This window comes from Clavibacter sp. VKM Ac-2873 (genome assembly GCF_015351075.1).
GTDB lineage: Bacteria > Actinomycetota > Actinomycetes > Actinomycetales > Microbacteriaceae > Clavibacter.
Window position 1 is genome coordinate 330,343 of record NZ_JADKRS010000002.1, and the last position, 109,369, is coordinate 439,711.

Genomic DNA, 109,369 nt, shown 5'->3' on the forward strand with positions numbered 1-109,369 from the left:
CCGGTACCAGGTGACCGCGCTCGTCGTCGTGCCGAACAGCGACGCGAGCTTGTTGGTCGCGAGCGCCTCCACGGGCGTGATCCCCGGCACGAGCAGCAGCGCCGGCAGCTGCAGGAGTCCGCCGCCGCCCACGACCGCGTCGATCCATCCGGCCGCGAGCGCCGCCAGGATCATGAGCAGCGCGACCGTGAGCGTGATCTCGCCGAGGGAGCCGCCGATGTCCATGCGCGCTCGCTACTCGGCGGCGGGGGAGGCGGAGCGCGCGTCCGCCGACTCGGCCGCGACCAGGCGGCGGATCTCCTCCGCGTCCACGTTCACGCCGAAGAGCGAGCGGCCGGGCTCCAGCACGCGGCCGGCGCTGAGCGGTCCGATGTCCACGGGGTCGAAGCCGAACGCGTCCACGAGGCCGGCGACCGTCGCGCGCGCCCGCTCGTCGTCGCCCGCGACCGCGATGCCCTTGCGGCCGGGCTCGCCGGCCGGCCGGGGTCCCTCGTCGAGGTCGTGATAGCCCATGTGGTTGAAGGCCTTGACGATCGTCGACTCCGGGAGGAAGTCCTGCACCAGCTCGCTCGTGGAGGAGGCGGGCTTGGCCAGGTCGTCGCGGTGGCCGTCGACCTCCCACCAGTAGTTCATGGCGTCGACCACGAGCTTCCCGGCGAGCGGGGCGACGGGGACGGAGGGCAGCTTGCCGAGGGGCAGCGCGAGGATCACGACGTCGGCGCGCGCGGCCGCGTCCGCCGAGGTGGTGGCGACCGCGCCGGGCGCGAGCACCTCGACGATGAGGGCGATGCGCGACGGATCGCCCGAGCCGGAGATGAGCACCGGGTGCCCGGCGGCGATCGCGCGGCGGGCGAGCACGGTGCCGACCTTGCCGGCGCCGAGGATCCCGATGGTCGGCAGCGCGCCGGGGCCGCATCCCGGCGTCCCCTCGTCGTCGCGGCGGGCGGGGGCGTCGGGGGACTGCGTCATGCCTCCATCATCCCCGCCGCGGGGCGCGCCGCCGCACGCCCGAGCCCGGCGGGCCAGCCGAGCCGCGCCGCTAGGGTGGCCGAGCGCCGACGCCCGTCGGCACGCGGCTCGCGCCCGGTGCGCCCCGCAGGACCGAGGGAGCGACATGCGCACGATCCGGTCCCGCGAGGATCCCCGTGGCTGACCGCGACCGCCACGCCGGCGCCGTGCTCGCGTTGGAGGGCGCCACGGGCGCCGGATCCGACCTGTGCGGCCCCCTCGTCTCCGCGCTCGGCGTGAGCGGCGCCGCGGTCTCGACCCTCGGGGATCCGATCGGCAGCGAGACCGTCTGCGCGTCGGACGACCGCGCGGCGCGGCTCGACGAGATCCAGCTCGACCTCGGCGAGGGCCCGTGCTGGGAGGCGCTGACCACGCGCCGGCCCGTGCTGGAGCCGGACGTGCAGGGATCCGACGCCGCCACCTGGCCGCTCGCCCGCCACGCCATGCGCGAGACGGGCCTCGGCGCCGTCTTCGCCTTCCCGCTCGTGGTCGCCGGGCTCCGCCTCGGCGCGGTGGACCTCTACTCCCGCACCGCCCGCGACATCTCCGACCGGGAGGTGGCCGACGCCACCGCCCTGTCCCGGATCGTCGCCCGCCAGGTCCTCCGCCGCGCGCTCCTGGCCGCCGAGGGCCCGCAGGAGGAGACTGGGACCTGGGATGGCCGGTACTCGCGCCGCGAGGTCCACCAGGCCACCGGGATGGTGGTCGCGCAGATGGGGATCCGGCCGGCCGACGCGCTCCTCGTCCTCCGCGGCCACGCCTTCGCCACCGGCCGATCCCTGCGCGATGTCGCCGAGGACGTCGTGGACCGGACGCTCGACTTCAGCCCCGACCGCTGATCCGCACCACCACCGCCACCCGCCCGATCGACCCAGAGGAACCACGACGATGCCGGAGACCCGGGAAGCGCAGCTCGTCCACACCTTCGTGAGCCTCGCCGACTCGCTCGTGAGCGGCTACGACGTGCTCGACCTGCTCCAGACGCTCGTCGACCAGGCGACCCTGCTGTTCGACGCGAGCGCGTCGGGCATCATCATCGGGCCGGACGCCCAGCACCTCGAGGTCGTCGCGTCCACGAGCGAGAAGAGCCGCCTGGTCGGGCTGATGCAGCTCGAGGTCGGCGAGGGCCCGTGCGTCGAGGCCGTGACGACCGGCCGCGTCGTGTCCGTCGCCGACGTGCGGGCGATCGCCCACCGGTGGCCGGCCTTCGCGGCGCAGGCGGCGGGCGCCGGGTACGTGTCGGTGCACGCGATCCCGCTGCGGCTGCGCGGGCAGGTCATCGGCTCGCTCAACCTCTTCCGCGAGCACGAGGGCGTGCTCAACGAGGCGGACGCGACGGCCGCGCAGGCGCTCGCGGACGTGGCGACCATCAGCGTGCTGCAGGAGCGGATCATCCACGACAGCAGCGTCGTGCACGACCAGCTCCGCCACGCGCTCGACAGCCGGGTGGTCATCGAGCAGGCCAAGGGCGTCATCGCGCACACCCTCGGCGTGGACATGGACGAGGCGTTCCGGCTCATCCGCCGCGAGGCCCGCAGCACGAGCACGCCGATGCCCGCCGTCGCGGCGGCCATCGTGGAGGGTCGCGTGACGCTCGAGGCGGCGCAGCCGTAGGAGCGGCGCCCCGCGTCAGGAGAGCGTGCCGTCGAGGATCCTCTCGAGCGTGTCGAGGCCCTCCCACACGTGGGCGTGGATGCCGGCCGCGCGGGCCGCGTCGACGTTGGCGGGCTTGTCGTCGACGAACACGATCCGCTCGGCCGGGCTGCCGAGGCGCTCGACGGCGTGCTGCCAGACGTCGGCATCGGGCTTGGCCATGCCGATCCGCGCGCTCACCAGCACCACCTCGAAGCGCCCGCCCCAGCCCGCGGGATCCTCGAGCACGTCGGCGAGCTCGTGCGGCGCGTTGGAGAGGATCGCGAGCGGGTGGCCGGCGGCGATGGCGCGGTCCAGGGCGGCGGTCGTCCGGTCGTCCGGGGATCCCCAGCGGCGCTGCTCGATCGCGACGAGCTCCGCGAGGTCGTCCTCGCCGGGCGCGGGCAGGCCGAGGTCGCGGGCGACGGCGTCCCAGAACTCCCGGGCGCTGCCGCCGCGGTCGTACGCCTCGCGGTGCGCGTCGAAGGCCGCGCGGACGCGGGCCTCCGCGTCCTCGCCACCCGGGGCATCGGGATCGAGCGCACGGCTGATCGCGCCGATGTCGTCCGGCCGCGTGATGAGCACCCCGCCGATGTCGAAGAGGAGCCAGGGGAGGGCGGGGTCGCGGTTCTCGGGCACGGGTCTCCTTCGGGACGAGCGGACGGGGATCCCTCGAGCATGCCCGGTGCGCGCCCGGGGCGCCCGCCGGGTCCACGGGTGTGCGGATCCCGTGAGGGTCGCGGCCCCGGCCGCACGGCTTCCGTGAGGGCCGGGTCCGGCCGCCGTCCGCGGGGGTAGACCTGTCTGCCATGACCCTCACCGCGATCCTCCCGTCGCTCCGCCGCAGCATCCCGGATCCGCTCGCCCCCGCCCTCTGGCCCGCCGGCACCGTCGCCACCACGACCGACCTGCGCGTCGGCGACGTGTCCCTCGTCGCGCTCGCCGCGGAGCGCGGCACCCCCTGCACGACCACGGCCGCCGCGGTCGAGCGGGGCAGCGGCGCACGCGCCTCGCGGACGGCGTCGGCCTCGGCGGTCGTGCTGCGGATCCTCGCCGTCGCCCCCGCGACCGCCGACTCCCCGCGCGCCCTCCTCGTGGACGCGGACGTCGCGGGCCTCGCCTGCGCATGGGCCGAGGCACGGCTCATCGGCCGGGCGTCCACCGCCGCGGCGCGGCCCGCGGAGGTCGGCGGCCAGGCCGTGCGCCTGCCCGCCGACCTCGCGGCCGGCGACCTCATCGCGGTGCCCGTGCCGGCCGCGGTGGAGGCGCGGGGGATCCGCGTGGTCGACGCGTCGATGCCCGTCACGCTCCCGCGCGCGGCCCGCATCGCCGCCGTCCCGGTGCGCATCGAGGCGCCCGTCGTCGTGCGGGCGCTGGCGCACGCGCGCTGATCCGCGGCCGCCCGCCCGTGCGGCCGCGGCGCCGCCCTGTACTACACTCGATCCCGGTGGCGTGTCCGAGCGGCCTAAGGAGCACGCCTCGAAAGCGTGTGTGGGGGAGACTCCACCGTGGGTTCAAATCCCACCGCCACCGCCAGACGGATCCGGCACCGCGCCTCGCGCGCAGCCGCGGATCCACGCGAAGGGCCCCGGGAGACCGGGGCCCTTCGTCGTGCGCGGGGCGGTCGCCGGGCGGACCCGCCTCAGCGCAGCACGCCCATCTCCCGCGCCGCCGCGACCGCGCCCGTCCGGGAGCTCACGCCGAGCTTCGAGAAGACGTGCACGAGGTGGGACTTCACGGTCGCGTCGGTGATGTGCAGGCGCGCGGCGACGTCGGTGTTGGAGGCGCCGTCGGCGACGAGCCGGAGCACCTCGATCTCGCGCGACGACAGGCTCACGCGCGGTGCGCGCATCCGGGCGAGCAGGCGGCTCGCGACCGCGGGCGCCAGCGCGCTCTCGCCGGCGGCGGCCGCGCGCACCGCCGCGAGCAGCTCGGCGGGCGGCGCGTCCTTGAGGAGGTAGCCGCTGGCGCCCGCCTCGACCGCGCTGAGGATGTCGCCGTCGCTGTCGTAGTTGGTGAGGATCAGCACGTAGGGCGCCGCCTCCGCCGCCCGGATCTGCCGGGTCGCGTCCGCGCCGGTGCGCTCCTGGCCGAACTGGAGGTCCATCAGCACGAGGTCGGGATCCTCGGACGCCGCCAGCGCGACGGCCTCGGCGGGCGTCGCCGCCTCCCCGATCACGTCGATGTCGTCGGCGGCGTCGAGCACGGCGTGCAGGCCGGCGCGGACCACGGGGTGGTCGTCGGCGATCACGATGCGGATCACGGCTGCTCCACCGCCAGGATCGCCGTGATGGTGGTGCCTCGGCCGGGCGCGCTGTCGACGGTGAGCGTGCCGCCGAGCTGCCCGACGCGTTGCGCCATCGCGCGGAGGCCGAACGAGTCGGACGCGCCGGCGTCCGCGGCCACCCGGGCCGGGTCGAAGCCCGCCCCGTCGTCGCGCACCGTGAGCGTCGCGTGGGTGGCCGTGACCGCGAGGCCGATCTCCACGACGCTCGCGTCGGCGTGCTGCGCGACGTTCGCGACGGCGCCCTGCGCGATGCGCAGCAGGGCCGTCTGCGCGTCCATCGGCAGCGGCGACTCGAGCGGCGGCACGGCGACGTCGATGCGGAGACCCTCGCGGCGCCACTGCGCGCTCAGCCGACCGAGCGCCGCGGCGAGCCCCGCGTCGAGCGACGGTGGCGCGAGCTCCCGGATGAACCGGCGCGTGTCGGCGAGCCCGTCGGCCGCGGTCGCCCGGGCCAGGCGGATGTGGTCGAGGCCCGGCCGATCCCCGTCCGCCGCCTCGGCCGCGTGCAGCAGCATCTGGATGCTGCTGAGGCCCTGCGCGACGGTGTCGTGGATCTCCCGGGCGAGCCGCGCGCGCTCCGTCAGCACCCCCTGCTCCCGCTCGGTGGCGGCGAGGAGGTCGCGCGTGGCGATGAGCTCCGCGAGGAGCGCCTCCCGCTCGGCGGACTCCCGCGCGAGCGCCCGGTAGCCGAGGCCGATGAGCAGGGCGACGCCCGCGCCGACGAGCGGGCCGATCACGCCGCCGATGGTGAAGCCGCCGTGCAGCCCGAGCGCCACCACGGCGACGAGCGTCGCGACGACCACGGCGATCGGCCCGGTTCCCCGCGGCAGCGCGTGCAGGTAGAGGAAGAAGAGCGGGAAGACGAGGTAGGCCGCGTCCGGCACCAGCACGAGGAGCGCGATCCACGCGGCGGTGAGCGCGGTGATCCACAGGGCGCCGACCGCGGCCCGGCGCGACTCGCGCACCAGCCGCACCCGGGCGCCGAGCAGGTACAGCACGGCGAACGCGGCGGCGAGCGCCAACGCGGGGCCCGTGCGCGGGGAGTCCGCGACGAGCACGCGCACCACCACGAGCGCGAGCAGCGCGGCGACGAGCACGTGCAGTCCTGTGCGGAGCCCCACGAACACGGGGGAGAGGGTGCTGTGGGCCATGTCCCCTGGAGCGTACGGCGGCGCGCGGGGGATCGGATCCATCGAAAGTGGGAAGCAGGGAGCGAACCTCTCCCCGATGGATGCGCGGAGCCCGACGGCGAGGCTGATCACGGCGGTGGGGAGGGACCCCGGCGCCGGAAGGATCCATCGTGTTCGTCGCCTGGCGTGATCTCCGATTCGCCCGGGGGAGGTTCGTGCTCATCGGCGCGGTCGTCGCCCTCATCACCCTGCTCGTGGGGTTCCTCGCGGGCCTGACCGGTGGGCTCGCCGCCCAGGACGTGTCGGCCGTGCTCGGCCTCCCCGGGGACCGGCTCGTGCTCGCGCAGCCGGACACCGGGCAGCCGTCGTTCGCCCAGTCGTCGCTCGACGAGGCCACGGTCGCCGCCTGGCGCGGCACCGCCGGGGTCACGGCCGTGACGCCCATCGGCATCGCGCAGGGCCGGGCGACCGTGCCGGGAGCGGATGGGGGAGCGGACGCGGATGCCGTCGGCGTCGCCCTCTTCGGGGTCCCGCATGGCGCGCCCGCCTCCACGGTCACCGACCTGGCTCCCTCCGCGGACGACGAGGTCGGGCTGTCGTCGGAGGCGGCCCACGCGCTGCACGCGGCCGTCGGCGACCGGATCACGATCGCGGGCGCCGCCTACGACGTCGCCTCGATCGGCGGCGACGCCTCCTACAGCCACACCCCCGTCGTCGCGCTCACGCCGGACGCGTGGGCGGACGCCGACGAGCGGCTCGGCGGCGACGGCGACGCGACCGTGCTCGCCGTCTCCGGATCCCCGGACTGGGCCGCCACCGCGAGCGCCACCCGCACCTCCGCGTCGCCCGCTCTCGCGAGCCTCGGCGCGCTCGAGACCTTCAAGTCGGAGATCGGGTCCCTCGCGCTCATGATCGCGATGCTCTTCGGCGTCTCCGCCCTCGTCGTCGGCGCGTTCTTCACCGTGTGGACCATGCAGCGCGCGGGCGACGTCGCCGTCCTGAAGGCGCTCGGCGCGTCCGACGCGTCCCTCGTCCGCGACGCGCTCGGCCAGGCGCTCGTCGTCCTGGTGCTGGGCATCGGCGTCGGGATGGCCGCGGTCGTCGGCCTCGGCACGCTCGCCGGCGGCGCCCTCCCGTTCCTCCTGAGCCCGCTCACCACCCTCCTGCCGGCCGCCGCCATGGCCGTCCTCGGGCTCGCCGGCGCCGCCGTCGCGCTCCGCACCGTCACCCACGCCGACCCCCTCACCGCACTCGGGAGCAACCGATGATCCACCTCGACGACGTCACCCTCACCTTCCCCGACGGGGACTCCCGCGTCACCGCGGTCGACCACGTCACCCTCACGGCGCCCGCGGGCGTGGTCACCGGGATCACCGGGCCCTCCGGATCCGGCAAGTCGTCGATCCTCGCGGTCGCCGCCACGCTCATCCGGCCCGATTCCGGCCGCGTGCTCATCGGCGACGTCGACGCCGCGACCCTCAGCAAGAAGGAGGCGACCGCGCTGCGGCGGGACGGCATCGGGATCGTGTTCCAGCAGTCGAACCTCGTGCCGTCGCTCACGGCCCGGGAGCAGCTGCTGGTGATGGCGGAGCTCGGCGGCGGCGGCGGCGGATCCGCCCGGCGTCGCGCCGTGCGTCGCCGCGCCGACGCCCTGCTGGACGCGGTGGGCCTCGCCGACCACGCCGGCAAGCGGCCCGCGCAGCTGTCCGGCGGGCAGCGGCAGCGCGTCGCGATCGCCCGCGCCCTCGTGAACGACCCGTCCGTCCTCCTCGTCGACGAGCCCACGAGCGCGCTCGACCAGGAGCGCGGCGCGGAGATCATGGACCTCATCGCCCAGCTCAGCCACCAGCAGGGCACCGCGACCCTGCTCGTCACCCACGACCTCGTGCACCGCGCCGCGCTCGACCGGCTGGTCCGCGTCGTGGACGGGCGGATCGCGGAGGTCGAGGAGCCGGACGCCGCGCGGGCGGCAGGGGCGGTCGGGGCCGCGCGCTGACCCGCGTGGGCGTCGCCGCGCGGGCGTGGCGCGGGGCGACGCACGGATCCCGCACAGCCGACCCGAGGATCCTCCTGCGCACGCATGCGGGACATCGCGGGCCGCCGTCCACCGCGCACCGCCATGATGGGCGCCTGGCCATCCTCCGAGCGAGGTGGCCACCCGCGCATCGAGATCGGAGCACCGCCATGTCCCACGACGTCGAGCCCACGCCGGGCGAGCCCGTGCCCGCCGCCCCGCACGCCGACCGCGCGGCCCAGCGCGGCGTCACCTCCGGCGTCCTGCTCGCGGCCGAGTGGTCGTGGCGCCTGCTCGTCATCGGCATCGCGGTGGCGGCGGCCGTGTGGATCCTCGTCGCGGTCAAGGAGGTGGTCATCCCGTTCCTCATCGGCCTCCTCGTCTGCGCGCTGCTCGAGCCGCTCGTGGGCGCGCTGCGGAAGCGCCGGTGGCCGGCCTGGGTCGCGATCACGTCGACGCTGCTCGGCACCGCGGTCGTCATCTCGGGGCTCGTGCTCCTGCTCATCACGCAGATCCGCACGGGCATCCCCACCCTGCAGCGGGAGGCGATGGAGCGGTTCGAGTCCGTCCGCGACCTGCTCGCGCAGCCGCCGTTCAACGTGGTGCCGTCCGACTACGACGCGCTGCTCGCCTCCGCGGGCAAGGCCCTCGAGAACAGCCGCGAGGCGCTCCTCACCGGTGCGCTCGACGCGGGGCTCGGCGTCGGGCACCTCGTCACGGGCGCGCTGCTCGCCTTCTTCACCATCGTCATCGTGCTCATCGACGGGCGCGGCATCTGGCGCTTCGTGGTGTCCGTCTTCCCCCGTCGCGCGCGCCCGGCGATCGACGGCGCGGGCCGCGCGGGCTGGGGCACGCTCTCCGCCTTCACGCGCGTGCAGATCTTCGTCGCGGCCGGCAACGCGGTCGGCATCGGCATCGCCGCGTGGCTCCTCGGGCTCCCGCTCGCCGTCCCCATCGCCGTCCTCGTCTTCCTCGCGTCGTTCATCCCGGTGGTCGGCGCCATCGTGTCGGGGGCGTTCGCGGTGGTCATCGCGCTCGTGTTCGTGGGGCCGCTGCAGGCGGTGATCATGCTGGTCGCCGTCGTCGGCGTGCACCTGCTCGAGTCGCACGTGCTGCAGCCGCTCGTGATGGGCGGGGCCGTGCACGTCCACCCGCTCGCCGTGGTGCTGTCCGTGGCCGCCGGCTCCTACGTCGGCGGCGTCGCCGGCGCCCTGTTCGCGGTGCCCCTCGTCGCCACCCTCAACGTGATGGTCCGGTACATCGCGGGCGGCAGCTGGAAGGCCACCACCCCCGCCGTAGGATCGTAGGGACGCACCTGCGGAGTCGACGGAGCCGCCCGCGCACGTATCTACGGGAGGACCCCACATGACCGAGGAGAACTACTCGAATCCGGATCGCAACCTCGGGATGGAGCTCGTCCGAGCCACCGAGGCCGCGGCCATCCGCTCCGCCCCCTTCATCGGCAAGGGCGACAAGAACGCCGCCGACGGCGCCGCGGTCGACGCGATGCGCAAGTTCCTCGGCACCGTCGCCTTCGACGGCCTCGTCGTCATCGGCGAGGGCGAGAAGGACGAGGCGCCGATGCTCTTCAACGGCGAGCACGTCGGCAACGGCTTCGGCCCCGCGTGCGACATCGCGGTGGATCCCATCGACGGCACGAGCCTCACCGCCGCCGGCCGCATGAACGCCCTCTCCGTCATCGCGGTGAGCGACCGCGGCAGCATGTTCGACCCGTCCGCGGTCTTCTACATGGACAAGCTCGTCACCGGCCCCGAGGGCCGCGGCGTCGTCGACCTCGACCGCCCCATCGGCGACAACATCCGCGCGCTCGCCGAGGCCAAGGGCCTCGCGGTCGAGGACATGCAGGTCGCGGTGCTCGACCGGCCGCGGCACGCCGACCTCATCGCGCAGATCCGCCAGGCCGGCGCATCCACCCGCCTCCTGCTCGACGGCGACGTCGCCGGCGGCATCAACGCGGCCCGCCCCGACTCGCGCATCGACATGTGCGTCGGCATCGGCGGCACCCCCGAGGGCATCATCACGGCGTGCGCGATCAAGGCGCTCGGCGGCGTGCTCCTCTCGCGCCTCGCGCCCAAGGACGACGCCGAGCGGCAGCGGGCGGTCGACGCGGGCCACGACCTCGACCGGATCCTCGACCAGGACGACCTCGTCACGGGCGACAACGCGTACTTCGTCGCCACCGGCGTCACCGACGGCGCGCTCGTCGCGGGCGTCACCCGGCACCGCGGCATGATCCGCACCTCGAGCATCGTGCTCCGCTCGCACTCGGGCACCATCCGCCGCGTCGAGGCCGACCACCTCGTCTCCAAGTGGTACAGCCCCGCCAGCTGACCCGATCCGAGCCGTCCCCGCCGAGCCGACCCGCCATGACCCGCACCCGCCGCAGCCTGCTGTCCCGCCTGGTCCCGCCCGTGATCGCGGTCGTCGGCGGGCAGGGCGAGTTCGCGTCTCCCGCGCGCACGATGGGCGGCGCGCATCGGCGCGTGGTCCGGCCGCGGGGCTTCGCGCCGCCGCCGCTGCTCCGCGGGGTGCGGGTGACCGCCCGGATCCAGGGCGGCTGGCGCGTCTACGAGGTGGTCCCCACGGGTCCCGCCTCGCGGCGTCGCGCGCTCTACGCGCACGGCGGCGGCTGGACCCACGAGATCAGCCCGTTCCACTGGTGGCTCGTCGCGGGGCTCGCCCGGCGCACGGGCACGACCTTCACCGTGCCCATCTACCCGCTCGTCCCGTCGGCCACGGCCGCCGAGGTCGTCGAGCGCACGGCGGACCTCGCGGAGCAGCTCGTGACCGAGGTGGGCCCGGGCGACGTCACGCTGATGGGCGACTCGGCCGGCGGGCAGATCGCGCTGTCCACCGCGATGGCCCTCCGTGACCGGGGCGTGCCCGCGCCGCGCGACGTGGTGCTGCTGTCGCCCGCGCTCGACCTGTCCTTCACGGATCCGCTCATCGCCCGCATCCAGCCGACCGATCCCTGGCTCGCGGTCGACGGCATGCGCGCCGCCGTCGAGTCGTGGCGCGGCGACCTGCCGCTGGAGGACCCGCGGGTCAGCCCCCTGCACGGGTCGCTCGCGGGGCTCGGTCGCGTGACGGTCTTCTCGGGCACGCACGACATCCTCTTCGCCGACGCGCGCGCCTTCGCGCGGAAGGCGGACGCGGTCGGGCATCCCGTGCGGATCCACGTCGAGCCGAACCTCCTGCACGTGTACGCGCTCATGCCCATCCCCGAGGGCGCCCGCGCGCGCGACGCGATGGTGGAGCTCCTCCTCGCCTGACGCGGGGCATCGGCCTAGCGTGGGGAGTGGGCGCCCACCGCGCTCCCGGACGAGGGATCAGTACCCGGAACGCGACAAGACTGGCCGCAGGGAGCAGCCATGTCGTGGATCGTCCTCATCGTGTCCGGGGTGCTCGAGGCCGTCTGGGCCACGGCCCTCGGCAGGTCCGCCGGCTTCACGAAGGCCGGGCCGACGCTCGTGTTCGCCGTCGCCGTCGTGCTGAGCATGGTCGGGCTCGCGTACGCGATGCGCGAGATCAGCACGGGCACCGCGTACGCCGTGTGGGTCGGCATCGGCGCGGCGCTCACCGTGACCTACGCGATCGTCACCGGATCCGAGCCGGCGAGCGTCGTGAAGGTCCTGCTGCTGCTCGGCCTGGTCGGCTGCGTGGTGGGCCTCAAGGTGGTCGACTCCGGGCACTGAGCGACGCCAGGCGCATCGACGGCCCCCTCGTCGCGACGGAGCGGCGACGCGCCCGCACGCCCACGCGCGGACGCCCGCGCTCGAGAGCGCGGGCGTCCGGTCATGCGGTCGTGCGGTCGAGCGGCACGGTCAGTGGCGTCGGCGGCGGGTCCGCACGGCGATGACCGCGACGATGCCGGCCGCGAGGGCCGCTGCGCCCAGGGCGAGCTCGATGACGAGGCGCGCCCCGTCGCCACCGGTGCGGGGGAGGTGACCCGAGGGCGGCGGCACGTCGCCGGGCGGGGTGCTGGACGTCGGCACGCCGGAGGTGGGCGACGGCGTCGGCGTGGATCCGCCGGTCGAGCCGCCGGTGCCGCCGCCGGTGGATCCGCCGGGCGGGGTGGGCGACGGCGCCGGCGTCGACGAGGGCGCCGGTGTCGGGGTGACGACCGGGGTGGTGCCGGAGCCGATGGGCGACGTGGTGGTGCCGCAGGTGGAGGAGATGAACGCGTCGTCGTCGAGGGTGACCGAGCCGTTGCGGGCGAGCGCGCGCCCGTCGACCGTGGCACCCGTGCCGACCGAGACGCTCGTGAGCGCGAGGATCGTGCCCGCGAAGCCGGAGTTCGTGCCGAGCGACGCGGAGCTCGAGACCTGCCAGAACACGTTGCAGGCCTGGGCGCCGTTGACGAGCGACACCCGGCTGCCGGAGCCGGTGGTGAGCGACGACGGGGCCTGGATGACGAAGACGGCCGACGGGTCGCCCTGCGCGTCGAGCGTGACCGTGCCGGTGAGGCCGAGCGGGCCGGCCGCCGTGTACACGCCGGGGGTGAGGGTGGATCCGACGAGGTCGGCGGGCACGGCGGCGGTGGTGGGCCGGCCCGCCGCGTCGTCGTATGCGGTGGTGAGGTCGGACTGCGCCTGGCCGGCCGCGGCGTCGGCCGCGTGCGTGGCGCCGCCGACGACGCCGGGCGGGAAGCCCGTGACGGCGGCGGACGGGCTGGTGCCGAGATCCGCCGAGAGGGTGGTGGGGCCGGTGTTCGTGACGCCCTGGCCGGCGAGCACCGAGTACGTCGCGGCGGTGCCGAGGCCCACGGTGGCGGTGGCGGCGAAGGCGCTCGCCGGGGCGAGGAGGGCGGCGCCGAGGCCGGAGGCGGCGACGGCCGCGACGGCCAACGAGGCGATGGCGAGGGATCCTGACCGGGTCCGACGGGATGAGGACGTGCAGGCGTGGCGCGACTGGTGCATGGACAGCTCTCGTCGAAAGGGTTGGCGGGCGGAACCGCGACCGTACCGAGGTGCGGTCATCGCGCGTGCGCCGATTCCACAGGCGGTTACGGTGTGGGGGTGACCCGCCTGGCCGACGAGATCCCCGCCCGCGATGAGCTGCTCGACCTGTACGGATCCGTCGGCTGGAGCGTCTACACGCGCGACCCCGAGCGGCTCGAGCGGGCGCTCGCCGGATCCGCCCTCGTCGCGACCGCGCGCGACGCCGGGGGCCGGCTCGTCGGGCTCGTGCGCACCGTGGGCGACGGGGTGTCGATCTGCTACGTGCAGGACCTCCTCGTGCGGCCCGAGCGCCAGCGCGCCGGGATCGGCCGTGCGCTCCTCGAGCACGTCCGCGCGGGCCAGCCGGCCGGCGTCCTCCTCGTGCTCACCACCGACGCGGGCGGCACCGAGGACGGCGACCGGTCGCACCCCTTCTACCGCTCGCTCGGCTTCGCGCCGCACGGCGAGGAGGGGCTCGCGGCGTTCTCGCTGCGGGTGTGACGCCGGCGCTCCCGGGCCGCGTCGTCAGCGGGGGAGCGCGCTCGCGCTCTGCGGGTCCTCGATGAGCGCCGCGGCGCCGTCGCGGTCGAGGCTGCCCGGGAAGTTGAGGTGCGTGAAGCGGCCGTCGGGGTCGTAGGACGCGGTGGGCGCCGCGATGCGGGACCCGCGCACCGCGGCCAGGAGCGCCGCCGTCCGCTCGGGCGAGAGCGCGTCGGTCGCGCCGATCGCGAGCACGACGCGGAACCGGGCGCCGTCGGCGAGGTCGAGCCGGATCACGAGGGGATCCCGCCGCGGGTGCTTCCGCGGCGCGTCGTACCGCGACTCCCGCGGGACCGGCGCGGTCTCGATGCGGGCGCCGATGAGGTCGGCGAACGGACGCTCCGTCCCGCGGAGGCGCAGGACACCGCGAGCGGCGTCGACGTCGAGCCCCGGCGTGAGGCGCGTGATGGCGAGGAGGAGGACCGCCCCGCCGGCGGCGACGCCGAGCCCGACGGTCGCCGCGACGGTGAGCCAGCCGCCGCCGACGGCGTCCTCCACCTGGCGGCCGAGGTAGCCGAGGGGGTTCGCGCCCAGCCACGCGATGAGGGCGAACCACAGCCCGCCCAAGAGCAGGCGTTGCCGGAAGCTGGGCGCCGGGATCCGCACCCACGCGACGCCGACCATGCTCCGACCCTACGGGCGCGGATCCGGCGGGACGGCCCGGCAGGCACCCATCCGCGCCCCCAGAACGAGGCGCGCGCAATCCGTCCGACCCGGTCGGTCCGCGCGCGCGCTCCGGTTGGATGGACCCATGCAGACACCCCCGGCCGCGCCCGCGCGGCTGCTCCTCACCCGGCACGCGCCGACGCCCTGGAACCGGGAGTACCGCTACGACTCGCGCACCGACATCGACGTCGACGACGACGCGGCCGCGCAGCTCGCGCCCCTCGCGGCGCGGCTGCGCGGAGAGGGCGTCCAGCGGATCCTCGTGAGCACGATGGCGCGCGCCCGCAGCACCGCGCGGATCCTGCAGGAGCAGGGCGTCGCGCCGGGCGTCGTGCCCGAGCCGCGGCCCGAGCTGGTGGAGCTCGACTTCGGCGGCTTCGAGGGGATCACGCGCGACGAGCTCCGCGGACCCGTGCACGGCGCGGCGTTCGCGGCCTGGCTCACGGGCGAGGATGGCGAGCCGGCGGCGCCGGGCGGCGGCGAGACGTGGGCGGCGGCGGCCGTGCGGGCGCGCGCGGTCCTCGAGGACGTGGCGGCGGATCCGCGCACCACGCTCGTGGTCGCGCACGGCTACCTGCTCCGTGTGCTCTACCTCACGGCGCTCCGCCGGTCGCCCGCGCTCACGCGGTCCCTGGTGTGGGCGAACGGGCAGCTCATCGAGCTGGAGCGCGACGGATCCGGGTGGCGCGAGCGCGGGACGGACGCCCCGCCGGCGCCGGCGGGCTAGTCGTCGGCGACGGACGGGTCCGTGCAGTCCGCGGGGTAGCGGAGCTCGAACACGACGTCGTCGATCGTGCCCGTCCACACCATGTCGTCGCCGCGGCGCGCGAGCGGGCCGTCGGTGAGGTCGATGGCGTCGGCCAGGCCGAGCCCCGCGATCCACGACTCGATCACCTCGCGCCGCACCTCGGGCGCGTACGCGTCGGCGTCACCCGAGAAGTGCACGCCCTCCCACGGGCCGCCGAGCTGCCACGCGAGCGGCGGCAGTCCGCGGATCTCGCCCTCGGCGTTCCAGGCCAGGCCGATGGAGGTCTCGATCGCCAGCCGCGTGATGCGGCGCTCGGTGGGGACGTGCTCGGGTGCGGTCGACACGGTGTCTCCTCGTGCGGCCGGTGCGGCCGTGGTCGTGCGGGGGATCACCCGCACCGTAACGAAGGCGCAGGCCGCCCCGCCACCCGCATGCGCGGCGCGGACATGCGACGGGACTCCGGGACGGTCGTATTTCCTCACGCGATGGGTGAGAGGATGAGCGCGGCGGAGGCAGGGGATCCGGGCGGGGGACCGCGCGGGACCGGCACCGCTCGCCGGGCGCATCGGGGGATGACGACCACGGCGCGCGACCACACGAGGGGGATGCATGGCGCTCACGACCGCCACCGCACTACGCGAGGACGACGTCACCGTCGTCACCGCCACGGGGCTGCTCAACATGGCGGCGGCGCCGGAACTCCGGCAGGCGATCCACGACGCGCTCGAGCCCGCGCCGCGGCGGATCGTCGTCGACCTCGCCGGCGTCGAGTTCATCGACTCGTCCGGCCTCGGCGCCCTCATCGCGGGCCTCCGGGCGGCGCGCGACGGCGGCGGTGATCTCCGCATCGCGGCACCCGGCCCCCAGGTCGCGATGGTGCTCCAGATCTCCAACCTCGACCGCGTGCTCGTCTCCACGCCGACCGCCGAGGCGGCCTACCGTGACTGAGACCACCCGCAGCCTCACGCTCCAGTCCCCGCCCGACGACGTGGACGCGGTCCACGAGCTCGTCGCGGGCCTCTGGGACGACCGCCCCGACGTGGGCGCGCTCGACCGCATGGCGTTCGAGACGGCGCTCGTCGAGCTCGCGTCCAACGTGATCGAGCACGCGGACCACGGCCAGGGCGTCACCTGCGTGGTGAGCGTCACGGTCGACGACGGCGTGATGAGCGCGAAGCTGCGCGACGGATCCGAGCCGGGCGACTTCCGGCTCGTCCGCCGCGAGATGCCGGGCGCCGACGCCGAGTCCGGCCGCGGCCTCGCCATGGTGCAGATGCTGTGCGACGAGCTGACCTACGACCGGGTCGGCGGCGAGAACGTGTGGAGCGTCCGCCGGACCCGGATCGAGCCCGAGGCGTCCTGATGGTCGCGCCCGTGCCCGCTCCACGGCGCGCCGCGGCCTCCCTGCCCGACTGGGTCGGCCGCGCGGCCTGGATCCCCGAGTCCTCCGCCCGCCCCGGATCCGCCGGCACGTCCGGCCCCACCCCCGCGCTCAAGCAGCTGCCGATGCTGGTGCTCTTCGTCCTCGCGGTGCTCACCAGCCTCAGCGTGCCGTCGCTCGCCGTCACCGCGCCGCGCTCGCTCGTCATCGGCTGCGGGGTCGTCGTGGTCGCCACCCTCCTCGCCCTCCTCGTGACCTGGCGCCCCGACCTCGCCCGCTTCGCCGAGCTGGTGCCCGCGCTCGACTTCCTGGCCGTGGGGATGCTGCGGATCGCGACGGGCGAGAACGCCTCCATCTACGGATCGCTCGTCATCCTGCCGGTCGTCTGGTTCAGCCTCAATCCGGGGCGCTGGAACGTGCTCGTCGCGTTCCTCGGCGTGTACGTGACCCTCGGCCTGCCGCTCCTCCTCGGGCTCGGGGATCAGAACGCGAACGAGCTGTGGCGCGGGTTCTTCAGCGCCCTCGCCTTCGGGGTCGCGGCGCTCGTGGTCAACGAGCTGTCCCGGCGCACCCGCTTCAGCCTCGAGGCCTCGCGCGACCGCGAGCGGGTGAGCGAGGAGGAGCTGACCCGGGCGTCCATCGTGCAGCAGGCGCTCCTGCCGAAGACGACCGTGCCGCTCCCCGGCTACCAGGTCGCGGGCGCGTGCCTGCCGTCCAAGGCCGTGGGCGGCGACTTCTTCGACTGGTACCCGGTGAAGGAGGGCCTCGCGTTCACCCTTGGCGACGTGATGGGCAAGGGCGTGGGGGCGGGGATCATCGCGGCCACCGCGCGCGCGGTCGTGCGCAGCGCCAAGAACGTGCCGGATCCCGTCGCGGCCATCGAGCGCACCTCCGACTGCTTCACCGCGGAGCTGAGCGCGGCCGCCTCCTTCGCGACGGTCTTCCACGCGCGCGTCCGCGCCGAGGACCACACCGTCCTCTACGCCGACGCGGGCCACGGCCTCTCCGCGCTGGTGCGCGCGGACGGCACGCACGAGCGCCTCGAGTCGACGGATCTCCCCGTCGGCGTTCCCGGGGCGGCCGGCTGGCGGACCCACGAGATCCTGCTCGGCCCCGGCGACCTCATCGTCACCTTCAGCGACGGCGTCCTCGACCTCTACGACGGCACGCTGCGCGCGGTGGAGCAGGTCGCCGAGCTGGCGTGCGCGTCCGCGTCGGCGGAGGAGCTGGTGGGGCGGATCACCGCGCTCGCCGGCGGCCAGGCGAACCCGGACGACGTCACCGTGGTGGTGCTGCGCCGCGACTCCTGAGAGCCCTCCGTATCCGGGGAGGGCTCCGAACACCCCGGCATACACTCGACGCAGGCGCCGCGGTCCGGGGGGATCGTGCGGCGGGCGGCACAACGCCCGACGCGACCGGTTCCGGATCCACCAGGGGGACACATGACCACGCAGGCACCCGTCGCGCGCTCGGGCGGATCCGACCCGGCGGGACGGGCCACCGGCAGCGTCTCGGGGCTGGACGAGCAGGCGCGGCTCCGCGCCGTGCAGGACCTCCGGCTGGTGGGATCCACCGCCGAGGAGCGCTTCGACCGCGTCACCCGCATCGCGCGCGAGCTGTTCGACGTGCCCGTGGCCGAGATCAACCTCGTGGGCGACACGGAGCAGTTCACGAAGTCGCCGCAGCCCAAGGGCGTCTCGCTGCTGTCGGACCGCACGCAGTCGTTCTGCGACGTCGCCATCCGCGGCTCCGAGATCCTGGTCGTGCCGGACGCGACCCAGGACGAGCGCTTCGCGCACCGGACCACCGTCACGGGTCCCCGCCACATCCGCTTCTACGCCGGCCGCCCGCTCCTCTCCGGCGGCCAGACCGTCGGCACGCTCTGCCTCGTCGACACCGAGGCGCGCGACCTCGCGCCCGCGCAGGAGAAGCTGCTCGACGAGATGGGCGCCTGGGTCGAGCGGGAGCTGCGCGACAGCAGGGACGAGGAGCTCGCGGGCGAGATCCAGCGACGGCTCCTGCCCGTCGACCGTCCGCTCTGGCCCGACTTCGACCTCGCCGGCATCAGCCTCCCGGCCCGTGGCGTCGGCGGCGACTTCTACGCGTGGGGCGAGGATCCCGACGGGCTGCACCTGACCATCGCCGACGTGATGGGGAAGGGCGCGGGCGCTGCCATCCTCGCGTCCGCCGTGCGGTCGGCGTTCCAGGCGCATCGCGGCCCGGACGCGGAGCGCACGGTCACCGCGGTGCAGGCTCAGCTGCAGGCCGACCTCGACGTCACCGAGACGTTCGCGACGTTCCTGCACTGCCGCATCGACGGATCCACCGGCGCCTTCTCCTACGCGGACGGCGGCCACGGCCTCACCGTGCTCCTCCGCGCGGACGGCACGCACGAGATGCTCCCGGCGCTCGGCCTCCCGCTCGGCGTCGTGGCCGACGCGAGCTGGGCGACCCACCCGGGCGCGATCGCGCCGGGCGACCGGCTCCTGGTCTTCACCGACGGCGCGCTCGACCTCTTCGACGGATCCCTCGACTCGGTCGCCCCGCTCGTGGAGCTGGTGCGCACGGCCGAGGACGCGGCGGAGACGGTGCAGCGCATCGCGGACGCGGCCGCCGCGGCCGCCGCGCGCGGCACCCTCGGCGACGACGTGTCGGCGGTGTGCGTCCGCTACGCGGGCGGCGCCTGAGCGGCGGTCCGACTGCCGCTTCAGTCGCCTGGGGTCCCGTCCCTCCCGGCCGCGCTGACCATGGCGGCTGCTTCGCGTCGCCGCGCTCGCTTCACGCGCGCCGCCCTCCATCGTGTCCTCGCGATGTCGGCGGTCTCCCGGACGGACGCCAATCGGACCACCGGCTCGAGGCCGGACACCCGCATCGCCTTCCTCCGCATGTTGCGAGCCGTCCACGCGGCGAACATCGACAGGAGTCCGACCAGCCCGCCGATGAAGAACAGGATCCCGAGGGCGAGGGTCGAGGCGCGTGCCGGTGATTCCGCGTGCGCCTGCGGCGACTCGAGGAGTACGAAGCCGCCGACTACCAAGACCGTGCAGTAGGTGCTGAACAGCCCGGTGAGCACAGTCGGCATCTCCGTTGGCGAGCGTCGGATCCGGAAGTCGACGGTACCCGCGCGGATGATCCATCGCAGCCTGTGGAGCTCCTGCTCGTGGGCGCGCTGTGCTGTAGCGGCATCGAGGTGCGGGTCCATGCCGGCGGTGCCCATCGCCTCCAGGAGCTCGAGGATCCGTCCGGCCTGCTCTGTCCGTTCCGTCCGACGCTGCTCGCGTCGTTCGTTCAGCCTGAGCGCGATCGTCGCTGCGACGCTCACCCCGCTAACCACGACCCCCAGCGCCGACCACTCCCACATCATGACGTCGCCGCGAGCGGCTGCAGGCTCGGGTGGTCGCGCACCGCGTCGAGGCCCTGAGTGCCGAGCACCGTGAGCACGGCGGCGATGGGGGCGTCGACGCCGCGGAGGCGCAGCGGCTCGACGTCGGGGAACTGGCAGACGAGCGCCCACTCGCGCACCTCGGGGTAGACCGCGGTCATGCCCGCGTACCAGAACGCGAGCCACCGGCCGCCGACCTGGCAGAGGAGCCGGCGGTCGGAGATCACGAGCCGGACGGGCTGCAGCTCGCGCCACCGCTCGGCGGCCTGCTGCTCCGCCGCGTTCCGCCGGGACGCGTTCCCGAGGGCCGCGACCGCCATCCCGCCGAGCACGAAGGCCGGGCTCCCGACGAGGAAGCCGCCGGAGCGCGCGTACGTGACGTCCTGCCCGTAGTACCGCTCGTAGTCCGCCTCCACGTCGTAGAGGAACACCTCCCCGGGCTCGGCGACGACGTCCCAGACGGGGAAGCCGGGCGGGCGCTCCCCGCGCAGCAGCGCCGCGCGGAGACGGCACGCCTCGGCCCAGCCCGCCGCGCTCCGGACGGCGAGGTCTTGCGCGGCCTCGGCCTGGCGGGCCGGCCGGGCGAGCTCGTGCCGGGCGCCGCGGACCATCCCGGCGAGCACGCGCGCGCCGCGCACCAGGGTCCGCACGGCCGCGACGCAGAGGAGGAGGAGCACGAGCCCGGGGATGAGGGTCTCGGGTCGCGTGAGCACCGACGGATCCGCGGCCGCGGTCAGGAGCGCGAGCAGCCCCATGCCGAGCACGAGCAGAGCCGGCCAGCAGAGCAGCAGGCGGAACCAGCCCGGCACCTCGCGCTTCACGACTCCGCTCCCGCCGGATCCCGCCGCGGCGCGCACGGCAGCGGCTCGCCCGCCTCGGTGGTGGCGGAGGTGCGCGCGAAGGGACCGGTCGGGCCCATGAGCACGGCGAGGTGGTAGTCGGCGTGATCCCGCCACCAGACGCTCATGCCGGTCGCGCCCTCGAGTCGCAGGGCCTCCCACGCGAGCCACAGCGCCTCGAGCCGCGCGACGGCCTCGGGGTGGCGCCACCACTCCGGATCCCACCGGCTCTCGCCGCGCGGGCTCACCTCGCGACGGTAGGCGGGCGCGAGGAACCCGCGCACGAACGCGTCGACGTCGGCGAAGACCGGTCCCGCGGATGCGGACGCGGCGGGCGCGTCGCCCCAGCCGAACGCGTCCGTCACGACGCGGCCCCCGGCGCCGCCGCGCGGCCGGCGACCGCGCGGGCGTCGGCGGCCGCGAGCGAGGCGCGGATGACGGCGGCCTCGGGCCCGTCCATCCACGGCACGGTCGCGATCATGGAGGCGCGCACCCCCGACGCGAGCAGCACGGCGCGGCCGCGGGGGAGCTCCGCGAGCTCCGAGGTGTCGAGGATCCGGCGCCGGTCGTTCTGCACGCTCGTGGAGCGGACGCCGCGCGTCGTCGAGCTGGAGACCGTCTCGTGGTCGTAGTCGCCGATGAGCTCGGACAGCTCCCGCAGCCACTCCGCCTCCTTCACGCCGCCGAGGTACACGACCTCGTTCGCGGCGCTGAAGAGCTTGCGCATGCCCTCCCGGCCGAACACGTCGACGCCCTGCGCGTACGACTGGAAGATCGAGAGGACGGGGATCCCGCGCGAGCCGAGGTGCGAGTAGAGGTCGGGCAGCTCCTTCCACCGGCACACGTTCGCGGCCTCGTCGAGCACGCACACGAGCGGCGTGGTCAGGCGGCCGCCCGGCTGCGTGCGGGCGAGGCGCTCGGCGGCCTCGACGATCGCGACCGTGAGCGCCGTGACGAGCGGCGCGGCCGTGCCCTCGCCCTCCACGGAGAGGGAGTACAGGGTGTCGGAGGAGCGCACGAAGGCGTCGGGGTCGAGCCGGGGGCGGGGATCCGCGGCCGCGTCGCCGCCGGCGGGGGTGATCCACCGGTTGATGCGGCTGCTGCGCACGCACGACGCCATCTTCCGGGCCGTCGCGTACACGCCGTCGCGCTGCCGCGGCGAGGTGCGCGACGCGCTCTCGACGTCGTCCGCGATGAGCGGGTAGCCGCCGCGGCGGAGGATGCCCACCATCTCGCGCTCGTCGGGATCCGTGAGCCAGCCGAGCACGTCCGTGATGGGCCGGCGGTCGAGCGCCGCCGCGAGGAGGAGGCCCGTGAGCAGGTCCTTGCCCGCCGCGTCGAAGAAGGCGTCGCCGCGGTCGTCGGGCTCCCGGGATCCCGCGGCGAAGTGCCCGGCGAGCTTCGCGGCGGAGGTGTCGTCGACGACGGAGGAGAGCGGGTCCCACCACCAGGTCGGCTCCTCGTCCACCACCTGCTGCGGGTCGAACACCCACGCGGTGCCGACGCCCGCGCGGAGGTCGCGCGTGGCGCGCACGACGTCGGGCTTGTTGGAGGTGGTGACGAGCGCGCCGGGCGCCGCGAGGATCGCGGGCACCACGAGCGACGTGGTCTTGCCGACGCGGGGCCCGGCGATGCCGACGACCACGTCCTCCCACGAGGCGTAGACCATGCCGCCGGAGCGGAGGTCGCGGCCGAGCGGCAGCCCGGGGCGCCCGGGCACGCCGAGGCGCGCGGCCTTCGCGAGGGACGCGCGCTCGTGCAGCTCGTCGAGGTCGGACGCGGAGGCGAGGTAGCGGGCGCTGCGGTCGACGCGCGTGCGTCCGCGGCCGAGGCGGCGGACGGCGCGCGCGACGGCGACCGCGAGCGCCGTGAGGAGCGCGGCGACGACCACGGCGATCACGACCGCGAGAGGGGTCCAGGCGACCTCGCCCTTCTTCAGCGCGATGGCGACGGCGAGCGGATCCCCGGGCAGCGCCGCCCCCTGGCCCGTGAGCGCGTGGGCCGCGGCGAGTCCCGCCCACGCGGAGGCGAGCAGGCCGGCGGCGATGCCGATCGCCCACGTCGCGATGATCGTGCCCGGGTTCGCGCGCCCCGGCTCGGCCCGGCGGTTGGTCTGCTCGGCCCTCATGCGGCGCCGGCCTCCACGATCTCGCGCGCGGCGTCGAACCCGTCGACGGCCCCGCCCCCGGCCGGCTCCGGCGGACGCCCGGTCGCCTCGTCGGGCTCCGGGAACGACTCGGTCGCGTGCCACGCCTTGTTGGTGTCGTTGATGTGCCGCTCCTCCTCGGTGAGCTCGACGTGCACGGGGATCCCGGGGTGCCCGCCGACCTTGATGAGGAACCGGCCGCGTCCCGGCGGCTCCTGGTCGGGCGACCAGCCGGGCGGGTTCTGCCACGACATCACGAGGTCCTGCTCCGAGCGCGACAGCGCCACCGCCTGCGTGAGCATCGACATCTCCGCGCGCGGCAGGCCGCCCGCGACGACCATGCCGGCGCGCTCGACGAAGCCGCGCGCCTTCATCCGGTCCTGCTCGTCGGCGAGCGCGAGGAGGTCCGACATGGTGTGCGTGATCATCGCGAGCCCCACGCCGCGCTGCCGGTTGAGGCGCGTGAGCGAGTCGATGCGGTCGACGATGCCCTTGCCCACGCGGAGCGCGCGCCACAGCTCGTCCATCACGATGAGGTAGTGCCGGCGGGGCTGGAGGCCGGCGTCGGCGAGGGCGGTGGCGACGTTCACCGTGCCGAAGCCCTGCGACCAGCAGGCCAGGAGCACGGCGGCCTGGAGGTCGGTGTCGGACTCGTCGATGGACGACACGTCGTAGACCACCGGCCGGTCGTGGCGCATGGCCACGTCGGTCTGCTGCGCGAAGATCTCGCCCAGCCGGCCGCCGCGCGTGAGGCTGATGAGGCTGGCCTCGAGCCCGCGGGTGATCTCCTGGTACCGCCCGAGGTCGCCGCGGTCGACGGCCACGTCGCGCACGGCGGGGTGGGCGTCCTGGATCACGCGCAGCAGGTCGGCGAGCACGGGCACGCCGGGGAACTCGTCGTCGAGCACGCGCAGGGCGGCGTCGATGATCGACTCCTCCACGTCGTCGGGCGCCTGCTTGCGGAGGATCGTCAGCAGCGACGAGACCATGGTGTTGCGGCGCCCGTGCGCGTCGGCGATGAGGCGCTGCCGCTCCTGCTCGAAGCCCGCGGCGCGCAGCTGCTCGGCGGCCTCGATCGCGCCGCCCGGGTCCAGCACGTTGAGGTGCCCGCGGCCCCGGCCGAGCGTGATGACCTGGCCGTCGAGCGCGTGCACCATGTCGACGTAGTCGGGCTTGAGGTCGCCGAGCACCAGCGGCAGGTAGCCCATGCCGTCGCCGCCCACGCACATGCGGCGGATGAGGGTCGACTTGCCGAGGCCGGGGAGGCCGAGGGCGAAGATCGACGGGTTCGAGATGATCCCGGACTGGAACCAGGAGATCGGGTCGGCGCAGACGGTGGCGCCCGTGTCGAGGTGGAGGCCGAGCGGCACGCCGCTGATGGGGCTGCTGGATCCCACGGCGTACGGCCACAGGCCGCACACCTGCACGGTGGTGCCGCGCCACTCCGGGGCGGGCTGCACGAGCACGGTCTCGCCGCGGGCGCGCCCGAGCCAGCCGCGCGGGGAGGGACGGCGGTGGGAGCGGGCGGCGGTGCGGAGGGCGCGGCGCTCCGCCCGGGTGGGCCGCGGCGCCTCGGGACGGGCCTCGGCCTCCGCCGCCGAGCGCGCCGCCTCGGCGGCGATCCTGCGGGTGCGGCGGGTGGCGGCCCGGCGGGACCCCTGGTCAAGCGCGGGCACGGGCGCTCCTCTCGTGGCGGGCGGCGGTCGCCGGGTGGGCGGTGGCGCGGCGGATCACAGCTGGTCCCGGATGTCGTGCGGGATGGCGAGGTGCCGCGGCAGCACGAGGCCGAGCGGCAGGCCCGCGGCGAACGCCGAGTCCTGCGAGCCGTGCACGACGCGCAGGCGGATGCGGGCCTGCGCGGAGAGGCTGTCGACCGCGGCGCGCGCGTCCTCGATGGTCGCCGGATCCTGCACGGTGGCCGTCACGACCATCCCGAAGTTGACGAGGCCGGCGCCGCCCGACTCCTCCGACTCGTTCGCGAAGGCCGCGATGACGTCCTTGCGCGACCGGCCGGTGGGGTTGCGCGTGGAGCCCACGAGGAACTCCGCGTCGCGCTTGTCGGCCTCGACGATGGCGGCGGCGCGCGCCGGGTCGATGGGCCGGTAGAGCATCGTGACGCGCTTGCGGGCGATGTGCCGGTGCGGCGCGAGCAGGCGGGACAGGATCGACTCGCCCACGTTCCCGCGCGGTGCCTGCGACATCATCCACGACACCGACAGCGCGGAGTCGTGTCGGTAGGAGTCCCACGCGGCCTGGTGCGCGGTCGGCCCGACCTCCGGCCAGTACAGCTCGGTGGCCTGGCCGGCGGAGTTCGCCTGGTCGATGAGGATCGCGGCGGCCGGGTCGTACGCGATCCGCACCACCTCGCACAGGTCCTGCGCCGTGAGCGGGCGGGCGGCTCCGGCACCGGTGGAGGACAGGCCCGAGGTGAGGCCGGGCAGCCGGTAGGCGAGCTCGCGGCCCATCTCCTCGGCGCTGCGGCGGGCCGCGCCGGTGCGCGCGGCGCCCGCGAAGGTGATGGCGACGTACGCCTTGATGGTCGCGGCGCCCGCCGGGTAGGTGGCCACGATCTTCCGCAGCACGCTCTTCGAGAACTCGGATCCGCGGTCGTCGATGCGTCCCAGCACCTCGGAGGCGAGCCGCGTGCCGGTGTCCGGCGCGGTCTCGAGCGTGACGGAGGCGGCCACGAGGCCGGGCTCGTCGGCGAGCGCCTCGAGCCAGGAGCCCCACTCGGCCACCCAGATGTCGACCTGCTCCTGGTCGACGAGCGCGGATCCGTCGGGCTCCGCCCCCAGCACGACCGTGAAGTCGTTGGTCGAGGGCACCTCGATGAGCGCGAACGGCCGCCCGTAGGAGTCCTTCCACTCGGTGAGGCGGGATCCCGCGGCGAGGCCCGGCAGCTGCGCCGTGCCCCACTCCGCGAAGCCCAGCGGCCCCGAGCGGTAGAGGTGCGCGCCGCGGTTGCGGGCGAACAGCCAGCCCGCGCGGTTCATGATCCGGATCATCCCCGACTCCCCGTGCTTGTCCTTGACCGCGACGGCGGCGAGCACGCCGGCGAACACCGCCGCCGTGATCACCCCGGCGACGAGTCCCTTGTTGGTGGCGACGATGATGACCATCACGGCCCCGGCGAACCCGAACATGGTCGGGAACATGCCGAGCCCGCCGACGCCGCGGGTGCGCGGCTTCCGCCAGTTGCCGTACGTGCGCGCGGTGGCGCGGCCCTCGATGGCGCTCATGGATCCGTGTCCCTACCTGGCCCCCGAGGGGCCCTCTCCCGCGGCGTCCTCGACGGCGCCCTTGGTGGCGTGCGCGGCCTTCTTGGCACCCTCGGCGAGCTTCGCGACGCCGAGCGCGGCGAGCCCGACGGGGCCCGCGACCGCGGCTCCGGCGGCGGCCGCTCCGCCGGCGGCGCCGCCCGCTGCCGCGCCGCTCGCGCCGGCGCCGGCCTTGGCTCCGGCAGCCGCGCCCTTGGCGGCGGTGCCGCTGCGTGCGCCGGCGCTGGCGTTGGCCGCGCCGGAGGGGCCGCCGCCCGCGCCTGAGCCGCCGCCTCCACCGCTGTTCGAACGGCTCGCCATGGATCCGGCCTGCTTGATCGCCCCGGAGGCCGCCTCGCCGGCCCCGCCCATCACGGCGCCCGCGACGGCGGCGCCGGACACCCCGCCCGCGGGGGCGACCATCGGCGCGATGAACCGCATGAGCGCGGGCAGCGCGATCAGCGCGATGAGCATGAGCGCGACCCCGGTGAGCACGGCCCAAATGCCCTGCCCGTCCTTCGCGAACAGGTCGGTGCCGATGAGGCGGAACGCGGCGGCGTAGACGAGGGCGGCTGCCGGCTTGTAGAGGATGAACGCGGTCAGCCATCCGAGCGACTTGCGGAACCACTGGTTCCCGGTCGGCGTGTTCGTGAAGCTCGCGGTGAGCGGCAGGATCCCGGCGAGGAGGACGAGCATCGCCGACCGGACGATCATCATGGCGATCTGCACGTACGAGATGAGGATCGCGATGAGGGCGAGGATCAGGACGCCGATCGTCCCCAAGGGCGACTGCGCGGTGAGCTGCATCATGAGCGCGATGTTGCTGCCGAAGCAGTTGCCGCCGACGTCCGCCACATCGCACTTGGTCGCCGCGTTCAGCACGCCGACCGCGAAGGCGTCACCGAGCCGGACGGCCAGCTGGATCACCGTGAGCCCGATGGTGGAGACCATCACGAGGGTGACCAGGGACCGGAGCAGCTCGCGGACCGGCTCCGCCCGCTGCGTCCACGCCAGCCGGATCCCCGCGAGGATCACCGACCCGACCGCCATCGCGAGGACGACGAACCACGTCGAGTTCTGCAAGAAACCCACGGCTGTGGTGGATCCGTCCGGAGCCGTCTTCGGAATGACCCAGGCGACCAGGGATGACGCGCTGGTGATGAGGAAGACGCCGCCGAGCACCAGCCCGAGCCGCCCGAGGGCGTCCATGCCCGTCTCCGAGGATCGGGCGCGCATGTAGAGGATCGCGAACCCGATGATCGAGAGGACGGCCACGACGAGCCCGATCCACGCGACGTACCCGAGCAGCGTGTCGAAGTCGCCCGTGACGGTCGAGTTCGGCTCGTAGCCGACGGTCGAGCCCTCGCCCTTCGTGAACTGCGGCCCCGGTATGTAGACCCACATGGTGCCGAGGGATGCGACGACCTTGCCGAAGGTCTCGAGCGCGGCGTCCATCAGCTGTTCGAGCGTGTTCTTCGCGCCTTGCTCGATGGCCGATGCGATCGCATCGGTCCCGCAGCCCACCAGATCGCCGAACCCGCAGGACATGTCAGGCCCCGGCCCACGGGATGTAGCCGCCCAGGCTCTGGATCTGCGAGGGGTCGAGCGGGAGCGTGCCGTCGTCGGCGAGCTCGATCTTCCAGTCGCCGTCCTCCCACCGCATGACGATCGGGAAGCTGACGAGGGCGCCGCCCTTGCTCGTGATCGCGGTGGCCACGTCGACGGTCGCCTCGGAGCCCGAATACGCCGAGATCTTGAAGCCGGCGACCTGGAGACGTCCGTCCGAGGACGAGCTGGGGGAAGCGAGCGACTTGGCTGCTGCCGCTTTGCCAGGACCCTGGGCGGCAAGGTCGGCGATGCGCGTCCTCAGTCGTCCGTCGGTCGACTGCCCCATGTAGTTGACGACCGCGTACAGGGCGCCCTTTGCGGTATGCGCGTAGCACGTGCGCAGCCCGCCCGAGTCGGTCCGGCCCGGGCCCGCGCCCTGAGGGTCGTCCGGCACAGCGACCGTGCCGACGAGCTTCCACGTCGTCGCGGGAGCGGTGTCGAGCGAACTCGTCTCCTCGTACCCCGGGAGGCCGCACACGGAAGCGGCGCCCTCCGGCAGCGCGGACGCACTCGGCGACGCGGGCGTCTCCGGCTCCGCGGCAGCGGTCGTATCGCTCGTCGGCGCCGCGGCGGGAGTCCCGCCGCCCGAGAACGCGCCCGTCGCCGCCGCGATGCCACCGGCCACGAGGACGAGGGCGAGGAAGGCCGCGATGGCGATCCAGAGCGGGCGCTTGTGGAAGGGCGTGGCGGGGGTGCTCATGAGGATCCTCTCGGGAGGGCGGGAAGGGGCTGCTGGACTTTCGTGGTGAGGGGCATCTCGCTGATGTGGTCGGCCACGGCGTCACACCCCCGCGAACGGGATGTAGCCCCCGAGGCTCGTGAGCGAGGACGGCTTGATGGGCGGACCGTCCTTGCCGAACACGATCTTCCAGTCGCCGTGCTCCCAGCGGAGGACGACCGGCATGCTGGCCAGCTGAGGGCTGTCGGTCGAGTAGGAGAGCGCGAGGTCGACCGTGACCTCGTCGGCGGAGTACCGGTCGATCTTGAATCCGGCGACCTGCACCCGGGAGCCGTCGGACGCGTCCGGAGCCTTGGCGGTGGGGCCGGCCGACCGCGCCAAGTCCTTGGCATCACCGTCGGCCAGGAGTTCGTAGATGCGCGGGAAGTTGCGGGTGTCGGTGCCCGAGGCGAGGAAGTTGACGCTCGCGAACAGGGCACCGGCCGCCGTGTGCGCGAAGCAGGTGGTGAACCTGCCGCCGTCCTCGATTTCCCCGGGCCCCGTCGTGGTCGTGTCTTGGGGGACGGCGGTGGTGCCGATGATCTCCCACTGCGCTTTCGGAGCGGTGGTGAGCGAGCTCGTCTCCTCGTAACCCGGCAGGCCGCAGACGGAAGCGGCGCCGTCCGGGAGCGCAGGTGCGCTCGTCGAGGTGTCCGCCTCCGTTGCAGCGACCGCGTCGCCCGTCGGCGCCGCGACCGGCGCCCCGCCGCCCGAGAACGCGCCCGTCGCCACCGCGATGCCGCCGCCCACCAGGATCAGCGCGAGGAGCGCGGCGATCGCGATCAGGAGCGTGCGCGTGCGGGCGGGCGTGGCGGGGGTGCTCAACGGGATCCTCTCGGGGAGCGGGCGGCGGGGAAGCGGGAGGTCGCGCTACGCGATGACGAAGCTCACGAGCGACGCGGCGCCGAGGCCGAGGAAGAGGCCGAAGCCGATCTTGATGAGGCGCTCCTGGATCTCGCCGCCCTCGTGCCGGTTGTTGCGGAAGAGCATCGCGCCGGTGGCGATGAGGGAGAGCACCGCGAGGGGCAGGAGCACCCACTTCGCGATGCCGATGATGCGGCCGAACTTCTCGGTCCAGTCGTCGGGGGCCGAGGCCTGGCCGTCGGGCACGTCGATGGCGACGGCGTCCATGGCGTGGTGGATGTGCGCCGACGCCTGGTGGACGGCGTCGAGCGCGAGGAGCGTGGGGGACATGCGGGGGACCTCTCGTGGAAGGGGGGGGATCAGCGGGGGGATGAGGTGAGCTGCAGGTCGGCGAGGAGCCGCTGGTGCTCTCGGCCCATGTCGGCGGGATCCGCGGGGCCGAGGCGCCAGGCGTCGATCCACGGCAGGGTCCACGCGCGCGGGTACCCGCCGGCGACGAGCTGCTCGAGCTGGCGGAGCTCCTTGGGGCGGCGGCCCGGCGCATCGGCCACGAGCACGAGGCCGAGCAGGTCGACGAGGCCGGCGACCTGGCCCGATGCCCACTCGCGGGCGACGCGCTGCGCCGCGAGGAGGCCGGAGTGGTCGGTGCGGGCGACGACGACCACGCGCGAGGCGGGGGATCCGGCAGGCGGCGCGGGCCAGGCGTGGTCGGCGGCGCGGGATCCGGCGGCGAGGCGCGCGAGGGTGGTCTCGCCGGCGCCGCCGTGGGCGCCGACCCACCAGAGGTCGGCGGTCGCGACCTGGGACCGGACGGGCAGCCGGTCGGGGGCTGGGGGCGCGGCGACCGTGGCCGGCTGCGGTGCGCGGGGGCCGCGGAGCCGCTCGCGCCGGGTGAGGGGCGGTGCGTCGGACGCGGGGACGTCGACGACCGCGGGCGCGCCGATGACCCACGGATTGCCGCTGTCGCTCATCCCTCGCCCATCCACCCGTCGGGTCTCGTGCTCGCGGCACGCGTGATCCACCGGGCGGGGGATGTGACACGTCGCTGCACGGTGATGCTGTCAAAGTGCTTGCGCAGACGCAAGTGCTTGATCCTGCTCGCATTTTCCGTGAGACTGTCTCGCCGTCGTCGATCCTGGCGGGCACGACCGCTCGAGCGGGCCGGCTCTCCACACGGGGCGCCCGGCATCTCGACCCGAACGACCCGCACGACGCCCCCTCACCGAGAGCCGCAGATGACCGACGCCCCGACCGTGCCCGCCTTCCCCCGCATCGACGCCACCATCACGCCCACCGTCGGCGGTCGGGCCACCGGTGTCCTCACCGTCAACGGGGTCGCGACGCCGTTCGCGGAGGCCGCCGAGGAGGAGATCCGGCGCGGCATCCTGACGAGCGTGCGCGGCATCGCCGAGCAGATGCAGCGCGCGGTGCGGCTCACGACGCTCGACCGCTACGGATCGCAGGCGCTCGCCGTGGCGGCGGACGGCACGATCGAGGCGCTCAGCGAGCTCGACCGCGCGGAGGCCATCGCGGAGCCGGCGGTCGTTCCCCCGAGCGGCGCCGGGCACGCAGCCCCCGCTGCGCCCATCGCCGCCTCCGCTGCGGCGCCCGTGGCCGGCGCCCACGCGACGCCCGTCCCCGCGGTGGTCGCACCGGTCCCCGTCGCGGTCGCGTCCACGCCCGCCGCCGACGCGGATCCGCCGCTCACCCGCCGCGCCGCCCGCCAGTCCTTCCTCACGCGCGAGGAGGTGGAGGAGCCCGCGTCCCAGGGCATGCGCGGCACCCTCACGCGGCTCGGGATCCGCATGTCGCCGTCCGAGGCGGAGCGCCGCGAGCGCGAGTGGACCCGCCTCGTGAGCCAGCACTGGCCCGGCCCCCGCACCGTCGCGGTGGTCAACGGCAAGGGCGGGGTGGGCAAGACCATGTCCACGATCTGCCTCGCCTCCGTCTTCGCGCGCCACGGCGGCGCGGGTGTCCTCGCCTGGGACAACAACCAGACGCGCGGCACCCTCGGCTGGAGCACGGAGCAGGGGCCGCACGACGCGAGCATCCTCGACCTCCTGCCGCAGGTGGACCGGCTCCTCGGCACGGGCGCGCAGTCCGCCGACCTCGCCCACTTCGTGCACCACCAGACCCGCGACCGCTACGACGTGCTGCGCTCGAAGCCCGAGGTGCTCGCCACCCAGCAGCGCTTCGACGACACCACGGTCGACCTCATCCACGCGGTCGCCGCCAAGTTCTACCGGCTCGTGCTCATCGACTCGGGCAACGACGAGACCGACCCGATGTGGCTGCGCGCCATCGAGCGGGCCGACCAGATCGTGGTGCCGACCATCGGCGAGGCCAAGGCGGCGGAGTCGGCGGCCCTCCTCATCGAGGGGCTCGCGGAGCGCGGCGGCCACTTCGCGGACCTCGCGGAGCGCGCGGTCGTGGTGGTCAGCGCGCACAAGCACGACCTCGCCCCCGCCGAGCTCGCGAAGATCTCCGACGGCTTCGCGCCGCTCGCCCGCGACGTGGTCACGGTGCCCTACGACCCGGCGCTCGGCGCGGACGTCCTCAACTACGGCGCGCTCCGGGCGTCCACGCAGCGGGCCTGGCTCCGCGCGGGGGCGGCCGTGGCCCGGGGCCTCTGATGCAGGCGGGCGTCGTGCGCGGGGCGGCTGCCGTCGCGCTCGCCGCCGCCCTCGCCCTCGGGGCCGCCGGGTGCGCGAGCGTCACCGTGCACGACGACGGGAGCCCCGTGGATCCGGCCCCCTCGTCCGGCGCGGCCACCGCGGACGGCACATCCGGCGGGGACGCCGCGGACGCCGGTCCCTCCTCCCCGGGCGCGACGGACGACGGCGCCGCCGCCGAGCCCGAGCCCACGGCCGATGCCGCCGCGCAGGCGTCGGCGCTGGCCGCGGCCGACAAGGTCATGCGCACCTACGCGCAGCCCGGCATCCCCGAGGCCGAGTGGGAGCGGCAGATGACGCCGCTCCTGTCGCAGCAGGGCGCCGTCGCGTTCGTGCCCACGATCCCGTCGCGGCTCACGGCGCATGCGGTCACCGGCGCCGGCACGGTGATGCCCGCGCCCACCGCGTACGCGCTCATCGTGCGCGTGCCCACCGACGACGGCGACTACGACGTCGCCCTCGTCCGCTCGTCGCCCACGGCTCCGTGGCTGGCGGACGAGATCCAGGCCGTCCGCGACAAGTGAACGGCGGCGGGAAGGGGGTCCTGATCCTCATCGGCACGCCTGCGGCGCTGATGGCGATGGTCGTCTTCCTGGTGCTCTTCGGCTTCGGCGGCGACGACGCGTCCGCCTGCACGACGCAGGGCGCGGCATCCTCGTCGACCGGGCCGCGCACGCCCGTCGACGGCTACGCGGGGGACCAGCTCGACAACGCCGCCGCGATCATGGATGCCGCCGCCGGGCTCGGCCTCTCCCGGCAGGCGCAGGTGCTCGGGGTCATGGCGGCGATGGGCGAGTCGTCGCTCCGCGCCATCGACTACGGGGACAACGCGGTGAACCCGGACGGCTCCATCGCCGACTCGATCGGCCTCTTCCAGCAGCAGTCGTCGTGGGGCACGGTGCAGGAGCGCATGGATCCGACCTCGAGCGCGAAGCTCTTCCTCACCCGGCTGCAGAAGGTGGAGGGGTGGGAGTCGCTCGAGCCGACCCTCGCGATCCACGAGGTGCAGATCAACAAGGACCCGTACCACTACCGGAGGTTCCAGCAGCCGGCCGAGGACGTGGTCGCGCAGCTCTCGGGCGCCGCAGCGGCTCCGACGGCGGTCCCTGCCGCGACGGGCACGCCGGATCCCTCGGCCACCCCCGCGGCCGCCGCGCCCACGGGCGGCTGCTCGGCCGGCGGCACGGTGCTCCCGCTGAAGGCGCCATTCGACCAGACCTCCGGCTACGGGCCTCGCGTGAGCCCGACCGCGGGCGCCTCCTCCTGGCACCCGGCGAACGACTACCAGACGCGCGAGTCGGGGACGGCGTCGGGCCGGTCGGGCTACTCGTGCGGCTCCCCGGTGCTCGCCGCGCAGGCGGGCAGCGTGACGACGGCGGGCGGCTACACGGTGTCGATCCGGTCGGCCGCGGGCTACACGATCAGCTACCTGCACATGTACGCCGAGGACATGGAGGTCCACGTCGGGGACGCGGTGACGCCCGGGCAGGAGATCGGCAAGGTCGGATCGAACGGGCCGTCGACCGGATGCCACCTCGACATCCGCATCGACGTCACGGGATCCACCGACCCGCGCGTCAGCGGGCTGCCGCAGTCGCAGACGCAGGGGGCGCCGGTGAGCGGCTACGTGGATCCCGAGAAGTTCTTCGCCGCGTTCGGCGTGACGCTCTGCGGCGGGGAGTGCCGGCATGCGTCCGAGTGAGGCGGGCCGGGTTGCGATGCACCCGGGTGGACCGGCGATAATTGCCCAGGCGGGTAAATTCGAGCATCCCGCCCCCGATCCGACCGGAGCAGCACCCGCGCATGGCACACGACGACACCTGGGACGCGCTGCCGGCGACCCTGCGGTCGGCGGACCTGCAGCGGATCCTGCAGATCGGGCAGACGACCGTGAGCCTCTGGTTCGCGAAGGGCATCATCCCCGGCTACCGCGTCTCGCACTCGTGGATCGCGTTCCGCTCCGAGGTGCGCGAGTGGCTCGAGTCGACGTCGACCGTGCCGGTGCCGCCGCACGAGCCGTACCCGCATCCGCTCGACGCCTACCCCGACCACCTCACCCACCGCGACCTCATGGAGCTGTTCCAGAAGAGCCGGCCCGCCATCCTCGGCTGGCTGCGCGACGGCGTGATCCCGGCCATGCGCCCGGGCGGCCGCTGGCTGATCGAGAAGGCGGCCATCCGACGGCTCCTCGAGGAGACGAGCAACCAGCGCGCGGACTTCGTGCCGAAGGGCGCCCGCGCGGCGAGCTGACGGGCGCGGTGCGGCTCGGCGGCCCCGGCGCCGGCGGGTGCCCTAGCCTGGCTGCTTCCCGCAGTCGGATCCGCTGGGCGGCCGCTCGTCCGTGCGCCCGGACCGTCCGCCGTTCGGGCTTCATCGATGACGGGGCGTACGGCGACACGGTCGTACGCACGTGCATCGCCTCGGGCTGGCCAGCGGACGCGCGAGGCGGGGATGACGGTTTTTCCATGATGCGGTCAAGGAGGTCGTGATGGGTCTGTTCGATGTGCCGGTGGAGGTGCGCCCGGCGGAGCGTGCGTTGCGCGTGCTGCGGCTGGTGGAGCTGGATTACCTGCGGGAGGTGCGCCGGCTCCTGGATTCCGGGTACGACGAGGTGAAGCTGACCCAGGATCTGGCGGTGTTCCGGCCTGCTGATCTGGATCGCATCGCCGCGGCCCGGGAGGTGCCGGTGCTGGTCGAGGGGTTCTCGGGGGCGACGCCGTATGAGATCTGCGAGCGGTATTCGGTGGGGATGCTCGATCGGGAGCGGCTGGTGGATGAGCTGGTGCGGTTCCCGTACGTCCCGCGCGACGAGGTGGACGGGTACGACGATCTCGTCGTCAACCCGCCGGGGACCTTCGTGGACGTCTCCAGGGCGACCACGAATGACTTGATCGACATCGAGACCTACGGCCAGGTCGTCGAGAGACTCCGCGTCGCCGGAGACTGAACATGCCGGACGACGAACACCTGGATCATCTAGCGACCCTGCGACAGCTCTCGGCCGAGGGTGGGCCAGTCGCCGGGGACGCGCCCACCGCGACGATCAACAACTCGAGATGGTGGGACGGGGGGAAGCCCACCCAGAGCCGTCAAGCGCTCCTCGACAAGCTGGAGAGAGAAGCGGTGTCTGAGGTGCCGGATCTGCGCGCGGAGAGCCGTGCGATCGTTCTGGCAGGGCCGCCCGGTGCAGGCAAGAGCTCCATCCGTGAGCGCGTCCTCGGACCCCGATCCGATCACTTCCTCGTCGTGGATGCGGATGAGTTCAAGGGGCGGCTGTTGCGTGAGGCGGTGGCGGACGGCAGCTACGAGTCCTGGATCAAGCCGGCCGCTGTGCGGGAGCGCGAAGCTGCCGGAGAGCGCTTCCATCCGATGGAGTTGTCGTCGCTCGTCCACGCGGAGTCCGCGGCGATCGCCGACTCCCTGCGTCAGAACGCCATAGCCGCGAGGAAGAACGTGGTCATCGACACGGTCCTGTCGTCAGACACGAAGGCGCGGCAGATCATGGGCGAGCTGGAGCGGGCCGGGTACGACGTCCAGGTCGTCGACGTGGAGGTGCCGCGGGAGGTGTCGGAGGAGCGGATCCGGCAGCGGTGGCAGGAGGGCAACGAGCGCGCGGACAAGGGCGGCGGGCTCGGGGGCCGGTGGGTGCCGAGCGAGTTCGGGGCGTGGGTGTACGGGCAGCCGGACGGGAGTTCGCGGCCGGAGGCGAACGCGCGGATGGTGGCGGTGGAGTCGCCGGCGGTGTCGCGGTACCGGGTGTATCGGACGACGGCCGAGCAGGCGGAGGTGAAGGCGTCGCCGAGACTCGAGACGGACATGTCCCGGGCGACGCGGGGCGGGCCCCTGGTGCCGACGCGGTCCGGGCCGGCGGCCGAGGTACCGCAGGCGCGGCCGCTGCCGGGGATCATGCGGACGGTCGGGCCGGCGAGATCGGCTGGTTCGGGACGTGGAGGGAGAGGCAGATGACGAGGAAGGTGAGCGGTTCATGAGCGCACGCGATGTTCCCGAGGAGGTCGCGCAGGCGGCGCTGGCGTTGTTGCGGTTCCGCCTGGCGGAGCTGGACTACCTGCGGGAGGTGCGGCGGCTGCTGGACGCGGGCCGTCCCGAGGAGGAGCTGGCCCGGCAGCTGCGGGTGTTCCGTCCGGAGGATCTGGACAGGATCCGTGCGGCGCGCGAGGTGAGCCTGCCGCTGGAGGGATTCTCCGGTGCGCTGCCGATGGAGATCTGCGAGCGGTACGCGGTGGGGTTGCTCGATCGGGAGCGGCTGGTGGATGAGCTGGCGAGGTACCCGTATGCGCCTATGGACACGACCGACGGGTGGGACGACCTCATCGTCAATCCGCCAGGGACATGGGCGGACTTCATCCTCGCGATCGACATAGGGCTGGTCGAGGACGCACTCTACGAAGTGGTCTTCAACCGCAAGCACGACGTCGCGAGCTGACGATGCCCGAGGTCCAGGAAGATGACCGGCTTGCGGCGCTGCGCGCGCTCTCGTCGAGAGGCGGCTCGCTGTCTCCTGATTCTCCTCATGCCTCGACCAACAATCCCGACTGGTGGCGTGACGGCGATCCGACTCCCGAGCGTCGGGTGGTCCACAACAGGCTCCTCAGGCAGGAACGGCAAGCGCATCCGGGTGTCCGGCAGGAGAAGCGAGCGCTCTTGTTGGCCGGACCGCCTGGTGCTGGCAAGAGCACGGCACGCGACGCCGTCCTGGGCGGTGACTCCGCCCGATTCAGGTCCATCGACCCCGACCGATTCAAGGAGCTCCTTCTCGCTGAGGCGATCGCGGATGGGAGCTATGAGCGCAGGATCCTCCCAGGGGAGCTGAGTTCCGCGTCGGGCCCGTCGTTCCATCCGATGGAGCTGGCATCGCTGGTGCACGAGGAGTCGTCGTTCCTGGCCAACCGGTTGCGAGATCAGGCGATCGCGGACGGCGACAACGTGGTGATCGACACGGTCTTGGGTTCGGCCGACAAGGCCCGGAGAATCTCGGCGCAGCTGGAGGCTGCCGGGTACGACGTGCAGGTGGTCGATGTGGAGGTGCCGTTCGAGGTGTCCGAGGCGCGGATCCGCCAGCGGTGGTTGGAAGGCAACGAGGCTGCTCGGCGGGGTGAGGGGCTCGGCGGCCGGTGGGTGCCGTCCGACTTCGCGCGGAACGTGTTCGACGGGCCGGGTGGACGGTCGCGGCCGGAGGCGAATGCGCGGATGGTGGCGGTGGAGTCGCCGGCGGTGTCGCGATACCGGGTGTATCGGACGACGGCCGAGCAGGCGGAGGTGAAGGCGTCGCCGGTCCTGGAGACGGACATGTCGCGGGCGACACGGGGCGGGCCCCTGGTGCCGACGCGTCCCGCCGAGGCGGAGGCGCCGCGCGCGAGGCCGCTGCCGGGGATCGCGCGCGCAGGTCGGACGACCCTGGGGCGGACCGGACCGACGCGCGTCGACCGCGGGCGCTAGGCCGTCGCGTCCGCCGCGCGCGCGTACTCGGATCCCGAGCGAGTCCGGAGCACGAGGCCCGCGTCCACGAGGTGGCGGCGGAGGAGCGCGTGGTCGTCGGTGAGGCGCAGCAGGCGCGCGGTGAGGGTCCTCTCGTCGAGCACTTCGTCGGGCTCGAGCACCTGGGTCACGACGTGCCGCAGCAGGGCGTCGAGGTCTGCCGGGGAGGCCGGCCGCTGGGCGATGCGGCCGTCGAGGAGGAAGCGCTCGACGCCCTGGGCCGGCGGCGTCGCGGGCTGCTGGGCGAGGATCGCGCGGAAGACGGCGTCGGGCGCGGATGCGCTGCCGTCGTCCGCGACCACCACCAGCCCCGAGCCGGTGAGCGCCCGCGCGGCCTTCGTGCGACGCGCGGGGGAGAGGTGCGCGAGGGCGTCGTCGAGGCCGGATCCGAGCACGACGCGGGCCTACGCGGCGCGCAGCTCGGCGTCGGCGAGCACCGCGGCGAGGCGGCGCGGGTCGATGTGGTCCATGCCCCCATCCTGCCCGGCGCCTTCCCGCGCGCCGACCGCGCCGATACGGTCGGGACATGACCGCCCTCCGCATCCTCGGCCGTGTCCTCACGCGGGTCATCTACGTGCTCGGGAAGGTCCGCCTCGGCAGCAGCGGGCAGAACCCGGCGAACGGCGACCCCATGGGGTTCGAGAAGCCGCAGCAGTACCGGCCCTGACGCCGCCCAGCACGCACCACGGCCCCGGCTCTCCGAGGAGAGCCGGGGCCGTCGGGTCGCGCGGCGTGGATCAGCTCGCGTCGGAGACCGCCGCGTTGATCGCGGTGGGCGCGTCGTACTCCGTGTCGGCGATGCCGCGGAGCGCGTCGAGGGTGTCGGAGTCGGCGCCCGACTCCTCCGCCTTCGCCACGATCGCGTCCTTGGATGCCGGGTAGTCGAGGCCGCTGAGGTGCTTCTGGAGCTGGATGGGGTCGATGGCCATGGGGTGTCCTCTCGTCGGGTGCGGGCTGCGTCGCCTGCCCGTCGAGTCGACTCCCGAGGTCGAGCAGTGGGCAGGGGGACCGACGAGATCTACGGGGAGCCGTCAGGATCCGCGGGTGCGGTGGGCTGCGCGGGCGCCGCCGTCGCCGTGCCCGCCGGCCGCACGAAGCCGGGATCGGGTGCCGAGGCGCGGATCCGGTCCACCATCGAGCTCGTCGACTGCGACGGGACGTACCCGAGGATCGACACCTCGCCGCCGTACGCGCGCACCACCGCCGTCTCGTCGAGCATCTCGGGCGTGTAGTCGCCGCCCTTCGCGTACACGTCGGGCCGCACCGCCTCGAGCAGCGGGATGGGGGTGTCGGTGTCGAACACGGTGATCACGTCGACGCACGACAGCTCGGCGAGCACGCCCGCGCGGTCCTCGGCGGTGTTCACCGGGCGGTCGGATCCCTTCAGCCGCCGCACGGAGTCGTCGCTGTTGAGCGCGACCACGAGCACGTCGCCGAGGCGCTTGGCCTGGCGGAGGTAGGTGGTGTGGCCGCGGTGCAGCACGTCGAAGCAGCCGTTCGTGAAGACGATCCGGCGGCCCGCCGCGCGCTCTCCCGCGACGAGGCCCACCAGCTCGGCCTGCGACACGGTGCGCGAGCGCGTCTCGCCGAGGTGGTCGGCGAGGGTCGCGGCGGAGCAGACGCTCGTGCCCGGCTGGCGCACGACCACGTCGGCCGCGGCCTGGGCGAAGTCGGCGCTCACCGTCAGCGGGAGGCCGACGGCGCGGGCGAGCGTGAGGGCGGCGACGAACGTGTCGCCCGCGCCGGACGCCTGCTTCTCGGGCACCGGGTGCGCGCGCGTGCGGTACGGCTCGCCCGCGCCGAGCACGACGGTGCCGTCGCGGTCGAGGGTGACGACGGCGGTCGCGGATCCGGATGCAGCGAGCACGGCGTCGGCGAGGGAGGCGACCACGGCCGCGCGGTCCTCGTCGCGCGCGAGCGGCCGATCCACGAGGCGGCCGGCCTCGCCCGCGTTCGGCGTGATGAGGTCGGGCCGGAGCGGCGCCCAGATCGCGGGATCGTGCGCGTCGACCACCGTGAGGCCGGGCCGGCGCTCGCGGGCGGCGAGCGACTCGAGCACCACGCCGTGGAGGGTGCCGGTGCCGTAGTCGGAGACGATCTCGGCGTCCGCGTCGGCCGTGGCCTCGAGGGCGGCGCGGGCGAGGGCGCGCGCGTCGTCGCGGTGGACGGATCCGCGGTGCACGTCGTCGACCCGCACGATCACCTGGTCGTCGCCCACGATCCGCGTCTTGGTGGTGGTGCGCAGGCGCGGCGAGTGCACGAGGCCCGACACGTCGACGCCGGCCGCCAGCAGCAGGTCGCGCACGCGGTCGCCGGCGGCGTCCTGGCCGACGAGGCCGACCATCCTCACGGTGCCGCCGAGGCTCGCGAGGTTGACGGCGGTGTTCGCGGCGCCGCCGAGCGACTGGATCCGCTCGGTCACGTCCACGACGGGCGCCGGCGCCTCGCGGGTCATCCGGTCGCTGTGACCGCGCCACCACTCGTCGAGGATGACGTCGCCGATGACCGTGACGGTGGGGCGGCGCTCGGCGAGCAGGCCGATGATCCCGCGCAGCTCGCTGGTCATCGCGCGTCCCCGGCGTCGAGCACCGGCAGCCCGAGGTGCACGACCGTCGTGGTGCTCATCTCGTCGAGGAGCTCCGGGCCGTAGCCGAAGCCGGATCCGCTGCGGCCGCGGGGCTGCGCGGCGCCGCCGGGTGCGCCGCCGAAGACGCCGTTGACCTTGATCGTGCCGACGGGCAGCTCCGCGGCCGCCCGCTGCGCGTGCTCCATCGAGGCGGTGAGCACGCTCGCGGCGAGCCCGTAGCGGTCGTCGGATGCGCGGGCGAGCGCCTCGTCGAAGTCCGCGACGACCTGCACGGCCGCGACCGGGCCGAACGTCTCGGCCGTCATCACGGTCATGTCGGCGGTGCAGTCGACGAGCACGGTGGCGGGGTAGCGGGATCCGGGGCCGTCGGGCACGCGACCGCCGACGAGCGCGCGGGCGCCCTCGGTCAGCGCCTCGGCGACCTGCTCGTGCACGGCGTCGCGCATGCGCTCGTCGACGAGCGGGCCGAGGTCGCCGGAGGAGTTCCAGCGCTCGGCCTCGGCGACGAGCGCGGCGGTGAAGCGGTCGGCGATGTCGCGGTGCACGTAGATCCGCTCGACCGATGTGCAGATCTGGCCGGCGTTGGCGAAGGATCCGAGGGCGGCCTGCGCGGCGGCCCACGCGGGATCGACGCCGGCGTCGATGAGGAGCGGGTCGTTGCCGCCGTTCTCGCGGATCACGTGGGTGGGGGTGCCCGCGGCGCGGCGCGCGATGGCCTCGCCCGCGGCGGTGGATCCGACGTGCGCGACCACGCGCGTGTCCTCGTGCGCGACGAGCCGGTCGCCGACGTCGCCGCCGCCGACCACGGACACGAGCACGCCGTCGGGCAGGGCCTCGGCGAGGATCCGGCCGAGCAGCTCGCCGGTGTGCGGGCAGCGCTCGCTGGGCTTGTGGATCACGGTGTTGCCCATCACGAGCGCCGCGCCGATGATCCCCGCGGCCACCGCGACGGGATCGTTCCACGGCGTGAGCGCGACCGTGACGCCGCGCGGCCGCGGCACCGAGAAGTCGACGGCCGGGAGCGTGCCGAGCAGGCTCCGCCCGCGGTGCACGGGCCCGAGCTCGGAGTACTGCAGCAGCGTATCGATGCCCGCGCCGACGCCGCCGAGCGCGTCGCCGATCGGCTTGCCGGTCTCGCGGGTGTTCAGCTCGGCGAGCTCCTCCGCGTGCTCGGCGAGCGCGTGGGCGGCCCGGCGCACGGCCTGGCCGCGCTGGGCGGGCGGCGTCGCGGCCCACGCGGCGGACGCCTTCACCGACCTGCGCACCGCTGCCTCGACCTCGTCGGGCGTCGACGCGTCGATGTCGCCCACGGCCGAGCCGTCGCGCGGATCCGTGATCCGCAGCGTCCCGGGTCCGGCCGCGGTGCCCTCGGGATCGATCAGGCCCTCGATGTCGAGTGCGGTGTCGGTGGTCACGGGTCTCCTCGCGGGGTCGGCGGCCCGCGGGATGCGCGGGAGGGGCGCGGGCGCTCGCGCGCCACCCGGCCCGTACCCACTTCCCTGCGCTCCCACACGGGGCGGCCCCTACGACTCCAGGTGCCCCAGCTCCGGCTGCGCCAGGAACGCCACGACCGGATCCGCCGCCGCGCCCGTCTCGAACACGACCAGGTCGTTGCGGCCCGCGCGGAGCTGCGCGCCCGGCACGTAGAGCGTGTGCTGCGGCCCGCGGGTCCAGTAGCGGCCGAGCGCGAACCCGTTGACGAACGCGACGCCCTTGCCCCACGAGCGCGTGTCGAGGAAGAGGTCGGCGGGCTCGTCCATCTCGAAGGAGGCGTGCGCCAGCACCGGCCCGTCGAGGAAACGGACCGGCTCCGCGCCGGAGGCCGCGGCGACGGCCGCCGCCGAGGTGACCGAGGCCGCCATCGCGGCCAGGTCGAGCGGCTGGCTCTCCCAGCCGGTGAGCTCCGCGCCGTCGAGCGTCGCCGGCCCGATGAGCCCCTTCGCCTCGCCGATCCGCACGCCGTAGTTCACGCGCCCCTGGTCCTCCACGAGCACCTCGAGGATCCGGCCGGGCGGCACGGCGATCGCGGTCTCGTGCTGGTCGCGCTGGATCACGCCGACCCGCACGCCGTCGACCGACACGACGGCCCGATCGCGCACCTCGCCGAACGCGAGCACGCGCGGGCGGGTCGACGCGGGCAGCTCCACCCGGTGCAGCGCGAACCCCCGGAAGACGCCGAGCTGATCCATCGACGGCACCGCGTCGGTCGCGCGCCAGGCGGCGGCATCGTCCGGCACCACGTCGGCCAGCGGCACGGCCGCGCCGAACGCGACCTCGAACGCGGGTGCGTCGCCGCGCATCGCGGGCACCTCGTCGGGCACGGACCGGTAGCGCGCGATCACGTCGCGGAAGGCGAAGAACTTCGCTGTGGGGGATCCGGTCTCATCGAGCGGGGCGTCGTAGTCGTACGAGGTGACGTGCGACTGGTACGTGCCCTTGTGGTTGGCGCCGTTCGTGAAGCCGAAGTTCGTGCCGCCGTGGAACATGTAGATGTTCACGGACGCGCCCGCGGCGAGCAGCGCGTCGAGCTCGGCGGCGGCATCGGCCGCGGAGGTCGTGTGGTGGTGCTCGCCCCAGTGGTCGAACCAGCCGTCCCAGAACTCGCTGCACATGAGCGGGCCGGTCGGCTGGTGGCGGCGGAGGGTCGCGAGGCGCTCGGTGGCGCGCGAGCCGAAGGATCCCGTGCGGTGCAGCTCGTCGAGGCTGCCGCGGGAGAGCATCTCGTCGGTCGGCTGGTCGACGGTCGTGAGCGGCACGATGATGCCGGACGCGCGCGTCAGGTCGACGAGGTGCCGGAGGTAGTCGGCGTCGTCGCCGTACGCGCCGTACTCGTTCTCGATCTGCACGAGGATGACGGGCCCGCCGTGGTCGATCTGCCGTGGCGCGACGATCTCGTAGACGCGGGCCAGGAACTCGTCGACCGCGGCGAGGTACAGCGGCTCGCTGCGACGGACGCCCACGGCCGGATCCTCGAACAGCCAGCCGGGCAGCCCGCCGCCGTCCCACTCGGCGCAGATGTACGGCCCAGGGCGCACGATCGCGTGCATGCCCTCCGCGTGCACGAGGTCGAGGAAGCGCCCGAGGTCGAGGCCGTCGGACGTGTCGAAGGCGCCGCGCTCGGGCGAGTGGGCGTTCCAGGCGACGTACGTCTCGATGGTGTCGAGCCCCATCAGGCGCGCCTTGTGGATCCGGTCGGCCCACTGGTCGGGGTGCACGCGGTAGTAGTGGAGCGCGCCCGCGATGACGCGGTGCGGGCGGCCGTCGAGCTCGAAGTCGTCGGCGCCGATGCGGAAGCGGGCGCTGGTGGCGGGGAGGCCGGGCATGTCGTGTCCTTGGGTGAGGCGGGGCAGGGAAGAGGGGAGGCGCGACTCGCGTCGCACCTCCCCTCGGGTCGTCCAGGTCGTACTGGTCGCTACTTCACGTCGACGGTGAAGCCCTGCTGCTGGCCGTACTCGGCAGCGGCCTTGCCCCACGCCTCGAGGACGGGGTCGAGCGAGGTGCCGTTGGCGTACGCGGACGAGGCCGAGTCGCTGAAGATGCTGTTCGTGTACACCTGGAAGGGCAGGTACTGCCATCCGGTGACGACGTCCTTCGAGGCCGCGCTGAGCACCTCGTTGATCTTCTGGCCGCCGAAGTACTCGGGGGCGTCGGCGAGGAACTCGGGGCTGTTCAGGTCGGCCGTGGTCGACGGGAATCCGCCGGCGTCGAAGGAGATCTTGCGACCCTCCTCGTTGGCGGTGGTGAACTTCGCGAACTCCGCCGCGACGAGCTTGTTGGTCGACTGCTGCATGACGGCGATGGAGGATCCGCCGCTCTCCGCGGTCGCGGTGTCACCCGCGGTGTACTGCGGCATGGGGGCGACGCGCCACTGGCCGGAGCCCGCGGTGGCCTGCGCCTCGAGGTTGCCGGGCATCCAGGCGCCGGTGATCAGCGTCGCGATGGATCCGTCGCCGAGGCCGCGGAACCACTCGTCGGTCCAGCCGGGGGTCTGGGCGAGCGAGCCGTTGGCGACGAGCTTGTTCCACATGGCCGTGTACTTCTTGGCGCCCGCGTCCTGCATGTCGATGGTGACCTTGTCGCCGTCGACCTTGTAGGGGTGGCCGCCGGCCTGCCAGATCATGCTCGTGGTGAAGCCGGCGTCGCCGCTGTCGCTGGTGATGTACTGGTTCGGGTCGGCGGCGTGCATCTTCTCCGCGGCGGCCACGTACTCGTCCCACGTGGTGGGGACGGCGATCTGGTACTTGTCGAAGATGTCCTGGCGGTAGAACATCGCCATGGGGCCCGAGTCCTGCGGCAGGGCGTAGAGGGCGTCGCCCTGGGTGACCGCGTTCCAGGTGGACGCCGTGAACTGGTCCTTGAGGTCCGTGTAGCCGTAGCCCGAGAGGTCGGCGAGGGACTTGCCGAGCGCGAACTGCGGGATCGCGAAGTACTCGATCTGCGCCACGTCGGGAGCGCCCTTGCCCGCCTTGATGGCGTTCTGGAGCTTCGTGTACTGGTCGGCGCCGGTGCCGACGTTCTGCACGTCGACCGTGATCTTCGGGTGCTCCTTCTCGAACGCCTCGGCGATCGGCTTGATCGCGGGAGCCCAGCCCCAGACGGTGATGGAGGACTGCGTGTCGAGGGCCTTCGCGAGGTCGTCGGCGGACGCGGAGTCGGCGCTGGCGCCGCCCGATCCGGACGAGCACGCCGCGAGGGAGCCCGCGAGGACGATGCCGAGGCCGAGCGCGATGGCGCGCTTCGCCCTGCGGGGGAACGAGATGGACATGGTGGTGCCTTTCACTTCTTCGTGGTGGTGAGGGTCGTGCGGAGGTGGGTCGGGGACTACGCCTTGACGCCGCCGGCCGAGAGGCCGGACTGCCAGTAGCGCTGGAGGAAGAGGAACGCGATCACGATGGGGATGATCGCGAGGAACGATCCCGTGATGACGAGGTTGTAGATCGGCTGGCCGCCCACGGTGGTGGACTGCGCGTTCCACTGGTTGAGGCCCACCGTGAGGGGGTACCAGCGGGAGTCGCTCAGCATGATCAGGGGGAGGAAGTAGTTGTTCCAGGTGGCGACGATCGAGAACAGCAGCACCGTGATGAGGCCGGGCGACAGGAGCCGCAGGCTGATCGTGAAGAAGGTGCGGATCTCGCTCGAGCCGTCGATCCGGGCCGCCTCGAGGATCTCCTCGGGCACCGAGTCGACCGCGTAGGTCCAGATGAGGTACAGCCCGAAGGGGCTGATGAGCGACGGCAGGATGATCGCCCACGGGGTGTTCGTGAGGCCCATCTGGCTGAAGAGCAGGAAGGTCGGCACCGCGAGGGCCGTGCCGGGGATCGCGACGGCGCCGAGCACCACCGCGAACACGATCTTCTTGCCGGGGAAGTCGAACTTCGCCAGGCCGTAGCCCGCGAGGGTGGCGAGCAGCGTCGCGCCGCCCGCGCCGACGACCACGTAGATCAGCGTGTTGCCGAGCCAGCGGACGAACTCGCCGTTGCCGTAGGTCAGCACGCCCTGGATGTTGTCCCACAGCGCGAAGTCGCCCGAGAACCAGAGGCCGAACGAGCTGAACAGCGCGTCCTGCGTCTTGGTCGAGTTGACCAGGAGCCAGAACAGGGGGAGCACGGAGTAGATGAGCAGCAGCGCCATGACGAGCGTGAGCACGATGCTGCGACGCTCGCGGGGAGCGCCGGCGCTCTTGCGGCGCTTCGGCGTCTTGTCCGCCGGTGCGTCGCGGACGGGCGTGCCGGCGTCGGGCGCGGCGAGGGGGGTTCCGGTGAGGGTCGACACGGTCAGCTGTCCTTCCGGGTGCCGACGAGCTGCACCACGTAGGCGACCACCATCGTCAGGACGCCCATGATGATCGCGATGGCGGCGGAGTAGTTGAACTGCTGTCCCGCGAAGGACAGGTTGTACGCGTACATGTTCGGGGTGAAGTACGAGCTGATCGCGTTCGGCGCCAGCGTCTGCAGGATGTTCGGCTCGTTGAAGAGCTGGAAGCTGCCGATGATGGAGAAGATCACGCCGATGACGAGCGCGCCGCGGATGGCGGGGAGCTTGATGCCCGTGATGATGCGGAAGGGGCCGGCGCCGTCGAGCTCGGCGGCCTCGTACAGGTCGGGCGAGATGACGCGGAGGGCCGCGTAGAACAGCAGCATGTTGTAGCCGACGAACTCCCACGTGACGATGTTGCCGATCGACGCGAGGATCCAGCCCTGCGAGAGCAGGTCGGGCAGGTGCCAGCCGGTGGCCTGCTCGATGTTGCCGACGAGGCCGAAGCGGTTGCCGTAGATGAAGCCCCACATGAGCGCCGCGACGACCGCGGGGACGGCGTAGGGCAGGAAGATCGAGATCCGGAAGAACGCGGTGAGGTGCAGGCGGGCCGAGTCGAGGGCCAGCGCCGCGAACAGGGCGACGAACAGCATGATCGGGACCTGCACGACGAGGAACAGCGCGACGCGGCCGAGCGCGTCCCAGAAGTTCGGGTCGTTGAGCGCCTGCGTGTAGTTGGCGATGCCGACGAACGAGGTGCCGCCGATCATCCGCTCCTGGAACAGGCTGAGGTAGATCGAGTAGCCGACGGGCGCGATGAGGACGACGAGGAAGACCACGAGGAACGGGGCGACGAAGCCCAGCCCGGTCCAGCGTCGCTTGTCGCGTCGCATCGGGGGACCGCTGGGGCGGGCCGCGTCGGGCGCCTTCGGCCGGGCGGCCGAGGTCGACATCGTCGTCATGTGCTTCCACTTCGTCGGGGGATCGCGGCGCTACTAGCCCATGGGGGGTGGGCTGTCACCCACCTCGGGAGGATTGGGTGTTTGCGCAAACATCTGTGATGCTCGCAACCATGACATCTCCACCGTCGGCCGTCAAGTCGAGCGGCCGGCGCGCGCCCGGCGGCCGCACCGTGTCGATGGCCGACGTCGCCGCGCACGCCGGCGTGTCCGCCCAGACGGTGTCCCGGGTGTCCAACGGGGCGCAGAACGTGGAGGCCTCGACGCGGCAGCGGGTGATGGACGCGATGGCCGAGCTCGGCTACCGGCCGAACAGCGCCGCGCGGGCCCTGAAGACCGGCCGCTTCCGCAGCATCGGCATCATCATGTTCACGCTCTCCACCCTCGGGAACATGCGCACGCTCGACGCGATCGTCACGGCCGCGTCCGACGCCGGGTACACGATCACGCTCATGCCGGTGCCGCATCCCACCGAGGGCGAGGTGGCCGGGGCGTTCAGCCGGCTGCAGGAGGAGGCGGTCGACGGCGTCGTCATCATCATCGAGGCGCACATGCTCGACCGGGCCGACGTGATCATCCCCGTGGGCCTTCCCGTCGTGATCATCGACTCCGACGCGGGTGACCCGTTCGTGGTCGTCGACACCGACCAGGAGCAGGGCACGCGGCTCGTCACCCAGCACCTGCTGGACCTCGGGCACACCGCGATCGTGCACGTCGCAGGTCCCTCCACCTCCTACTCGGCGGCCCGGCGCGCGGCCGAGTGGCGCGCGACCATGCTCGACGCGGGGCTCGACCCCGAGGATCCGGCGCAGGGCGACTGGACCACGGCGTCCGGCTACCGCCTGGGGAAGGAGCTCGGCCGGCGCGCCGACATCACGGGCATCGTCGCCGCGAACGACCAGATGGCGCTCGGGATCATGCACGCGCTGCACGAGCTCGGCCGCGACGTGCCGGGCGACATCAGCGTGGTCGGCTTCGACGACACCGAGGAGTCGAGCTCGTTCTGGCCGCCGCTCACGACCGTGCACCAGGACTTCACCGAGATCGGCCGCCGCTCGATGCAGGTGCTGCTCGAGATGCTCGACGGCCGCGAGCCCTCGGGCGATCGCATCGTGCCGACGCGGCTCGTGGTGCGCCAGAGCGCGGCGGCGCCGCGGCGCGACGCGCGCTGATCCGCTCTCCGGCTGCGGCCGTTTCGATGCGGCCGCCGGGGGGAACGGGACGGGGGACCCGCCCGCCCGATCAGGAGGCCGCCCCGTGCCCGTCGTCGCCCCGCTCCACGAGAGATTCCCCGACGTCCGCTCCATCGCCGTGCTGCGCGGCGGCGGGCTCGGCGACCTGATCTTCGCGCTGCCCGCGATGGCGGCGCTGCGGGCCGCGTACCCGGGGGCGCGGATCACGCTGCTCGGCACGCCGCTGCATCGCGCGCTCCTCGGCGGCCGGCCGGGCGGGCCCGACGAGATCGAGGTGCTGCCGGTCGCGGCCGGCGTGCGGGACGTGCCGGGCACGGATCCCGACCCGGCGGAGATCGAGGCGTTCGCCGCCCGCATGCGCGCGCGCCGCTTCGACCTCGCCGTGCAGGTGCACGGCGGCGGCCGCAACTCCAACCCGTTCCTGCTGCGGCTCGGCGCCCGGCACACGGTGGGCACCGCGACCGACGACGCCGAGCGGCTCGAGCGCGTGATCCCCTACGTCTACTACCAGCACGAGGTGCTGCGCGGGCTCGAGGTGGCGGGGCTCGCGGGCGCGCCCGTCGTCGACCTGGAGCCGGTGGTCGAGGTGACCGACGCCGAGCGGGCCGCGGCGGCCGAGCGCGTGACGGGCGCGCCGGGCGGGCTCGTCGTGATCCACCCGGGGGCCACCGACCCGCGCCGCCGCTGGCCCGTGGAGTCGTTCGCGGAGGTCGCGCGCCGGGCCGCGGCCGACGACGCGCAGGTGGTCGTCGTCGGCGACGCGACGGACGCCGCGGACGCCGACCGCATCGTCGCGCTCGGCCGGGAGGGCCTGCCCGCGGAGCAGGCCGCGCGGATCGCCTCGCTCGCCGACTCCCTCACCCTCGGCGAGCTCGCGGGCCTCTTCACGCACGCGGACGTCGTGCTCGGCAACGACAGCGGCCCGCGGCACCTCGCGCAGGCCGTCGGCGCGCGCACGGTCGGGGTGTTCTGGTTCGGCAACGTGATCAACGCGGCGGCGTTCGGGCGGACGCGGCACCGGATCCACATCGGCTGGACCACGCGCTGCCCGGTCTGCGGCGTCGACGTGACCCAGGTCGGCTGGACCGCCGAGCGCTGCGCGCACGACCCGTCGCACGTCGCCGAGGTGCGCGTCGACGACGTGCACGCGGACGTGGAGCAGCTGCGGCGGGCGTCGCTCGCGGAGCGCGTCCCGGCCTAGGCCCGCGTCGGGCAGATGCGCCATGGCCGATGTCGCTGTACGCAGGCTCTCGGCGACTTCACGAGCACGGTGCCCTCGAGGACACAGGATGTGGCACCTGCCGTCGCGGGGCCATCACCTGTGCTCGGGAGATTCTCCTGCCACAGGCGTGCGCCCGGCGCGGTCGAGGGCATTCATCACGTCGGCATCTGCGAGATCGGCAGACGCCGCATCGTGTGCGCGTCGGTGATCGTCGAACTCCGCGTAGCGCTGGGCCGTCACGCGGGCTGCTGCGTCGGCGGAGACCGTGCCAGGGCCGGTCAGGATGTTGCGCTCGTCGAATTGGAGGAAGCCATCCGTCCGCGCGACCCAATCGCCCATGGAAGTCGTCATCCGGCGCCGGGCCCGGTCCTCGGCGAAGTCGAGGAATCTCGTGGTGAGCAGATTCAACGCGCTCAACTCGTCTGCGGTGAGGTAGTTCTTCGACGTCGTCACGTCCCCCTTCCGGACACGCTCACCCTTCCAGCTGGTGAGGCCCATGTTCTCCGCATCGGGGTCCGAACGCGCGACGACGAGCTCAGCTGCAGTGAGACCAGTCACGGCGAACAGGAGTTTGTTCTGGATGGTCGCGAAGAACTCCTTGGCGGCGGCGTTGCCCGGGGCGTAGTCGACGCTGCTCGCCGCGAAGATGTCGCGGATCTTCTGGTAGAAGCGTTTCTCGGACGACCGGATGTCCCGGATGCGTTCGAGGAGCTCGTCGAAGTAGTCGACTCCGGCAGGATCCTTGAGGCGTTCGTCCTGCATCGCGAACCCCTTGACGAGGTATTCGCGCAGCACCGTGGTCGCCCACTGTCGGAACTGCACGCCCCTGTTCGTCGTGACGCGATAGCCGATGGCGAGGATCATCTCCAAGTCGTAGACGGTCAGCTCCCGCCTCACATCCCGATTTCCCTCCCGGCGAACAATTAACTCAGAGTTAATTGTTGCCTCGGTGACTTCTCCGTCATCGAGGATCCGACGGATGATCTGCGCGATGTTGACGACGGATGTCCCGTACAGCTCCGCGAGCTGGGACTGCGTGAGCCACACCGTCCCGTCGACGGCGTGGAGCTGCACCTGTGCTCCACCGGGCTCCGTGTACAAGATGAACTGACCCGTGCCTTCGATCATGCGGTGCTCCATCCCGTGGCCGATCGCCCGCCTGCCGCTCGGCTTCGCACGACCCTATTCGAGGCCGGCGACATCCTGTGAGCCCGGCCGGCGCGGCGGCGCCGCACCGCTCTGAGGAGCGGGGCCGTCGAGCCTCCACCATCTGCCCGGTGAGGGAAGTCAGCGGCCCTCCTGTGAGGTCAGCTTCCGGCGCTCAGCCCGCCGCGTCGAGCGTCGCCGTCGCGTGCGGCGTCGTCGCGATGGCCGCGTTCCGCAGCGACTCGGTGCCCGCGTCGAGGTAGCCGTACGTCTTCTCGTGCGCGGCGAACTCGGCGGCGCGCTCGGCCGGATCCCGGATGGTCGTCCAGGCGCGCGAGTCCGGGTCGTCGTTCCACGGGGAGTGCAGGACGGGCGCGTGCGTGGTGACGGGCAGGAGGCCGCGCGCGGGATCCCCGTCGACGGAGATGACGGTGGCGCCGAAGCCGGGGGCGCGGGGATCCTGGCGCGAGAGCCGGCCCCACACCGCCTCGTCGTCGTCCGCCGCCTCGCCCGCGTAGACGTGCCGGGCGTGCAGGGCGCGCGCGTCGTCGATGCCGTCCTCGACGCCGGCCGAGCCGAGCATGACGAAGGAGTCGACGCCGAGGTCGCGGGCGGCGAGGGCGTCGGCGGCCATGGTGGATCCGTACGAGTGCGCGATGACGTTGACGCTCGCGAGGTCGCCGTCGTCCCGCGCCGCATGCAGCCCGGCGATCTCGCTCGCGAGCAGCGGGGCGCCGCGCTCCGCGTAGTCGCCCAGCGTCGCGTCCACGCCGGGCGGCGGCGTGCGGTAGCCGATCCACGCGACGACGGCGTGCGCGGCCGGCGCGCCGACCGACGCCTGGGCGTCGAACACGTTCTGCGCGGTCTCCGTCCAGAGCTGCATGTCGTCGGTGTAGGTGCCCATGCCGGGCACCGTGAAGGTGACCTGGCGGGCCGTGTCGAGATCGCCGACCGCGATGGCGGCGAGCGGCGGGTCCCGGTGGCTCAGGGTCACGAGCCATCGCTTCGGTGCCGTGCCGCCGCCCGTGCCGGCCCGCGGCTCGAGCGCGGCGCGGATCGCGGTGAGGGCGGTGAGGCGGGCCCGCGCGTCGGCGTCACCGGGGTGCGCGGCGACCGCGTCCCGCTCCGTGCGCAGCTCGGTGCGCAGCTGGGCGCGGTTGGCGGCGTCGCGCGATGCGTAGTCGACCCCGTCGAGGTTGCCGACGAGGGCGGGCGAGTTGCGGATGAGCGCACGCTGGTGCTTCCGGTCCTTCGCGGCCCACCACGAGACCACGCGCTCGGGCGACGCGTCCATCACCTGCAGCTCGAGGGCCGGGTGCGCCCGGATCATGCGGTCGGCCTGCGTCACCGTGAGGGCGGCGTAGCGGTCGAGCTGCGCGAAGCCCGCCTCGACGCCGGACCCGGGCGGGGCCGGCAGGATCACGAGGCCGACCAGCACGGCGGCGAGGGCGAGCGCGGTCTCACGTCGCCGGTGCGCTCGGGTCACCACCGCCTCCTCATCATGTGCGCCGTCGTCGGGTCGGGCAGGCGCGGATCAGAGCGTAAGCCGCGCTCTCCCCGGGGCGCCCCTGCGCGAGCTGGGTGCCGACTGTGCGCGACCCGGATGCGCCGGATCAGCCGCGCCGGAGCGCGAGCGCGTCGTGGAGGGCGGCGGCGGAGGCGGCCGAGCTGTCGATCCGCCAGTCCTCCTCCTTCTTGAAGTCGAACCACACGAAGCCGAGCACGTCGGGCTGCGCCTGGAGGTACGCGACGAGGGCGCGGTCCCAGTCGGCCTTGGACCCACCGGTCTCGCTCGACGCGACCTCGCCGACGATGAGCGGCTTCCCGGGCGCGACGGCGCGGAGCTGCGCGATGCCGGGACCGAAGAGGTCGGCGGGCGCGGTCCAGCGCTGGCCGGAGACGGCGCCCCAGTTGTAGCCGTCGAGCGAGACGACGTCGACCTGGTCGGCGCCGGGGTAGAGGGAGGCGAGGTCGGTGGATCCCGGGTACGGCACGTTCGGGCTCCACACCCACTTCACGTTGGTGGCGCCCTGCGCGACCACGAGGTCGTGCACGTGCTTCCACGCGGCGACGTACGAGCCCGGCGCGTTGCCGTTGACGCCGTCGGACCACGGGTACCAGTTGCCGTTCATCTCGTGGCCGTAGCGGAGGTAGACCGTCTTGCCGTACTTCGCGAGGTCGGCGCCCCACGAGCGGATGTACGCGTCCTGGTCGCCCGCGATGATGCTCGCGTTCGTGTAGGCGGACTGGGTGGTTCCCGCGCCGCCCTGCCACGGCTCCCACGTGATGAGGCTGTCGGCGCCGCGCGCCGCGACGCTCTGGAGGCCCGCGATGGGCGCCGGGTGCGTGAAGTCGACGTGGCTCATCACGATGGAGGGGCTCTCGCCGAGGGTCGCCGCCGCGGCGTCGAGCTCGCCGTTCGCCGTCGGCCCGCCGGGCGTGGAGAGGCCGAGGCGCAGGCGCGCGGAGCTGATGGCGGGGGCCGCGGAGGTCGCGGGCGAGGAGGTCGACGGGGCCGGCCCGGTCGACGACGTGGGCGCGCTCGTGGGAGCGGGGGTCGGTGCCGGGGCGGGCGCGGAGGAGCGCGCGGATCCGGTCGACGTCGCCGTGGTCACGGTGAAGGCGGCCGAGGCCGAGCGGGTGCCGGCCGTCGCCGTGATCCGGATGGTGGAGAGCGAGGTGCGGGGGATCGTGATCGCGGCCGTGAGGCGGCCGGTGGCGGTGGTCGTGATGCGCTTCGTGGTCGACCCGACCGCGATGACCGCGGCCTTCGCGGCGGGGAAGCCCGTGCCGGTGACCGTCACGGGCGTGCCGATCGGACCGGAGGAGACGGAGAGGACGATCGCGGCGGGCGCCGTGGGAACGGCCTGGGCCGAGGCGGCGCGGGCGGAGACCGCCGGGGCGACGAGCACCGTGGCCGTCACGACCGCCGGTGCGACGGCGGTGACGACAGCGCATTTGAGGCGGCGACGAGTGGGCATGGCGAATAGGGTCCTTCCCCCGATGGATGTATGCGAGCGTATGTTCTTCGGTGCCCGTCGTCCACCGGATGTCCGCCGAGCGACGGCATCCGATGGCGGGGGCTGAGCGGCTATCAGACGCGACGGGCGGCGAGCGCGTCGCGGATGGCGGTGGCGGAGGACGCGGAGCTGCCGATGCGCCAGTCCGCCTCCTTGTCCATGTCGAACCAGACGAAGGCCACCACGTCGGGCTGGGCCTGGAGGAACGAGATGAGATCGCCGTCCCACGCGGACTTGGACCCGCCGACCTCGGACGACGCGGTCTCCGCGATGATGATCGGCTTGCCCGCTGCGACGGCGCGCAGCCGCTCGAGGCCGAAGCTGAACAGGAGGGACGGCGACACCCAGGTGCGGCCGGCGACGCCGGTGCCCCAGTTGTAGCCGTCGAGCCCGACGACGTCGACGTACGCGGCGCCCGGGTAGAGGCCGGCGAGCAGCGTGGATCCGGTGTACGGCACGTTCGGCGTCCACACCCACTTCACGTTGGTCGCGCCCTGGGCGACGACGACGTCGTGCACGTGCTTCCACGCGGCGACGTAGGAGCCCGCCGCGTTGCCGTTGACGCCCTCGGCCCACGGGTACCAGTCGCCGTTCATCTCGTGCGCGTATCGGAGGGAGACGGGGCCGCCCCAGGCGGCCAGCTCGGATCCCCACTGGCGGAGGTACGCGTCGTGGTCGCCCGCGATGATGCTCGCGTTCGAGAAGCCGGGCTGGTTCACGCCGGCTCCCGCCTTCCACGGCTCCCAGGTGAGGAGGCTCTCGGCGCCGCGGGCGCGCACGTCGTCGAGGGCGGCGATGGGCGGCGCCTGCGTGAAGTCGGCGTAGGAGAGCACGATGCTCGGGTCCTCGCCGACCTGCGCGGCGACCGCGTCGAGCTCCTTGCCGGCGGTGGGACCGCCGGGGGTCGCGACGCCGAAGCGGAGCCGCGCGTCGGAGACGGTCGGGCTGGCGGACGAGGCGCCGGCCACGGTGGGGGCCTGGCTGCTGGTCGCGGCGCTGGCGGGGGATGCTGCGGTGAGGATCCCGGCGGTGAGGGCGGCACCCAGGAGGAGGGTGGTCGCAAAGCGGATGGGGCGTTGGTGGTGCTGCATTGTGTCCAATTTTCTGCGGATGTCCGCTCCCAGGAAGCTATCCCGCGCTCCCCAGGGATCCCCGGCCGATGTCCGCTCACGGCCGGACGGTCAGGTGATGGGCGGGTGGGGATCGCGCGGCGTGCGGTGCCAGTCCGCCCGCTGCCGTGGGAGCGTGGGTCGGACCCGACCCGAGGAGCCCGCGTGATCGAGTACCCGTACGAGTCGCAGTGGGGCGACCTCGCCTGCAACGCGCCGCTCATCGAGCGCGGCGAGAGCCCGGCCGGGTCCTTCGACTGGCGCACCGAGGGATACCCGTCGGAGGCCGACTACCTGTTCTGGTCGCGCCACGTGTGCGGGCTCGCGGGGTTGCGGTCGGTGCTCAAGGCGTGGATCCCGTCGGCCGGCGCGCTCGGCATGCGCGAGCTGATCACGCGCGCCGTCGCCCGCGGCGCGCTCACCCGCGACGGCGACGCGGTCGGCGGGCTGTACTACCGGCCGTTCGCGGAGTGGGTGCGCGACGACTTCGGGATCGAGGCGGTCGTGCACCCGCGGATCGGCGTGCCCGCGCTGCTCGCCGAGGTGGGCGCGGGGCGGGTGGTGCTCGCGTCGGTGTCGTCGGAGATCCGGTACCCGGAGCGGCCGGCGACGCGGCGCGGCGGGCACCTCGTGCTGGTGCACACGTTCGACGGCGCGACGGCGACGTTCCACAATCCGTCGGGCATCGGAACCACGGCGGCGGATGCGCGGCTCGGCGTCGCGGAGTTCGCGCGGTTCTCGGCCGAGCGCGGGGTGACGCTGGTGCGGCCGGGCTGAGGCGGGGGCGCGAGGCCCTTCTGCTGAGGGCACGGCCGCCGATAGCGTCGGGTAATCGACGGGCGCAGCGTGCGCCCGGGATCAGGGGGATCCGATGAGCGACCAGCAGACCGCGCACCGCCCGAGCATCGCCGGGCCCGTGCCGACGAAGCCGCCGTACGACGCGCGGCTCGCCACGATCCTGCTGGTCGTCGAGTGGGTGCTTGGATTCGCGGGGCTCGTCGCCATGGTGCTCGTGAGCTGGCTGCCGGACCGCTGCGGGGTCTCGGGTGCGTGCGACTTCTCCCTCGACCAGGCGGCTTCGCGCCTCTGGGTCGTCGGGACCATCGCGGTCCTCGTGCTGTCGACCGTCGCCACGGTCGTCTGCCGCACCCGACGTGTGCCGGCCGCGTGGGCGCCGGTCGCGGGCATCGCACTCATCCTGGCGATCAACGTCGCGGTGCAGATCATGACCGGCATCGCGCTCCGCTGACCCACGAGACGACACGAGCCCGGCCCCGCGCGATGCGGGGCCGGGCTCGTCTCGTGCGGCCCACGTGTCGATGTTGTCCTACGGAGCCCCTGGTTCCGCGGCGTGCTACGTGATCGGGTCGATGAGTGCCGGTATCCGCTTGAATCGATACCATCGATTCCCATTGCGCGCAAGGGCCGCGAATTCCGCTACCCGATAAATGCGGGTGACTTCTATTCTCTCCGCATGGGCGCTCGCGATCGCTGAGGTGACTCGGTCATCACGACTCGGTCGATCCATGGCGCCTACTCGAAAGCCCCTCACTCCAGCGAAAGCCGATTCATGTCCAAACCAGTAGCAAGCCCATTTCGTCTGTCGTCTGGAAGGCGGGGGCGCATCGCGGTGCTGATCGTGGTTCCCGTGTTCGTATCGCTCGTGTCGCCCGCCGTGTCTCCCGCGAACGCGATCAACTCCCCGGACCGATGTGGGTTCGACACGGTGATCGGCGTCCGCGGCACGAACGACGACCCCGGCTTCGGAACTGGTGTGACTGGCAATATCTACGGCCCGGGGAACTACGGCCTGGGTCAGGCCGTCTCGGGCGTCATCGGCTTCCTGCAGGTGGACGGAACGCTGTCCGTCCATTCCGAGGCACTCCGTTACCCCGCGAGTGCATATCCCACCCCTGGTGGTACCGATGTGTGGTATAACGACAGTCTGAATCAGGGGACAGTGGCTCTTCGCAGCGAGATCGAGAGCATCGCCGCCAGCTGCCCGGGAACCAACATCCAGCTTGTCGGATATTCTCAAGGGGCCAATGTGGTGGGGAACGTGCTAGCGGATCCTGCCTCCTTGTCGACGCGCGCCAAGCAGCAGCTCAACGGAGCCGTCCTATTCGGCGACCCGACGTACAGGCCGGGCGAAGAATGGGATGCGGTAGGCAATGGAACGGGGCACGGCTGGTTCACCCGGGACTCGGGGCGGTTCAATTCTTGGACCAAGCCCTCGGCGAACGCGTCGAACGGATATGAGAACATGGTCAAGTCCTACTGTCTGACAAATGACTTCTTCTGCCAGACCGGAACCTCCATGGACGTGCATACCTCGTACAACAGCAACACCGACATGCAATGGGATGCCTACAAGTTCCTCACGGGTTTTCTGTATTCATCCCAGTGACGAGAATCGGAACTCTTCGTCAGGGCGGTACCAAAGCAAAGGAGCACGTGATCATTTCTTCGCCAGGGCCTGAGTTCGACTCGCGGCAGGTGCGCAGCGCATACGGGCCTCGTTCGAAACCGCTCAGTGCGTTCCTCACCGTCATGCTGATGATCGTGCAAGCATGCTGCGCTGGCCTGGGAGCTGTGGGAGTGCTTCTCGCCCAATTCAGCTATGACGCGTGTGCGGCCCCTTCGCGTCGGTGCGACTTCGCGCTCGGGAACGCTGCAAGTGTCGGCTACTTCGTGATCGCTGGTGCGCTCGTAGTGGGGTCCGTCGTGCTCCTTGTCGTCAAGAGGTCGGAGTGGCATCGCGTGTGGCCTGCGCTATTAGGGGGAATCGTCGTTCTGGCGGTCGTCTTCGGGGCGACTCTCGCGGTGATCGACACTGCGGCTTCGTGAGACCGGCCTTCCCTCAGTACTGCCGTTCTCCTGGCGGTGAACACCCGTCAGGCAAGACCCATGTGCTTCCGGAGCGCCCACGAGCCGAGCCCGGCCCCGCGCGATGCGGGGCCGGGCTCGTGCGATGTGCGCCGGGCGGGTCAGCCGCGGATCACGGCCAGCTGTCCTCCAGCTCGTGGGTGATGACGAGCTCGCGGATCTCGCAGCCGCGGGGCTGGCCGAGGATGAACATCACGCTGTCGGCGACGGCGGCCGGGTCGTTGAGGTTCGCGTCGGAGCCGGGCTTGTACTTCGGGTCGCGGTCGTCGAAGAAGTGGGTCTTCATGCCGGAGGGGATCAGCGTGGTCACGCCGACCTCGCCCTTCGTCTCGGCGGCCAGCGCGCGTGTGAAGCCGAGCACGCCGAACTTGGAGGCGCAGTAGGCGGTCGCATCCGAGACGGCCTTGATGGCGAGCGACGACGCGACGGTGACGACGCGGCCGTGCGACGCGGTGAGGAACGGCAGCGCCGCGCGGACGACGGCGACCGTGCCCATGAGGTTCACGCCGATGACCTTCTCCCACTCGGTGGGGGCGACGTCGACGAGGCGGCCGCAGCGGTCGATGCCCGCGGCGGTGACCACGGCATCCAGCCCGCCGTGCGCCTGGGCGATCTCGGTGACGAGCGCCTCGGTGGCGCGGGTGTCCGAGACGTCGATGCGGTGCGCCTCCATGCCGGTGACGCTCGAGGTGTCGAGGTCGAGCACGATGGGCTCGCCGCCGGCCGCGAGGACCGCCTGCGCGACCGCGGCGCCGAGACCGGACGCGCCTCCGGTGATGAGGACGCGGCCGGTGCCGGGGCGGGGGGAGTCGGTCATGGGTGTTCCTTCCGTGGTGCGGATCGCGCGCGTTCGGCGCGGTGGTGCAGGGGAGTGGTGCGGATCAGGGGCTCAGCCGACGCGGGCGAGCGCGCCGGCGAGCTTCGTCGTGGAGCGGCCCGGGTGGTACGGGACGGTCACGGCCTGGCCGCCCCACTCGGCGATGACCGCCGACTCGGGGAGGTCCTCGGCGCGGTAGTCGCCGCCCTTGACCCAGAGGTCGGGCTGGAGGGAGCGGAGCGCCTCCTCGGGGGTGTCCTCGGAGAAGAGCACGACCGCGTCCACCACGCCGAGCGACATCAGCAGGTCGACGCGGTCGTCCTCGGGCATGATCGGGCGCTCGGGTCCCTTGAGGCGGCGCACCGAGTCGTCCGAGTTGAGGAGCACGACGAGGCAGTCGCCGAGCGCGCGCGCCGCCGCGAGGGTGCGGGCGTGGCCGGCGTGCACGAGGTCGAAGCAGCCGCCGGTCGCGACGACCGTGCCGCCTGAGGCGCGGGTCGCGCGGACCACCTCGAGGGCGCTCGCCGCGTGGCCGCCGATGGGGCGCGCGGCGGGCGGGCCCGTGAGGGTGGCGACGCCGCCCGCGTCCACGTACTCGGCCGCCGCGGCGACGGCATCGCGCACGGCGTCCTCCACGGGGGATCCCGCGGCCAGCGCCGCGAGGGCCGAGGCCGCCAAGCGGTCGCCGGCGCCGCACGGGTCGCCGGTCGCGACGAGCGGGGCGGGGACGACGACGGGCAGGGATCCGCCGGCCGCGCCCTCCGAGCCCGAGCCCGACGCGGGCGCCGACACGAGCAGGGCGCCTCGCTCGCTCATGGTCACGGCGACCGTGCGGACGCCCCACCGCTCGAGCAGGAGACGGGCGGCGTCGGCGGCCGCGGCCACGTCGCGCCCGGCTAGCCCGGAGAACGCGCGCGCCTCGGCGAGGTTCGGGGTGGCGAGCGCGGTGTTCGGGACGGGCGGCTCGCCCGCGGGGTGCGGATCCCACACGAGCGGCACCTGGGCGGCGCGCGCGTCGAGGGCGGCGCGGAGGCGGGGATCGCGCGTGACGCCGCGGCCGTAGTCGGCCACCACGATCGCGTCGGCGGTGGCGATCGCCGCGAGCATCTCGTCGGTCGCGGCGGGCGTGGGCGGCGGCGCGCAGCCCTCGTCGATGCGGGCGATGGCGTGGCCGTCGGCGCGGACGCGGGTCTTCACGGGGGTGGGCGCGCCGGACGGGCCGGCGACCACCTCGATCCGGTCGAGGCACGCGCGCAGCGTCTCCGCGTGCCGGTCGTCGGAGAGCACGGTGACGAGGCGCACGTCGTGGCCGTCGCGCGCGAGCATCGTGGCGACGAGGCCGGCTCCGCCCGCGCGGGGCAGCGACTCCTCGACCTCGATCACGGGCACGGGGGCGTCGGGGCTGAGGCGGTGCGCGGCGCCGGTCATGTCGACGTCGAGGAGCACGTCGCCGACCACGACGATCCTCACGCCGGCACCTCCGCCGGTGCGGTCGTGGTGGACGCGGGCGCGACCGTCACGGGGACGGACGAGGCGGATGTCGCGGACGCCGATGCGGCGGCCGACGCCGACCGGGTCGCGGCCGACGACGTCGCGGATGCGCGTGCCGCGGCCCGGTCGTTCGCCCGCAGCCGGCTCTCGAACGCGCGGCAGATCGCGTGCACGGCGACGAGCTGCGCCTCCTGCACGTTGGCCGACGGGCCGTCGAGGGCGAGGGACTCGTCGCACGCCTCCACGAGCGGGTTCGGGCCGGGGCCCGTCATCGCCCAGGTCGTGGCCCCGGCGGCGCGCGCGGCCGCGGCGGCGCGGAGCAGGTTCTCGCTGCGGCCGCTCGTGGAGAGCAGCACGACGATGTCGCCGGATCGCGCGTGCGCGTGCACCTGCCGGGCGAAGACCTCGTCGAAGCCGTAGTCGTTGCCGATGGCGGTCACCGCGGACGACTCGGCGTGCAGCGCGATCGCGGAGAACGGGCGGCGGTCGCCGTCGAACCGGCCCACCAGCTCGCTCGTGAGGTGCTGGGCCTCGGCCGCGGATCCTCCGTTGCCGGCCGCGAGCAGGCGCGCGCCGCGGCTCATGCGGTCCGCCATCTCGCGGCCCCAGGAGGTGAGGCGCGGCGCGTGCGTGCGGAGGTCGGCGAGCACCGGGGCGAGCGCGTCGAGGTGGGCGTCGACCACGGTCGGGTCGGCGGGGAGGTCGTCGGGGGCGGCGACCTGGATCGCGGCCCGGTACGCCTCCGCGGTGCGGGAGGCCACCGTCGACCACGCGTAGCCGTGCTCCATGCGGTCGCGGCCGGCGCGGCCGAGCAGGCGGCGGCGCGCGGGATCCGCGAGGAGCTCCCCGAGGGCGTCGGCGATGGCGGCGGGGTCGCGCGGCGGCACGAGGATCCCGGTCACGCCGTCGACCACGCTGTCGGTGAGGCCGCCCACGGCCGACGCGACGACGGGCACCCCGGAGGCCATCGCCTCGAGCGGCACGATGCCGAACGGCTCGTACCAGGGCGCGCAGACCACGACGTCGGCGGTGCGCATCACCGCGGGCATGTCGGCCTGGGAGACGCGGCCGTGCAGGCGCACGCGGTCGGCGACCCCGGCGGCGCGCGCGGCGTCCATCAGACGGCGGGCCTCGGGATCGTCCGCGCCGGTCGCGTCGTCGCCGGCTCCGCCCACGATCACCAGCTCGACGTCGCGGCGACCGCGGCCGGCGAGGATCCCGATGGCCTCGATCGCGAGGTCGACGCCCTTGCGCGGCACGAGGCGGCCGACGACCATGACGCGCATGGGGCGGTCGGCGCCGTGGTCCGGGTCGTCGTCGGCGCGCGGCGTGAAGTGCCCGATGTCGACGCCGCACGGGATCACCGTGATCCGGGCCGCGTCGACGCCCGCGCGCACGAGCTCGGCGGCCTCGTCGGAGCAGGTCGCGATCACGGCGTCGGCGCGGCGGCCGACCCCGGGCTCGAGCTCCGCGCGCGCGGAGGGGCTGGTGTCCTCGGCGCCGAGGTGGCGGCGCTTCACGGATCCGAGCGCGTGGAAGGTGTGCAGCACGGGCGGCGCCGCGGCGGCGCCGACCGGGGAGGACGCGAGGCGCGCGGCGGCGTCGAGGGCGGCGACCCCGGACATCCAGAAGTGGCTGTGCACCACGTCGGGCCGGGCGGTGCGCCAGTCGGCGAGGAGGCCGTCGGCGAGCTCGCCCATGTGCGGCAGCAGCTCGTCCTTGGGGACGGCGCGGGCGGGTCCGGCGTCGAGGTGCACGACCTCCACGCCGGGCGCGAACGCCACGCGGGCGGGCAGCGCCTCGTCGTCGCGGCGCGTGTAGACGGTGACGGTGTGGCCCTCCTCCGCGAGCGCGGCCGACAGCGCGGCCACGTGCACGTTCTGGCCGCCGGCGTCCACGCCGCCGAGCGTCGCCAGCGGGCTGGCGTGCTCCGAGATCATCGCGATCCTCATCGTGTCGTCCTCTCGTCGAGCGGGTGGTGCGGGGAGTGCGTGGGGGTGGATGCGGCGGGCGCGCGCCGGGCACGACGACCGGCGGTCGCGTCCACGGCGTCGTGCAGCGCGGCGTCCATGTCGCGCAGGAACCGGCCGAGCGAGTAGCGGGCGAGCGCGGCCTCGCGGGCGATGCGGCCGCGGCGGGCGGCCTCGTCGGGATCCGCGAGGAGCAGCCGGGCGGTGCGCACGAGGTCGGCCGGATCCGACGAGATCGCGCCCGCGTCCGGCGGCACCGCGCGCGACGCCTCGGTCGCGTCGAGCACCAGCACGGGCATCCCCAGGTGCATGGCCTCGAGCAGCGACAGGCCGAGCGACGTCCAGCGGTGCGGGTGGACGTAGGCGCGTAGGCGCGCGAGCTCGGGGTGCATGCGCGCCGTGGGCAGGTCCCCGCGCGGCACGAGGCGCGCGCCGAGGCGCGGGAACGCCGCGGGCAGGAGGTCGGTCCCCATCCCGAACACCTCGACGGGCGCGATCCCCGCGAAGGCCGGCAGCAGGTCGGTGCCGGTGATGCGCCCGCGACGCACGGGCTCGTTGATCACCGCGCCGAAGGACGCGGCCTCGCCCGTGTAGAGCGCGCCCGGGTCGGGCACTCCGTGCTCGACGACCGTGGTCGGCGCGGATCCCGTGTCCCACATGAGCGCGTTGAAGCGCGTGACGTGGATCACCGGGATGTCGTCGCGGTCGGCCAGCGCGTGCACGGTCTCGGTCGGGGCGCCGCGCGGGGTGTTGTGCTCGAGGAAGACCGCGGGCACGTCGGATCCGAGGCGGCGGCCGAGCAGGCGCTCCGCCTCCTCGATCTCGGCGACGCGCTGGAGGAGCACGAGGTCGACGTGCGTCTCGTGCAGGGACGACGGGTCCACCTCGCGCGCGCTCGCGGGCCACGCGCGGCCGCCGCGGCCGAGGCCCCACGCGTCGCGCGCCGGCGTGGTCGGGAACAGGATCTCGTGGGAGCCGCGCACGAACGAGTCGGTCCAGCCGCCGTGGACGTGCCACATCAGGATCCTCATGCGGGCACCTCCGCGCCGGCGCGCGCGGCGGCGTGCGCGGGGTCGCGCTCGGCCGCGTGCTCGGATCCGGGCCCGCTCGTGGCCAGCAGGCGCTCGACCGCGTCGGCGACCTCCGCGGGGGAGACGCCGGCGAGGCAGGGGTGGCCGGGCACCGGGCAGTCGCGCGCGCGGCTGAGCCGGCACGGCGCGTCCTGGTCGCCGAGCAGGATCACGGGCACGCGGTACGGCGCCCAGCGGATCGGCGGCACGACGGGCGAGAACAGGCTGACGACGGGCAGCCCCACCGCGGCGGCGAGGTGCGCCGGCCCGGTGTTGCCGCTCACGAGCACGGCCGCGCGGCGCATGAGCGCGCCGAGGCCCGCGAGGTCGGTGCGGCCGCCGAGGTCGATGCCGGCGGATCCGGCGACGTGCGCCGTGAGGTCCCGCTCGTCGGGGCCGCCGGTGACGACCACGGGGATCCCGCGCTCGACGAGGAGCGCGACGGCGTCGCGGTGCTGGTCTTCGGGGTAGGAGCGCGCGCCGACCGCGGCGCCCGGGTGCACGAGCGCGAACGGGCCGTCCGGGAGGAGCGCCGCCACGTCGGACGGCAGCTCGGCCGGCAGGACGGCGAGGCGCCCGTCGTCGTCGGCGGGCAGCGCGTGCCCACCCGCGGCGGCGATCGCGAGGGCGCGCTCGGGCTCGGGCTGGTCCTCCTCGAGGTCCTCGCCGGGCTTCAGGCGCACGTCGAGGAGGGAGCCGGCGTAGTCGACGCTGGCGCCCGTGATCCGCCGCACTCCCGCCAGGCGCAGCAGCAGCGCGAGCGGCAGCGGCGACTGGTGGAAGGACGTGAGGATGACGGCCTCGTCGGCGTCGACCTCGGCGAGGATCGCGTGCAGGGCGTCGACCGACGCGGCGTCGGCGGCGGGCGCGGGGGAGGAGATCCACGGCGCGTCCCACACGTGCACCGCGTGGACGCCGGGCAGCAGCCGGCCGGCGGACGCGCCGCGCGGTCCGCACAGCAGGTGGACCTCGACGCGCGCGTCGGCCGCGACGGCGCGCACCGCGGGCCCCGAGATGAGCACGTCGCCCACGGAGTCGAGCCGCACGACGAGCACGCGGCGGGGCGCGGGATCGTGGATGAGGAGGTGCACCGCGTCGAGGATCGTCGGGGCCACCAGCTCCGCCTCAGCCACCTCCTCCTCGCGCGTGACGGGCGTCGGCACGAGCACGCCGCGCGCGCCCGCGGCCCGGGCGGCGCCCATGTCGGCCGCGATGTCGCCCACCACGGCGACGCGCGCCGGATCCACGCCCCACGTCCGGCAGGCCTCGAGCACCATGCCGGGCCGGGGCTTGCGGCAGTCGCAGCCGTCGTCGGATCCGTGCGGGCACAGCAGCACGAGGTCGAACGCGCCGAGCAGCTCCTGCACGCGCGCGTTGACGGCGTCGGCCTGCGCGCGCGTGATGAGGCCGCGCGCGATCCCGGACTGGTTGGTCACCATGCCGACGCGGAGGCCCGCGGCGCGCACGGCGTCGACGGCCTCGCGGGCGCCGGGCATCAGCGTGACGAGCGCCGGATCCCCGTTGTACGGCACGTCGACGACGAGCGTCCCGTCCCGGTCGAACAGGACGGCCTCGAGGTCGTTCCCGGGCGAGCGCATGGTCGGCCAGTACCCGACTGATCCTCGACCCAAACCCGGCGGCGGGCACTTCTCCTCGGGGCGTCCCGCTCCTCCGCGGATCCCCGGAGCAGCGCCCTCGGGCGGGGGCGCGACGACGGGGGCGCGCCGTCAGCGCGCGGGCGCCTCCGCGATCCACCGCGACCTGGCCAGCAGCATCGGCATGAGCGGCGCGATGAGCAGCGCGCCGAGCCCGCCGACGGCCATGTCGCCGATCGTGTCGGAGTACCCCGTGAGGATCGCGGGGTCCAGCCACGCCTGCCCCGCCCACTCGCCGAGCTCCCACAGCGCCGACAGCGCGAGCCCCACGGTGAGGGCGAGGATCCCGAGCGGCAGCGGCCGCCGGTCGACCATGACGCCCGCGCGGTCGGCCAGCAGGATCACGAGCGCGGCGAGCGCGGCCGTCGTGACGAGGTGCGCGGGGACGTCCCACCACGGCAGCCGCGCGTAGAGGTCGAGCCGGTTGCTCGCGGCGGAGACGAGCGTCGTGATGCCGATGGCGAGGTCCAGCCCCGGCCGCGCCCCGAGGAACCGCGGCGCCACGAGGCCGAGCAGCGCGAGCGCGAACATCGCGGAGGTGACGCCCGTCCACGCGAACGCGGAGAAGAGGAACGTGAGCAGCCCGATCACGCGCACGGCGTCCGCGATCACCGCCGTGATCCCGCGGGGCGGCTGGAGGAAGGTGCGGGCGGCGTCGGCGGCGAACGCGGCGACGTCCTCGCGGGCGTGCGGGGCACCCGTCCCGTGCGGTGTCGGAGGGTCCGTCAGCACCGCACCACCGCCTGCAGCGCCTCGTGGTCGCTCGGCGCGCGCCCGCCGATGCGCGTCGTGTTGATGCCGACGCGCGCGACGTCGATGTCGGGCGTCACGAGCATCCAGTCGATGCGGCGGGTCGTGCGCTTCGGCGCGGAGTAGTTCGACCACGTGCCCCACTCGGGCGTGAGGCGCTCGCGGGCGGCGGGCCACGCGTCGACCAGCGCGCCCGACTCGATCAGCAGCCGGTGCGGCGCGGTGTCGACGCCCGAGTTGGTGTCGCCCGCGACGATCGTGGGCACCTGCACCTCGGCGACGATCTCGAGCATCATCCGCGCGGACTCCTCGCGCGACCGCCACGACAGGTGGTCGAAGTGCGTGTTCACGTGCCGCAGCGGCAGGCCGGTGGCGCGGTCGGTGAAGTCGGCGACCACGGCGATCCGCGGCACCATGTTGCCCCAGCTGCGGGATCCGGCGACCGCGGGCGTGTCCGACAGCGCGACCTGACGCCAGCTCGTGAGCTCGAGGCGGCGCGTGTCGTAGAACGTGGGGCAGCCCTCGCCGTGGCCGTCGGCGTTGCGGCCGTGCCCGATCCGCCGGTAGTGCCGGCCGAGCGCGTGCGACAGCGCGCGACCCTGCGTGGGCATGGCCTCCTGCGTGCCGAGGAGCGCGGGCTGCTCCCGCTGGAGCAGCTCGGCGAGGAGCGGCTCGCGGTCGGCCCAGCGGTCGGGGCTGCCCGGCCGGTACCGGCGGAACAGGCGCCGGATGTTGTACGTCATCACGTGCAGCTCGGGGGCGTCGACCGGGCCGACGAGCGCCCGCCCGTCCTGGAGGGTGCCGTCGGCGCGGAGGGTCATGGATCCATCGTCCCCCAGCCGGGCCGCGGCGACGGTCGCTGGCGGGGAACCGTCACGGGCGGACGTGCGATCCACGTGGCCGGAGAAGACGATCGCCCCAGGAGTCCGGCGTGGCCGAATGGTCCTGGGGCATACGCGGAGAACTTACCAGCGAGCCGGGTGCCTGGATCTCCGCACGCCGGTCGCCTACCGTCATCGTCATGGCGCGCAGTGAGAGCGAAGAGAAGGCGGTCGGCGTCAGCCGGCCTGCCACCGAGGTCGACTCTCCTCGCGCCGCCCGTGTCGCCTCGGTCGAAGAGACCATGGGGGTCGCCCGCATCCTCGCGAACCGACACGCGGAGCTGCTCCGGCGCCTGGCCTGACGTTCGTCGCCGGCGCTAGCCGCCCGCGGGATCCGGTGCCGCGTCGATGCGCGCGAGGAACCCGTGCAGGTCGTCCCGGATCCTGCCGAGCTCCGACGGCGTCATGCCCGTCCGCTCGGCGACCCGGGCAGGCACCTGCTCGGCCTGGCGGCGGAGCGCGCGGCCGGCGTCGGTGAGGGTGACGCGCACGACGCGCTCGTCCTCGGCGCTGCGGGCCCGCTCCAGCAGGCCGGCCGACTGGAGGCGCTTCAGCAGCGGCGTGATGGTCGCGGGTTCCAGGGCGAGCGCGCCGCCGAGGTCGGAGATCGAGCGGCCGTCGCGCTCCCAGAGCGCGAGCATCACGAGGTATTGCGGATGCGTGAGGCCCAGCGGCTCGAGGATCGGCCGGTACAGCGCGACGACGGAGCGCGCCGCCAGCACGGCCGCGAAGCAGAGCTGGCTCTCGAGCGCCAGGGGATCCGTGGTCGTCGCGTCCTCGTGTGCCATGCCAGCCCCTCACCGCCCGTGGAATTACCGCGTACACTGACTACTATGACACGCGGTAAGGATCGGCAGGACGGCCCGCGACGCGAGCGCGGCTTCGGGGCGGCCATCGAGCGCTTCAACGAGCGCCTGCGTCCGTACCTCGGCGCGCCCCCGCTCGGCCCGTACACCGACGACCCGGTGCCGGAGCCGCAGTCGCGCCTCTGCCCCATGTGCGGGAAGCCGATGCCGGACCACGACATCGACCGGTCGGGCGCGCGGACGCAGGTGCACTGCCCCGTCTGATCCGTCTGATCCGTCTGACCCGGATGCGCGGACGCGCGAGCGCGCGGATCCGCGGGCGACGCGGCGTCAGCGCGCCGTCGCCTCCACCCGCGCCGCCCGCCACATCGCCACCGGGCGCACGCCGGCCAAGCCCGTCAACGGCCCCAGCTCGGCGAAGCCGTTCCGGCGGTAGAGCGCGCGGTTCCGCTCGGTCGACGACTCGAGGTAGGCCGCGGATCCCCCGGCGTCGACGCGGGCGAGGCCGTGGGCGAGGAGCGCGGATCCGACGCCGAGGCCGCGCGCCGCCGCGCCCACGCCGACCTCGGCGAGGCGCCAGTGCGGGAGGCCGGGTCGCGCGCGGTCCATGGTCCGGAGCCGCACGGCCGCGCGGACGGCGCCCCGGGCGCCGAGCGCGCGGAGGAACGTCGGCGCCTGCCGGAGCGTGCGATGCGTGGCGATGCCGCCGGGCGCCTCCCACACGGCCGCGCCGAGGATCCCGCCGCGGGCGTCCACCGCGACGTCGACCGTGCCCGCGGGGAGCGGGCCGCTGCGCAGGAGCGCCGCGAACAGCAGGGCCAGGCGCTCGGCCTTCCGCGGGCCGGCGGGGACGAAGCCGGCGAGCACGGGATCCTCCGCGAAGGCCTCCGCGAGCACGTGCGTGACGTCGTCGAGGTCGGCGGCGCGGGCCGTGCGGACGGCGGCGGTGGCGGGGGTGATGGGGTGCTCGATGCTCATGCTCCGACGCTAGGCGACAGATTCGGCCAAGTGGCCGAATCTGCGTCGCTTGGTAGCTTTCTCCCATGAAGGCCGCCTCCGAGAGCACCCGCGCGTACGGATCACGGGACGCCCGGCGGGCCGAGCTCCTCGACGCCGCGGTGCGCGTCATGGCCGTCACGGGCGTCGCCGGGGCGAGCACGCGGGCGATCACCGCGGAGGCCGGCCTCGCGCACGGCGCCTTCCACTACTGCTTCGGCGTGCGCGAGGAGCTGCTCGGCGCGCTGCTGCGGCAGGAGGCCGAGGCCGTCGTCGCGCAGCTGGAGGCCGCCGAGGATCCCGCGGGCGCGCCGCTCGGCGAGGTCGTCGCCCTGACCCTCCGCGCCGAGCTCGACCGCGTGCGCCGCGAGCCCGACCGGCAGCGCGTGCTGTTCGACCTCGCCTCCGCCGTGCAGCGGATCCCCGCGCTCGCCGACCTGCCCGCCTGGGAGCACGGCCGCTACGTGGAGGAGACGCGCCGCCGGCTCGCCGCGGCCGGCCTCGACGAGGAGCGCGCCGGTCGGTGCGCGTCGCTCGCCGTGGCGGGCATGCAGGGGATCATCGGGGCCTGGCTCGCGCGCCGGGATCCGGGCGCGGACGCGGCGGCCGACGAGGCGGTCGCCGACCTGTCCCGGGCGCTGGCGCTGCTCGCGGAGGACGGCGGCCGCTGATCCGGGAGCTCCCGGCCGCGCTCCCGGCCGCGCCGCCGCTCGCGCGCGTCAGCCGAGCGCGCCGAGCGCCTGCGCCGCGGCCTTCGCGGCGCCCGAGATGAGGGCGTCGTCGGCTGTCGCGTCCTGCTGGTCCTTCGAGGAGTGCACGGCGATCACGATCGGCGCGGCGTCGGGCCGCCAGATCACCGCGACGTCGCCGCGGCTGGCGTAGGCGCCGCTGCCGGACTTGTCGCCGACCGTCCACTCCGTCGGCAGCTCGGCGCGCACGAGGGTCGCGCCGGTCTGCGTGGCCGTCAGCCAGCCCGTGAAGAGGGCGCGCTCGTCGGCGTCGAGGGGATCCGCGATGGCGCCCGGATCACCCAGCGCGTAGGCGCGGAGCAGGGCGGCGGCGTCGCGCGGCGTCGTGGTGTCGCGGTCGTCGCCGGGGAGCGCCTCGTTGAGGTCGGGCTCGGTGCGGGAGACGACGGTGGTGTCGTCGCCGAGGGCGGTGAGCGCCGCATCCAGCTCGGCCGGGCCGCCGATCGCCTCGAGCAGGAGGTTCGCGGCCGTGTTGTCGCTGCGGGTCATGGCGGCCTCGGCGAGCTCGCGGAGGGTCATCGTGCCGCCGACGCGGGTCTCGGTGACGGGCGCGTAGGAGAGGATGTCGGCCGCCTCGATCGGCACGGCGCGATCCATCCCGGCGACGCCGACGCGGTCGAGCAGAGCGGCCGCGAGCGGCGCCTTGACGGTGGATGCGTAGGCGAAGCGCTCGTCCGCGCGCCAAGAGACCTCGGCGCCCGTGCCGGTGTCGACCGCGTGCACGCCGAGGCGCGCGCCGAAGCGCCCCTCGAGCGCGGTGAACGCGGCGTCGGCGGCCGCCTGGTCGACCGCGGGGGCGGCGGATGCGGACGGCGCGGTCGAGGCGGGCGGTGCTGTCGGGGCGTCGGCTGCGGGGGCCGCGCATCCGGCGAGGACGGTCATGGCGACGGCCGCGGTGACGGCCGCGACCAGGGCGACGCGGGCGGGTCGTGCGGCGGCGGCACGGGCGGGGTGGATCACGGCGGAGCTCCTCGGGAGGCGTCGGGCGGGGCGATGAGGGGATGCGGGCCCGCGTTCGGCCCGCATCCACCCTCTCCCGTCCGCGCCGCGGCGTCGTCCCCCGCGCGGTCGACGCCGGTGCTCCTCGCGGACTACTCGTACCGCAGCGACGTCACCGGATCGGCGCGCGCCGCCCGTGCCGCCGGCAGCGTGCCGGCGAGGAACGCGATCGCCATCACCACGAGCACGATGGTCGCGATCGACGCCGGGTCGAACGCGATGAGCGTCAGCCCGGGCAGGTTCGACAGCACCGTGCCGGAGAGCGCCGCGCTGATCCCCGTCCCCGCCGCCACAGCGATCACGACCCCCACGGCGCTGCCGAGGAACCCGATGAACGCGGCCTCGATGCTGAACAGCGCGAACACCTTGCCGCTGCTCTGGCCCATGGCCTTCATCAGCCCGATCTCGCGGGTGCGCTCCTGCACCGACATGAACAGGGTGTTCACGATGCCGAACGACGCGGCCAGCAGCGCGATGACCGCGAACCCGTTGAGCACGAGCACGATGCCGTCGATGACGGTCTGGAACGTGCCGAGCTGATCCTGGACGGTCGTCCCCGTGTAGCCGGCATCGGCGAGGCGCGTCTTCAGCGCGTCCACGTCGGCGTCGGTCGCGGAGGCGTCGAACGAGACGGTGGCCTGCGCGTAGCGGTCGGCCTGACCCGCGGGGAGGCCCGTGTCCTCGGCGGTCGACAGCGCGGTCGTGAGCGCCTGGTTGGTGGTGACGCGGGATCCCGCGGCCGCCGCGATGCTCTCCTCCGCGACGCCGACCACGGTCGCGTCCACGGTATGCGGCGCGCGGGCGGCGTCCGTCACGGCGAGCGTCACGGTCTGCCCGACGGCGGACGCGTCGTCCGCGAAGCCGAGCGGCTCCACGTAGGAGGTCGGCAGCACCACCTGCGGCGCCCCTGACGCGTCGTCGGGCGCGCTGCCCGCCCGGAGGGTCAGCGTCTGCCCGGGGGCGAGCCCGGACGCGCCGACCACGTACCTCGTCCCGTCCCCCGCGGCGATCCAGTCGGTCGCGAGCGAGACGGTGGGCTGCACCGCGCGCACGCCGTCGACGCCCTGGATCGTGGTGATGTCGTCGGGCGTGAGCGCCACCACGGTCGAGCCGGGGCGGCTGGTCGCGGATGCGCTCGCGACCGAGTCGGGGTCGTACTCGCGCGGGCCGCGGGCCCCGGGCCCGGCCGCCGCGTCGTCGCTCGCGCGCGTGACGGTCATGGTGTCGGAGGAGCCGACCGCGCCGACCGTGGAGGCGATGTACCGGTCGATGCCGGTGCCGATCCCGTTGGTGAGGGTCAGCGTGAACGCGCCGACGAAGATCGACAGGATCGTGAGGACGAGCCGCGTCCTCGAGCGGAACGTGTTGGCGACGGCGGACCGCACCAGGTCGAGCGGCTTCATGCGGCCACCGCCCCGGACGCGGAGCCGGCGGCGGCGTGGACGCCGTGGGGGCGCGGGCCGTCGTCCCCGGAGTCCTCCACGATCAGGCCGTCGCGGATGAGGATCCGCCGGTCGCAGCGGGCCGCGAGGTCCTCGTCGTGCGTCACGATGATGAGCGTGATCCCGCGCTCGCGGTTGAGCGCGAACAGGATGTCCTCCACCACGGCGCCCGTCGCCGAGTCGAGGTTGCCCGTCGGCTCGTCGGCGAAGATGATCCGCGGGTCGTTGACGAGCGCGCGCGCGATCACGGTGCGCTGCTTCTGCCCGCCCGAGAGGTCGCCTGCCCGGTTCCGCGCCTTGCCGTCGAGCTCGAGCTGCGCGAGCGCCGCCATGCCGCGGCGCCGACGCTCCGTCCGCGGGACGCCCGCGATGGTCATCGGCAGCATCACGTTCTCGAGCACCGACTGGCTCGTGGTGAGGAAGAACTGCTGGAAGACGAACCCGAAGGTGCGGTTGCGGGTGCGGTCGAGCCGCTTCCCGCGGAGGGTGGACGTGTCGACGCCCTCCAGCTCGATCGTGCCGGAGGTCGGCGCGTCCAGGAGCGCGAGCGTGTGCATCAGGGTCGACTTCCCGGATCCGCTCTTGCCGACGATCGCGAGGCTCTCGCCCTGCCGCACGTCGAGGCTCACGCCCTTCAGCGCATCGAAGCGGCTCGGGCCGCGGCCGTACGACTTGCGCACGTCCCGTACCCGGATGATGGGGGTGTCCATGGTCCTCCTCGGTGGTCGGGCGCCGGTGGTCGGGGCCCGGATCGAGCCTCGCCGTACGGGTCGCGGGGCGCGTCGTCCCGGTGCGTCGGCCGCGTACCGCAGGCGCGGTATCCGGTCCGGTCCCGCGGGGTGACGCACCGGGCGCAGGGGTCCGGGATCATGAGGGCATGCTCGATCCCGTCGCCGTGCCGCGCCCGCCCGCCTGGGTCGGCGACGCGGTCGCCGCGGTGCTCGTCGTGGTCGCCGCGCTCGCGCGCTTCCCCGGCGGCGAGTACCGGACCGATTCGCCGCTCACGTTCGCCCTGGCGCTCGCGCCCATCGCGGTGCTGCCGTTCCGCCGCCGCTTCCCCGTCGCCGCGTTGGCCGTCTGCCTCGCCCTCTTCGGCGGCGCCGCGTTCGCGGGACTGCTCGCGCCCGGGATCCTGCTGGCCGTCGCCGTCGCGATGTTCGGCGTCGCGAACCGGCGCGCCAGGCGGACGTCCGGGATCGCCGCGGCCATCGCCGTCGTCGCCGTGCTGGTGCTCAGCCTGCTGGCCTCGGTGGGATCCGTGTTCGACCCCCGCATCATCCAGTGCGCCGTCATCACCGCCTTCGCAGCCGCCGCGGGCGACGCCACGCGCTCCCGGCGCGCGTTCATCGCGGCGATGGTCGAGCGCGCCGAGCGCGCCGAGCAGAGCCGCGAGTCCGAGGCCCGTCGCCGCGTCACGGAGGAGCGCCTGCGCATCGCGCGCGACCTGCACGATGCGGTCGCGCACCAGATCGCGGTCATCAGCCTCAACGCGGGGGTCGCGTCCTCCGCCGTCGACAGCCGGCCGGAGAAGGCGAAGGAGGCCCTCGGCACCATCCGCAGCGCCTCGCGTGCGGTGCTGGCCGAGATCGGCGACCTGATGCAGATGCTGCGGCACGGCGAGGACGCCGGGGAGGGCGCGGGATCCGCCGCGCAGCCGGGCCTCGACCGGCTCGACGCCCTCGTGGAGCAGTTCGCGACCGCGGGCCTCACCGTGACCGTGCGCGTCGACGGAGACCGGGCGGCGCTCACCGGCGCCGCCGACCTCGTCGCGTACCGCGTGGTGCAGGAGGCCCTCACCAACGCCCACAAGCACGGTTCCGCCGGGCACGCGCACGTGCTCGTGGAGGTGGACGACCGCGAGGCGCGCATCGTCGTGACGAACCCGATGCCCGTGCCGGATGCGCGGGACGACGACGCCGATGCCCCGCTCGACGGCCACGGTCTGCTCGGCCTGCGCGAGCGCGTGGACGCGGTGCGCGGCCGCATCGAGGCCGGCACCGCGCCCGGCGGCTGGCGGCTCGCCGTCACGCTGCCGCTCACCCGCGAGGAGACCCCGTGATCACCGTGCTCGTCGTCGACGACCAGCCCCTCATCCGCCAGGCCGTCGGCGACATCCTCGAGGCGGATCCGCGCACGACGGTGGTGGGCACCGCAGCCGACGGGCGCGACGCCATCCAGGCGGCGCGCGCGCTCCGGCCGGACGTCGTGCTCATGGACATCCGCATGCCGGAGCTCGACGGCATCGGCGCCACCGACGGGATCTGCGCCGATCCGGAGCTCGCCGCCACGCGGGTGCTGATCCTCACGACGTTCGAGGAGGACGAGTACCTCGTGGCCGCCCTCCGCGCGGGCGCGAGCGGCTTCATCGGCAAGGGCGCCGAACCCGACGACATCGTGCGCGCGGTCGTGTCCGTGCACGCCGGCGACGCGCTGCTCTCGCCCGCCGCGACCCGCGGCCTCATCACCCGGTACGTGCTGCCGGGCGGCGCCGGGTCGCCGTCGCCCGACCTCTCGCGGCGCCAGGCCGAGCTGGATCACCTCACCGAGCGCGAGCGCGAGGTGCTGCTGCTCGTGGCGCAGGGGCTCGCGAACCAGGAGATCGGCGAGCGCCTCTTCATCAGCCCGCACACCGCGAAGACGCACGTGAACCGGGTGATGGCCAAGGTGGGCGCGCACGACCGGGCGCAGCTGGTGATCCTCGCGTACGAGACCGGGATGCTGCGCCCGGGCGAGGGGTAGTCGCGGCAGCGATTCAGCGGTTGTGGAAACGCGTTCCCTAGGCTCGCGGGGATCCACGGCGGCGACCTGCTCCACCACCGACCGCCGCATCACGACGCCCGACCCCCCGAGAGACGAGAGGCCGCATGAGCGCCATCACCGCAGTGAGCCCCGGCGAGATCCATCCGAGCGAGGGGTACGACGGCTTCGTCGGCTGGGTCCTCTCCCTCATCGAGACGCTGGGGGAGGTGGGCGTCGGCCTCGCCGTGCTCATCGAGACGTTCGTGCCGCCGATCCCGTCCGAGGCGATCCTGCCCGTCGCCGGCTTCCTCGCCTACGAGGGCCGCATGAGCGCGTGGGGCGCGTGGGCCGCCGCCACCGTCGGCGCGCTCGTCGGCGCGCTCATCTGGTACGCGATCGGCGCCGCGCTCGGCCGCGACCGCACCCGCCGGCTCGTCGGCCGGATCCCGCTGCTCGACCACGCCGACTTCGACAAGGCCGAGGCGTTCTTCTCGCGCTGGGGCGGCACCGCCGTGCTCCTCGGGCGCTGCGTGCCGCTCGTGCGCTCCTTCATCTCCATCCCGGCGGGCATCGAGCGCATGCCGATCGGGCGGTTCTCCTTCTACACGGTCGTCGGATCCGGCGCCTGGAATGCCGTCTGGGTGGGCCTCGGCTTCGCGTTCGGCCCGGCGATCCGCCCACTGCTGGAGGAGTGGAGCGGCCTGATCTCGTACGCGGCCCTCGGCGTCATCGCGCTGCTCGTCGTGTGGTTCGTGGTGTCGCGGCTGATCCGGCGGGTGCGGGCGGCCTGACGCGCGCGGGTCCGGCGGCGGCGTGGCCCGGTCGCCGCCGGTCCCCTCTGCCAGGCTGGAATCCATGCAGACCCCCGGCGTCCCCGCCGCCCACCCCGACGCCGCCGACCACCCGGACGAGATCCTCGTCCTCCGCGCCATCAAGCTCGGCGACATCCTCGTGGCCGTCCCCGCGCTCCGCGCCATCCGCCGCGCGCACCCCGACGCCCGCATCTCGCTCGCCACCACCGGCTGGCTCGCCTCGGTCGTCCGCCTCCTCGGGATGGTCGACGAGCACCTCCCGCAGCAGGGCTTCGACCACCCCATCGCGCGCGAGCCCGGCACGGTCGACCTCGCCATCAACCTGCACGGCGCAGGCCACGAGAGCCGCACGCTCCTCCACGAGCTCCGCGCGCACCGCACCCTCGGCCATGCCGCGCCCGAGCTGGACGGCATGCCCGCCGCCGACGGTCCCGCGTGGGAGGACCACGTCCTCGAACGGTACCGCTGGGCCCGGCTCGTGTCCTGGCACGGCATGCCCGCGGATCCGGACGACGTCGGCATCCTCGTCCCCGACGAGCCGCCCGTCGCCGAGCGCGCCGTCGTGATCCACGTGGGCGCCGCCTACGGATCCCGCCAGTGGCCCGTCGACCGCTTCGCCGCGGTCGCCCGCGCGCTCGCCGACGAGGGTCGCACGGTCGTCTTCACCGGCAGCGACAAGGAGCGCGAGCGCGCCCTCGAGGTCGCCGCGCTCGCCGGCATGCCCACGTCGACCGTGCTCGCGGGCGAACTCGCCCTCGATGAGTTCGCCGGCATCATCGCCGCCGCCGACCTCGTGATCTCCGCCGACACCGGCGCCGCCCACCTCGCGTCCGCCTACGGCATCCCCTCGGTCGTGATCTTCGGCCCGGCCCCGCCCGAGGAGTGGGGCCCGCCCGCATCCGGCCCGCACATCGTGCTGACCGACGCGTCGCAGCGCCTCGGCGACACGTTCTCCGCCATCCCGGATCCGGCGCTCCTCGCGATCACGCCCGCCCACGTCCTCGAGGCGGCGCGCGGTCTCGACGGACACCGCGTGATCCGCCCCCTCACGGGCGAGCCGCGCGACTGATCCGCCCGGCCGCCCGCTCCGCCCCGAACCGGGGCCCGACGCGACCGCCGATCCCTGCGAGCATGGGCTGGCGGGTCGGTGGCGGTCGCCTGGCGGGTCACCGGCGGGGCGCTGGCGTGGTGCCGGCGGGAGGGGCGGATCGAGCATGGGACGCATGAACACGACACGGATCATCGAACTACGTCAGGCGCAGGGCTGGACCCAGGAGCGCCTCGCCACCGAGAGCGGAGTGGGCGTCCGCACCGTCCAGCGGCTGGAGGCCGGGGAGGACGCGAGCCTCGAGACGCTCTCCCTCGTCGCCGAGGCGCTGCGCGTCCCCGTCCGCGACCTCTTCTCCGCCATCGACGACGCCGACCTCACCAGCCGCGTCGACTCCCTCGAGGCCCGTGCCAGCGAGCAGCAGGCGACGCGGGATCGCACCACGCGTGCCTGGCTGCTCCTCTTCGTCGGGCTCGGCATCGTGCTGACGTTCGTGGCCTTCACCATCCCGAACGGGCTGGCCCTGTTCCTCGCCTATTGGCTGGGCGGCACCCTCATCGCGGTCGCCCTGCGCCGGCTCCTCCTCGAACCGCGGCTGGATGCCCGGTATCCGCTGTCACGCAGCACGCGCACCCGTCGTCAGCGGCGGCGCGAGCGGCGCGTGGCGGAGCGCGCGGCGGGATCGGCCCGCCCGGACGGCGCGGCCGAGGACGACGCCCCCGCTCCCGCGCGGATCAGCTGACGCCGACGCCCGTGGCCGGCCGCGCCCCCGGCCACGGCACCGTCGCCGCCGGCCACGCGGACGCGACGAGCGCATCCCGCACCCGCCGCTGCGACATCACCGCGTCGAGGCTGTCGGTGCGGAAGGCGAGGGCGAGCGACGCGTCCGCCCAGTACGCGTCCCAGCCGTCGTAGGTCGCGAAGACCCGCGCGCCGATCTGCCGGATCAGCGCCCACGCGTCGTCCGCGGGCAGGTACCCGGCCATGTAGGCGTAGCGGATCGCGCCAATCGTGCGCTCGCTGTCGCCCGCGAGCAGCAGCACGGGCGGGCGGCCGGCGTGCGGTCGGGTCAGGTCGATGATCTCGAACTCGCTCCGGCCGGTGAGCGCGGCCATGCGCGACACCATGCGCTCGGCCTCCTCGGACGCGGCCAGCTCCGCGAAGCGCGCCGACTGCGGCCCCTGCGCCAGCGCATCCGCCACGAACAGCTCGATGTCGTCGCGCGACGCGATGCGGAACTGCGTGTCGAGGGCGGCGCGGTGCTGCGCGAGGGTCGTCATAGGGAGGCCGGTCCACTCGTGCCCGGTCGCGCCGTCGGCGTGCGTCGTGCGCAGCTCCGCGGGCATCTCGGCCCAGGTCGGCTGGAACGCGAGCGACGAGTTCCAGCCGCCGAAGGAGTAGTCGCTGACCGCGTCGAGGGCGAGGAGCTGCTGCTCCTCGAGCGTGACCGGCCGGATCCTGGCCTGGGCCACGTACTCGAGCTGGTCCCGCCGGGGCGCCCGCGCGTCGATCTGCTGGAAGACGATCGACGCGACGAGCATGCCGATGCCCATCCCGAGCGCGAACAGCACGAGGGGCATCGCCGGGCCGCCCTCCGGCGGGCCGGACGTCGCCACGAGGATCCCGAGCCCCGCGCCGCCGACGCCGAACGGCAGCGCGAAGGCCGTGATGAGCAGCGCCCGCTTCCCGCTCCCGCCGCGCGGCTTCATCCGCTGCACGTTGAGCATCTGGGCGTAGCGCACACGCGCGCGAACGGGGAACTCGACCTCGCCGGGATGGTTCTGCAGCGTCACGCGCGAAGCCTATCCACCGGGCGGCTCCGCGCCACCGCCCGGATCGGGGTCAGGCGTCAGCTGTAGTCCGCGTGCACCGTCTTCGCGGCCCCGTCGAGCCGCACCGTGCCGCCGTGGGGCAGGATCCACTGCGGCCGCGTGTGCCCGAACGGCACGCCCACGCACACCACGGCGCGCGGGTTGTAGCGGGCGATCTGCTCGATGACGGTGTCGCGCTGCTCCGCCCGGAGCCGCGCCCGCTCCTCGGCCGACGGCACCGGCGCGCCCATGACGATGGTCGGCGGCCGGGCGACGAGCACGCCCGCGACGACGTCGAGGATCCCGCGCTCGCCGAGACCGCGCACCCACCGCCTGACACTGTCGGCCGACGGCACCTCCTCGCTCGTCTCGAGCAGCAGGATCCCGCCCTCGAGCTTCGCGACCTCGGGCATGCGCCCGGCCATCGCGATCTGGTCGATCACCTCGATGCAGCCGCCCCACGTCGGCCCCTCCACGGTGGCCGCGGGACCGGCCCACTTCCACGGTTCGGTCGCGTGGCGCTCGCCGGGCTCGGTGAGGGCGCGAGGATCCGTCCAGTCGATGCCGAAGTCCTCCGACTCCCCGGGCTCGGTGATCTCGAGCGTGCCGCCCTCGAGGAGCGCCGCCCGCAGCGAGCGCAGGTGCACGTCGTCGATGCCGGGGCCCGCGCCGAGGTGCACCTGGGTGGATCCGCCGTAGAAGCTCGGGATGCCGAGCCCGGCGAGCAGGTTGTGCAGGTGCGTGTTGTCGCTGTAGCCGAGGAACGGCTTGGGGTTCCGGGCCACCTCCTCGATGTCGACGTGCGGCACCACCGTGACCTGGTCGTCCCCGCCGATGGTCGACACGATCGCGCGGATGGAGTCGTCGGCGAACGCCGCCGTGATGTCGGCGGCACGGTCACGGGCGCTCGCGCCGAGCCGCCTCGTGGTCGGGTACTCGACGGGGATCAGCCCGGTCGCCTCCTGCAGCCGCCGCATCGCCTGCTCGTGCACCTCGGGCGCGATCCCGGGGGCCGCGAACGCAGGGCTCAGCACCGCCACCCGGTCTCCCGCCTTCGCCTTGGGCACGGACTTGCGGAACCGGGACGAGGTGGAGGGGATCATGCGGGCCATGCTCGCAGAGGAGGCCGGGAGCGCGCGGCCGATGTCATGGGCTCTGCGTCCGCTTCCCCGGTCAGCGGCTCCTCCCCAACTCGTCGTCCCCGCTGCGCTCCGAAGGTGAGGTGATCCCTGGCCCGTGGGGAGAACCCGCGGGTAGGTTTGGAGAAGTCAGAAAGGGTCCTGTCATGCCGCACGCACAGACCTCCGCCGCTGCCGCCATCGCGGCACGCGATGCACGAGCCGCGGAGAGCCTCGCCTTCGCGGACGCCGCCCTCGCGCTCGCCGGTCACCAGGTGACGGATCCCGTGTTGATCGAGATATCGGAGCGCGCCGCTCGGGAGGAGATCACGAGCGAAGAGGCAGTAGCCGCGATCCGTCGCCACGTCATCGGTTGATGCCCCGTCGGCCGACGTTCCGCACCTGGGACGACTACTTCATACCGGGTACGACCGTCCTCAGGAACACGTTCACGGGCCCTGGCAAGCCCCACGGCGAGACAGACGCCGACAAGCTGCGCCTCAGCGAAGAAGACATCGCGCGTGTGCGACTCGCCGAGCTATTTCGGCAGCCCCTCGACGGCCACTTCGACTACCCCCACATGAAGGCGATCCACCGGCACATCTTCCAGGACGTCTATTACTGGGCTGGCGAGGAGCGCGTCGCTCCTGTCGGCTCCTTCATGACGAAGGACGGGCACTCCTACTACCCCGCAGGTCCGTCCCTCACCGAAGCGGCTGAGGCGCAGTACCGGCAGCTCGCCGACAAGGACCTCCTGCGCGGCCTCGATCACCCGGCGTTCGTCCGGGAGCTGGCAGAGAGCTGGGGCGAGCTCAACGTCATCCACAGCTTCCGTGAGGGCAACACCCGCGCTCAGTTCGTCTTCTTCTCGCAGTTGGCCGAGCAGGCGGGGTACCGCATCGACTCCTCCCGGTTCGCCGTCGGCTCTCCGCTGAGGGACCAGTTCGTCGAGGCCCGCTTCCACAGCCAGGACACCGGCAGCAATGCGCGCTTGGAAGAGGTGCTGGGGCGAGCGGTCGTCCCTCTCCCGCGCCCGGCATCGTCCGGGACCGCGCGACTCGCGGGGCCGTCACCGTCGCGAGCGATCCGTGGCGCCGCGCGACCGGGCCCGCTCGCCGGTGGTCGCGTGAGCGGCCGAGACGGCGGCTACGGCAGGTAGTGGCAGGTGGCATCCGGGCACTATCGGTCCGCGAGCGAGGTGGCCCGCGCCGAGCTCCGCGACATGGAGGATCAGGATCCGCGGCTCGAGGCATTGCGCGCCGCGCTGGTCGCCGGCGAGGCCAGCGGCGAAGCAGCACCGTTCGACCTCGATGCGTTCGTCGCGGGCAAGCGCGCGTGAAGCGAGGCCGGCTCACACCGGCAGTGGAGGAGGGCCGCCAGGTGACCCCTACGGCCCACCCAGCCAATGGTCGATCCGGTGGTGGTCCGGACTGAACCCGTGCCCCACGCCCCAGATGACCGCCTGGGTGCGGCTCTGCACCTGGATCTTGCGGTAGATCGAGCGGATGTAGCTCTTCACCGTGTTGGGGGAGAGGTACGTGAGCGCCGCGACCTCCTGGTTGCTCTTGCCCTGCGTGATGAGGGCGAGGATCTCCGACTCGCGGTCCGTTATCCCCTCGCGCTTGCCCGGCCAGTCGAGCGACGGCGCGCTCGCGGCACGCAGCGGCGCCTGGTTGAACAGCTCCTCGCCCGCGTGGATCCGCTCGAGCGCCTCCACGAGCTCCCGGGCCGGCAGCGCCTTGGAGAGGTAGCCGTGCACGCCCTGACGGCGGGCGTCGGCGATCAGCTCGGGCTGGAAGTTCCAGGTGTAGACGACCACGCGGCGGGCCCGCGGGTTCCGGACCAGCTCCGCGATCTCGTGGTGGTCGGACTCGGGCTGCGCGAACGAGTCGTAGAGCACGATGTCGATCTCGTCGGAGAGGGCCGCGTTCGCGTCGATCTCGGCGACGAGCACCCGGTCGCGGTAGTCGTCGAACATGTGGGCGAGGCCCGTCAGCACCACGTCGTAGTCGTCGACGAGCGCGATCGTGACGGGGCGGGTGCGGGTGGCGGGCATGGATCCACCATCCCACCCCCAGGGGTGTGCCGCCACACCCCGCAGGGTGGTTGATTGAGGTCATCGCCCCGAACGGGCACCACCGCGCGTCGTCCTGGCGTGCTCGCACAGAAGAGAGACCACCATGCTCGGACTCATCATCAGCCTCATCGTCGTCGGCCTCATCGCCGGCTTCATCGCCCGCGCCGTCGTGCCCGGACGCCAGAACCTCTCGATCCCGATGACGATCCTGCTCGGGATCATCGGCTCGTTCGTCGGCGGCCTCCTCGGCTTCCTGATCTTCCAGCACGACGCCATGGACGGCTTCTTCCAGCCCGCGGGCATCATCGGCTCGATCATCGGCGCCATCATCGTGCTGCTCGTCTACGTGAAGGTCGGCGGCCGCAAGTCCGTCCGCCGCTGAACACGGCCGGGCGACCCGTCGATGCGCTGGCGCGCACCTGACGACAGCCGGTAGCGGAGCACGACGAGGGACGGGTCGCCGAGGAGGCGGCCCGCCCCTCGGGCGCGCGCGTCAGGCACGGCCGGGATCGCCGTCCGTCGGCCCCAGCAGCGGCGCCCGCGGATCCACCAGCACCGAGCGCGCAGCTGCGCCGAACCCGTGCATCGCCCGCCGCCAGTACGCCCGCGGCGCGACACCGCACGCGCCGAGGGCCGCGCGGTGGTCGACGACGATCACCGTCGCGGCGCCCGCCGCGACGACCGTCCACGCGGCGCCGATGAGCGCGCGCAGGGGAGCGGGGGTGTCGCGGAAGCCCGTGCGGAGCCGGTCGATCTGGAAGCGGACGTGGTCGCGCTCGTCGTCCGCGATGCGCCGCCCGAGGGCGCGGAGCGCGGGATCCGGCGCGTGGTCGGCGAGCGCGTGGAAGTAGCCCGTCGCGACCGTCTCCGCGATGAGGAACAGGCTGATCTCCGTCCGCAGCCCGATGAGGTGCCGCAGCCGGGTGAACGCCGCGTCCGTCCAGTGCGCGGGCAGCGCGGGTGCATCGAGGTGGTCGAGCGCGCGGAGGAACAGGGCCGCGTGCTTCTGCTCCTCCTGCACGAGGAGCGCGAGTGCGTGCGTGTACGCGGGATCGCCCGCGTCGGTCGCCATGCGCAGGAGGTGCGCGCCGTCGCCGCTCTCGCCGAGCGCGAACCGCTGGAAGGAGCGGACGAACGCGCGGCGGGCGCGGGCGTCCATCGTCGGAGTCGTACCGGATGGGATCAGCTGCTCGGGCGTCAGGTGCCGGTCGGCGTTGGCGTGGAAGTGGGCGATCCAGTCGGCGGCGGTCGCCATGCGGTTCGCCCCCGCGGCCGTCGGATGCGGGTCGGGATGCGCTGTGCTCTGCGTGATCGAGGTCATTCCCTCACGCTAGGAACGCACTCCCGGCGACCTCGCCGGGCGCAGGGGGGACCTCGGGGGTCGCCGCGGGCTATCCCTCGCCCGGGAGGTGGTCCGCGCGGGGGACGACGGCTGCATCCTCCGCCCGACGGCGCCGCGGCGGGGAGCGGAGCGGCGCCGTTGGGACGACCGGCCGGGCCGGCCCGCCCCTGTCCATCCGGTGACGCTTCGCCGGAGGGGCGTGATCGCCGCCCGCCGTGGCCCATGATGGGCATGCGCACCGGCGGGATGAGCGGTGCGCGCCCCGTCTGCGAGCCGGCCCCGACGACGACGCCGACCGGGCCGCCTCCCGAGGCACCGCCCGGCTCGCCGCCGCGGAGCATCCCGACCCGGCGCACCCGCTCGCCTCGAGCGGACGGCCACGAGAGGAACCCCCATGAGCATGGAAGGCGTGGCCTGGAGCTCGCTCTACAAGATCTCGAGCGCCCAGGACGGCAGGAACGGGTTCTCCCGGGAGTCCGTGCGGCGGATCCTGACCTTCGCGGTCCCGTACCGGGCGAAGCTGCTGCTCTTCATCGCCCTGTCGGTGGTCGGCGCGTTCCTCGCGGTGGCGACGCCGGTGCTCGCCGGCCGGGTGGTCGACGTCATCGTCGCCCGGGGCGAGACGGGGACGATCATCGGGCTCGCCGTCGTCATCGCCCTCGTGGCCGTGGCCGACGCCGGCGTCTCGCTCGTGACGCGCTGGTACTCGGCCCGCATCGGCGAGGGCGTGATCCTCGACCTCCGCACCGCCGTGTTCGACCACGTGCAGAAGATGCCGATCGCGTTCTTCACCCGCACGCGGACGGGCGCGCTCGTGAGCCGCCTCAACAACGACGTGATCGGCGCGCAGCAGGCCTTCAGCGGCACGCTCTCCGGGGTGGTCACGAACCTCGTGGCGCTGGTCCTCACGCTCATCGTCATGCTCAGCACGTCCTGGCTCGTCACCGTGCTCGCGGTGGTCATGCTCCCCGTGTTCCTGATCCCCGCGCGCCGCATGGGCGGTCGCCTCGCCGCGCTCCGCCGCGAGGCCGCCGACCACAACTCCGCCATGAGCACGCAGATGACGGAGCGATTCTCGGCGCCCGGCGCCACCCTCGTGAAGCTGTTCGGCCGACCCGACGAGGAGTCCGAGGAGTTCCGGGTGCGCGCCGCCCGGGTCCGCGACATCGGGGTCCGCACCGCGATGCTGCAGTTCGTCTTCGTCACCGCGCTGATGCTCGTCTCCGCCCTCGCGCTCGCGCTCGTCTACGGGCTCGGCGGCGTCCTCGCGCTCGGCGGCCAGCTCGACACCGGCGAGGTGGTCACCCTCGCGCTCCTCCTCACGCGCCTCTACGCGCCGCTGACGAGCCTCGCGAACGCGCGGGTCGAGATCATGAGCGCGGTCGTCAGCTTCGAGCGCGTCTTCGAGGTGCTGGACCTCGAGCCGCTCATCCAGCAGAAGCCCGACGCGGTCGCCGTCCCCGACGGCCCGGTGACGGTGGAGTTCGACGACGTGCGCTTCGCCTACCCGTCCGCGGACAAGGTGTCGCTCGCCTCCCTCGAGGAGGTGTCCACGCTAGACACCCGCGGCGGCGAGGAGGTGCTGCACGGGGTGTCCTTCCGGATCGAGCCGGGGCAGACCGTCGCCATCGTCGGCACGTCGGGCGCCGGCAAGTCGACGATCGCGCAGCTCCTCTCGCGCCTGTACGACGTCGACAGCGGCGCCGTGCGGCTCGCGGGCACGGACGTGCGCGACGTGACCTTCGCCTCCATGCGGCACACCCTCGGGATGGTGACGCAGGACGGCCACCTGTTCCACGAGACGATCCTGTCCAACCTGCGCCTGGCCCGGCCGGACGCGACCGACGACGAGGTATGGGACGCCGTCCGGCGCGCGCGGCTCGAGCCGCTCATCCGGTCCCTGCCCGACCAGCTCGACACCATGGTGGGGGAGCGCGGCTACCGGCTCTCCGGCGGCGAGCGCCAGCGGATGACCATCGCCCGGCTGCTGCTCGCCCGCCCGCGGGTCGTGATCCTCGACGAGGCGACGGCGGCGCTGGACTCGACGTCGGAGGCCGCCGTGCAGGCCGCCCTCAGCGAGGCGCTCGAAGGGCGGACGGCCCTGGTCATCGCCCACCGCCTCTCCACGATCCGCAGCGCCGACATGATCCTCGTGGTCGAGGACGGCGCCATCGTCGAGCGCGGCACGCACGACGAGCTGCTGGCCGCGGCCGGCCGCTACGAGGAGCTGCACCGCACCCAGTTCCAGACCCAGAAGGACGTCGCGGCGGACGAGGAGGCGGACGCGCTCGCGGACTCCGGGCGCTGAGCTCGATCCCCGGCCGGGACCCGGGCTCACCTCACCCGAACACCCGCCGCACCACTTCGTGCTCCTGCTCGAGGCCGTCCCACTCGTCGGATCCGTCGGGCCGGCTCGACTCGTCGACCATCGCGAGCGCGCCCTGGTAGCCCGCGTCCTGCAGCACGCGGAGGGAGCGGGCGTAGTCGACGTCGTCGAGGCGGCCGCCGTCGTCGCGGTGCGCCTTCGCATGGCAGGTGACGGCGTGCGGCGCGATGCGGGCGAGCTGCTCGTGCTTGTGGGGCATGGTCCAGTTGCCGAGGTCGATGAGGAGGCGCACGTCGACGGCGTCGGCCAGGAGCGCGAGCACCGCGTCCGCGTCGGGCAGCAGCTCGCGCCAGTTCTCCGTGACCACGGCGACGCCCGGGTGCGCGGCGGCGAGACGGGAGAGGCGGCGCGCGCTCGCCGCCAGCAGCTCCGGCGTGGGCGCGCTCCGGCCGGCGACGACGCGGGCGTGGTGCGCGCCGAGCGCCTCGGCGTCGGCGAGGCGGTCGGAGATCCACCGCTCGTGCAGGTCGGCGTCGGTGGGGTGCGTGAGGTCGCCGTCGTCGACGAGGAACGCGTCGAGCGTGATCCCCGACGCCGCGAGCGACGCCCGCAGCTCGGCGAGGTAGCCGGCGTCCCGCGTGGGCAGCTGGAAGTGGGTGATCTGCACGGCCCGGTACCCGCGCCGCGCCAGCTCGGCGGGGAGATCCAGGAGGTCGAGCGCGTCCGCCGCGCGTCCGCCCCGGGTGGTCGGGCCGGATCCGTCGGGCCCGGGAACGCGCGGCCGCCCGAGCGTGCCGTCGAGGGACCACGCGTGCACGGCCTTGTCGGTCGGGCGGGTGGACGCGGCGGGGCGGGCGGCGCCGGTCGGGCCGGTCATCGGATCGCTCGGGTCGGGTCGTGGGCGATGGCGTTCATGCGGCCTCCCGGGTCGCCCGCATCGGCGCGGGGCATGCGTACGATCGTAGGCGCGGGCATGCCGCGTCGTCAGGCCGATCCCGGGCCGACAGGACCGGCGCCCATCCCGAACCCCGATCACCGCCGAACGAGGAGCGCCATGGACATCGTCGTCTGGAACGAGAACGTGCACGAGAGCCGGGGGGACGCGACGGTCCTGTCGCACTACCCGGACGGGATCCACGCCGTCGTCGCCGACGGCCTCCGCGAGCTGCTGGGCGACGACGCGTCCGTGAGCACCGCCACGCTGCAGGATCCGGAGCACGGCCTCACCGAGGAGCGCCTCGCCGGCACCGACGTCCTCTACTGGTGGGGCCACGTCGCGCACGGCGAGGTGTCCGACGAGGTCGTCGCGCGCGTGATCCGCCACGTGCACGCTGGCATGGGCCTCGTCGTGCTGCACTCGGGCCACTACTCGAAGGTGTTCACGCGCCTGATGGGCACGACGTGCTCGCTGAAGTGGCGCAACGACGGCGAGCGCGAGCTGGTCTGGACCATCGCGCCGCAGCACCCCATCGCCACCGGGATCCCGCACCCGATCGTCATCGACCGGCAGGAGATGTACGGCGAGCAGTTCGACATCCCGCGCCCCGACGAGGAGGTGTTCCTCTCCACCTTCGCGGGCGGCGAGGTCTTCCGCTCGGGCGTCGCGTACCACCGCGGCCGCGGCCGGGTCTTCTACTTCTCGCCCGGCGACCAGGAGTACCCCGTGTACCACCACCCCGACATCCGCCGCGTGCTCGCGAACGCCGCCCGCTGGGTCGCGCCCACGGACGGCCGCGCCGACCTCACAGCCGACGAGCACCCGCGCGACTGGTTCCTCGCCCGATGAGCGCCGCGAAGGGGACGCCGGCCGCTCCCGCCGCCTCGCCCGCGCCCGACGCTCCCGCCGCCCCCGCCTATGACGGCCCCCGCGTCCGCGTGATCCACGTCGGCCTCGGCGGCTGGGGCGGCGACTGGGCGCGCAACGCCGTGCCCCGCGTCGACGAGATCGAGGTGGCCGCGATCGTGGAACCGAGCGAGCCCACCCGCGAGAGGGTGCGCGCGCTGCTCGGACTCCCCGCGTCCGCGGCGTTCGCCTCGCTCGCCGACGCGCTCGCCGCCGTGGAGGCGGACGCCGTCATCGTCACGGCCCCTGCCGTCACGCACGCCCCGCTCGCCCTCGAGGCGCTCGAGGCCGGCAAGCACGTCATCGTCGAGAAGCCGTTCGCCAACTCGACCGCCGAGGCCGCCGCCGTCGTCCGCCGCGCCGAGGAGCTCGGGCTCATCGTGCAGGTCAGCCAGAACTACCGCTGGTACCCCGCCCCCCGCCGCGTGCGCGAGCTGCTGGCCGCCGACGCGCTGGGCGAGGTCGCGACCATCGAGATCGACTTCCGCCAGTGGGACAACGACGAGCCCGACGACTACCCGCACTACCGGTTCCCGCAGCCGATCATCAACGACATGGCGATCCACCACTTCGACCTGATCCGCATGGTCACCGGCCGCGAGGCCGTCCGCGTGTTCGCCCGCACCAGCCGCCCGTCGTTCAGCCACTACCAGGACCCCGCGGTCGCGTCCATGGTCATCGAGCTGGAGGGCGGCCTGATCGTCGACTACCGCGGCAGCTGGCTGCACCGCGGACCCGTCACACCCTGGGCGGGCGAGTGGCGCATCTCCGGCGAGGACGGCGAGCTGACCTTCACGAGCCGCGGCGAGGGCGTCTCGGCCGACCGGGTCGGGATCCGCGACGCCGCGGGCGCCGAGCGCGAGCTCGACCTCGAGACGCTGCCGCTCATCGGCCGCGCCGCGGGCCTGCGCGCCTTCGCCCTCTCGATCCTCGGCGGCCCGCCGCCCGAGACCAGCGGCCGCGACAACCTCGGCAGCCTCGCGCTGATGGAGGCCGCCGGCCGCTCCGCGGAGTCGGGCCGCTTCGAGGAGGTGCGCGACCCGCTCGCGCGGTGATCCGCGCGGGTCCGGCCGCCCCCGCGTCACCCAGGAATAGCCGGGCGGCGTCCCGCATTGTGATCCGCGAGGCCCGCCGCTGTGCCGCATCCCCGACATCGACCGAAGGACCGCCATGACCCTCACCGAGGACGCCCCCACCGCATCCACCGCCCGCACCGCCGACACAGCCGTGCCGATCGTGCGCGAGCTCGACGCCCGCTGGAGCCCGCGCTCCTTCGACCGGGACGCCACCGTCTCCGACCAGCAGCTCGACGCCCTCCTCGAGGCCGCGCGCTGGGCGCCGTCCGGCAGCAACCAGCAGCCGCGCCGCTTCATCGTCGCCCGCCGCGGCACGCACGCGTTCGACACCATCGTCGACTCCCTCATCGGCTTCAACGCGGCGTGGGCCGTGAACGCGTCGGCGCTCGTCGTCGCGATCGCCGAGACCTCCACGGTCGAGGGCGAGAAGCGCCCCTACGCCGCGTACGACCTCGGCCAGGCCGTCGCCCACCTGTCCGTGCAGGCGCAGGCCGAGGGCCTCCACACGCACCAGATGGCCGGCGTCGAGTTCGGCACGCTGTCCGCCGCGTTCGACCTGCCCGAGAACCTGCAGCCGCTCACGGTCACGGCCGTCGGCACGGTCGCTCCCGCCGACGCGCTCGAGGGTCCGCTCGCCGAGCGCGAGACCGCCCCTCGCTCGCGCCTGCCGCTCTCCGAGCTGGTGCTCGTCCGCGAGTAGTCCCGCCCCGCACGCTAGCGGCCGTCGACCCTCGGGTCGGCGGCCGCTCGTGCGTCGGGCGCGGGTCGTCGGGTCCGCGGCGTCGGGACAGGCGCGCGGGTCAGCCCCCGAGCACGCGCCCGACGAGGTCCTGCAGGAACGGGATCGCGTCCTGCACCTGGTCGACGCTCGCGATCACGGTGGCGACGAGCGGCCACGCGGATCCCACGAGCGTCGCGACCACGGCCGAGACCGCGGCGACCCACGCGACCCGGCCGTCCCGGGTGCGGGCGGCGATGCCGAGCATCACGACCGCGACCACCAGCGACACGCCCACGCCGAGCGCGATGAGGGTCACGGGCACGTCGAGCTGGCCGGCGGTCGCGGCATCGGCCGCGCCGATGAACCCGAGCACGGGCAGCAGCACCACGACCACGGCCACGATCGCCACGACGAGCCCGGTGACGGCGGCCGCGCGCGTGGCCCGCGGTCGGCGGCGGAGGACGGGGCCGGCGGAGCGGGCGCTCATCGCGTGGCCCCTCGGCCGTCGGCGCCGAGGGTGGCGGTGGTGCGGGCGCCGGTCGGGCCGGCGGATGCGGATGCGGTCTGCGCGGCACGGGATCCGCGGGTCGGGTCGTCCATGGCTGCTCCTGTCGGGTGGTGCGTCACCCAGGAGACGTGACGGGCCCGCCGATCGTCCCGCCCGTCCAGGAGGCGCCCAGCGGGGAGCGCGAGACGTTCGCTCCGCGGATGGGGCCGCGCGCGGGCCCTTCGCTCGGCGGATCGGGCGGATCAGACGGAGGCGAGCCCGGGTCGCGTAGAGTCCGGCACGCCCGCCGTCCCCGATCCCCGGAGCACCCCCATGACCGAGATCCTCGACTACGTCCGCACCTGGCTCGACCACCGCGTCTGGCAGACCCGCGTCCCCGGCGCCCAGGTCGCCATCGCCCGGCACGGCGAGGTCGTGCTAAGCGAGGCGTTCGGCGTCGCCGATCCCACCACCGACGCGCCGCTCACCCCCGCGCACCTCTTCCGGGTCGCGTCGCACTCGAAGTCGTTCGCCGCCACCGCGATCCTGCAGCTCGCCGAGCAGGGCGCCCTCCGCCTCGACGACACGCTCGGCCGGCACGTGCCCGAGCTGGCCGACGCCGGATCCGAGCTCGCCGACGTCACGGTCGCCGCGCTCCTGGAGCACGGCGCGGGCGTCCTCCGCGACGGGCCCGACGGCGACCACTGGCAGCACTCCGGCCCGTTCCCCGACCGCGCGCACCTCCTGGCCATCGCGACCGCGCCCGGCGTCGCCAAGGTCGCGCCCGACACCGCGTTCAACTACTCGAACATCGGGTACTCCCTGCTCGGCCTCGTGATCGAGTCGGCGTCCGGCCTCTCCTTCGCCGACTACCTGGCCGAGCGGATCGCCGCCCCGCTCGGCCTCCGCGACACCACCGCGGAGTACGTCCCGGCGCGCGCGGACGAGTACGCGGCCGCGTCCACCTCGCTCCGCACCTCGCGCGAGCGCAGCGTCCTCCCGCACGTCGACACGCGCGCCATGGCCGCGGCCACGGGCGTCACGAGCACCGCGGCGGAGCTCGTCTCCTTCTTCTCCGCGCTCGTGCTGCCCGACGACGAGCGGCTCCTCTCGGCCGCGTCGAAGCGCATCCAGCAGCGGCCGCGCTACGACACGAGCGCGGACGCGGCCGGCACCCGCCGCTACGGCTACGGCCTCATCATCGAGCGCGTCGGATCCGGCGCGCACGAGGCCACGGTCATCGGCCACTCGGGCGGGTACCCGGGCCACATCACGCGCACGGCGGTGGATCCCGTGAGCGGGTGGGCCGTCACCGTCCTCACCAACGCGATCGACGGCCCGGCCGCGGCGCTCAGCACGGGCATCCTCGAGCTGCTCCTCGCGGACTCGGCCGCCACCGCGGAGGAGCGCGCCGCGGTCGACGCGCCCTTCGCGGGTCGCTTCGCCAACGTGTGGGGGATGCAGGACTACCAGGTCATCGGCGACCGCTTCCTCCGCATCGACCCGACGGCCGAGCACCCGCTCGACTCCGTGGACGTGCTCGAACGCACGGGCGACGCGTCGGCGCGCATCGTGGAGGGCGACGGGTTCGGATCCGTCGGCGAGGAGGTCACGGCCGAGCGCGGCGCCGACGGCAGCATCGACCGGATCCGCGCGGGCGGCGGCATGACGCTGGAGCCGCTGGTGCGCGAGTGGGTCCCGCGGTCGCGCGGGTGAGGCGGGGGCGGGCGCGTCCCGCCGACGGATGACGGACGGCCGGGCGGGAACGATCCCTCCCCCTCGCCGCGCGTCCATGCGCGGTTCACCGGGCGGAGGCCGCGGGGTCACGGTCCCTCCCTACCGTGCGGGAGGCCGCTCGGCCGTCGACCCCACGGAAGGCACCATCATCACCGCCACCACGACCGTCCGCCCACGCGCCCGCATCGCCGCGCTCCTCTCCGCCACCGTGCTCCTCGGCGTCGTGCTCGCGGGCCCCGGAGCGTCCTCCGCGCAGGCGGCGACCGCGCCCGCGCCGTTCGACCAGGCCACGATCGACCACGTCTACGCGTCCGACGCGACCTACGACTTCGTCCCCATGCTCGACGCGTTCCCGGCGCTGAAGAGCGGCCGGCCGGACATCATGCAGCTCAACGACGACATGACCGTGCAGATCAACCAGTCCGCCCCGAAGGCGCAGTCGGACCGTGCGATCATCGACCAGTACGCCGACATGTCCGTGTCGATGTCCGACGGCCTCGGCGCCCGCCTCGGCGCGATCTACAAGGCCGCGCGCGACGCCGGGCAGCTGCCGAAGACGGCGGCGCTGCTCAACAAGGAGAACGGCCTCGTGGGCCGCGGCGGGTCGACGGGCCCGGCGAAGAACCACTACGCCAACCCGCGTCCCTACGTCCGCTTCCCGGAGCGCCTCCAGTACCGCGACAAGCCCGGCGGCAACGCGTGGGCCGGGCAGGACGGCTCCTACCCGAGCGGCCACACGTCGCAGGCGTTCTGGCAGGGCGTCTCGCTCGCGACGATGCTGCCGGAGCTCGCCCCGCAGATCCTCGCCCGCGCGTCCGACGCCGGCAACAACCGCATCGTGATGGCAGCGCACTACCCGATGGACGTGATGGCCGGTCACATGATGGGCCAGAAGATCGTGCAGCGCCGCTGGGCCGACCCCGAGTTCCGCGACCTCTACGCCCAGGCCACGACGGAGCTGCGGCAGGTGCTCGAGGCCGGCTGCGGTGCCACGCTCGCGGTCTGCATCGCCGCGGACACGCCCTACCTGCCGACCGACCAGGCGCTCGCGGTCTACCGCCAGCGGCTCACCTACGGCTTCCCGCTCGTGGGCGCGGCCGGGCAGCCGATGACCGTGCCGGACGGCGCCGAGTCGCTCCTCCGCTCCAGCCGCCCCGACCTCACCGACGCCCAGCGCCGGCAGGTGCTCGCCCTCACCGCCATCGATTCGGGCGAGCCGCTCGACCTCGGTACGGCCGGCAGCTGGGAGCGCATCGACCTCGCGGCCGCGATGACCGCGAAGATCACGGTCGCCGCCGACGGCACGGTCTCCCTCGCGGGTGCCGCGACCGTGGATCCGTCGCCCGGTCCGGCCGCCTCGTCCGCCCCCGCGGACAGCGGTGCGACGACCGGCGGATCCGCGGCCGCGGCGGCGCACCCCGGGACCCGTGGCAGCGCGCACGCCGCGACGCTCGCCCGCACCGGATCCGACCTCGCCCCCGGCGCCGTCACCGCGGCCGTCGGGCTGCTGGTCGCCGGCGGTGGGCTGGTGCTCGTGCGTCGCCGTCGGCGACGGAGGGCGCGCGGCTGACCCGCGGCCGGCCGCGCAGGCGGCCTCCGCCCGGGGCGCAGCTCGCGGGATCAGCCGGCGCGGCCGCCGGGAGATCGGCGGCGACGCAGGCCGCCGACCGCCATGACCGCCCCGCCGACGAGCGCGACGCCCGCGGCGATCACGGCGTTCTGCGTGAGGGTGTTGACGCCGCCCCCGGCGATGCGCGCGGCGCCCGCGGCCTGCGGGGCGGATGCCGGGGATCCCGCTCGGGTCGCCGTCCTGTCGGCGTCCGCCGTCTCGTCCGCCGCGACCGCCGCCAGCTCCGGCGTCGTCCCCGGCGCGACCCGGTGCTTCGTCGCCTGCTCGAACGCGTACGCCATCGCGAGCAGGTCGCCGTCGTGGCTGCGGGGCGCGGCGAGCTCGAGGCCGACAGGAGCGCCCGTCGAGGTGAAGCCGGCCGGCACGGAGATCGTCGGGATCCCGGTGTTCGCGCCGATGTCGCAGAACGTCGTGCCCGCCCAGGTCGGCGTCGCGCTGGTGGCGCTCGTGGGCATCGCGAGCGCGTCGATCCCCTGCTCGGCGAAGAACGCGTCCATCGCCGACTTGCCGGCGTCCTGCTCCGCGATCGACCGGTCGTAGTCGGAGTTCGGGACGTCCGCGTGGCTGAGGAAGTACGCGATGTCGGAGTCGGTGAGCGCGCTCGGCCGGTCGGCCATCACGTCGGCGAAGGAGAGCACGTCGGCGGGCTCCGTGCGAGCGGCGACGCGCGCCGGCCAGGTCGCCGGCGTCTCGCGGAGGAAGCGGTCGATCGCGGGCCGCATGTCGCGCCATCCGCCGCTCTGCAGCGTCCGCTCCACGAACTCCCGCGTGAGCGGCACGTCCACCACCTCGGCGCCCTGGGCCTCGAGGTCGCGGACCGCCTCGTCCATGAGCGCGGTCGTCTCGGCGAGGCCCGGCCGCTCGGGATCCTCCGGGATGTCCCAGCGCACCCGCCCGATGCGCGTCCCGGCGAGGGCGGTGGTCGACAGGCCGGAGACGTACGCATCGGTGTCCTGCTGGTCGGCGATCTCCGTGAGCGGATCCGCGGGGTCGCGCCCCGCGAGCACCTCGGTGATCAGCGCCGCGTCGGCGACCGTGGTGGTCATCGGGCCCGAGACGTCCTGCCGGGGCGAGAGCGGCACGATGCCGGCCGTGCTCGTGAGCCCCATCGTCGGCCGGAAGCCCACGAGCGACTGGTGCGTGGCGGGCCCCAGGATGGATCCGCACGAGTCTGTGCCCAGCCCCGCCGGCGCGTAGGCGGCCGCGACGGCCGCGGCCGTGCCGCCGCTGGATCCGCTCGCGCTCCACGATCGGTCGTACGGGTTTGCCGTGCGGCCGCGGGCCGAGCCCAGCGTGTACGTGCCGTGCCACGCGAACTCGGACATGTTCGTCTTCGCGAGGATGATCGCCCCGGCCGCCCGCAGCCGCGCGACCGCGGTGGAGTCGGCCGTCGTGCGGTAGTCGCGGAGCGCCGCGCTGCCGACCGTGGTGGGCATGTCGGCGGTGGCGTGGTTGTCCTTCACGACGAGGGGGACGCCGTGCAGCGGGCCGCGGATCGCGCCGGCCGCGCGCTCCGCGTCGAGCGTCGCGGCCGTCGCGAGCGCGTCCGGGTTCGTGGTGATGACGGCCTGCAGGCCCGGGCCGTCGTCGCCTGCGTCGTCGTCATACGCGTCGATGCGGGCGAGGTAGGCGCGGGTGAGCTCGACGGAGGTGGTGGATCCGGCCTCGAGGAGGGCGACCGCGTCGGCGACGCCCAGGTCGACGACGGCCGGGGCGGCCGGGGAGGAGATGGCCGATGCGCCAGGGGCGCCGTCCGCGGATGCGCGGGCGGGCTCCGCGACGACCCCGCCGCCCGCCGCGAGGCCGAGCACGAGCGCCGTCGCGGCGAGCGCGCGACCGCCGATGCGGATCCGGGCACGGGCGCGTCGACGAGCGGGCATGCGGCTCCATCCGGACGGGAGAGGGGTCTCCCCAGTCTGGGAACCGGGTGTTGCGGCGGCGTTTCCGGCGCGGGACGATCCCGGGTCGGCGACGCGGTGCGGCGCGCGGCGCCGGGCCGGGTCAGCGCTGCTTGGGGAAGACGATCCAGAGGATCAGGTACAGCAGGACCTGCGGGCCCGGCAGCACGATCGAGAGCACGAACAGCAGGCGGACGAGGAAGCGGCTGATGCCGAAGCGGTCGGCGAGGGCGGCGCAGACGCCGGCGATGATCTTCCCGCGACGGGGACGCATGAGGGTGGCCATGCACCGAGCATGGCAGGCGCGCCTGCGCCGCCGCCGGATCGGCGCCTCCTGTCGCGCGGGGCGCGGCCGCGAACGGCTCCCCGTGAGTTCTCCTCCCAGATGCTTAGGGCGCAAACCCATGGTGCGATACTCGAATGGTCGAGCCGGGGCTCGGCGTCTCCCCCGCGACGCGGCGGGCCACGGCCGGCCACGGCATGCCGGACCCGAGGAGCCGCCGCCGTCCCCGACCACAGGGAAGGGGCCGGATGGAGCAGCACCGCTCGACCCTGCCCGTCCACGTCGTCGCCGCGTTCCACGCCGCTCCGAGCCGCGCCGCCGGCGTCGAGCTGCTGCTCGCCGCCCTCCTCGAGGCCTCCTCCGCGACGGGCGCCGCCGTGGTCCTGCCGCGCGCGTCGGAGGTCGCGACGGCGGGGGAGTCCGGCGGCGCGCTCGGCGCGCTCCTCGTGGACGGCCGCGTGCCCGTCGGACCCGGGCTGCTGCTCGTCGCGCTGGCCGACGGCGGCGACGCGTACGCCGGGGGTGGCGCCGTCGCGCTGCACCGCGCGACCGGGGCGCTCGCGGCGGCCGACCGCGCCGTGGCCGAGGAGGTCGCGGTGCACGCGCGCATCGCGCTCGCCGCGTGGGACGCCGCGGACGACCTGGCGCTCGGTCTCGCATCGCGCTCCGTCATCGGCCAGGCGCAGGGGATCCTCATGGAGCGGTTCTCGCTCGACGCCGACCGCGCGTTCCAGGTGCTCCGCCGCTACTCGCAGGACGGCAACGTGAAGCTCGTCGAGGTCGCGCGCCGCGTCGTGCGGACGGGCGCGCTGCCGACCTCCTGAGCGGATCCGGAGGGCGCCGGCGCGTGCGCCGCCCTCAGGCCGTGCGCCGGTCGACCCCGCGCGGCCGGATCGGCGACACGGCGGCCAGCGGCGCCATCTCCGGCAGGGTCTCGGCCTCGCCGCGGGTCAGCTCGGCGCGCAACGCCCCGAGGATCCGCGCGAGCAGCCGCGAGACCTGCATCTGCGTCACCCCGAGCTCGGCCGCGATCTCGCTCTGGCTGCGCTCGTCGACGAAGCGCAGGTGCAGGATCCGCCGGTCGCGATCGCTGAGCACGCCGCGCGCCGCGTCCAGCAGCACCGTGCGCTCGGCGCGCGCGTAGCCGGGGTCGTCGGTGCCGATGGTGTCCGCGAGGGAGGTGCCCTCGTCCTCGTGCACCGTGAAGTCGAGCGACGCGGGCCGGAGGCTGGAGTGCGCCGCGAGCGCCTCGGCGACCTCCTCGCGCGCGTGCCCGGTGTGCGCGGCGAGCTCGGCGTCGGTCGGCGTGCGGCCGAGGCGCTGCGTGAGCGCCGGCACGGCCGCGAGCAGCGCGTGCCGCAGCTCCTGGACCTGCCGCGGCGGGCGGATCACCCACCCGTTGTCGCGCAGGTGGCGCTTGATCTCGCCGGAGATGGTGGGGATCGCGAACGACACGAAGGGCGCGCCGAACCCCGGGTCGTAGCGGCGCGCGGCCTTCACGAGGCCGAGGTAGCCGACCTGGCGCAGGTCGCTCCAGTCGTGCGCACGGCCCGAGTGCTGGCGCGCGAGCTGGTCGGCGAGCTCGAGGTGGTCGAGCACGATCTGGTCGTGCAGGCGGCGGCGCTCGGCCTCGCCCGCGGCGTCCTCGGCCACGGCCGCGGCGCGGACGAACCGCTCGTGGGTCAGCCGACGCTTCTCGTCCCGCGCTGCCGTGAGGCCGGGCGCGAGGGCGGGAGGGGCGGCGGCGAGGGCGCGCGTGCGCAGCGTTGCGGTCACTCAGGACCTTCCGGACTCGAGTCGGACGCGGCACGCTGCTTGACCGCTCCTCCAGAGAAGCACTGCTCCTCATGCCTGCCTAGGTGCTCCGATCACTTCTCCTCGGCGCTTCTCCCGCTTCTCCGCGGGCCGGGCGTGTCGGGCGCCCGCGCATCCGCACCAGGACGCAGCAGCGCCCCCGTACGGGGGCATTCCCCCACCCGCCGGTAGGCTCGATCCCCGTTCCCCGAGCCCGCCGACCGAACGGACGCCCCATGAGCCTGTTCCGCACGAAGAGCATCGAGTCGTCGCTCGCCGACGCCGCGGGAGGCGAACGCAGCCTCACCCGCTCCCTCGGCACGTGGGACCTCATGCTCATGGGCGTCGCCGTCGCGGTCGGCGCCGGCATCTTCTCCGTCGGCGCGAAGGCGGCCGGCAACTACGCGGGACCGTCCGTCACGCTCGCGTTCGTGCTCGCCGCCGTCACGTGCGGCCTGGCGATCATGTGCTACGCCGAGTTCGCCTCCGCCGTGCCCGTCGCGGGCAGCGCGTACACCTTCACCTACGCGACCATGGGCGAGCTGCTCGCGTGGATCATCGGCTGGGACCTCATCCTCGAGATGCTCACGGCGGCCGCGGTAATCGCCAAGTACTGGGGCATCTACCTGGAGTCGGCGCTCCAGCTCGCGGGGCTCGACATCCCCTCCACGATCACCGTCTTCGGGCTCGGGATCAGCTGGGGCGCGGTGCTCATCACCGCGATCTTCACCGTGCTGCTCGTGCTCGGCACCAAGCTCTCCAGCCGCGTCTCGAGCGTGTTCACCGTGCTGAAGGTCGGGGTCGTGCTGTTCGTGATCGTCGTGGGCGCCTTCTACGTCAGGCCGGAGAACTACTCGCCCTTCATCCCGCCGCAGCGCCCGGCCGAGGGCGCGTCCGCCGACGTCTGGACCCAGTCCCTCTTCTCCTGGGCGAGCGGACAGGAGCCCACGCAGTACGGCCTCTACGGCCTGCTCGCCGGCGCCTCGCTCGTGTTCTTCGCGTTCATCGGCTTCGACGTGGTCGCCACGAGCGCCGAGGAGGTGAAGGACCCGCAGCGCACCCTGCCGCGCGGGATCTTCGCGGGCCTCGCCGTCGTCACCGTGCTCTACGTGCTCGTGACCCTCGTGCTCACCGGCATGGTGCCGTACACGGTGCTCGCCGACGCGGAGGATCCGTCGCTCACGACCGCGTTCACCGCGGTCGGCGCCGGATGGGCGGCGCAGGTCATCTCCATCGGCACGCTGCTCGGCCTCACCACCGTGCTGATGGTGCTGCTGCTCGGCCTCGCGCGCGTGGTCTTCGCGATGAGCCGCGACGGCCTGCTGCCGCGCGGCCTCAGCCGCACGAGCGCGAAGCGCCGCACGCCGGTGCGGGTGCAGATCATCGCGGGCGTCGTCGTCGCGGCCCTCGCCGGCTTCACCGACGTGGGCGTGCTCGAGGAGATGATCAACATCGGCACGCTGTCCGCGTTCGTGCTCGTGAGCATCGGCGTGATCGTCCTGCGGAAGAAGCGGCCCGACATCCGCGCGTCGTTCCGCGTGCCGTTCATGCCGTGGCTGCCGATCCTCTCGGCCGTGCTCTGCGTGTGGCTGATGCTCAACCTCACGACGCTCACCTGGGTGCGCTTCGTCGTCTGGCTGGTGCTCGGCTTCGCGGTCTACTTCCTCTACGGACGCCGCCACTCGGTGGTCGGCACGGAGGAGGCGCGGCTCGCGGCGGGCGGTGCGCCCGCGCCCGAGCTGCCGTCGGCGTCGACGCCCAGGGACTGACCGGCTCGCGCGCCGCGGCTCAGGTCTGGCAGCGCGGGCACCAGTAGGTGACCCGGTCCTGCGCGCCCATGCCGGGGCGCACGGGGTCGCCGAGCTGGCCTTGCTGGATCCGCGTGCCGCACCGCAGGCACGGCTTGCCCTTCCGGCCGTAGACCCAGTCGGTGCGGCCGCGGCGCAGGTCGCCCGTGGTGGTGCGTTCGATGCGGTCGCGGTTGGCGCGCATGGTGCGGCGGGCGAGCGCGATCATCGCGGGCAGGTCCGGCACCTCGGCCACGGGCCTCGTGGGCAGCACGCCACGGAGGAAGCAGAGCTCGGCCCGGTAGACGTTGCCGATGCCGGCCGCGTTCCGCTGGTCCAGCAGCGCCAGGCCGATGGCCCGCTCCGGCTGCGCGGAGATGCGCCGCACGATCTCCTCGGCCGCCGCGTCGCCCCAGTCCGGCCCGAGGATGTCCGGCCCCAGGTGCCCGACGACCGTGTGCTCCTGGTCGCGCGGGATCACCTCCAGCACCCCCAGCGAGAATCCCACCGTGACGCGCTCCGCCGTCTCGAGCACGACGCGCGCCTCGAAGGCCGGCCGTCGCCACGCGGTGCCGTGCTGGTAGATGTGCCAGGAGCCCTCCATCTTGAGGTGGCTGTGGATCGTGAGGTCGCCGACGCGGTGGAGGATGTGCTTCCCCACGCTCACCACCTCGTCGACCTCCCGGCCCGCCAGATCCAGCGTCGCGTGCTTCGGCACGCGGAAGTCGCTGCGCGTGAGCACCTGCCCGCCGATCGCCTCGTGCAGGTGCGCGGCGGTGCGGTAGACGGTGTCGCCCTCAGGCACGCGCGGCTCCCGTGACCGGGACGGCGCCGGCGCTCGCTGCCGGGCGCGTGTCGATGCCCGCGCGCGCGCTCACGACCGCATCCGCAGCCCGCGCGGCGTCGCCGAGAAGCCGTGCTCCTGGAGCGCCGTGCCGAGCGGGGTGCCGAGGATGAACGCGCCGTTGACCTTCTCGATCGCGAGCTTCGCGACTCCTCCGCGTCGCACGATCCCGCCGAGCGACTCCGCCGCCGCGCGGATCACGGCCTCGTCGTCGTCGAACAGGAGCACGGTCTTGCCGCCGCGCTCCACGTAGAGCACCAGCTCGCCGTCGACCAGCACCACGAGCGCGCCCGCCTTCCGGCCCGCGCGATGGCCGGTGGGGCGCTCGCCGCGCGCGTCGACGCTGCCGGACTCCGCCACGGTGGACGCGGAGTCCCCGCCCGCGTCCGCGGCTCCCGGGCTGCTGCCGGCGCCGGCGCCCGCGTCGGACCCGGTCTCGGACCCGCCGCCCGACCCGTCGAGCCGCGGCCAGGGCAGCGCCGCCCCGTAGGCGTTCGCCGGATCCGTGGCCGCGAGCGTCAGCGCGACCAGCGGTCGCTCGCCCGCGTCCGGATCCCGCGTGAAGCCGCGCAGCCGGTCGACCGTGCCGCCCGTGGAGAACTGCGCCGCGCCCAGCGTCTCGATGAAGTACCCGCGTCGCGCGCGCCCGGTGTCCTCGAAGCCCGCGAGCACCTTGTAGGTGAGCGCGAAGCCGCCGGGCACGCGCTCGGTCATGACGGATCCGCGCGTGACGACGCCGTACCGCTCCAGCAGCAGCTCGGCCGTGCCCGCGGCCCGCACGGTGGCGTCGGTCTCGGCGAGCGGCACGATGGACCACCGCCCGGCCGCCGTCGACGGGCCCGTGCGCGTGGGCATGTCGGCTCGCGGCATGCGCCCGCCGCGGTACATGCGCTCGCGCGGCGCCCGCTGCGGGGTCTTGTGCGCCGTGGATCCGCCGGCCAGCAGCGCCCGCAGCGGCGACAGGGTGTCGTTGGTGACGAGGCCCGCCCAGACGAGGTCCCACAGCGCGGTGACGAGCGCCCTGTCGTCCGTGGACCCCACGGCGTCGCTCAGCTGCCGGAAGAAGTAGCCGCCGCCCGTGCCGAGCGTGGTGAGGACCTCGCGCTGCAGCTCGTCGGTGTCGTGCGCGTCGGGCTCGGGCAGCGTGAGCGCGACCTGGTCGGCGAGGTGCAGGCTCACCCAGCCGTCGGCGCCGGCGAGCGTGCCGGCCCCCGACCAGATGACCTCGCCCGTGGAGGTGAGCTCGTCGAGGAACGCGGGGCTGTAGTCGCGCACCCGCGCGGGAAGCACGAGCGTCTCCCACGCGGAGGCGGGCACGGGCGCGCCCGCGAGCTGCTCGATGACCTGCAGCACGCCGTCGACCCCGCGGAGCCCGCGCTCGCGATCGGCTCCCGCCACGTGCTGCCACGCCGGGAGGAACCGCGCGTAGGCGGCGCGCTCGACCGGCTCGACCTCGCTGCGGAGCGCCGCGAGCGAGCGGCTGCGGAGGCGCCGGAGCACCTCGACGTCGCACCACTCGCTGCCGGACGCCCCCGGCCGGAACTCGCCCTCGACCACGCGCCGCTGGGCGCTGAGCCGGGCGAGGGTGTCGGCGATGACGGCGGATCCGAGGCCGATGCCGGTGGCCGCGTCCGCGATGGTGAACGGCCCGTGCGTGCGGGCGTAGCGGCCGACGAGGTCGCCGAGCGGATCCGCCACGGGCTCCACGAACGCGAGCGGCGTGCCGATGGGCAGCGGCACGCCGAGGGCGTCGCGGAGGCGGCTGGCGTCCTCGATGGCGGCGACGCGCGGCTGCCCGCCGAACGAGACGCGGAGCGCGCGCTTGCCGGCGACGAGCGCGTCGAGGTGGTCGGCGGCGGATCCGGCTTCCTCGGGCTCGAGGCGCGCGGCGACCTCCTCGGCGTCGAGCGGGCCGAGGATCCGCAGCAGGTCGGCGACGCCCTCGAGCCCCTTCGCCCGCCGGTCGGGCGCGAGCCGCTGCAGCTCCAGCTCGGTGCGCGCGATGACCGCCGGATCCAGCAGCTCGCGCAGCTCCGCCCGGCCCAGCAGCTCCGAGAGGAGCCCGGCGTCGAGCGAGAGCGCGGCGGCCCGGCGCTCGGCCAGCGGGCTGTCGCCCTCGTACATGAACGCGCCGACGTAGCTGAAGAGGAGGCTGCGCGCGAACGGCGACGCGTCCTCCGTGGTGGTCTCGACGATCCTGATGCGCCGGGCCTCGATGTCCTTCGCGAGCGACGTGAGCGCGGGCAGGTCGTAGACGTCCTGCAGCACCTCGCGCACGGTCTCGAGCACGATCGGGAAGGCGGGGAACTTCCGCGCGACGTCGAGCAGCTGCGACGCGCGCTGGCGCTGCTGCCAGAGCGGCGAGCGGCGGCCGGGGTTGTAGCGCGGCAGGAGCAGCGCGCGCGCGGCGCACTCGCGGAAGCGCGAGGCGAAGAGGGCGGATCCGCCGACCTCCCGCGTGACGATGGCGTCGAGCTCGTCCGGCTCGAACACGAACAGGTCGGCCCCCGGCGGCTCGCCGTCGGTCTCGGGGATGCGCACCACGATGCCGTCGTCGTTGGCCATGGTCGCGCCGTCGATGCCGTACAGCTCGGTGACCCGGGCGCCCACCGCGAGCGCCCACGGCGCGTGCACCTGCATCCCGTAGGGGGAGTGCAGCACCACGCGCCAGTCACCCAGCTCGTCGCGGAAGCGCTCGACCACGAGCGTGCGGTCGTTCGGCACGTGGCCGGTGGCCTTCTTCTGGTCGTCGAGGAACGCGAGCAGGTTGTTGACGGCGCGGTCGTCGAGGCCCACGCGGCCGGCCCTCGACCGGGCGTCGTCCACCGCGGATCCGGACAGCTCCCGCACGAACGCCCCGATGGCCCGCCCCAGCTCCAGCGGCCGGCCGAGCCCGTCGCCCTTCCAGAACGGCAGCTTCCCGGGCTCGCCGAACGCCGGCGTGACGAGGACCCGGTCGTGCGTGATCTCCTGGATCCGCCAGCTCGTGGCCCCCAGCGCGAACACGTCGCCGACGCGCGACTCGTAGACCATCTCCTCGTCGAGCTCGCCCACGCGTGACGCCTTCTCGCCCACCATGAACACGCCGAAGAGGCCGCGATCCGGGATGGTGCCGCCCGAGGTGACGGCGAGCCGCTGCGCGCCCGGCCGCCCCTCGATGGTGCCCTCGTCGCGATCCCACACGATGCGGGGCCGCAGCTCCGCGAACTCGTCGGACGGGTACCGGCCGCTCAAGAGGTCGAGCGTGGCCTCGTACGCGGAGCGCGGCAGGGTCGCGAACGGCGCGCTCCGGCGCACGACGTCGAACCACTCCTCGACGCCCAGCGGCTCGAGCGCGACGGCCGCGACGGTCTGCTGCGCGAGCACGTCGAGCGGGTTCGCGGGCACGCGCAGCGACTCGATCTGCCCGCTCGCCATGCGCTCGGCGGCGACGGCCGAGTGGATGAGGTCGGCCCGGTGCTTGGGGAAGATGACGCCGCGGGAGACCTCGCCCACCTGGTGCCCCGCGCGGCCGACGCGCTGCAGGCCGCTCGCGACCGAGGGCGGCGCCTCCACCTGCACGACGAGGTCGACGTCGCCCATGTCGATGCCGAGCTCGAGGCTGGAGGTGGCGACCACGCAGCGCAGGCGCCCGGACTTGAGGTCGTCCTCGATGAGCGCGCGCTGCTCCTTCGAGACGGATCCGTGGTGCGCCTTGGCGAGCACCGGATCCGCGCCCTCCGTGCTCCCGGCCTGCGCCATGACCTCGGCGGGCGCGCGTGACGCGGTGCGGCGCGTGGCGGAGAAGGCCGTGGCGTCGACGGGCCGGTCGACTGACGAGACAGCCCCCGCGAGAACGGGCACAGCGCCGGCGGTCGCCGACCCGCTCGCGACCGCCCGCCCCTCGGCGTCGATGCGCCCCTCCTCGATCCGTACCGTGTAGATCTCGTTGAGCCGTGCCGTGAGCCGCTCCGCGAGCCGCCTGCTGTTCGTGAAGACGATGGACGACGTGTGCTGGAGCACGAGGTCGACGATGCCCTCCTCCACGTGCGGCCAGATGGATCCCTGCTGCGGCGCGTCCCCCTGCGCCGCCGACCCCTCGAGCGGCGCCGTGGTGCCGAGCTCGGTCATGTCGTCGACCGGCACGATGACGCGCAGGTCGAACTCCTTGGTGTTCGTCGGCGACACGATGGTCACGGGCGAGCGCCCGCCGAGGAACCGCGCCACCTCCTCGGGCGGCCTGACGGTGGCCGACAGGCCGATCCGCTGGGCCGGCCTCTCGAGCAGCGCGTCGAGCCGCTCGAGCGAGAGCGCGAGGTGGCTGCCGCGCTTCGTGGCCGCGACCGCGTGCACCTCGTCGACGATGATCGTCTCGACCCCCGCGAGCGTCTCGCGCGCGGCGGACGTGAGCATGAGGAAGAGCGACTCGGGCGTGGTGATGAGGATGTCCGGCGGCGTCTTCGCGAGCGAGCGCCGATCGGCCGCCGGGGTGTCGCCGGAGCGCACGCCCACCGTGACCTCGGGCGGCTCGGCCCCCAGCCGCTTCGCCGTCTGCACGATGCCCACGAGCGGCGAGCGGAGGTTGCGCTCCACGTCGACCGCGAGGGCCTTCAGCGGCGAGATGTAGAGGACGCGCGTGCGGCGCATCGGGTCTTCGGGCGCGGGCCGCGAGGCCAGCCGGTCGATGGACCACAGGAACGCCGCGAGCGTCTTGCCGGATCCGGTGGGCGCCACGACGAGCGCGTGCGACCCCTTCTGCACGGCCTCCCACGCGCCGGTCTGCGCCGCGGTCGGGCCGGGGAACGCGCCCTGGAACCACTCCCGGGTGGCCGGGGAGAAGCGCGCGAGGACGGGATCCATCTGCCCATCCTCCTCCGGACCCCCGACAACCGGCCGGGCCGGCGGGCCTCAGCCCGCGTGCGCCCGGATGAACGCCGACACGTCCCGCAGCTCGGGCGCGGAGACGGAGTGCGGCAGGTCCTCGTAGATGCGCTCCGTGAGGGCGGTGTGGTCGCCGATCCAGGCCGCGGTGCGGGCGACGGCCTCGTCCGGGATCACCTGGTCGGCCGTGCCGCGTCCCCAGAACACCGGCGTCGGGGAGGCCGCGTTGGCCGCGTCGCCCGCGTGGTCGCCGCGCACCGAGAACCCGCTGAGCTGCACCGCGTAGGAGAACCGCCCGGGCGCGAGCCGCAGGAGCTGGATGGCCGTCGCGCCGCCCTGGCTGAAGCCGAGGAGGCCCACCGAGCGCGGCCGCACGGGCAGCGCGTCGAGCCAGTCGAGCACGCCATGCGCCGCGGCGTCGGCGGCCTCCGGGTCCGGGTCGCCCCGCGTGCCGGGGACGATCGGGAACCACGCGAACCCGCCCTGCAGCGCGATCGGCGCGCGCAGCGACGCGACCACGGGCCCGAGCGGCAGGTACGGCGACAGTCCGAACAGGTCGCCCTCGTGCGATCCGAAGCCGTGCAGCAGCACGAGCAGCGGTCGGTCGGCGAGCTCGGCGGACGAGGCCGACCAGAGGACGGCGTCGCGATCCAGCGGGAGAGCGGTCACGGGTGTCCTCGTCGGCAGCGGGCGGATGCGCGGACGCGGGGATCGGCCGGCCCGCCCATCCTCGCATCCGCCCCCGGCAGCCGGTCCGCGCGCCGGGGGGCCGCCGCGCTCCGGCCGTGGGTGACAATGGACCATGACCGTTCGCACCCCGGACCCGAACATCCCCGACCCGAACTCCGGCTGGCTGTCGGACGTGGAGCTGGCGCAGATCCGGCAGCGGCTGCCCCTCCTCTACGTGGAGGCCGTGCCCGTGCGGGTCGACGGCATGGGCCAGGTCAAGGACATCGGCGTGCTGCTGCGTGCCACGGTCACCGGTCAGATGACCCGCATGCTCGTCTCCGGCCGCGTCATGTACGGCGAGACCCTGCGCGACGCGCTCTTCCGCCACCTCGAGAAGGACCTCGGGCCGATGGCGTTCCCGCAGCTCCCCGCGAGCCCGACGCCGTTCTCGGTGGCCGAGTACTTCCCGTTCCCCGGCGCGAGCCCGTACACCGACGACCGGCAGCACGCCGTGTCGCTCGCCTACGTGGTGCCCGTGACGGGCACGTGCGATCCGCGCCAGGACGCGCTCGAGATCACCTGGATGACCCCGGAGGAGGCCGCCTCCGACGCGGTCTCGGCCGACATGGAGGGCGGCCGCGGCGCGCTCCTCCGCGCAGCCCTCGCCTCGGTGGGCGTGCTGCCCTAGGAGTTCCGACCGGCTCGCCGGTCCAGCCGGCCCGGATCGGACGGCCCGGGTCCAGGCGGCCCGGTTCAGACGGCGGGGGCCCGCTCCGCGAACTCCGGCGGCTCGAGGTAGTGGCGACGGAGGTCCTCGAACGCCTGGCTCGCGCCCGCCCCGACGCCGTAGCAGCGCTGCACGTGCAGGCCGTCCATGGCGGAGAGCACGACGGCGGCCGCGGCGGACGGGTCGAGCTGCGGGTCGATGAGCCCGCGCGCCTGGTCGACGATGACGCCGGAGGTGATGCGCTCGAGCTCCCGGGCGCGGCGCTCGCGGAAGAGCTGGTGCAGCGGGTGGCCGGCGGCCGACGCCTCCGACGAGACGACGGCGATGACGCGCGTGAGACAGGCGCTCTGCTCGCCGTCGGCGATGACCACGGCCGCGTGCTCCGCGACGCTGCGAGGGCGGTGCAGCTCGATGGCGGCGGCGAGGCGCTCCTCGCGGCGCTCGAGCACGGCGAGCAGCAGCTCCTCCTTGCCGCTGAAGTGGTGCAGCAGGCCGGCGGGCGTGATCTCCGCGCGGGACGCGATCTCGCGCAGCGAGCTGCTGCGGTAGCCCTGCTCGGCGAACACCTCGATGGCGGTGCGGATGAGGAGCTCCCTGCGCTCCACGCCCTTGCGGTAGGGGCCACGGGTGGCGAGGGCGGCGCGGGTCATTGGCTCACCGTAACCGGATGCCGCCGCGCGTCCGCCTGACCGTCCCCAGGCGCTGCCTCAGCTGTGGAGACTCGGGGCACGGACGCGTCGTCGTGTGTCTCTCGGAGACGGCGGAGGGCCCCGTCCGGGGACGACGGAGGGCCCCCGTCCGTGGACGGGGGCCCTCGACGCTCTGCCGGCGCGCGCTCGGCGCCGTGCGTTCTAGCGTCCGCTGGAGACGCGGCGGTGCGTGCGCGCACGACCGCCGGCCGCGGCGCCGCCGGAGGCCGCGGGGCGCTCCTGGCGGGGACGCGCGGGGGCGACGGACGAGCCGCCGCCGAAGCCCTCGGACGAGGTGCTGAACGTGCGGGGCGTGCCGCCGCCGCGCTGTCCGCCGGAGGCGGCGCCGTCACGACGACCCGACGCGGCGCCGTCACGGCGACCGCCGCCGACGGGCGCGCCGTCGCGGGCGGCGCGCTTGCGCTGGGCGTTGGCGCCCTGCGAGCGTCCGCCGCCGTTCGCGCGGCCGCCCTGCGACTGGCGCTGGGTGGTCTCGCGGACCGACTTCGTCTCGCGCGGCGCGGGCTTCACGTACGCCGCGACGGCGCCCGTCAGCTCGGCCACGGCGGGGGAGGACTCGGTGACGTGCTGCGGCGTGACGTGGATGTCGGCCTTGCGCATCAGGAGCTGCACGTCCTTGCGCTGCGCCGGCAGCATGATCGTGACGACGTCGCCCGCGGAGCCCGCGCGCGCCGTGCGGCCCGAGCGGTGCAGGTACGCCTTGTGCTCGGCCGGCGGGTCGACGTGGATCACGAGCTCGATGTCGTCGACGTGCACGCCGCGCGCCGCGACGTCGGTGGCCACGAGGACCTTGACGTCGCCCGCGGAGAACGCCGCGAGGTTGCGGTCGCGGGCCACCTGCGAGAGGTTGCCGTGCAGGTCCACCGACGGGATGCCCGCGTCGGTGAGCTGCTTCGCGAGCTTCTTGGCGTGGTGCTTGGTGCGCATGAAGAGGATGCGGCGGCCGGAGCCGGACGCGAGCTTCTGCACGAGGAGGCGCTTCGACTCGACGTCGGTCGTCTCGAACACGTGGTGCGTCATGGCGGCGACGGGCGAGTTCGCCTCGTCGACGGAGTGCAGCACCTGGTCGTGCAGGTAGCGGCGCACGAGCTTGTCCACGCCGTTGTCGAGCGTGGCCGAGAACAGCATGCGCTGGCCGGTGTTGGGGGTCTTGTCGAGGATCCGCGTGACGACGGGCAGGAAGCCCAGGTCGGCCATGTGGTCGGCCTCGTCGAGGACGGTGATCTCCACGGCGTCGAGGTTCACGAAGCCCTGCTTCATGAGGTCCTCGAGGCGGCCGGGGCAGGCCACGACCACGTCGACGCCGGCCTTGAGGGCCGCGACCTGGCGCTGCTGCGAGACGCCGCCGAAGATCGTCGTGGTCGTCAGGTTGTAGGCCTCGGCCAGCGGCGCCATGGCGGCGGTGATCTGCGTGGCGAGCTCGCGGGTCGGCGCGAGGATGAGGCCGAGCGGGCGGCCCGGGCGACGACGGCCGCCGGCGAGGCCGCCGCCGAGGCGCGCGATCATCGGGATGGCGAACGCGAGCGTCTTGCCGGAGCCCGTCTTGCCGCGGCCGAGCACGTCGCGGCCGTTGAGGGTGTCGGGGAGCGTGTCCACCTGGATGGGGAACGGCGTCGTGATGCCGTTCGCCGTGAGGGCGGAGACGAGGGGAGCGGGCACGCCGAGCGCGCCGAAGGTGTCAGTGGTCATGCGGGGGAGTTGCCTTCCAGGCAGGGGTCCGCCCCGGTGTGCGTTCTCGGGATGTGCGGGAGGCGCACGGAAGCGGAGGATGGCGAAGGCGCCGATGGGCGCATCCGTTCGCCAAAAGAAAGATGTCACTCGACCCCGTCGGCCGGTTCGGCGATCTGATCGGGGCGAGGAGGGAACGCGTTCTCTCGACGCAGGGAGCACGATGATGTGCTCGCAAGTGATGCCACCGTAGCAGGTCAGTTCGGGAGGTAGCCCATCTCGCCCACGGGGACCTCGAATCCGAGCACGTCGCCGGCCGGCGCCAGGGGGCAGGCCCACTCCGGGTCGTAGGCGCACGACGGGTTGTAGGCGAAGTTGAGGTCGACGACGATCGAGCCGGGCGCGCCCGCCCCGAGGTCGGATCCCTTCACGGTGTCGAGCAGGTAGCGTCCGCCCCCGTAGGTGCCGCCCTCGCGCCGGTGCGACGCGTCCTTGACGGGCAGGTGCAGGCCGCCGCCGTAGCTCGCGAGGCGCCAGACGTCGAGGCTGCCGGCCTCGCGGCCGTCGGCGGCGGGCAGGTGCACGGATCCGAGCAGCTCGAACGGCACGACGCCGTCGGTGCCCGTCTCGACCTCGTGGCGCTCCTCGCCGCGGTCGTCGTGGATCTCCAGCTCGAACCGCCACGCCGGGTCGTAGTCCGCGACGTCGAGCCGGTCGAAGTCCGCGCGGTGCTCGGGGAGGAGAGGCGTCGCCGGGTGGCTGCGGAACATGTCGTCGCGCGTGCGGCGCCAGAGCGCGTGGGCGGCGGCGGGATCCGTCTGCGCGACCCAGCGCACCTCCGCGTACATCTCGTGCGTGCGGCGGCGCCAGTCGGCGACGTGGAGGGCGGTGACGGCGGAGGGCATGGGGACACCGTACGCGTCGGGCGACGCGGGGCGGCGGGCGGACGGGGTGGCGTCAGGCGGCGGACGCACCCGCGGCGCCGGCGCCGGCGCCGTCGGCCGCGTCGGGCTGCGGGTCGTACGCCCACGTCGGCGCGAGCTGGCGCAGGCGGAACGCGCGCCACTGCCAGAACGCCCAGAAGGTCGGCCACATGGCGGGGCCGAGGAGGCCGGCCTCGAACTCGAGCTGGTCGCGGAAGAGGGTCCTCACGCGGCCGTCGGCGTCGGGGCCCGCGGGATCCGCCGAGACGGCCATGCTGTGCCGCATGCTCGTGGGGATCGCCATGAGCCCGGAGAGCCCGTGGCCGTCGTCGCGCACGATGCGGACGCCGTCGACGCGCGGCTTCATGTCCCGCAGGCGGATGCTCTGGCGTCCCGCGGTGAACGGGCCCGTCTGCATCGCGGCGACGTGCTCGCGGCCGTCCCAGCTCGTCGGGAAGCCGCCGTCCTCGAGCGGGACGAAGTCGACGAGCGGACCCGCGACCTCCCGCATCACGGTGGGCGAGTGGAGCGCGCGCCAGGCGGCGTCGGGATCGCAGTCGAGGATGGTCTTCAGCAGCACGCGCATGACCCCAGTGTGCTCCGCCCGGCTGGGCGCGCCCGGCGTCCGGCCGCCGTGGGACAGGATGGGACGGACATGATCAGGTACTGGGTGGGCGTCGTCTCGCGCGACCGCGTGCTCGACGGCTTGGACCTCGGCATCGCGCAGGTCAACCGCGGCGCGCGCGAGCCGGTCGAGCGGCTGGGTGAGGCGGACGGCTTCGTCTACTACTCGCCGCGCGAGTCGTATCCCGACGGGCAGCTCCTCCGCTCCTTCACCGCGATCGGCCGGGTCGCCGACGCGGCGCCGTACCAGGGCCGCGTGGGCGAGTGGCGGCCGTGGCGGCGGCGGATGGACTGGGACCTCGGCGCGGTCGACGCGCCCATCCGCCCGCTCGTCCCCGTGCTCGACTTCACGCGCGACTCGATCGAGTGGGGTCGGAAGCTCGCGCCGGGGCTCCTCGAGATCACGCGCGACGACTTCGAGGTGATCCGCCAGGCCATGCGCCGCGGGGCGCCGGAGCCGTCGCGGCGCGTCATCCGCGGAGGGTCCGGCCCGTGGACGCCCGTAGCATCTCCATCGTGACCTCCTCCGCTGACGCCGCGCACCCCGACCCGTCGACGCAGGCCCGCTACCAGGTCCGGCTCGACGGCGGCGTGGCGGGCGCCCGTCGCATCGCCGCCGGGGCCGACGTCATCGTCTGGGTCGACGCGCTGCCCTCCGTCCCGCCGCCCACCGCCGCCCGCCGCGACGAGGTCCTCGCGACCATGCCGGCCCGTCCCGCGGTCGTGAGCGCGGGCCTCGCGGACGCCCCGGCCGTCGCCGACTGGATCCTCGCCCTGCAGACCGCCCTCGGCCGCCGCGCGTACGTGGCCGTCGTCGCCGCGGGTGCCGTCGAGGCCGACGGATCCTGGCGCGCGTGCGCCGAGGACCAGCTCGCCGCGGGCGCCGTGGTCGACGCGCTGGCCGCGCTCGGCATCGACGCGACGTCGCCCGAGGCCGCCGTCGCGTGCGCCGCGTACCAGCAGC

111 protein-coding genes, 1 tRNA gene, 1 pseudogene and 1 riboswitch (2 of these 114 running past the window's edge) are annotated in these 109,369 nt (G+C 74.2%); of the genes and pseudogenes, 53 read left to right on the top strand and 60 right to left on the bottom strand.

The features are described from left to right. Together ITJ44_RS08850 and ITJ44_RS08855 are read right to left on the bottom strand one after the other, a co-directional pair. Positions 1–225, bottom strand: partial view of a TSUP family transporter gene (locus tag ITJ44_RS08850; RefSeq protein WP_194634671.1) — the start only. Its footprint begins 576 nt before the window's first position; only the first 225 of its 801 coding nucleotides appear in the window; the start codon lies at positions 223–225; the stop codon falls past the left edge of the window. Positions 226–234: 9 nt separating this feature from the next. Next, positions 235–969, bottom strand: coding sequence for an NADPH-dependent F420 reductase (locus ITJ44_RS08855; RefSeq protein ID WP_228494853.1), 735 nt, complete (start codon positions 967–969; stop codon positions 235–237). Positions 970–1,145: 176 nt separating this feature from the next. Between ITJ44_RS08855 and ITJ44_RS08860 the strand changes: the two genes are divergently transcribed. Then, positions 1,146–1,847, top strand: a complete 702-nt coding sequence (locus ITJ44_RS08860; RefSeq protein ID WP_194634673.1) for a GAF and ANTAR domain-containing protein — start codon at positions 1,146–1,148, stop codon at positions 1,845–1,847. 49 nt (positions 1,848–1,896) lie between these two features. Next, the gene (locus tag ITJ44_RS08865) at positions 1,897–2,622 is read left to right on the top strand and encodes a GAF and ANTAR domain-containing protein (RefSeq protein ID WP_194634676.1); all 726 of its coding nucleotides are present in this window, start codon (positions 1,897–1,899) and stop codon (positions 2,620–2,622) included. Positions 2,623–2,637: 15 nt separating this feature from the next. On the opposite strand, the gene ITJ44_RS15885 is transcribed toward ITJ44_RS08865, so the two are convergent. Next, positions 2,638–3,279: an HAD family phosphatase gene (locus tag ITJ44_RS15885; RefSeq protein ID WP_194634678.1), complete on the bottom strand. Its 642-nt coding sequence runs from the start codon at positions 3,277–3,279 to the stop codon at positions 2,638–2,640. Between the two features lie 170 nt (positions 3,280–3,449). Between ITJ44_RS15885 and ITJ44_RS08875 the strand changes: the two genes are divergently transcribed. Together ITJ44_RS08875 and ITJ44_RS08880 are read left to right on the top strand one after the other, a co-directional pair. Continuing rightward, on the top strand, positions 3,450–4,031 hold the full coding sequence (locus tag ITJ44_RS08875) for a hypothetical protein (protein ID WP_194634680.1): 582 nt from the start codon (positions 3,450–3,452) through the stop codon (positions 4,029–4,031). A gap of 55 nt (positions 4,032–4,086) precedes the next feature. Then, a tRNA-Ser gene (locus tag ITJ44_RS08880) sits at positions 4,087–4,176 on the top strand. Between the two features lie 106 nt (positions 4,177–4,282). On the opposite strand, the gene ITJ44_RS08885 is transcribed toward ITJ44_RS08880, so the two are convergent. Together ITJ44_RS08885 and ITJ44_RS08890 are read right to left on the bottom strand one after the other, a co-directional pair. After that, positions 4,283–4,903 (bottom strand): response regulator transcription factor, encoded by a 621-nt coding sequence (locus ITJ44_RS08885; protein WP_194634682.1) that lies wholly within the window; start codon positions 4,901–4,903, stop codon positions 4,283–4,285. After that, complete coding sequence (locus ITJ44_RS08890; RefSeq protein ID WP_194634684.1) at positions 4,900–6,078, bottom strand: sensor histidine kinase; 1,179 nt, start codon at positions 6,076–6,078, stop codon at positions 4,900–4,902. The genes ITJ44_RS08885 and ITJ44_RS08890 overlap by 4 nt, the downstream gene beginning before the upstream one ends. A 149-nt stretch (positions 6,079–6,227) precedes the next feature. Here ITJ44_RS08890 and ITJ44_RS08895 point away from each other — a divergent pair, with 149 nt between their 5' ends. The 6 genes from ITJ44_RS08895 (at position 6,228) to ITJ44_RS08920 (ending at position 11,787) form a co-directional block, all read left to right on the top strand. Beyond that, positions 6,228–7,325 (top strand): ABC transporter permease, encoded by a 1,098-nt coding sequence (locus ITJ44_RS08895; RefSeq protein WP_194634686.1) that lies wholly within the window; start codon positions 6,228–6,230, stop codon positions 7,323–7,325. After that, complete coding sequence (locus ITJ44_RS08900; RefSeq protein ID WP_194634688.1) at positions 7,322–8,053, top strand: ABC transporter ATP-binding protein; 732 nt, start codon at positions 7,322–7,324, stop codon at positions 8,051–8,053. The genes ITJ44_RS08895 and ITJ44_RS08900 overlap by 4 nt, the downstream gene beginning before the upstream one ends. A gap of 188 nt (positions 8,054–8,241) precedes the next feature. Continuing rightward, a complete protein-coding gene (locus tag ITJ44_RS08905) occupies positions 8,242–9,378 on the top strand; it encodes an AI-2E family transporter (protein WP_194634690.1) in 1,137 nt (378 codons plus the stop codon). A 58-nt stretch (positions 9,379–9,436) separates the two neighbouring features. After that, positions 9,437–10,423, top strand: a complete 987-nt coding sequence (gene glpX, locus ITJ44_RS08910) for a class II fructose-bisphosphatase (RefSeq protein ID WP_194634692.1) — start codon at positions 9,437–9,439, stop codon at positions 10,421–10,423. A gap of 35 nt (positions 10,424–10,458) precedes the next feature. Next, the gene (locus tag ITJ44_RS08915; protein ID WP_194634694.1) at positions 10,459–11,364 is read left to right on the top strand and encodes an alpha/beta hydrolase fold domain-containing protein; all 906 of its coding nucleotides are present in this window, start codon (positions 10,459–10,461) and stop codon (positions 11,362–11,364) included. A 25-nt stretch (positions 11,365–11,389) separates the two neighbouring features. Continuing rightward, positions 11,390–11,453, top strand: a riboswitch (guanidine-III (ykkC-III) riboswitch). Between the two features lie 10 nt (positions 11,454–11,463). After that, positions 11,464–11,787 carry a multidrug efflux SMR transporter gene (locus tag ITJ44_RS08920; RefSeq protein ID WP_194634696.1) on the top strand — a complete coding sequence of 108 codons (324 nt, stop codon included), beginning with the start codon at positions 11,464–11,466 and terminating at the stop codon, positions 11,785–11,787. A 129-nt stretch (positions 11,788–11,916) separates the two neighbouring features. On the opposite strand, the gene ITJ44_RS08925 is transcribed toward ITJ44_RS08920, so the two are convergent. After that, entirely contained in the window at positions 11,917–13,011 is a 1,095-nt protein-coding gene (locus ITJ44_RS08925) for an ice-binding family protein (protein WP_194634698.1), read from the bottom strand. Between the two features lie 99 nt (positions 13,012–13,110). On the opposite strand from ITJ44_RS08925, the gene ITJ44_RS08930 reads away from it, so the two are divergent. After that, positions 13,111–13,533 (top strand): GNAT family N-acetyltransferase, encoded by a 423-nt coding sequence (locus ITJ44_RS08930; protein ID WP_194634700.1) that lies wholly within the window; start codon positions 13,111–13,113, stop codon positions 13,531–13,533. A gap of 24 nt (positions 13,534–13,557) precedes the next feature. Here the strand turns inward: ITJ44_RS08930 and ITJ44_RS08935 are convergent, their stop codons facing one another. Then, entirely contained in the window at positions 13,558–14,196 is a 639-nt protein-coding gene (locus ITJ44_RS08935; protein WP_228494854.1) for a hypothetical protein, read from the bottom strand. 127 nt (positions 14,197–14,323) lie between these two features. On the opposite strand from ITJ44_RS08935, the gene ITJ44_RS08940 reads away from it, so the two are divergent. Then, positions 14,324–14,965, top strand: a complete 642-nt coding sequence (locus tag ITJ44_RS08940; RefSeq protein ID WP_194634702.1) for a histidine phosphatase family protein — start codon at positions 14,324–14,326, stop codon at positions 14,963–14,965. Here the strand turns inward: ITJ44_RS08940 and ITJ44_RS08945 are convergent. Next, entirely contained in the window at positions 14,962–15,330 is a 369-nt protein-coding gene (locus ITJ44_RS08945) for a hypothetical protein (protein ID WP_194634703.1), read from the bottom strand. The two genes, ITJ44_RS08940 and ITJ44_RS08945, sit on opposite strands and share 4 nt — an antisense overlap. 265 nt (positions 15,331–15,595) lie before the next feature. On the opposite strand from ITJ44_RS08945, the gene ITJ44_RS08950 reads away from it, so the two are divergent. The 4 genes from ITJ44_RS08950 (at position 15,596) to ITJ44_RS08965 (ending at position 19,054) form a co-directional block, all read left to right on the top strand. Beyond that, the gene (locus ITJ44_RS08950; protein ID WP_194634705.1) at positions 15,596–15,934 is read left to right on the top strand and encodes an STAS domain-containing protein; all 339 of its coding nucleotides are present in this window, start codon (positions 15,596–15,598) and stop codon (positions 15,932–15,934) included. Next, positions 15,927–16,349: an ATP-binding protein gene (locus ITJ44_RS08955; RefSeq protein ID WP_194634707.1), complete on the top strand. Its 423-nt coding sequence runs from the start codon at positions 15,927–15,929 to the stop codon at positions 16,347–16,349. The genes ITJ44_RS08950 and ITJ44_RS08955 overlap by 8 nt, the downstream gene beginning before the upstream one ends. 11 nt (positions 16,350–16,360) lie before the next feature. Next, the gene (locus ITJ44_RS08960; protein WP_370551659.1) at positions 16,361–17,677 is read left to right on the top strand and encodes a PP2C family protein-serine/threonine phosphatase; all 1,317 of its coding nucleotides are present in this window, start codon (positions 16,361–16,363) and stop codon (positions 17,675–17,677) included. Between the two features lie 132 nt (positions 17,678–17,809). After that, on the top strand, positions 17,810–19,054 hold the full coding sequence (locus ITJ44_RS08965) for a PP2C family protein-serine/threonine phosphatase (protein ID WP_194634711.1): 1,245 nt from the start codon (positions 17,810–17,812) through the stop codon (positions 19,052–19,054). A 20-nt stretch (positions 19,055–19,074) separates the two neighbouring features. Here the strand turns inward: ITJ44_RS08965 and ITJ44_RS08970 are convergent, their stop codons facing one another. From ITJ44_RS08970 to ITJ44_RS09020, 11 genes are all read right to left on the bottom strand, one after another. Beyond that, the gene (locus ITJ44_RS08970; RefSeq protein ID WP_194634713.1) at positions 19,075–19,689 is read right to left on the bottom strand and encodes a hypothetical protein; all 615 of its coding nucleotides are present in this window, start codon (positions 19,687–19,689) and stop codon (positions 19,075–19,077) included. Positions 19,690–19,727: 38 nt separating this feature from the next. Then, the gene (locus tag ITJ44_RS08975) at positions 19,728–20,570 is read right to left on the bottom strand and encodes a hypothetical protein (RefSeq protein WP_194634715.1); all 843 of its coding nucleotides are present in this window, start codon (positions 20,568–20,570) and stop codon (positions 19,728–19,730) included. Then, positions 20,567–20,953 carry a DUF4913 domain-containing protein gene (locus tag ITJ44_RS08980; RefSeq protein ID WP_194634717.1) on the bottom strand — a complete coding sequence of 129 codons (387 nt, stop codon included), beginning with the start codon at positions 20,951–20,953 and terminating at the stop codon, positions 20,567–20,569. Before ITJ44_RS08980 ends, ITJ44_RS08975 begins: the two co-directional genes overlap by 4 nt. Beyond that, complete coding sequence (locus ITJ44_RS08985; RefSeq protein WP_194634719.1) at positions 20,950–22,716, bottom strand: type IV secretory system conjugative DNA transfer family protein; 1,767 nt, start codon at positions 22,714–22,716, stop codon at positions 20,950–20,952. The genes ITJ44_RS08980 and ITJ44_RS08985 overlap by 4 nt, the downstream gene beginning before the upstream one ends. Then, on the bottom strand, positions 22,713–24,410 hold the full coding sequence (locus tag ITJ44_RS08990; RefSeq protein WP_194634721.1) for an ATP/GTP-binding protein: 1,698 nt from the start codon (positions 24,408–24,410) through the stop codon (positions 22,713–22,715). Before ITJ44_RS08990 ends, ITJ44_RS08985 begins: the two co-directional genes overlap by 4 nt. Positions 24,411–24,464: 54 nt before the next feature. Beyond that, positions 24,465–25,973, bottom strand: a complete 1,509-nt coding sequence (locus tag ITJ44_RS08995) for an SCO6880 family protein (RefSeq protein ID WP_194634723.1) — start codon at positions 25,971–25,973, stop codon at positions 24,465–24,467. Positions 25,974–25,985: 12 nt separating this feature from the next. Beyond that, complete coding sequence (locus ITJ44_RS09000) at positions 25,986–27,539, bottom strand: type IV secretion system protein (RefSeq protein WP_194634725.1); 1,554 nt, start codon at positions 27,537–27,539, stop codon at positions 25,986–25,988. 1 nt (position 27,540) lies between these two features. After that, a complete protein-coding gene (locus ITJ44_RS09005; RefSeq protein WP_194634727.1) occupies positions 27,541–28,299 on the bottom strand; it encodes a hypothetical protein in 759 nt (252 codons plus the stop codon). 81 nt (positions 28,300–28,380) lie between these two features. Beyond that, positions 28,381–29,142, bottom strand: coding sequence for a hypothetical protein (locus tag ITJ44_RS09010; RefSeq protein WP_194634729.1), 762 nt, complete (start codon positions 29,140–29,142; stop codon positions 28,381–28,383). 45 nt (positions 29,143–29,187) lie between these two features. Then, positions 29,188–29,511, bottom strand: a complete 324-nt coding sequence (locus ITJ44_RS09015; protein ID WP_194634731.1) for a hypothetical protein — start codon at positions 29,509–29,511, stop codon at positions 29,188–29,190. Between the two features lie 29 nt (positions 29,512–29,540). Next, positions 29,541–30,152, bottom strand: coding sequence for a DUF6668 family protein (locus ITJ44_RS09020; protein WP_194634733.1), 612 nt, complete (start codon positions 30,150–30,152; stop codon positions 29,541–29,543). A 264-nt stretch (positions 30,153–30,416) separates the two neighbouring features. On the opposite strand from ITJ44_RS09020, the gene ITJ44_RS09025 reads away from it, so the two are divergent. The 8 genes from ITJ44_RS09025 (at position 30,417) to ITJ44_RS09060 (ending at position 37,310) form a co-directional block, all read left to right on the top strand. After that, positions 30,417–31,814: an AAA family ATPase gene (locus tag ITJ44_RS09025; RefSeq protein ID WP_194634735.1), complete on the top strand. Its 1,398-nt coding sequence runs from the start codon at positions 30,417–30,419 to the stop codon at positions 31,812–31,814. Continuing rightward, entirely contained in the window at positions 31,814–32,377 is a 564-nt protein-coding gene (locus ITJ44_RS09030; protein ID WP_194634737.1) for a hypothetical protein, read from the top strand. Before ITJ44_RS09025 ends, ITJ44_RS09030 begins: the two co-directional genes overlap by 1 nt. After that, a complete protein-coding gene (locus tag ITJ44_RS09035) occupies positions 32,374–33,555 on the top strand; it encodes a M23 family metallopeptidase (RefSeq protein WP_194634739.1) in 1,182 nt (393 codons plus the stop codon). The genes ITJ44_RS09030 and ITJ44_RS09035 overlap by 4 nt, the downstream gene beginning before the upstream one ends. 101 nt (positions 33,556–33,656) lie before the next feature. Further along, on the top strand, positions 33,657–34,103 hold the full coding sequence (locus ITJ44_RS09040; protein WP_228494855.1) for a helix-turn-helix domain-containing protein: 447 nt from the start codon (positions 33,657–33,659) through the stop codon (positions 34,101–34,103). A gap of 238 nt (positions 34,104–34,341) precedes the next feature. Continuing rightward, the gene (locus ITJ44_RS09045; RefSeq protein ID WP_194634743.1) at positions 34,342–34,800 is read left to right on the top strand and encodes a hypothetical protein; all 459 of its coding nucleotides are present in this window, start codon (positions 34,342–34,344) and stop codon (positions 34,798–34,800) included. 2 nt (positions 34,801–34,802) lie between these two features. Next, on the top strand, positions 34,803–35,819 hold the full coding sequence (locus ITJ44_RS09050; RefSeq protein WP_194634744.1) for a zeta toxin family protein: 1,017 nt from the start codon (positions 34,803–34,805) through the stop codon (positions 35,817–35,819). A 19-nt stretch (positions 35,820–35,838) separates the two neighbouring features. Next, positions 35,839–36,297: a hypothetical protein gene (locus tag ITJ44_RS09055; RefSeq protein WP_194634746.1), complete on the top strand. Its 459-nt coding sequence runs from the start codon at positions 35,839–35,841 to the stop codon at positions 36,295–36,297. A gap of 2 nt (positions 36,298–36,299) precedes the next feature. After that, positions 36,300–37,310 carry a zeta toxin family protein gene (locus ITJ44_RS09060; protein ID WP_194634749.1) on the top strand — a complete coding sequence of 337 codons (1,011 nt, stop codon included), beginning with the start codon at positions 36,300–36,302 and terminating at the stop codon, positions 37,308–37,310. On the opposite strand, the gene ITJ44_RS09065 is transcribed toward ITJ44_RS09060, so the two are convergent. Beyond that, a complete protein-coding gene (locus ITJ44_RS09065) occupies positions 37,307–37,744 on the bottom strand; it encodes a DUF2087 domain-containing protein (RefSeq protein ID WP_370551660.1) in 438 nt (145 codons plus the stop codon). The genes ITJ44_RS09060 and ITJ44_RS09065 overlap by 4 nt on opposite strands. A 131-nt stretch (positions 37,745–37,875) precedes the next feature. Here ITJ44_RS09065 and ITJ44_RS09070 point away from each other — a divergent pair, with 131 nt between their 5' ends. Continuing rightward, a complete protein-coding gene (locus ITJ44_RS09070) occupies positions 37,876–38,016 on the top strand; it encodes a hypothetical protein (protein WP_194634751.1) in 141 nt (46 codons plus the stop codon). Between the two features lie 70 nt (positions 38,017–38,086). On the opposite strand, the gene ITJ44_RS09075 is transcribed toward ITJ44_RS09070, so the two are convergent. The 7 genes from ITJ44_RS09075 to ITJ44_RS09105 all read right to left on the bottom strand — a co-directional run bounded on the left by ITJ44_RS09075 (position 38,087) and on the right by ITJ44_RS09105 (position 46,652). Continuing rightward, entirely contained in the window at positions 38,087–38,278 is a 192-nt protein-coding gene (locus tag ITJ44_RS09075; protein WP_194634753.1) for a DUF2795 domain-containing protein, read from the bottom strand. Positions 38,279–38,367: 89 nt separating this feature from the next. Continuing rightward, entirely contained in the window at positions 38,368–39,915 is a 1,548-nt protein-coding gene (rfaE2, locus tag ITJ44_RS09080) for a D-glycero-beta-D-manno-heptose 1-phosphate adenylyltransferase (protein WP_194634755.1), read from the bottom strand. Continuing rightward, a complete protein-coding gene (locus tag ITJ44_RS09085; protein ID WP_194634757.1) occupies positions 39,912–41,351 on the bottom strand; it encodes an aldehyde dehydrogenase family protein in 1,440 nt (479 codons plus the stop codon). Before ITJ44_RS09085 ends, rfaE2 begins: the two co-directional genes overlap by 4 nt. A 108-nt stretch (positions 41,352–41,459) precedes the next feature. Continuing rightward, on the bottom strand, positions 41,460–43,259 hold the full coding sequence (locus ITJ44_RS09090) for a beta-galactosidase family protein (RefSeq protein WP_194634759.1): 1,800 nt from the start codon (positions 43,257–43,259) through the stop codon (positions 41,460–41,462). A gap of 89 nt (positions 43,260–43,348) precedes the next feature. Further along, positions 43,349–44,701, bottom strand: coding sequence for a sugar ABC transporter substrate-binding protein (locus ITJ44_RS09095; RefSeq protein ID WP_194634761.1), 1,353 nt, complete (start codon positions 44,699–44,701; stop codon positions 43,349–43,351). Positions 44,702–44,757: 56 nt separating this feature from the next. Further along, positions 44,758–45,708 carry a carbohydrate ABC transporter permease gene (locus ITJ44_RS09100; RefSeq protein ID WP_194634763.1) on the bottom strand — a complete coding sequence of 317 codons (951 nt, stop codon included), beginning with the start codon at positions 45,706–45,708 and terminating at the stop codon, positions 44,758–44,760. A 2-nt stretch (positions 45,709–45,710) separates the two neighbouring features. Then, positions 45,711–46,652, bottom strand: a complete 942-nt coding sequence (locus tag ITJ44_RS09105; protein ID WP_194634765.1) for a carbohydrate ABC transporter permease — start codon at positions 46,650–46,652, stop codon at positions 45,711–45,713. Between the two features lie 110 nt (positions 46,653–46,762). Here ITJ44_RS09105 and ITJ44_RS09110 point away from each other — a divergent pair, with 110 nt between their 5' ends. Beyond that, positions 46,763–47,821, top strand: a complete 1,059-nt coding sequence (locus ITJ44_RS09110) for a LacI family DNA-binding transcriptional regulator (RefSeq protein WP_228494856.1) — start codon at positions 46,763–46,765, stop codon at positions 47,819–47,821. An 85-nt stretch (positions 47,822–47,906) separates the two neighbouring features. Further along, on the top strand, positions 47,907–49,043 hold the full coding sequence (locus tag ITJ44_RS09115; RefSeq protein WP_194634769.1) for a glycosyltransferase family 9 protein: 1,137 nt from the start codon (positions 47,907–47,909) through the stop codon (positions 49,041–49,043). Positions 49,044–49,157: 114 nt separating this feature from the next. On the opposite strand, the gene ITJ44_RS09120 is transcribed toward ITJ44_RS09115, so the two are convergent. From ITJ44_RS09120 to ITJ44_RS09135, 4 genes are all read right to left on the bottom strand, one after another. Continuing rightward, on the bottom strand, positions 49,158–50,192 hold the full coding sequence (locus tag ITJ44_RS09120; protein WP_194634771.1) for a virulence RhuM family protein: 1,035 nt from the start codon (positions 50,190–50,192) through the stop codon (positions 49,158–49,160). 193 nt (positions 50,193–50,385) lie between these two features. Next, positions 50,386–51,696 carry an alpha/beta hydrolase gene (locus tag ITJ44_RS09125; RefSeq protein WP_194634773.1) on the bottom strand — a complete coding sequence of 437 codons (1,311 nt, stop codon included), beginning with the start codon at positions 51,694–51,696 and terminating at the stop codon, positions 50,386–50,388. A 127-nt stretch (positions 51,697–51,823) separates the two neighbouring features. Beyond that, positions 51,824–53,191: a glycoside hydrolase family 26 protein gene (locus tag ITJ44_RS09130; RefSeq protein ID WP_194634774.1), complete on the bottom strand. Its 1,368-nt coding sequence runs from the start codon at positions 53,189–53,191 to the stop codon at positions 51,824–51,826. Positions 53,192–53,304: 113 nt separating this feature from the next. After that, positions 53,305–54,321 carry a glycoside hydrolase family 26 protein gene (locus ITJ44_RS09135; RefSeq protein ID WP_194634776.1) on the bottom strand — a complete coding sequence of 339 codons (1,017 nt, stop codon included), beginning with the start codon at positions 54,319–54,321 and terminating at the stop codon, positions 53,305–53,307. A 183-nt stretch (positions 54,322–54,504) separates the two neighbouring features. Here ITJ44_RS09135 and ITJ44_RS09140 point away from each other — a divergent pair, with 183 nt between their 5' ends. The 3 genes from ITJ44_RS09140 (at position 54,505) to ITJ44_RS09150 (ending at position 56,746) form a co-directional block, all read left to right on the top strand. Further along, a complete protein-coding gene (locus tag ITJ44_RS09140; protein ID WP_194634778.1) occupies positions 54,505–55,116 on the top strand; it encodes a hypothetical protein in 612 nt (203 codons plus the stop codon). A 94-nt stretch (positions 55,117–55,210) separates the two neighbouring features. After that, entirely contained in the window at positions 55,211–55,588 is a 378-nt protein-coding gene (locus ITJ44_RS09145) for a hypothetical protein (RefSeq protein WP_194634780.1), read from the top strand. Between the two features lie 399 nt (positions 55,589–55,987). Further along, positions 55,988–56,746 (top strand): cutinase family protein, encoded by a 759-nt coding sequence (locus ITJ44_RS09150; RefSeq protein ID WP_194634782.1) that lies wholly within the window; start codon positions 55,988–55,990, stop codon positions 56,744–56,746. A 591-nt stretch (positions 56,747–57,337) separates the two neighbouring features. Here the strand turns inward: ITJ44_RS09150 and ITJ44_RS09155 are convergent. The 8 genes and pseudogenes from ITJ44_RS09155 to ITJ44_RS09185 all read right to left on the bottom strand — a co-directional run bounded on the left by ITJ44_RS09155 (position 57,338) and on the right by ITJ44_RS09185 (position 65,799). After that, the gene (locus tag ITJ44_RS09155) at positions 57,338–58,042 is read right to left on the bottom strand and encodes an SDR family oxidoreductase (RefSeq protein WP_194634784.1); all 705 of its coding nucleotides are present in this window, start codon (positions 58,040–58,042) and stop codon (positions 57,338–57,340) included. A 72-nt stretch (positions 58,043–58,114) separates the two neighbouring features. Then, positions 58,115–59,512 carry a PfkB family carbohydrate kinase gene (locus tag ITJ44_RS09160; protein ID WP_194634786.1) on the bottom strand — a complete coding sequence of 466 codons (1,398 nt, stop codon included), beginning with the start codon at positions 59,510–59,512 and terminating at the stop codon, positions 58,115–58,117. Continuing rightward, the gene (locus tag ITJ44_RS09165) at positions 59,509–61,485 is read right to left on the bottom strand and encodes a glycosyltransferase (protein ID WP_194634788.1); all 1,977 of its coding nucleotides are present in this window, start codon (positions 61,483–61,485) and stop codon (positions 59,509–59,511) included. The genes ITJ44_RS09160 and ITJ44_RS09165 overlap by 4 nt, the downstream gene beginning before the upstream one ends. After that, positions 61,482–62,534 carry a glycosyltransferase gene (locus ITJ44_RS09170; protein WP_194634790.1) on the bottom strand — a complete coding sequence of 351 codons (1,053 nt, stop codon included), beginning with the start codon at positions 62,532–62,534 and terminating at the stop codon, positions 61,482–61,484. The genes ITJ44_RS09165 and ITJ44_RS09170 overlap by 4 nt, the downstream gene beginning before the upstream one ends. Further along, complete coding sequence (locus ITJ44_RS09175) at positions 62,531–63,652, bottom strand: glycosyltransferase family 9 protein (protein WP_370551665.1); 1,122 nt, start codon at positions 63,650–63,652, stop codon at positions 62,531–62,533. The genes ITJ44_RS09170 and ITJ44_RS09175 overlap by 4 nt, the downstream gene beginning before the upstream one ends. 27 nt (positions 63,653–63,679) lie before the next feature. Beyond that, a pseudogene (locus ITJ44_RS15890) lies at positions 63,680–64,171 on the bottom strand (D-glycero-alpha-D-manno-heptose-1,7-bisphosphate 7-phosphatase); the annotation flags it as partial. 129 nt (positions 64,172–64,300) lie between these two features. Next, on the bottom strand, positions 64,301–64,960 hold the full coding sequence (locus tag ITJ44_RS09180) for a hypothetical protein (protein WP_194634794.1): 660 nt from the start codon (positions 64,958–64,960) through the stop codon (positions 64,301–64,303). Continuing rightward, the gene (locus ITJ44_RS09185) at positions 64,954–65,799 is read right to left on the bottom strand and encodes an endonuclease/exonuclease/phosphatase family protein (RefSeq protein ID WP_194634796.1); all 846 of its coding nucleotides are present in this window, start codon (positions 65,797–65,799) and stop codon (positions 64,954–64,956) included. The genes ITJ44_RS09180 and ITJ44_RS09185 overlap by 7 nt, the downstream gene beginning before the upstream one ends. 200 nt (positions 65,800–65,999) lie before the next feature. Here ITJ44_RS09185 and ITJ44_RS09190 point away from each other — a divergent pair, with 200 nt between their 5' ends. Then, positions 66,000–66,161, top strand: coding sequence for a hypothetical protein (locus ITJ44_RS09190; protein WP_194634798.1), 162 nt, complete (start codon positions 66,000–66,002; stop codon positions 66,159–66,161). A 15-nt stretch (positions 66,162–66,176) separates the two neighbouring features. On the opposite strand, the gene ITJ44_RS09195 is transcribed toward ITJ44_RS09190, so the two are convergent. Further along, the gene (locus tag ITJ44_RS09195; protein WP_194634800.1) at positions 66,177–66,647 is read right to left on the bottom strand and encodes a MarR family winged helix-turn-helix transcriptional regulator; all 471 of its coding nucleotides are present in this window, start codon (positions 66,645–66,647) and stop codon (positions 66,177–66,179) included. A gap of 45 nt (positions 66,648–66,692) precedes the next feature. Between ITJ44_RS09195 and ITJ44_RS09200 the strand changes: the two genes are divergently transcribed. Then, positions 66,693–66,929: a hypothetical protein gene (locus ITJ44_RS09200; protein WP_194634802.1), complete on the top strand. Its 237-nt coding sequence runs from the start codon at positions 66,693–66,695 to the stop codon at positions 66,927–66,929. Positions 66,930–66,995: 66 nt separating this feature from the next. Here the strand turns inward: ITJ44_RS09200 and ITJ44_RS09205 are convergent, their stop codons facing one another. Next, positions 66,996–67,643 (bottom strand): N-acetyltransferase, encoded by a 648-nt coding sequence (locus tag ITJ44_RS09205; protein ID WP_194634804.1) that lies wholly within the window; start codon positions 67,641–67,643, stop codon positions 66,996–66,998. Between the two features lie 65 nt (positions 67,644–67,708). Between ITJ44_RS09205 and ITJ44_RS09210 the strand changes: the two genes are divergently transcribed. Then, positions 67,709–68,332: a TetR/AcrR family transcriptional regulator gene (locus ITJ44_RS09210; protein WP_194634806.1), complete on the top strand. Its 624-nt coding sequence runs from the start codon at positions 67,709–67,711 to the stop codon at positions 68,330–68,332. 48 nt (positions 68,333–68,380) lie between these two features. Here the strand turns inward: ITJ44_RS09210 and bla are convergent, their stop codons facing one another. The 3 genes from bla to ITJ44_RS09225 form a co-directional block, all read right to left on the bottom strand. Further along, positions 68,381–69,370 (bottom strand): class A beta-lactamase, encoded by a 990-nt coding sequence (gene bla / locus ITJ44_RS09215; protein ID WP_194634808.1) that lies wholly within the window; start codon positions 69,368–69,370, stop codon positions 68,381–68,383. 131 nt (positions 69,371–69,501) lie between these two features. Then, positions 69,502–70,812 carry an ABC transporter permease gene (locus tag ITJ44_RS09220; RefSeq protein WP_194634810.1) on the bottom strand — a complete coding sequence of 437 codons (1,311 nt, stop codon included), beginning with the start codon at positions 70,810–70,812 and terminating at the stop codon, positions 69,502–69,504. Next, positions 70,809–71,561, bottom strand: coding sequence for an ABC transporter ATP-binding protein (locus ITJ44_RS09225; protein WP_194634812.1), 753 nt, complete (start codon positions 71,559–71,561; stop codon positions 70,809–70,811). Before ITJ44_RS09225 ends, ITJ44_RS09220 begins: the two co-directional genes overlap by 4 nt. A gap of 167 nt (positions 71,562–71,728) precedes the next feature. Between ITJ44_RS09225 and ITJ44_RS09230 the strand changes: the two genes are divergently transcribed. The 5 genes from ITJ44_RS09230 (at position 71,729) to ITJ44_RS09250 (ending at position 76,192) form a co-directional block, all read left to right on the top strand. After that, positions 71,729–72,910, top strand: a complete 1,182-nt coding sequence (locus tag ITJ44_RS09230) for a sensor histidine kinase (protein ID WP_194634813.1) — start codon at positions 71,729–71,731, stop codon at positions 72,908–72,910. Then, positions 72,907–73,590 carry a response regulator transcription factor gene (locus ITJ44_RS09235; protein WP_194634815.1) on the top strand — a complete coding sequence of 228 codons (684 nt, stop codon included), beginning with the start codon at positions 72,907–72,909 and terminating at the stop codon, positions 73,588–73,590. Before ITJ44_RS09230 ends, ITJ44_RS09235 begins: the two co-directional genes overlap by 4 nt. Positions 73,591–73,715: 125 nt before the next feature. Beyond that, on the top strand, positions 73,716–74,381 hold the full coding sequence (locus tag ITJ44_RS09240) for a DedA family protein (RefSeq protein WP_194634817.1): 666 nt from the start codon (positions 73,716–73,718) through the stop codon (positions 74,379–74,381). A gap of 64 nt (positions 74,382–74,445) precedes the next feature. Then, a complete protein-coding gene (locus ITJ44_RS09245; protein ID WP_194634819.1) occupies positions 74,446–75,471 on the top strand; it encodes a glycosyltransferase family 9 protein in 1,026 nt (341 codons plus the stop codon). A gap of 154 nt (positions 75,472–75,625) precedes the next feature. Continuing rightward, positions 75,626–76,192 (top strand): helix-turn-helix domain-containing protein, encoded by a 567-nt coding sequence (locus ITJ44_RS09250; RefSeq protein WP_194634821.1) that lies wholly within the window; start codon positions 75,626–75,628, stop codon positions 76,190–76,192. Here ITJ44_RS09250 and ITJ44_RS09255 read toward each other — a convergent pair. Continuing rightward, the gene (locus ITJ44_RS09255) at positions 76,185–77,243 is read right to left on the bottom strand and encodes a DUF1266 domain-containing protein (protein ID WP_194634823.1); all 1,059 of its coding nucleotides are present in this window, start codon (positions 77,241–77,243) and stop codon (positions 76,185–76,187) included. The genes ITJ44_RS09250 and ITJ44_RS09255 overlap by 8 nt on opposite strands. Positions 77,244–77,299: 56 nt before the next feature. Continuing rightward, positions 77,300–78,364, bottom strand: coding sequence for a S66 peptidase family protein (locus ITJ44_RS09260; RefSeq protein ID WP_228494858.1), 1,065 nt, complete (start codon positions 78,362–78,364; stop codon positions 77,300–77,302). 182 nt (positions 78,365–78,546) lie between these two features. Between ITJ44_RS09260 and ITJ44_RS09265 the strand changes: the two genes are divergently transcribed. The 3 genes from ITJ44_RS09265 to ITJ44_RS09275 are packed head-to-tail and all read left to right on the top strand — an operon-like array spanning position 78,547 to position 79,718. Next, entirely contained in the window at positions 78,547–78,756 is a 210-nt protein-coding gene (locus ITJ44_RS09265) for a hypothetical protein (RefSeq protein WP_194634826.1), read from the top strand. Then, the gene (locus tag ITJ44_RS09270; protein ID WP_194634828.1) at positions 78,756–79,538 is read left to right on the top strand and encodes a Fic family protein; all 783 of its coding nucleotides are present in this window, start codon (positions 78,756–78,758) and stop codon (positions 79,536–79,538) included. Before ITJ44_RS09265 ends, ITJ44_RS09270 begins: the two co-directional genes overlap by 1 nt. Positions 79,539–79,544: 6 nt before the next feature. Next, complete coding sequence (locus tag ITJ44_RS09275; protein ID WP_194634834.1) at positions 79,545–79,718, top strand: type II toxin-antitoxin system ParD family antitoxin; 174 nt, start codon at positions 79,545–79,547, stop codon at positions 79,716–79,718. Positions 79,719–79,766: 48 nt separating this feature from the next. Here the strand turns inward: ITJ44_RS09275 and ITJ44_RS09280 are convergent, their stop codons facing one another. Continuing rightward, positions 79,767–80,435 carry a response regulator transcription factor gene (locus tag ITJ44_RS09280; protein ID WP_194634837.1) on the bottom strand — a complete coding sequence of 223 codons (669 nt, stop codon included), beginning with the start codon at positions 80,433–80,435 and terminating at the stop codon, positions 79,767–79,769. A 124-nt stretch (positions 80,436–80,559) separates the two neighbouring features. On the opposite strand from ITJ44_RS09280, the gene ITJ44_RS09285 reads away from it, so the two are divergent. Beyond that, the gene (locus ITJ44_RS09285; RefSeq protein ID WP_194634839.1) at positions 80,560–80,838 is read left to right on the top strand and encodes a GlsB/YeaQ/YmgE family stress response membrane protein; all 279 of its coding nucleotides are present in this window, start codon (positions 80,560–80,562) and stop codon (positions 80,836–80,838) included. A 111-nt stretch (positions 80,839–80,949) separates the two neighbouring features. Here ITJ44_RS09285 and ITJ44_RS09290 read toward each other — a convergent pair whose 3' ends face one another. After that, on the bottom strand, positions 80,950–81,777 hold the full coding sequence (locus ITJ44_RS09290) for a ferritin-like domain-containing protein (protein WP_228494859.1): 828 nt from the start codon (positions 81,775–81,777) through the stop codon (positions 80,950–80,952). A gap of 415 nt (positions 81,778–82,192) precedes the next feature. Between ITJ44_RS09290 and ITJ44_RS09295 the strand changes: the two genes are divergently transcribed. Continuing rightward, a complete protein-coding gene (locus tag ITJ44_RS09295; RefSeq protein WP_194634841.1) occupies positions 82,193–84,106 on the top strand; it encodes an ABC transporter ATP-binding protein in 1,914 nt (637 codons plus the stop codon). Between the two features lie 31 nt (positions 84,107–84,137). Here ITJ44_RS09295 and ITJ44_RS09300 read toward each other — a convergent pair whose 3' ends face one another. Then, entirely contained in the window at positions 84,138–85,001 is an 864-nt protein-coding gene (locus tag ITJ44_RS09300; protein ID WP_194634843.1) for a sugar phosphate isomerase/epimerase, read from the bottom strand. Positions 85,002–85,178: 177 nt separating this feature from the next. Between ITJ44_RS09300 and ITJ44_RS09305 the strand changes: the two genes are divergently transcribed. From ITJ44_RS09305 to ITJ44_RS09315, 3 genes are all read left to right on the top strand, one after another. Continuing rightward, entirely contained in the window at positions 85,179–85,910 is a 732-nt protein-coding gene (locus ITJ44_RS09305) for a ThuA domain-containing protein (RefSeq protein WP_194634845.1), read from the top strand. Next, positions 85,907–87,022 (top strand): Gfo/Idh/MocA family protein, encoded by a 1,116-nt coding sequence (locus tag ITJ44_RS09310; protein ID WP_228494860.1) that lies wholly within the window; start codon positions 85,907–85,909, stop codon positions 87,020–87,022. The genes ITJ44_RS09305 and ITJ44_RS09310 overlap by 4 nt, the downstream gene beginning before the upstream one ends. A gap of 115 nt (positions 87,023–87,137) precedes the next feature. Beyond that, a complete protein-coding gene (locus ITJ44_RS09315; RefSeq protein ID WP_194634847.1) occupies positions 87,138–87,743 on the top strand; it encodes a nitroreductase family protein in 606 nt (201 codons plus the stop codon). Between the two features lie 100 nt (positions 87,744–87,843). On the opposite strand, the gene ITJ44_RS09320 is transcribed toward ITJ44_RS09315, so the two are convergent. Then, entirely contained in the window at positions 87,844–88,251 is a 408-nt protein-coding gene (locus ITJ44_RS09320) for a hypothetical protein (RefSeq protein WP_194634849.1), read from the bottom strand. 333 nt (positions 88,252–88,584) lie between these two features. Between ITJ44_RS09320 and ITJ44_RS09325 the strand changes: the two genes are divergently transcribed. Continuing rightward, positions 88,585–89,967 (top strand): serine hydrolase, encoded by a 1,383-nt coding sequence (locus ITJ44_RS09325; RefSeq protein WP_194634851.1) that lies wholly within the window; start codon positions 88,585–88,587, stop codon positions 89,965–89,967. Between the two features lie 76 nt (positions 89,968–90,043). Then, positions 90,044–91,558, top strand: coding sequence for a phosphatase PAP2 family protein (locus ITJ44_RS09330; protein WP_194634853.1), 1,515 nt, complete (start codon positions 90,044–90,046; stop codon positions 91,556–91,558). A 50-nt stretch (positions 91,559–91,608) separates the two neighbouring features. On the opposite strand, the gene ITJ44_RS09335 is transcribed toward ITJ44_RS09330, so the two are convergent. After that, complete coding sequence (locus ITJ44_RS09335) at positions 91,609–93,498, bottom strand: amidase family protein (RefSeq protein WP_194634855.1); 1,890 nt, start codon at positions 93,496–93,498, stop codon at positions 91,609–91,611. A gap of 121 nt (positions 93,499–93,619) precedes the next feature. Beyond that, positions 93,620–93,802 carry a PspC domain-containing protein gene (locus ITJ44_RS09340; protein WP_194634857.1) on the bottom strand — a complete coding sequence of 61 codons (183 nt, stop codon included), beginning with the start codon at positions 93,800–93,802 and terminating at the stop codon, positions 93,620–93,622. Positions 93,803–94,047: 245 nt separating this feature from the next. Between ITJ44_RS09340 and ITJ44_RS09345 the strand changes: the two genes are divergently transcribed. Beyond that, positions 94,048–94,623, top strand: coding sequence for an ANTAR domain-containing protein (locus ITJ44_RS09345; RefSeq protein ID WP_194634859.1), 576 nt, complete (start codon positions 94,048–94,050; stop codon positions 94,621–94,623). Positions 94,624–94,657: 34 nt separating this feature from the next. On the opposite strand, the gene ITJ44_RS09350 is transcribed toward ITJ44_RS09345, so the two are convergent. Next, positions 94,658–95,575, bottom strand: coding sequence for a sigma-70 family RNA polymerase sigma factor (locus ITJ44_RS09350; protein ID WP_194634861.1), 918 nt, complete (start codon positions 95,573–95,575; stop codon positions 94,658–94,660). A gap of 254 nt (positions 95,576–95,829) precedes the next feature. Between ITJ44_RS09350 and ITJ44_RS09355 the strand changes: the two genes are divergently transcribed. Further along, a complete protein-coding gene (locus ITJ44_RS09355; protein ID WP_194634863.1) occupies positions 95,830–97,362 on the top strand; it encodes an amino acid permease in 1,533 nt (510 codons plus the stop codon). A gap of 19 nt (positions 97,363–97,381) precedes the next feature. Here the strand turns inward: ITJ44_RS09355 and ITJ44_RS09360 are convergent, their stop codons facing one another. The 3 genes from ITJ44_RS09360 to ITJ44_RS09370 form a co-directional block, all read right to left on the bottom strand. Beyond that, positions 97,382–98,185: an Fpg/Nei family DNA glycosylase gene (locus ITJ44_RS09360; RefSeq protein WP_194634865.1), complete on the bottom strand. Its 804-nt coding sequence runs from the start codon at positions 98,183–98,185 to the stop codon at positions 97,382–97,384. Positions 98,186–98,254: 69 nt separating this feature from the next. Continuing rightward, the gene (locus ITJ44_RS09365; protein ID WP_194634867.1) at positions 98,255–103,063 is read right to left on the bottom strand and encodes a DNA glycosylase AlkZ-like family protein; all 4,809 of its coding nucleotides are present in this window, start codon (positions 103,061–103,063) and stop codon (positions 98,255–98,257) included. A gap of 48 nt (positions 103,064–103,111) precedes the next feature. Further along, positions 103,112–103,753 (bottom strand): alpha/beta hydrolase-fold protein, encoded by a 642-nt coding sequence (locus ITJ44_RS09370; protein WP_194634869.1) that lies wholly within the window; start codon positions 103,751–103,753, stop codon positions 103,112–103,114. A 133-nt stretch (positions 103,754–103,886) separates the two neighbouring features. Here ITJ44_RS09370 and ITJ44_RS09375 point away from each other — a divergent pair, with 133 nt between their 5' ends. Continuing rightward, positions 103,887–104,441: an NUDIX hydrolase family protein gene (locus tag ITJ44_RS09375; RefSeq protein WP_012039335.1), complete on the top strand. Its 555-nt coding sequence runs from the start codon at positions 103,887–103,889 to the stop codon at positions 104,439–104,441. Positions 104,442–104,506: 65 nt separating this feature from the next. Here the strand turns inward: ITJ44_RS09375 and ITJ44_RS09380 are convergent, their stop codons facing one another. From ITJ44_RS09380 to ITJ44_RS09395, 4 genes are all read right to left on the bottom strand, one after another. After that, positions 104,507–105,130 (bottom strand): TetR/AcrR family transcriptional regulator, encoded by a 624-nt coding sequence (locus ITJ44_RS09380; RefSeq protein ID WP_194634871.1) that lies wholly within the window; start codon positions 105,128–105,130, stop codon positions 104,507–104,509. 201 nt (positions 105,131–105,331) lie between these two features. Next, a complete protein-coding gene (locus ITJ44_RS09385) occupies positions 105,332–106,879 on the bottom strand; it encodes a DEAD/DEAH box helicase (protein ID WP_194634873.1) in 1,548 nt (515 codons plus the stop codon). Between the two features lie 236 nt (positions 106,880–107,115). Continuing rightward, positions 107,116–107,763: a DUF1684 domain-containing protein gene (locus ITJ44_RS09390; RefSeq protein WP_194634875.1), complete on the bottom strand. Its 648-nt coding sequence runs from the start codon at positions 107,761–107,763 to the stop codon at positions 107,116–107,118. 52 nt (positions 107,764–107,815) lie between these two features. Beyond that, on the bottom strand, positions 107,816–108,367 hold the full coding sequence (locus ITJ44_RS09395) for a hypothetical protein (RefSeq protein WP_194634877.1): 552 nt from the start codon (positions 108,365–108,367) through the stop codon (positions 107,816–107,818). Positions 108,368–108,436: 69 nt separating this feature from the next. Here ITJ44_RS09395 and ITJ44_RS09400 point away from each other — a divergent pair, with 69 nt between their 5' ends. Together ITJ44_RS09400 and ITJ44_RS09405 are read left to right on the top strand one after the other, a co-directional pair. Beyond that, positions 108,437–108,925 carry an EVE domain-containing protein gene (locus ITJ44_RS09400; protein ID WP_228494861.1) on the top strand — a complete coding sequence of 163 codons (489 nt, stop codon included), beginning with the start codon at positions 108,437–108,439 and terminating at the stop codon, positions 108,923–108,925. Then, positions 108,922–109,369, top strand: partial view of a 2-phosphosulfolactate phosphatase gene (locus ITJ44_RS09405; RefSeq protein ID WP_194634878.1) — the 5' portion only. The gene runs 143 nt beyond the window's last position; only the first 448 of its 591 coding nucleotides appear in the window; the start codon lies at positions 108,922–108,924; the stop codon falls past the right edge of the window. Before ITJ44_RS09400 ends, ITJ44_RS09405 begins: the two co-directional genes overlap by 4 nt.

Excerpts from the sequence above, each read along its gene's own strand:
- ITJ44_RS08855 (WP_228494853.1), bottom strand. The coding sequence starts at position 969 with ATGACGCAGTCCCCCGACGCCCCCGCCCGCCGCGACGACGAGGGGACG.
- ITJ44_RS08865 (WP_194634676.1), top strand. The coding sequence starts at position 1,897 with ATGCCGGAGACCCGGGAAGCGCAGCTCGTCCACACCTTCGTGAGCCTC.
- ITJ44_RS08875 (WP_194634680.1), top strand. The coding sequence starts at position 3,450 with ATGACCCTCACCGCGATCCTCCCGTCGCTCCGCCGCAGCATCCCGGAT.
- ITJ44_RS08890 (WP_194634684.1), bottom strand. The coding sequence starts at position 6,078 with ATGGCCCACAGCACCCTCTCCCCCGTGTTCGTGGGGCTCCGCACAGGA.
- ITJ44_RS08900 (WP_194634688.1), top strand. The coding sequence starts at position 7,322 with ATGATCCACCTCGACGACGTCACCCTCACCTTCCCCGACGGGGACTCC.
- ITJ44_RS08905 (WP_194634690.1), top strand. The coding sequence starts at position 8,242 with ATGTCCCACGACGTCGAGCCCACGCCGGGCGAGCCCGTGCCCGCCGCC.
- glpX (WP_194634692.1), top strand. The coding sequence starts at position 9,437 with ATGACCGAGGAGAACTACTCGAATCCGGATCGCAACCTCGGGATGGAG.
- ITJ44_RS08915 (WP_194634694.1), top strand. The coding sequence starts at position 10,459 with ATGACCCGCACCCGCCGCAGCCTGCTGTCCCGCCTGGTCCCGCCCGTG.
- ITJ44_RS08920 (WP_194634696.1), top strand. The coding sequence starts at position 11,464 with ATGTCGTGGATCGTCCTCATCGTGTCCGGGGTGCTCGAGGCCGTCTGG.
- ITJ44_RS08925 (WP_194634698.1), bottom strand. The coding sequence starts at position 13,011 with ATGCACCAGTCGCGCCACGCCTGCACGTCCTCATCCCGTCGGACCCGG.
- ITJ44_RS08935 (WP_228494854.1), bottom strand. The coding sequence starts at position 14,196 with ATGGTCGGCGTCGCGTGGGTGCGGATCCCGGCGCCCAGCTTCCGGCAA.
- ITJ44_RS08940 (WP_194634702.1), top strand. The coding sequence starts at position 14,324 with ATGCAGACACCCCCGGCCGCGCCCGCGCGGCTGCTCCTCACCCGGCAC.
- ITJ44_RS08950 (WP_194634705.1), top strand. The coding sequence starts at position 15,596 with ATGGCGCTCACGACCGCCACCGCACTACGCGAGGACGACGTCACCGTC.
- ITJ44_RS08965 (WP_194634711.1), top strand. The coding sequence starts at position 17,810 with ATGACCACGCAGGCACCCGTCGCGCGCTCGGGCGGATCCGACCCGGCG.
- ITJ44_RS08985 (WP_194634719.1), bottom strand. The coding sequence starts at position 22,716 with ATGAGGGCCGAGCAGACCAACCGCCGGGCCGAGCCGGGGCGCGCGAAC.
- ITJ44_RS08995 (WP_194634723.1), bottom strand. The coding sequence starts at position 25,973 with ATGAGCGCCATCGAGGGCCGCGCCACCGCGCGCACGTACGGCAACTGG.
- ITJ44_RS09000 (WP_194634725.1), bottom strand. The coding sequence starts at position 27,539 with ATGTCCTGCGGGTTCGGCGATCTGGTGGGCTGCGGGACCGATGCGATC.
- ITJ44_RS09005 (WP_194634727.1), bottom strand. The coding sequence starts at position 28,299 with ATGAGCACCCCCGCCACGCCCTTCCACAAGCGCCCGCTCTGGATCGCC.
- ITJ44_RS09015 (WP_194634731.1), bottom strand. The coding sequence starts at position 29,511 with ATGTCCCCCACGCTCCTCGCGCTCGACGCCGTCCACCAGGCGTCGGCG.
- ITJ44_RS09020 (WP_194634733.1), bottom strand. The coding sequence starts at position 30,152 with ATGAGCGACAGCGGCAATCCGTGGGTCATCGGCGCGCCCGCGGTCGTC.
- ITJ44_RS09025 (WP_194634735.1), top strand. The coding sequence starts at position 30,417 with ATGACCGACGCCCCGACCGTGCCCGCCTTCCCCCGCATCGACGCCACC.
- ITJ44_RS09030 (WP_194634737.1), top strand. The coding sequence starts at position 31,814 with ATGCAGGCGGGCGTCGTGCGCGGGGCGGCTGCCGTCGCGCTCGCCGCC.
- ITJ44_RS09040 (WP_228494855.1), top strand. The coding sequence starts at position 33,657 with ATGGCACACGACGACACCTGGGACGCGCTGCCGGCGACCCTGCGGTCG.
- ITJ44_RS09045 (WP_194634743.1), top strand. The coding sequence starts at position 34,342 with ATGGGTCTGTTCGATGTGCCGGTGGAGGTGCGCCCGGCGGAGCGTGCG.
- ITJ44_RS09050 (WP_194634744.1), top strand. The coding sequence starts at position 34,803 with ATGCCGGACGACGAACACCTGGATCATCTAGCGACCCTGCGACAGCTC.
- ITJ44_RS09055 (WP_194634746.1), top strand. The coding sequence starts at position 35,839 with ATGAGCGCACGCGATGTTCCCGAGGAGGTCGCGCAGGCGGCGCTGGCG.
- ITJ44_RS09060 (WP_194634749.1), top strand. The coding sequence starts at position 36,300 with ATGCCCGAGGTCCAGGAAGATGACCGGCTTGCGGCGCTGCGCGCGCTC.
- ITJ44_RS09070 (WP_194634751.1), top strand. The coding sequence starts at position 37,876 with ATGACCGCCCTCCGCATCCTCGGCCGTGTCCTCACGCGGGTCATCTAC.
- ITJ44_RS09075 (WP_194634753.1), bottom strand. The coding sequence starts at position 38,278 with ATGGCCATCGACCCCATCCAGCTCCAGAAGCACCTCAGCGGCCTCGAC.
- rfaE2 (WP_194634755.1), bottom strand. The coding sequence starts at position 39,915 with ATGACCAGCGAGCTGCGCGGGATCATCGGCCTGCTCGCCGAGCGCCGC.
- ITJ44_RS09090 (WP_194634759.1), bottom strand. The coding sequence starts at position 43,259 with ATGCCCGGCCTCCCCGCCACCAGCGCCCGCTTCCGCATCGGCGCCGAC.
- ITJ44_RS09095 (WP_194634761.1), bottom strand. The coding sequence starts at position 44,701 with ATGTCCATCTCGTTCCCCCGCAGGGCGAAGCGCGCCATCGCGCTCGGC.
- ITJ44_RS09105 (WP_194634765.1), bottom strand. The coding sequence starts at position 46,652 with ATGACGACGATGTCGACCTCGGCCGCCCGGCCGAAGGCGCCCGACGCG.
- ITJ44_RS09110 (WP_228494856.1), top strand. The coding sequence starts at position 46,763 with ATGACATCTCCACCGTCGGCCGTCAAGTCGAGCGGCCGGCGCGCGCCC.
- ITJ44_RS09120 (WP_194634771.1), bottom strand. The coding sequence starts at position 50,192 with ATGATCGAAGGCACGGGTCAGTTCATCTTGTACACGGAGCCCGGTGGA.
- ITJ44_RS09130 (WP_194634774.1), bottom strand. The coding sequence starts at position 53,191 with ATGCCCACTCGTCGCCGCCTCAAATGCGCTGTCGTCACCGCCGTCGCA.
- ITJ44_RS09135 (WP_194634776.1), bottom strand. The coding sequence starts at position 54,321 with ATGCAGCACCACCAACGCCCCATCCGCTTTGCGACCACCCTCCTCCTG.
- ITJ44_RS09145 (WP_194634780.1), top strand. The coding sequence starts at position 55,211 with ATGAGCGACCAGCAGACCGCGCACCGCCCGAGCATCGCCGGGCCCGTG.
- ITJ44_RS09155 (WP_194634784.1), bottom strand. The coding sequence starts at position 58,042 with ATGACCGACTCCCCCCGCCCCGGCACCGGCCGCGTCCTCATCACCGGA.
- ITJ44_RS09165 (WP_194634788.1), bottom strand. The coding sequence starts at position 61,485 with ATGAGGATCGCGATGATCTCGGAGCACGCCAGCCCGCTGGCGACGCTC.
- ITJ44_RS09170 (WP_194634790.1), bottom strand. The coding sequence starts at position 62,534 with ATGAGGATCCTGATGTGGCACGTCCACGGCGGCTGGACCGACTCGTTC.
- ITJ44_RS09185 (WP_194634796.1), bottom strand. The coding sequence starts at position 65,799 with ATGACCCTCCGCGCCGACGGCACCCTCCAGGACGGGCGGGCGCTCGTC.
- ITJ44_RS09190 (WP_194634798.1), top strand. The coding sequence starts at position 66,000 with ATGGCGCGCAGTGAGAGCGAAGAGAAGGCGGTCGGCGTCAGCCGGCCT.
- ITJ44_RS09195 (WP_194634800.1), bottom strand. The coding sequence starts at position 66,647 with ATGGCACACGAGGACGCGACGACCACGGATCCCCTGGCGCTCGAGAGC.
- ITJ44_RS09200 (WP_194634802.1), top strand. The coding sequence starts at position 66,693 with ATGACACGCGGTAAGGATCGGCAGGACGGCCCGCGACGCGAGCGCGGC.
- ITJ44_RS09205 (WP_194634804.1), bottom strand. The coding sequence starts at position 67,643 with ATGAGCATCGAGCACCCCATCACCCCCGCCACCGCCGCCGTCCGCACG.
- ITJ44_RS09210 (WP_194634806.1), top strand. The coding sequence starts at position 67,709 with ATGAAGGCCGCCTCCGAGAGCACCCGCGCGTACGGATCACGGGACGCC.
- ITJ44_RS09220 (WP_194634810.1), bottom strand. The coding sequence starts at position 70,812 with ATGAAGCCGCTCGACCTGGTGCGGTCCGCCGTCGCCAACACGTTCCGC.
- ITJ44_RS09225 (WP_194634812.1), bottom strand. The coding sequence starts at position 71,561 with ATGGACACCCCCATCATCCGGGTACGGGACGTGCGCAAGTCGTACGGC.
- ITJ44_RS09230 (WP_194634813.1), top strand. The coding sequence starts at position 71,729 with ATGCTCGATCCCGTCGCCGTGCCGCGCCCGCCCGCCTGGGTCGGCGAC.
- ITJ44_RS09240 (WP_194634817.1), top strand. The coding sequence starts at position 73,716 with ATGAGCGCCATCACCGCAGTGAGCCCCGGCGAGATCCATCCGAGCGAG.
- ITJ44_RS09245 (WP_194634819.1), top strand. The coding sequence starts at position 74,446 with ATGCAGACCCCCGGCGTCCCCGCCGCCCACCCCGACGCCGCCGACCAC.
- ITJ44_RS09250 (WP_194634821.1), top strand. The coding sequence starts at position 75,626 with ATGAACACGACACGGATCATCGAACTACGTCAGGCGCAGGGCTGGACC.
- ITJ44_RS09260 (WP_228494858.1), bottom strand. The coding sequence starts at position 78,364 with ATGATCCCCTCCACCTCGTCCCGGTTCCGCAAGTCCGTGCCCAAGGCG.
- ITJ44_RS09265 (WP_194634826.1), top strand. The coding sequence starts at position 78,547 with ATGCCGCACGCACAGACCTCCGCCGCTGCCGCCATCGCGGCACGCGAT.
- ITJ44_RS09270 (WP_194634828.1), top strand. The coding sequence starts at position 78,756 with ATGCCCCGTCGGCCGACGTTCCGCACCTGGGACGACTACTTCATACCG.
- ITJ44_RS09280 (WP_194634837.1), bottom strand. The coding sequence starts at position 80,435 with ATGCCCGCCACCCGCACCCGCCCCGTCACGATCGCGCTCGTCGACGAC.
- ITJ44_RS09285 (WP_194634839.1), top strand. The coding sequence starts at position 80,560 with ATGCTCGGACTCATCATCAGCCTCATCGTCGTCGGCCTCATCGCCGGC.
- ITJ44_RS09290 (WP_228494859.1), bottom strand. The coding sequence starts at position 81,777 with ATGACCTCGATCACGCAGAGCACAGCGCATCCCGACCCGCATCCGACG.
- ITJ44_RS09295 (WP_194634841.1), top strand. The coding sequence starts at position 82,193 with ATGAGCATGGAAGGCGTGGCCTGGAGCTCGCTCTACAAGATCTCGAGC.
- ITJ44_RS09300 (WP_194634843.1), bottom strand. The coding sequence starts at position 85,001 with ATGACCGGCCCGACCGGCGCCGCCCGCCCCGCCGCGTCCACCCGCCCG.
- ITJ44_RS09305 (WP_194634845.1), top strand. The coding sequence starts at position 85,179 with ATGGACATCGTCGTCTGGAACGAGAACGTGCACGAGAGCCGGGGGGAC.
- ITJ44_RS09310 (WP_228494860.1), top strand. The coding sequence starts at position 85,907 with ATGAGCGCCGCGAAGGGGACGCCGGCCGCTCCCGCCGCCTCGCCCGCG.
- ITJ44_RS09315 (WP_194634847.1), top strand. The coding sequence starts at position 87,138 with ATGACCCTCACCGAGGACGCCCCCACCGCATCCACCGCCCGCACCGCC.
- ITJ44_RS09320 (WP_194634849.1), bottom strand. The coding sequence starts at position 88,251 with ATGAGCGCCCGCTCCGCCGGCCCCGTCCTCCGCCGCCGACCGCGGGCC.
- ITJ44_RS09325 (WP_194634851.1), top strand. The coding sequence starts at position 88,585 with ATGACCGAGATCCTCGACTACGTCCGCACCTGGCTCGACCACCGCGTC.
- ITJ44_RS09330 (WP_194634853.1), top strand. The coding sequence starts at position 90,044 with ATGCGCGGTTCACCGGGCGGAGGCCGCGGGGTCACGGTCCCTCCCTAC.
- ITJ44_RS09335 (WP_194634855.1), bottom strand. The coding sequence starts at position 93,498 with ATGCCCGCTCGTCGACGCGCCCGTGCCCGGATCCGCATCGGCGGTCGC.
- ITJ44_RS09340 (WP_194634857.1), bottom strand. The coding sequence starts at position 93,802 with ATGGCCACCCTCATGCGTCCCCGTCGCGGGAAGATCATCGCCGGCGTC.
- ITJ44_RS09345 (WP_194634859.1), top strand. The coding sequence starts at position 94,048 with ATGGAGCAGCACCGCTCGACCCTGCCCGTCCACGTCGTCGCCGCGTTC.
- ITJ44_RS09355 (WP_194634863.1), top strand. The coding sequence starts at position 95,830 with ATGAGCCTGTTCCGCACGAAGAGCATCGAGTCGTCGCTCGCCGACGCC.
- ITJ44_RS09365 (WP_194634867.1), bottom strand. The coding sequence starts at position 103,063 with ATGGATCCCGTCCTCGCGCGCTTCTCCCCGGCCACCCGGGAGTGGTTC.
- ITJ44_RS09375 (WP_012039335.1), top strand. The coding sequence starts at position 103,887 with ATGACCGTTCGCACCCCGGACCCGAACATCCCCGACCCGAACTCCGGC.
- ITJ44_RS09380 (WP_194634871.1), bottom strand. The coding sequence starts at position 105,130 with ATGACCCGCGCCGCCCTCGCCACCCGTGGCCCCTACCGCAAGGGCGTG.
- ITJ44_RS09385 (WP_194634873.1), bottom strand. The coding sequence starts at position 106,879 with ATGACCACTGACACCTTCGGCGCGCTCGGCGTGCCCGCTCCCCTCGTC.
- ITJ44_RS09390 (WP_194634875.1), bottom strand. The coding sequence starts at position 107,763 with ATGCCCTCCGCCGTCACCGCCCTCCACGTCGCCGACTGGCGCCGCCGC.
- ITJ44_RS09395 (WP_194634877.1), bottom strand. The coding sequence starts at position 108,367 with ATGCGCGTGCTGCTGAAGACCATCCTCGACTGCGATCCCGACGCCGCC.
- ITJ44_RS09400 (WP_228494861.1), top strand. The coding sequence starts at position 108,437 with ATGATCAGGTACTGGGTGGGCGTCGTCTCGCGCGACCGCGTGCTCGAC.